The following is a 115343-nucleotide window of genomic DNA, read 5'->3' as shown; positions in this document are numbered from 1 at the left end:
CCCCATCCAGGTGTGATATTCCGACAACAGCGGCAAACAGGACTCATAGGCCTGGCGCAACGCCTCGCTGTTCATCACGCTGTTGAGGTGGCTCACCGGCGACCAGATGCGGCTGAGGTGATCGTTCACTTCCTCCAGCGGCGCCACCAGGTTGTCCCAGGTGAACTCTTCGTTTCGGGCCAGCACGGTTTCCACCCGTTTTTTACAATCCGCAATGGCGTGCTCCACGGCCGGCTTTACGTGTTCCGGCTTGATCTGGCTGAACGGCGGCAGGCCGTCCATGGTGAGAAGCGGATTTGTCATGGTCCTTTACCTCTTGTTGTTTTGGCCATCGTGCTGCTCTCCGGCAGCCGAGGGAATACCCCCTAACATGGTGATAATGACAAGAATGTTCAAGCCTTTACTGCCCCTGCCCTGCACTTGACCGGCGAACCGGCGATTTGTTGACCACCCTTGCCGGCATCACTTGAGGTACAATCGCTCAACGGCTTTGAACGAACCTTCACCCACGGAGCAAACTTATGGCACAGCATTTCGACTATATCGCCATCGGCGGCGGCAGCGGCGGCATCGCCTCCGCCAACCGGGCGGCCATGTACGGCAAGAAAGTGGCCCTGATCGAAGCCAAGGATCTGGGCGGCACCTGCGTCAACGTGGGCTGCGTGCCCAAGAAGGTGATGTGGCACGGCGCCCAGGTGGCCGAGGCCATCAAACTCTATGCCGCCGACTACGGCTTTGACGTGGAGCTCAAGGGCCACGACTGGAGCACCCTGGTGAAAAGCCGCCAGGCCTACATCGGCCGTATTCACCAGTCCTACGACCGGGTGCTGGGCAACAACAAGGTCACGGTGATCAAGGGCTTTGCCCGCTTCAAGGACGCCCATACCGTGGAAGTGAACGGCGAAGAATATAGCGCCGACCATATTCTCATCGCCACCGGCGGCGAGCCCATTATTCCCAACATTCCCGGCGCCGAGCACGGCATCGACTCCAACGGCTTCTTTGAGCTGGCCGAGCAACCCAGGCGGGTGGCGGTAGTCGGCGCCGGCTACATTGCGGTGGAGCTGGCCGGGGTGCTGCACTCACTGGGCAGTGAAACCCACCTGCTGGTGCGCAAGCACGCGCCGCTGCGCAACTTCGACCCGCTGCTCACCGACACCCTGGTGGAGGTGATGGCCGCCGACGGCCCCACCCTGCACACCCACTCCATTCCCCAAAGCGTGGAAAAGCACGCCGACGGCAGCCTGACCCTGCACCTGGAAAACGGCGAGTCGCTCACCGTGGACTGCCTGATCTGGGCCATCGGCCGCCGCCCGCTGACTCAACAACTCAATCTGGAAAGCGCCGGTGTCGAGCTGGACGACAAGGGCTACATCAGGGTCGATGAGTACCAGAACACCTCGGCCAAGGGCGTGTATGCCGTGGGCGACAACATCGGCTACGTGGAGCTGACCCCGGTGGCGGTGAAGGCCGGCCGTCAGCTGTCCGAACGGCTGTTCAACAACAAGCCCGACGCCAAAATGGACTACGAGCTGGTGCCCACCGTGGTGTTCAGCCATCCGCCCATCGGCACCATGGGCCTGACCGAGCCGGAAGCCAAAGCGCGCTTTGGCGACGACCAGGTCAAGGTGTACACCTCCTCCTTTACCGCCATGTACACCGCCGTAACCCGGCACCGCCAGCCCTGCAAGATGAAGCTGGTGTGCGCCGGCGAGGATGAAAAGGTGGTGGGCATTCACGGCATCGGCTTTGGCATGGATGAAATGCTGCAGGGCTTTGCGGTGGCGGTGAAGATGGGCGCCACCAAGGCCGATTTCGACGCCTGTGTGGCCATTCACCCCACCGCCGCGGAAGAGTTCGTTACCATGCGGTAATTCACTGATATATAAACAAAAAGGCCGGGCGCACGCCCGGCCTTTTTTGATCCTGGCCGCCATTCACCTTCATACTCATGGCCTATACTTCAACCGGTGTTCGGTATTCGTCGGGGGGGACCACATTATGCCGGCTCAACGATTGCAGCAATATCTGGATCAACAGGGTGTCAAATACCGGGTCATCAGCCACTCGCCGGCGTTTACCGCGCAGGAGGTGGCAGAAGCGGCCCATATACCGGGCAGGATGATGGCCAAGGTCGTGATCGTGACCCTGGATGATCAAATGGCCATGGTGGTCGTGCCCGCCCCCAGGATCATCCATCCTCGCAACCTGGCCCGTTCCCTGGCGGTGCAGCAAGCCACCCTGCTGCATGAAAACGACTTTCGGGAACAGTTTCCCGACTGCGAAGTGGGCGCCCTGCCTCCCTTTGGCAACCTGTATGAGATGCCGGTGTATCTCGACAGCGAACTCGCCCGGCAGCAAGAGATCGTGTTCAGTGCCGGCAGTTACCGCGAGCTGTTCAGCCTGCCCATGAAAGACTATCTGAGACTGGTCCGGCCCAGGGAGATTCGCCCCTAGTCAGTGTCTCCTTGCGCCACGGACCACAGCGCACCGCCAACGGCCCCCATGGCAGGCTGGAAACCCGGACAGGGCTGCTCGGCCCGCCAAATTGAGCGCCCTGCACGATTGGGATACACTGGCCGTTATACTTTTTTCAGGGCCCGTGTCGCATGTCAAAATCCCAGGACAGTATTCGCACCATCAAGAAATACCCCAACCGCCGCCTGTACGACAGCCACACCAGCAGCCACGTCACCCTGGCCGACATTCGCCGGCTGGTGCAGGAAGAAGAGCCCTTTCAGGTGGTGGACGCCAAGACCGGCGAAGACATTACCCGCAGCATTCTGCTGCAGATCATTCAGGAAGCGGAAAGCGGCGGCGATCCCATTTTCTCCAGCGACATGCTGAAGAACATCATTCGCTTTTACGGCCCCTTTCAGGGGGTACTGGGCAGCTACCTGGACGAGAGCATTCGGTCGATGATTGAGGTGCAGACCCAGGCCGGCATGCAGTCCACCAAGGCCTGGACCGACTTCATGCAGGGCCAGGTGCCCATGATGCAGGAAATGATGCGCCAGTATGTGGAGCAGTCCCGCCAGCTCTATCTCAACACCCAGAACATGTTCGGCCTGTTCGGCGGCTTGGGCGGCGGCCCGGAGCAGAACGACAAGGACAAAAAAGACGGCGAGGAATAATTCTCCGCCGTCTCTCTTGTCACATCTTTTCGCCGGTCAAATCGCGCTGCTGCTTCGCGGCGTGACTCACTCAGTGCTGATGGCCGCCTTCGCCGTGGGCGTGGCCGTGCTCCAGCTCTTCGGCGGTGGCGGCGCGCACCGATACCACGTCCAGATCAAAGGTCAGGGTACGACCGGCCAGCAGGTGGTTGAGATCCACGTCGGCCATAAAGCGACCCACCTTCACCACCACCACCTGGCGCGGGCCGTTCTCGGTGTGCACCACGGCCACCATGCCCGGCTCCCAGCGCTTGGCGCCCTGCAGATGACGAACCGACACCCGCTGGATCAGGGTCTCGTCCCGCTCGCCATAGGCGTCGGCCGGCGCCAGGGTCACGCTGAAACGGTCGCCTGCGTTCTTGCCGTCCAGTGCCTTTTCCAGCCCTTCCAGCATGTTGTTGTGGCCGTGCAGATAGGCCAGGGGGGCCTTGCCCTCGTTGGTGTCCATCACCTCACCCTGTTCGTCTTTCAGGGTGTAGTTGAACTGCACCACGGTATCGTTTGCGATTTGCATTGATTGTCCTGTTATTCGTGACTGGAAACCCGCCCATCATAACAGAAGCGCCCGGCCGGCCCCTAAAACAGAAAAAGACGGCGGGGTTTCCCCCTGCCGTCCAAACGAGATAACAGCTCTGTTTATTGGTATTGGTCTCAGTTTGCCTTGGCGGCGGCACCACGGCTGTTGCTGCTCTTGGCGGCGGCCGCGGTCACGGCGCTGATGCCCTTCTCGGTGGCTTCGGCTACCTGGCGGGCAGCCTTTTCGGACTGCTCGGCGGCCTGTTTGATTACCTTGTCGGCGATCTCGGCGGCATCCTTGGCAGCCTTCTGGGCACCTTCACGGGCCTCATTGGCCTGGCTCACCACCTGCTTGAGGGCACTCACGGCAGATTCGGAGCCGGCCGGCGCGTGGGCGGCAAACTGCTCTACCCACTCGTCCACCTGCTTGCTGCCGGCAGCCCACTGCTGCTCGCCGTAGTTGCCGAGCTGCTGCTGGGCATCGGCCAGCAGGGCAAACAGTTCGCGATTGAAGTCGAGCTGGCGCTCCAGCAGGGCGCTGGGGCTGAATACGGAGTGATTGAGCTCGGCCAGGCCCCTGGCATCGCGCACCGCCAGCAGCTTGCCGGCGTAATCGAACTGGGCGGTGCTGAACTCGGTCAGCGCCTTCAGTTGCAGCTGACCCAGTTTTTCCGCACCGGCCAGCAGGCTGGTGCCGAGGCCCTGAGCCAGAGCGAGGTGGTCCTGTTGCGCTTTCTGCAGTTTGGCAATATCAAACCATGACATGATTGGCGTCTCCTGATGAATAAGTAAGGGCTTCACGGCCCGGCACGCCAGCAAAACCCACTACCACTTGTCCGGATTTGGCGCGCAGGGTCATTATTGCACCGCACAAAAAACTTTTTCAAGCTCTTTTTTGTGCAGCGCAAAATAAGCAACTCCGGCTGGATCATTCCACCCTGCAAGGTTGCCTGGCCCGCCACCGTTGCCTAACGGATCCGGCTTCTGCCTTTAACATTGCGCCGCAATATCCTTCGGATTTTGCTTCGACAAAATGAATACAATATGACAACAACTTTGTACTATACTGCCCATTGCACCCCTTGGCCGTGCGCGGCATGCAGCCCGCCCGGGACCCGGACGACTTGCTTAAAAAAGAAGGAAATCGATTCCAGAATAAGGAAAGAAAAAGCCTGCCGTCGGCACCGATGACCGCCGAGGCGAGCTCTGTGCCATGAAAAACAACACCTTGCCACCATTACCCGGCAATATCGGCCGACTGCCTCCCCGCACAACGTTTCCACATTATAAAAATCATTTCCAAAACTTGTTGATCGTCACATTTTTTTTCGTATCATCAGAGTATGGGTTGCGTAGATGTTAAGCGTCCTCACCAGACCGGTCTGCGCGCCGCCGTCATTTCGACAAACAACAACACGGTGCCGAGAGCACCTCAGATGAATGGATACACATCATGGCTAAAATGAAAGCAATCGAAGCGGCCGCCAAAATCCTGGAGCTGGAAGGTGTCACCAAAGCCTTTGGCGTTCCCGGCGCTGCCATCAACCCCTTCTACGCTGCGCTGAAGGGTCTCGGCTCCATCAGCCACGTGCTGGCCCGTCACGTTGAAGGCGCCTCGCACATGGCCGAAGGCTACACCCGTGCCAATCCGGGCAACATCGGTGTATGTATCGGTACTTCCGGCCCTGCCGGCACCGACATGATCACCGGTCTGTACTCTGCTTCTGCCGACTCCATTCCGATCCTGTGTATCACCGGCCAGGCCCCCCGTGCCCGTATGCACAAGGAAGACTTCCAGGCCGTGGACATCGAGTCCATCGCCAAACCGGTTTCCAAGTGGGCCGTTACCGTACTGGAGCCGGGTCAGGTTCCCGGTGTATTCCAGCAGGCGTTCCACATCATGCGCTCCGGCCGTCCCGGCCCCGTGCTGATCGACCTGCCCTTCGACGTGCAGATGGCCGAGATCGAATTCGATCCCGAAGCCTACCAGCCGATGACTCCCTACAAGCCGGCCGCCACCCGCATTCAGGTTGAAAAAGCCCTGACCATGCTGAACGACGCCGACAAGCCGCTGCTGGTTTCCGGTGGTGGTGTGATCAACGCCGATGCTGCCGATCTGCTGACCGAGTTCGCCGAAGTGCTGAACGTACCGGTTATCCCGACCCTGATGGGCTGGGGCACCATTCCCGACGACCACGAGCTGATGGCCGGTATGTGCGGTCTGCAGACCTCTCACCGCTACGGTAACGCCAACCTGCTGGCTTCCGACTTCGTGCTGGGTATCGGTAACCGCTGGGCCAACCGCCACACCGGTTCCGTGGAGGTTTACACCAAGGGTCGTAAATTCGTTCACGTTGACATCGAACCCACTCAGATTGGCCGCGTATTCGGTCCGGACCTGGGCATCGTGTCCGACGCCAAGGCCGCGTTGGAACTGTTCGTTGAAGTCGCCAAAGAGTGGAAGGCTGCCGGCAAACTGAAGGACCGCAGCGCCTGGGTTGCCGAGTGTCAGGAGCGCAAGCGCACCCTGCAGCGCAAGACCCACTTCGACAACACTCCGGTGAAGCCGCAGCGTGTATACGAAGAAATGAACAAGGCCTTCGGCCGCGACACCACCTATGTGTCCACCATCGGTCTGTCCCAGATCGCTGCTGCCCAGTTCCTGCACGTGTACAAGGCGCGCAACTGGATCAACTGTGGTCAGGCCGGTCCCCTGGGCTGGACCATTCCCGCCGCCCTGGGTGTGTGCGCCGCCGAGCCGGGCCGCAACGTGGTTGCCCTGTCCGGTGACTACGACTTCCAGTTCATGATCGAGGAGCTGGCGGTAGGTGCTCAGTTCAAGCTGCCCTACATCCACGTGCTGGTGAACAACTCCTACCTGGGTCTGATCCGTCAGTCTCAGCGTGGCTTCGACATGGACTACTGCGTACAGCTGTCCTTTGAAAACATCAACGCGCCGGAGCTGGGCGAGTACGGTGTGGATCACAAGGCCGTGGTAGAAGGTCTGGGCTGTAAGGCCATTCGCGTATTCAAGCCGGAAGACATCGCTCCCGCCTTTGAAGAAGCCAAGAAGCTGATGGCCGAGTTCTCCGTGCCGGTCGTGGTTGAAGTGATTCTGGAGCGTGTGACCAACATCTCCATGGGTGTTGAAATCGACGCCGTCAACGAGTTCGAAGAGCTGGCCGAAAAGGGTGCCGACGCCCCCACCGCCATCTCTCTGCTGGACTGATTGATGACAGCGATGGGGCCCGACGGGCCCCGTCCTGACTTTGCCCCCAACTGAACAAAGGACATCGCAATGCCGAAATTAGCTGCCAACCTGTCGATGCTGTTTACCGAAGTCGACTTTCTGGATCGTTTCGACGCCGCCGCCAAGGCCGGCTTCAAGGGTGTTGAATATCTGTTTCCCTATGATTTCGCCGCTGAGGAAATCAAGGCCAAACTGGATGCCAACGGTCTGACCCAGGTGCTGTTCAACCTGCCCGCCGGTGACTGGAACGGTGGCGAGCGCGGTATCGCCTGTCACCCGGATCGGGTTGAAGAATTCAAGGCCGGCGTCGACAAGGCCATTGCCTACGCCAAGGTGCTGGGCAACACCCAGGTGAACTGCCTGGCCGGCATTCAGCCTGCCGGCGTGGCCTATGAGGAAGCGGAAGCGACCTTCGTGGCCAACCTCAAGTACGCCGCCGAGAAACTGAAGGAAGCCGGCATCAAGCTGATCGCCGAGGCCATCAATACCCGCGACATTCCCGGCTTCTTCCTGAACAACACCAAGCAGGCGCTGGAGATCATCGAGAAGGTCGGTTCCGACAACCTGGCGTTCCAGTATGACATCTACCACATGCAGATCATGGAAGGGGACATCATCCCGACCATCGAGAAAAACCTGAGCATCATCAACCACATTCAGCTGGCCGACAACCCGGGCCGCCACGAGCCGGGCACCGGCGAGCTGAACTACCACAACATCTTCGCCTTCCTGGACAAGATTGGCTACGACGGCTGGATCGGTGCCGAGTACAAGCCGGCCACCACCACCGAAGCCGGCCTGGGCTGGCTGAAGACCCACGGCGTGGTCTGAGGTTTTTCACTTAATTCGGTTTTCCACGACGCCGGTGCGCCGGCGTCTTCAGACAAAAGGATAACGAACATGAAAATTGGTTTCATCGGTACCGGTATCATGGGCAAGCCCATGGCTCAGAACCTGCAGAAAGCCGGTCACACCCTGTACTTCTCCGAGCACTACAACAAGGCCCCGGCCGACCTGCTGGGTGACAACGGTATCGCCCTGGCCAACCCCAAGGCCGTGGCCGAAGCCGCCGAAGTCATCATCACCATGGTGCCCGACACTCCTCAGGTTGAGGAAGTGCTGTTCGGTGAAAACGGCGTGGCCGAAGGCCTGTCTGCCGGCAAGGTAGTGGTGGACATGTCCTCCATCTCCCCCATCGCCACCAAGGCCATTGCCAAGCGCGTAAACGAAACCGGTGCCGACTTCCTGGATGCCCCGGTTTCCGGCGGCGAAGTCGGCGCCATCAACGCCACCCTGACCATCATGGTGGGCGGCGAGCAGGCCGTGTTCGACAAGATCAAGCCGCTGTTCGAAATCATGGGCAAGAACATCACCCTGGTAGGCGGTAACGGCGACGGCCAGACCACCAAGGTGGCCAACCAGATCATCGTGGCCCTGAACATCGAAGCCGTGGCCGAAGCCCTGGTATTCGCTTCCAAGGCCGGTGCCGATCCGGCCAAGGTGCGTGAAGCCCTGATGGGCGGCTTTGCTTCTTCCAAGATCCTGGAAGTACACGGCGAGCGCATGGTGAAAGGCACCTTCAACCCGGGCTTCCGTATCGCCCTGCATCAGAAGGACCTGAACCTGGCCCTGAGCGGTGCCCGCGAGCTGGGCGTGGCCCTGCCCAACACCGCCAGCGCACAGGAGCTGTTCAACACCTGTAACGCCCTGGGCGGCGCCGGCTGGGATCACTCCGGCATGGTCAAGGCGCTGGAGCACCTGGCCAACCACAACATTCGGGGCGAGTAAGTCCTGAACCGAAAGGCGGTGTTGAGGCTTCAGCCGCTTTTCGGTACACCTCGGGGCAGACGCCGGTGACAAGCTGACTTTCACTCAGGGGGCTTTGTGTTAGACACTGGTCACCGGTCGTTCTGCCCCACCCCGTTATTGAATCAACAACAGCACCAAGACAGCCGTTTTTTCAGGAGTATTTGCAATGGATATCCAACCCAAGGAGTTGTTACAGCAGTTATTCGACAGCGCCGTGGCCGCCGCCCTGCCCAAGGGTAACCTGGCCGAATACCTGCCGAAGGATACTCGTCAAAAAGCCGTTGTCATCGGGGCCGGCAAGGCTGCCGCTTCCATGGCCGCCGAGCTGGACGCCATCTGGGAAGGGGAACTGTCCGGCGTGGTGGTGACCCGTTACGATCACGGCGCTCCCTGCGAGCGTATCGAAATCATCGAAGCGGCCCACCCGGTGCCGGATGATGCCGGTGAGCGCGTGGGTCGCCGCATTCTCGAGCTGGTGCAGGGTCTGGGCGAAGACGATCTGGTGATCTGCCTGCTGTCCGGTGGTGGCTCTTCCCTGCTGAGCCTGCCGGCTCCGGGGCTGACCCTGTCCGACAAGCAGGCCATCAACAAGGCCCTGCTCAAGTCCGGCGCCGCCATCGATGAAATGAACTGCGTGCGCAAGCACCTGTCCGCCATCAAGGGTGGCCGCCTGGCCGCCGCCGCCTACCCGGCGCGGCTGATCGCGCTGGGCATCTCCGACGTGCCCGGCGACGAAGCCACAGTAATCGCCTCCGGCCCGACCGTGGCGGATCCGACCACCTCCGCCCAGGCCCTGGCCATTCTCGACAGCTACGGCATCGAAGTGGGCGCCCATGTGCGCGCCTGGCTGGAAAGCCCCGAGTCCGAAACCGTCAAGCCCGGTGACGAACGCCTGAGCAAGGCCGAGTTCCACATGATTGCCACTCCCCAGGATGCCCTGGACGCCGCCGCCCACCTGGCCCGCTCCAAGGGCCTGGCGCCGCTGGTGCTGGGTGACTGCATCGAGGGTGAAGCCCGGGAAGTGGCCAAGGTGCATGCCGCCATCGCCAAGCAGATCCTCAAATGCGGCCAGCCCGTGCAGGCGCCCTGCGTGATCCTGTCCGGCGGTGAAACCACGGTCACCATCAAGGGCAACGGCCGGGGCGGCCGCAACAGCGAATTCATGCTCAGCCTGTTCAACGAACTCAAGGGTCAGGCCGGCGTCTATGCCCTGGCCGCCGACACCGACGGCATTGACGGCGTGGAAGACAATGCCGGCGCCATGATCACCCCCGAGCTGTACGCCCAGGCCCAAGCCGCCGGCCTGAAAGCCGAAGACTACCTGGCCAACAACGACAGCTACGGTTTCTTCTCCCAGCTGGGCGCGCTGGTGGAAACCGGCCCGACCCGCACCAACGTCAATGACTTCCGCGCCATTCTGGTGCTGCCGAAGTAAGCCCGAACTCAAACAACAACTATATTTTTGAGCCGCCCGGCGCGGCTCACTCTCTTTTCTCAGCGAGACCGGCCCCCGTGCCGGTCTTTTTTTGCGTTGCCGGCGCCGCCGCTGCCGCACTTTTTGCTCGAAGCATGACCACCTTTCCTCTATAATCACGCGCTTTAAAATTCCCGGACGCGGGTGGTGTTCACAGCCTGGAGGTATGACCCGAGTGATCAAGACGCCTTACTATCTCATCGACAAGGCCAAGCTGCTGCGCAACATGGAGAAAATCGCCTATGTGCGCGAGCACTCCGGCGCCAAGGCGCTGCTGGCCCTGAAATGCTTTGCCACCTGGTCGGTGTTCGACCTGATGAGCCAGTACATGGACGGCACCACCTCTTCCTCCCTCAACGAAGTGAAGCTCGGCAAGCAGAAGTTCGGCGGTGAAACCCATGCCTACAGCGTGGCCTATGCCGATCACGAAATTGAGGAAGTGCTGGCCCACTCCGACAAGATCATCTTCAACACCATCGGTCAGCTTGAGCGCTTTGAAACAGCGTCTGCCAGCCATGTGCGCGGCCTGCGCCTGAACCCGGGGGTGTCCAGCTCCGAGTTCATCATTGCCGATCCGTCCCGCCCCTTCAGCCGCCTGGGCGAGTGGGATGCGGACAAGGTGCTGCGGGTGATGGACAAAATCTCCGGCTTCATGATCCACAACAACTGCGAAAACAGCGACTTTGAGCTGTTTGACCGCATGCTGGGCGAAATTGAACACAAGTTCGGCGGCCTGCTGGAACAGCCGCAGATCACCTGGGTGAGCCTGGGCGGCGGTATTCACTTCACCGGCGAAGGCTACCCGGTGGACCGCTTCTGCGCCCGGCTCAGAGCCTTTTCCGAGCGCTTTGGCGTGCAGGTGTATCTGGAGCCCGGCGAGGCCTCCATCACCATGAGCACCTCGCTGGAAGTAACCGTGCTCGACACCCTGTTCAACGGCAAGCAGCTGGCCATCGTCGACAGCTCCATCGAGGCCCATATGCTCGATCTGCTAATCTACCGGGAGAGCGCCAAAATGGCCCCCAACGAGGGCGAACATCAGTACATGGTGTGTGGCAAGTCCTGCCTGGCCGGCGACATTTTCGGCGAATTCAACTTCGACCGGCCGTTGCAGGTGGGGGATCGGCTATCCTTTATCGATGCCGCCGGCTACACCATGGTGAAGAAAAACTGGTTTAACGGCGTGCAGATGCCCGCCATTGCCGTGCGCGAGCTCGACGGCAGCGTAAACCTGGTCAGGGAATTTACCTTTGACGACTTTGTAGACAGCCTCTCCTGAGGCATGGAGTAACCACAACGCAGCCTTTCAAGGAGGCTCCAGAGGAAAAAGATGAAGAAGAACGTTCTGATTATTGGTGCCGGTGGTGTTGCCCAGGTTGTTGCCCACAAGTGTGCGCAACATAACGATGTGCTGGGTAACATTCACATCGCCTCGCGTACTGTTGCCAAGTGCCAGCAAATCGTCGACAGCGTGCGGGAAAAGGGCAGCCTCAAGGTTGCCGGTGAATTGCAAGCCCATGCCCTGGATGCGCTCGATATCGAAGCCACCAAGGCATTGATTGACAAAACACAGTCGCAACTGGTGATCAATGTCGGATCGGCTTTCATCAATATGTCGGTGCTGCAGGCCTGTATCGAGACCGGCGCCGCCTACCTCGACACCGCCATTCACGAAGATCCGACCAAGATCTGCGAAAATCCGCCCTGGTACGCCAACTACGAGTGGAAGCGCAAAGCCATCTGTGAAGAGAAGGGCATTACCGCCATTCTCGGCGCCGGCTTTGATCCGGGCGTGGTCAACGCCTACGCCGCCGTGGCGGTGAACGAATACTTCGACAGCGTGGACTCCATCGACATCATCGACATCAACGCCGGCAGCCACGGCCGCTACTTTGCCACCAACTTCGATCCGGAAATCAACTTCCGCGAGTTCACCGGCCGGGTCTGGTCCTGGCAGAACAATGAGTGGGTGCAGAACCGAATGTTCGAGCACAAGCGCACCGACGATCTGCCGGTGGTGGGCATGCAGACCAGCTACATGACCGGTCACGACGAGATCCACTCCCTGTCCCAGAACCTGGGCGTGCCCAACGTACGCTTCTGGATGGGCTTTGGCGAGCACTACATCAATGTGTTCACCGTGCTCAAGAACCTGGGCCTGCTGTCCGAGCAGCCGGTGAAGACCGCCGAGGGCCTGGAAGTGGTGCCGCTCAAGGTGGTGAAAGCCGTGCTGCCCGATCCCTCTTCCCTGGCCCCCGACTACACCGGCAAGACCTGCATCGGTGATCAGGTGAAGGGAAAGAAGGACGGCAAGGACAAGGAAGTGTTCATCTACAACGTGGCCGATCACGCCGAGGCCTATGCCGAAGTGGGCAGCCAGGGTATTTCCTACACCGCCGGCGTACCGCCGGTAGCCGCGGCCCTGCTGATCGCCAGCGGCGAGTGGGACGTGAAGAAAATGGTCAACGTGGAAGAGCTGGATCCCAAGCCCTTCATCAACCTGCTCAACGAAATGGGTCTGCCGACCCGCATCAAGGACGAGCAGGGCGACCGCCCGCTGAGCTTCTGAGCTTAGTCAGCCATGCAAAAGGCCAGTCGAAAGACTGGCCTTTTTTGTACGCAATACGAAGCTTTCTATGTCGCCTGTCTGCTCCCGTCAGTCAACTCAATAGCCAGGCAGGAGGACAAAGGGCGTCTGCTTCGCCGCGCCCTCTGCGCCAGGGATGGCGCAGCGGAGCCCCCAGGGAGGGGTTTACGGCGTGCCGGAGAAGCAGTGCGCTTTGGCCGACGGAGGGCACGGTAAAACAAGCAGTAAAAATTATACCGGCTACACGCCCTTAGACTTTGGGCGCCTTGCCGCCGATGGCCTGAGTAACTTCCCTGGCGGCGTCCATCACCAGGGCGCTGAGCTGGGGAATGCGTTCCCACTTTACCCGTACCGCCGGGCCGGAGATGGAAATGGCGGCCACCGCCTCACCGTGTTCATTGTAGATATTGGCGGCGATGCAGCGCAGGCCTTCAAACTGCTCTTCGTCGTCGAGGGAGTAGCCCTGCCGGGCAATTTTCAGCAGTTCCTGCTCGAACCGGCTGGGATTGATAATGGTGCGCTCGGTGTAGGACTTCATGCCGCCCTTGCGCACCAGCTCCAGCGCTTCCTTCATCGGCAGCGCCGACAGCAGTGCCTTGCCCACGCCGGCGGCGTGCACCGGCGAGCGGCTGCCCAGCGACACCACCATGCGCATGGTCTGGGGCGATTCCACCTGGCCCACATAGACCACGCTGCCCTGCTCCAGAATGGCCAGGTTGGAGGTTTCGCCGGTTTCCGCCACCAGCCGTTTCATGTGCGGCCGGGCCTGGGCAATAAAGTCGCGCTTCTTGAGGTAGGCATTGCCGATGGAAAAGGCATTCACACCAATGCTCCACAGCCCCTGGGTTTCGTCGAGATCGACAAAGTCATGGCTGCGCAAACTGTTGAGCAGACGGTGAGCGGTGGACGGTGCCAGCCCCAGACTGCCGGCCACGTCGGTAAGCGACATGCCCATGTCGGAGGCGGCCAGCCGCTCCAGCAACAGCAGCGCCCGGGACAGGGATTGCACCTGAGTGGCACCGGCCGGCCTGGTGGTTTTGGTTTTTTTGAGTTTTGTTTCGTCAGCCATTGAAAAGCCGTGTAATACAGAGACCTGGGTCACATTGTATGGTTAATTCCCGCGCAAGTCCCGCGCTGTGTGGGATTGGCCCGAAGTGGGCAGTAGGAGAGGAAAAGACGGTGCCAAACGCCGGGCACAAAAAAACCGACGCTAAGGTCGGTAATTCTGGTCGGCGTTGCAGGATTCGAACCTGCGACCCTCTGGTCCCAAACCAGATGCGCTACCAGGCTGCGCTAAACGCCGGAAACTTCTATTTTACTTTCTTCGTTCTGCTCGGGTGCGACCCTCTGGTCTGCTTATTCCCAAAACACGAGATGCGTTACAATGCTGCGCTAAACGCCGTGACATTTGCTCTTGCGAATGTGTTTGAAAGCAGTGGTGCGAAGGGGGGGACTTGAACCCCCACGTCCGAAGGACACTAACACCTGAAGCTAGCGCGTCTACCAATTCCGCCACCCTCGCATATTTACTGCTTTCAGGCCGTGGCCTGAAACTGGGGTGACCGACGGGGCTCGAACCCGCGACAACCGGAATCACAATCCGGGACTCTACCAACTGAGCTACGGTCACCAATGTTCTACCGTCCAATACCGAATGGCGCGCCCGACAGGATTCGAACCTGTGACCTCTGCCTCCGGAGGGCAGCGCTCTATCCAGCTGAGCTACGGGCGCTCTATAATTGGACGCTGCGAATACTAAGGTCAGCCCCTCCCCTTGTCCAGCACTTTTTTGCTCCCGCCGTGCATCTGCCGATTTTGTCGGCAAAGTGACGTTTTTTTTAACTAAAGTGAACAAAGGATCGGTCACCGGCAATTGACTTGGGCCGGCAAATCCCTAGAATCGGCAAAGGAATGAACGTTCATTCATTCGCAATTCAGAATCCGGACAGAACATCATGACCAACAAACGCGAGCGCATTCTCAATGCGGCGGAACACCTGATCGCCAACCGCGGCTTTCAGGGCATGTCGATGCACCTGGTGGCGCAGGAGGCCGAAGTGGCCACCGGCACCATTTACCGCTACTTCAAGGACAAGGAAAGCCTGCTGCGCTGTGTGCACGAGGAGCGGCTGCAGGAGGTCTCCCAGGCCCTGCTGAAGAACGTCGACACGCAAACCCCCTGCTACGAGCAGTTTCGCGTGCTGTGGCAGAACTGCCTGCACTACCTGCTGAGCAATGCCGACTGCCTGCTGTACCGGGTTCAGTACGAGGCCTCTCCTCTGTTCAACCGGGAAGAGGAAGAACGCATGGATGAGCGCTATTTCAAGCCTGTGTTCGAGTTTTTTGAGCGCGGCCGGGAAACCGGCCTGTTTCGGGATTTGCCGGCACAGTTGCTGGGTTTTCTGGCACTGGAAAACCTGATGCTGCTGACCCAAAAACACACCCGGGGCTGCATTCAGCTGAACGACGCCATTTTTGACGAGCTGATGGATGCGGCCTGGAACGCCATTTTAAAACGCTAACAACTATGTCGCGGGAGTGACTTAAATGAAAAAATGGACCCTGTCCATGCTGCTGCTGGTGATTCTGATCTTCGGCAGCGTCATTGGTTTTAACCTGTTCAAGCAAAACATGATGGCCCAGTACTTCGCCAATCAGCCGGTGCCCAGCTTTCCGGTCACGGTGACCGAGGTCACCCCGGTCGACTGGACGCCGCGCATTGCCGCCATCGGCTTTATCGAACCGATTCAGGGCATTAACGTGAGCAACGAGTCCGCCGGCATCGTGCGCGCCATTCACTTTGAGTCCGGCCAGCGCGTCAAGGCCGGCGAAGTGCTGCTCGAACTCGACGCCGACGTGGAAAAGGCCAACCTGCGCAGCGCCGAAGGCCGGCTGCCGGCGGTGCAGGCCAACCTGACGCGCATGCGCCAGCTGTTCCAGCGCGGCTCCGTATCCAAGGGCCAGCTGGATGAAGCCGACGCCAGCTACCGGGAGCTGCAGGGTCAGATCGACTCGCTCAAGGCCACCATTGAACGGCGCACCATTCGCGCGCCCTTTGACGGCGTCATGGGCATTCGCAACGCCTTTCTCGGCCAGTACCTGAATGCCGGCACCGACATCGCCCGGCTGGAGGACATCAGCCAGTTCCGTATTCGCTTTACCATTCCCCAGACCCGCATCGCCGACATTAAAGTGGGCCAGGCCCTGAACATTCTGGTGGACGCCTACCCGGAGACGCCGTTTGAAGGCGAAATCACCGCCATTGAACCGCAGATCAATCCGGAGTCGGGGGTAGTGCAGGTGCAGGCCAGCATACCCAACCAGGACGGCAAGCTGCGCTCGGGCATGTTCGCCAAGCTGAACGTGCAGCTGCCGGTGAAGACCGGCCAGATCCTGGTGCCCCAGCACGCCATCAACTTCACCCTCTACGGCCAGACCGTGTACGTGGTGCAGGAAGAAACCACCGACAGCGGCGAGACCGTGCAGGTCGCCCGTCAGCGGGTGGTGGACGTGGCCGAGCGGGAAGCCGACTATGCCCGGGTGGTGAAGGGCCTGGAAGCCGGTGAAATCATCGTCACCTCGGGCCAGGTGCGCCTGTCCAACGGCAGCCGGGTCAACCCGGTGGAAAGCGACGCCCTCGACACCCCGGCGTCGGCCCCCCTGCTGTAAGCGGAGAACCCCATGCGTTTTACCGATATCTTCATTAAACGGCCGGTGCTGGCCGTCTCGATCAGCCTGCTGATCGTGCTGCTGGGGCTGCAGGCCCTGCAGAAAATGCAGGTGCGTGAATATCCGGAAATGACCAACACGGTGATCACCGTGAGCACCGGCTATTACGGCGCCAGCGCCGATCTGATTCAGGGCTTTATTACCCAGCCCCTGGAGCAGGCCATTGCCCAGGCCGACAACATCGACTTCATGACCTCGTCGAGCAGCAACGGCAGCTCCAGGATCACGGTGCAGATGAAGCTCAACACCGATTCCAACGCGGCGCTGTCGGACATACTGGCGCGGGTCAACTCGGTGCGTTCCCAGCTGCCCCGGGAAGCGGAAGATCCCAGTCTGGAAATGACCACGGGGGCTTCAACCTCCATCATGTACATCTCCTTCAGCAGTGAACAGCTGAACTCGCCCCAGATCAACGACTACCTGGAGCGGGTGGTACGGCCCCAGTTCTACTCGGTGGACGGGGTGGCCAAGATCAACCTGTTCGGCGGCGCCAAGTTCGCCCTGCGCATCTGGCTGGATCCGCTGCGCCTCGCCGCCCAGCAGCTCACCGCCCCCGAGGTGCTGTCGGTGCTGCAGGCCAACAACTACCAGGCCGCCGCCGGCCAGGCCACCGGCTATTACATGCTCTACAACAGCGACATCAACACCCAGATTGAGACCGCCGAGGAGCTGGAGTCGCTGGTGATCGCCACCCGCAACGACGCCGTGGTACGCCTGCGCGACGTGGCCAGGGTGTCGCTGGAAAAGAGCCACGACGTGGTGCGCGCCCTGGCCGACGGCCAGCCGGCGGTGATCATAGGGGTGGACCCCACGCCCTCGGCCAACCCGCTGACCGTGGCCGAGAACGTGCGCAACATGCTGCCCGACCTCGAACGCAACATGCCCGACACCATCAAAATGGAGCTGTTGTATGACGCCACCGACGCCATCAACGAGTCCATTCACGAGGTGGTGAAAACCATTCTCGAGGCCTCGTTGATCGTGGTGGTGGTGATCACCCTGTTCCTGGGCTCGCTGCGGGCGGTGCTGATCCCCATTATCACCATTCCGCTGTCGCTGATCGGCGTGGCCATTCTGATGAGCCTGTTCGGCTTCAGCATCAACCTGATGACCCTGCTGGCCATGGTGCTGGCCATCGGTCTGGTGGTGGATGACGCCATCGTGGTGGTGGAAAACGTCGACCGGCACATCAAGGCCGGGGAGTCGCCCTACCGGGCCGCCATTCTCGGTACCCGGGAAATTGCGGTGCCGGTGATCACCATGACCATCACCCTGGCGGCGGTGTACGCCCCCATCGCCCTGATGGGGGGCATTACCGGCTCGCTGTTCAAGGAGTTCGCCCTGACCCTGGCCGGGGCCGTGTTTATCTCCGGCGTGGTGGCGCTGACCCTGTCGCCCATGATGTGTTCCAGGCTGCTCAAGCCCCACGTCAACCCCAGCCGCTTTGAACAGGGGGTGGAGAACACCCTGGATCGCCTGACCGACGGCTATGCCCGCATGCTGGATGCGGTGCTGGCCAGACGTCCGGTGGTGATCGCCTTCGCCCTGCTGGTGTTCGGCTCCATGCCGGTGCTGTTCAGCTTTATTCCCAGCGAGCTGGCCCCCAGTGAAGACAAGGGCGCCTTCCTGATGATGGCCAAGGCGCCCAACACCGCCAACCTCGACTATATCGAAAACAACATGCGCAAGGCGGTGGAAGTGCTGAACAAGGACGATGCCCTGTCCACCTCACTGACCATTGCCGGCGTGCCCAACGCCAACCAGGGGCTGGCGGTGGCGGTGCTCAAACCCTGGAGCCAGCGGGATGCCCAGAAAGCGGTGATCGAGCGGCTGACCCCGCCGCTGCAGGCCATTCCGGCGGTGGCCATCAGTGCCTTTGAGTTCCCCGAGCTGCCCGGCGCCTCCAGCGGCCTGCCGGTGCAGTATGTGCTGACCACCCCGAACAACTTTGAAAGCCTGTATGAAGTAGCCGCCGAGGTGCTGCAAAAGGTCAGCCGAAGCCCGTTGTTCGTCTACAGCGAGCTGGATCTGGCCTTTGACGCGGGCACCATGAAGATTCAGGTGAACCGGGACAAGGCCGGCGCCTACGGCGTCACCATGCAGGACATCGCCCTGACCCTGTCCACCATGATGAGCGACGGCTACGTCAACCGGGTGGATCTGGACGGCCGCAGCTATGAGGTGATTCCGCAGGTGGCCCGGGCCGACCGGCTCAATCCGGACTCCATCAAGGACTACTATGTGCGCGCCCACAACGGCGACATGGTGCCGCTGGCCAACCTGGTGTCCATCACCATGGAGGCCCAGCCCCGCGCCCTGCCCCACTACAACCAGCTGAACTCGGCCACCATAGGTGCCGTGCTTACACCGGGCGTGTCCATGGGCGATGCCATCGGCTTCCTGGAGCAGAGCGTCACCGCCGAGCTGCCCGCCGGCTATAACCACGACTACCTGGGCGCTGCCCGCCAGTTCGTCACCGAGGGCAATGCCCTGTACATGACCTTCCTGCTGGCGCTGTTCATCATCTTCCTGGTGCTGGCGTCCCAGTTTGAAAGCGTGCGCGACCCGCTGGTGATCATGGTGTCGGTGCCGCTGGCCATTTCCGGCGCCCTGGTGGCGCTGGCCTGGGGACTGGCGACCATGAATATCTATACCCAGGTGGGCCTGATCACCCTGGTGGGCATCATCACCAAGCACGGCATTCTGATGTGCGAGGTGGCCAAGGAGGAACAACTGCACCGGGGCCGGGATCGCACCCAGGCCATCCGCGTGGCGGCCCGCATTCGTCTGCGCGCCATTCTGATGACCACTGCCGCCATGGTGGCGGGCCTGATCCCACTGCTGTTTGCCGAGGGCGCCGGCGCCTTCTCGCGCTTTGGCATGGGCATCGTCATCGTCTCCGGCCTGAGCATAGGTACCCTGTTTACCCTGTTCGTGCTGCCGGTGATCTACACCTTCCTGGCCTCCCGTCACCGGCCGTTGCCGGAGTTTGACGAAACCCAGGCGCCCAAGGCGCTGGCCGGCCACTGAGCCAACCTGTAATCCGCAAAAGGGCTGCATTACGCAGCCCTTTTTGTTTTTGGGCCATGCTGTAAGGGCAATGCCGCCAACAGGGAGAACAGAATGACGCTATGGATTTTGCTGGCGCTGGGCATCGGTCTGGTGCTGGTGCTCGGACAGAGCCGGGCCCAGAACGAGCTGGAAAACCGGGTCAGGGAACTGGAGGCCGAACAGCGCCGGCTGCTGGAGCGCATTACCACTCTGGAAAAGCTGGTGCTGGAAAAGGAAAAACGCCGCCCCTTTGAAGAGCTGTGAGTACCCCCCTTGCGCCGCTTCGGTTGTAAGAAGCTGTGATCAGGCCCCTTGCTCACGCCTGAGCGGCTGCCTACACTGCCCACCTTACTGCACGGGGCAATACTATGAAGAATCAGAAAAAAGCCTATCTTTTCGGACTGGGTGCGGTGGCCTGCTGGTCCACCGTGGCCAGCGCCTTCAAGCTCTCGCTGGGTTATTTTGAACCGGCCCAGCTGCTGCTGGTGGCCACCATCAGCTCGTTGCTGCTGCTGCTCGGCCTGCTGGCCCGCCAGGGCAAGCTGCAGCTGCTGGGCCGTACCTTTAAACAGAACCCGGGTTACTACGCCCTGCTGGGCCTGCTCAACCCGGCACTCTATTATCTGGTGCTGTTTCAGGCCTACGATCTGCTGCCGGCGCAACAGGCCCAGACTCTCAACTACACCTGGGCCATTACCCTCACCCTGCTGGCGGTGCCCTTTCTGGGCCAGACCATTCGCCGCCAGGACTGGGTGGCCATCGCGCTCGGCTACTCGGGGGCCATGGTCATCGCCACCCGGGGTGACCTGCTCAGCCTCAACTTTGAAAGCCCCCTCGGCGTCACCCTGGCGCTGGGATCCACCCTGCTGTGGGCCGGCTACTGGATCCTCAACACCCGCAACCAGGCCGACCCATTGGTGGCCCTGACCTTAAGTTTTATGCTGGGGCTGCCGGTGGTGGTGACAGCCACCGCCTGGCTGTCGGACTTCGCCCTCACCGCCTGGCAGGGCTGGGTGGGCGCCATTTATGTGGGCCTGTTTGAAATGGGCTTTGCCTTTGTGATGTGGCTGCTGGCGCTGCGCCACGCCGAAAACACCGCCCGTATCTCCAACCTGATTTTTATCTCGCCCTTTGCCTCGCTGCTGCTGCTGCGGCTGCTGGTGGGCGAGCAAATCTACCCGGCCACCCTGGTGGGCCTGATGATGATCGTTACCGCCCTGCTGATCCAGCAATGGCGCCCCCGGGGGCGGTTTGCCAAGCCCTCGGGCGCGGAGTAGAGTGAGCGACACACGGTGAAAACACGCGCTGCCGGCCGGCGCCATTTCATTCAAATATCTCGTTAAGGAATCGCCATGACCCACGCCCAACGCCTTGCCCATGTTCGTGACGACCTGCGGCAACAGCAACTGGACGCCTTTATCGTGCCCCACGACGACGAGCACCTGGGTGAATACATTCCCCCCTACGCCGAGCGCCTGGCCTGGCTCACCGGTTTTACCGGCTCCGCCGGCGCCGCCGTGGTGCTGACCGGCAAGGCGGCGGTGTTTGTGGATGGCCGCTATACCGTGCAGGTGCGCCACCAGTGCGACAGCGCCCTGTTTGAGTATCGTCATCTGATCGAACAGCCTGTGCTCGACTATGTGCTGGGCGAGCTGGCCGCCGGCGCCCGGGTGGGCGTTGATCCGCGCCTGCACAGCCGGGGCTGGTTTGATGCCGCCAAAAAGAAACTGGCGGCCCGGGGTATGGAGCTGGTGCCGGTGAGCCTCAACCCCATCGACCATCACTGGCACGACAGGCCCGAGCCGGAAATACGCCCCGCCCTGCTGCTCTCTCAGGAATACAGCGGCCAGCACAGCGAGGCCAAGCGCAACCGCATTGCCGAACAGCTGGCTGCCAACCACATAGACGCGCAGCTGCTGACCCAGGCCGAGCCCATCAACTGGCTGCTCAACATTCGCGGCCGCGACATTCCCTGCCTGCCGGTGGTGCTGGGCTTTGCCCTGCTGCACCAAGACGGCCGCGTGCAGCTGTTTGCCGAGCCCGCCAAATTTGAAGACCTGGACCTGACCGGCCACAGCGGCGTTAACGTCAGCCTGGCGCCGGTGAGCGAGCTGGAAGCTGCCCTGCGCGAGCTGGGCAAAAAAGGGGCCCGGGTGCAGCTCGACCCCACCACCGCCAACGCCTGGAGCAGCCTGGTACTGGAGCAGGCCGGTGCCGAGCTGGTGTTTGCCGACGATCCCTGCATGCTGCCCAAGGCCTGCAAGAACCCGGTGGAAGTGCAGGGCAGCCGTACCGCCCACCTGCGCGACGGTGTGGCCGTGTGCCGCTTTCTGGCCTGGCTGGATCGCCGCCTCGCCGAGCCCAACCCCGAGCTTGAAGACGAAGGCACCCTGGCCGACAAACTGCACGCCCTGCGGGCGGAACACCCCGAGTTTGTGGAGCCCAGCTTCGGCACCATCTCGGCGCTGGGCCCCAATGCCGCCATGTGCCACTACCACCACGGCAACGGCACACCGCGCAAACTGGGGCAGGATGCCATCTACCTGGTGGACTCCGGCGGCCAGTATCTGGACGGCACCACCGACATTACCCGCACCGTGGCGGTGGGCGAACCGAGTGAGGAAATGCGCAAGCTGTTCACCCTGGTACTGCGCGGCCATATCGATCTGGCCTGCGCCCGCTTTCCCGCCGGCACCGGCGGCCTGCAACTGGACGCCCTGGCGCGCATGCCGCTGTGGCAACAGGGCTACAACTTCGATCACGGCACCGGCCACGGCGTGGGCCACTTTCTCAGCGTGCACGAAGGTCCCCAGCGCATCTCCCCCAGGGGCAGCACAGTACCCCTGGCCACCGGCATGATCGTCTCCAACGAGCCCGGCTATTACCGGGAAAACGCCTTTGGCATTCGCTGCGAAAACCTGGAAGTGGTGCAGCCCGCCGAGACCGACGGCGACATTCCGGTGTTCGAGTTTGAACATCTTACCCAGGTGCCCTTTGACCGCCGTCTGATCGACACCGCCTGGCTGGACACCCGGCACATCGACTGGCTGAACCACTATCACGCCGGCGTGTGGGAAAAAATCAGCCCGCAGCTGGCCGGCGAGGATCTGATCTGGCTGGAGCAGGCGACACGTCCTCTTTGAGGGATCAGGGACTGGGGAATAGGGAGTAGAACCATTCCCTGTTCCCTGCTCCCCAATCCCCGCAGTTATTTGCCGCCCTTTGCCCTAATTCGGTAAACTGCACCGAATTTTGTCGTTTGAGTATGGTCTTAAACGGCAACGTCATAAACCAGGTTCATTATGCAACTAGCCAACTATTACCGAAGCCTGCTGCAGCGCCTGCCCGCCCTGTCGGTGGATGCCGGGCAGGTACGGGTGCTGCACTCCGCCGCCGCCTTCAAGGAGCGGCTGCTGGCGCTCATCGCCTCGGCACAAACCCGCATCTGTCTGGTGGCGCTCTACCTGCAGGACGACGACGCCGGCCGGGAGATTCTCACCGCCCTGCACGAGGCCAAGCAGGCCAATCCGGCACTGGATGTGCGCCTGTATGTGGACTTCCACCGGGCCCAACGGGGGCTTATCGGTCACCAGGGCCAGAGTGGCAACCACCTGATGTATCAGGAATTTGCCCAACGCTACGCGCATCCCATCGCCATTTATGGGGTGCCGGTCAAGGGCCGGGAGCTGCTGGGGGTGCTGCATCTCAAGGGCTTTGTGTTTGACAACACCCTGCTCTATTCCGGCGCCAGCCTCAACGACATCTACCTGCACCAGAACGGCCGTTACCGCTTTGATCGCTACCACGAGATCACCGACGCCGGTCTGGCCGATGCCATGATCGACTATGTGGACCGGCTGTTTACCCACAATCCGGCGGTGCCGGCCCTGAACCGGCCCGACATTCCCACCGCGCGGCGGCTGCGCCAGCCCATTCGCCAGTTTCGCCAGCAACTGCGCCGGGGCCAGTACCTGTTTGAGCACCAGCCCCGCCGGCCCGGCGAAGTGGCCATTACCCCACTGGCGGGCCTGGGCAAGCGCGGCAACAAGCTCAACCGAACCATACGCACCCTGGTGCGGGGCACCAAGGAAAAGCTGTTCCTGTGCACCCCCTATTTCAACCTGCCCAAGTCCCTGGCCCGGGACATTCGCAGCCAGCTCAAAAAAGGGCGGGAAGTCACCCTGGTGATCGGCGACAAGACCGCCAACGACTTCTACATTCCACCGGAAGAGCCGTTTCGCACCATAGGCGGGCTGCCCTATCTGTATGAGGCCAACCTGCGCCGGTTTGCCCGGGCCAACCAGACCTTTATCTATCAGGGCAAGCTCAACATCATGCTCTGGCACCACGACCGCAACTCCTATCACCTCAAGGGGCTGTTCGTGGACGATGATCTGGCCATGATCACCGGCAACAACCTCAATCCCCGCGCCTGGGGGCTGGATCTGGAAAACGGCCTGCTGCTGCAGGACCCGGAACACAAGCTGCAGGCCGAGTTTGAAGCCGAAAAGGCCAACATATTGCAGCACTGCCGGCGGCTGGGCCACTTCACCGAAATCGAGCAGCTCGGCGACTACCCGGAGCCGGTGCAACGGCTGCTCAAGCGGGTGCAGCGCACCCAGGCCAATGTGCTGCTGAAACGCCTGCTCTGAAAAACCGGAGGCGGGGACTCGGGAGCGGGGAATGGCAGTCCCCTTCTGAATCCGGCTTTGCTATTCTCTGTACATATTTACAGTAAAGGGCCGCCATGAAGCTGGACAAAATGCCGCTGAGCCTGCTCAAGGGGGTGGGCGACAAAATGCAGGAAAAATTGCACCGGCTGGGTCTGGAAACGGTGCAGGACCTGCTGTTTCATCTGCCGCTGCGCTACGAGGACCGCACCCAAATCTGCCCGGTAGCCGAGCTCAGGCCCGGCATGCATGTGTCGGTGGCGGGCGAGGTGGTCGACAGCCACATCAGTTACGGCCGCAAGCGCATGCTGCTGTGCCGGCTGCGAGACCACAGCGGCACCCTCACCCTGCGCTTTTTCAACTTTGCCGCCGCCCAGAAAAACAGCCTCACCGCCGGCACCCGGCTGCGCGCCTTTGGGGAAATTCGCCCCGGCCATCACGGCCTGGAGATCATTCACCCGGAATACAGCCTGCTGCAGGGCGACAACCCGGTCAGCACGGAAACCAGCCTCACGCCGGTGTATGGCACCACCGAAGGCCTGCGCCAGGTAAGCCTGCGCCAGCTCACCGATCAGGCCCTTGCCCTGCTGGAACAAACCCCGCTGGCCGAGCTGCTGCCTCCGGGCCTGTATCGCCGGCAACTGCCCCTCAACGACGCCGTGCGCCTGCTGCACCGGCCACCGCCCGATGTGGCGCTGGACCAGCTTGAACAAGGCCAGCATCCGGCCCAGCAGCGGCTGGTAATGGAGGAGCTGCTGGCCCACAACCTGTCGGTGCTGCAGGTGCGCGAGCAGGGCCAGGCCCACCGGGCCCGGGCCCTGCCGCCCGCCGAGACACTGGTAAACGACTTTCTGGCCCGGCTGCCGTTTTCCCCTACCGGGGCCCAGCAACGGGTGGTGGCGGAAATCGGCGCCGATTTGCACAAAAACGTGCCCATGATGCGGCTGGTGCAAGGGGATGTAGGCTCGGGCAAGACCCTGGTGGCGGCACTGGCGGCACTGCAGGTGATCGGCAATCAGGGCCAGGTGGCACTGATGGCCCCCACCGAGCTGCTGGCGGAGCAGCACGCCGCCAACTTTGCCGCCTGGCTGGCGCCCCTGGGCATTCGGGTCGGCTGGCTGGCGGGCAAGGTCAAGGGCAAGGCCCGGGCCGAGCAGCTGGAACAGCTCGCCAGCGGCGAGCTGGCGATGATCGTGGGCACTCACGCCCTGTTTCAGGAGCAGGTGCAGTTCAACGCCCTGGAGCTGGTGATCATCGACGAACAGCATCGCTTTGGCGTGCACCAGCGCCTCGCCCTGCGGGAAAAAGGCAGCCAGGGTGAGTACTATCCGCACCAGTTGATCATGACCGCCACCCCCATTCCCCGCACCCTGGCCATGACCGCCTATGCCGATCTCGACACCTCCATCATCGACGAACTGCCCCCCGGGCGCACCCCGGTCACCACGGTCGCCATTCCCGACACTCGGCGCGACGAGGTGATCGAGCGGGTACGACAAGTATGCCGTGAAGAGGGCCGGCAGGCCTACTGGGTGTGCACCCTGATTGACGAGTCGGACGTGCTGGAATGCCAGGCGGCGGAAGACACCGCCGCCGCCCTGTCGGCCCGCCTGCCGGAGCTGAAAGTGGGACTGGTGCACGGCCGTATGAAGGCGGCGGAAAAGCAGGCGGTGATGGCCGGTTTCAAGGACGGCCAGCTGGACCTGCTGGTGGCCACCACCGTGATTGAAGTGGGAGTGGACGTGCCCAATGCCTCGTTGATGATCATCGAAAACCCCGAGCGCCTGGGCCTGGCCCAGTTGCACCAGCTGCGCGGCCGGGTGGGCCGGGGCGCCACCGCTTCCCACTGCGTGCTGCTCTACCATGCGCCCCTGTCAAAAACCGCCACCCAGCGGCTGGGGGTGCTGCGCGACACCAACGACGGCTTCGTCATCGCCCAGAAGGATCTGGAAATTCGCGGTCCGGGGGAGCTGCTGGGCACCCGCCAGACCGGCCTGGCAGATCTCAAGATTGCCGATCTGGTGCGGGATCAGGCGCTGCTGCCCGAGGTGCAGCGGCTGGCCCGCCATCTCGCCGACCACCACCCCGGCTGCGTGGCCCCGCTGATCCGGCGCTGGCTCGGCACTCGGGATCACTACGGCAAGGTGTGAAGCTGTTTCCGGTGCAGCCCTGCACGGGTATGATACAAGCAGCGGATTTTAAAGGGATAATCTGATGAAAAAGCTGGCCAGAAGAGGTTTGACGGGGCTGCTGGTGCTGTTGCTCGGCGGCTGGTTGCTGCTGAACGTGCTGGACGTCAACCAGCTGAAAAAACCGGTGCTCACCTGGCTGAACGAAAACACCGAGTTGGGGCTAAGCGTGGGCCGGCTGGAATTCAACCCGCTGTCGCCCTACAAGCTGCTGGCGGAAGACGTGCGCCTGGGCGACTGGTTCAGCGCCCGCCAGATCTACCTGGAGCTGGAGCAGCTCGCCCCCCTGGCCGGCCGCACCGAGGTCGCCATTCTCGACATCATAGACGGCAGGCTCAACCTGGAGCGGGCCCAGGCACCCGCCCTGCCCGCCAGCCTGGCCGACATTCACATTCAAGAACTCAATACCAAAAATCTCGCCCTGGCCGGCCAGGGCTGGGAGGCCGGCGGCATCGAGCTCAGGCTCCGGGACTGGCAGCCCAGGCGGCAGGGCCAGTGGCAATGGGAGGCGGATGCCCGCCTCAGCGTCCGCCTGCGCCAGTTGTCCCACCCGGCGCTGGAGCTGGCACAACTGGATGCCGGCGGCCAGCTGCGTCAGGGCCGGCTGGAGCTGGACGATGTGCGCGGCCGGTTGTTCGGCGGTCTGGTCAGCGGCCGGCTGGTACTGGACCCCCGCCAGCGCGAGCTGCGGCTGGAACGCCCGCAATTCAGTCAGGTCAGGCTGCAGCTTGGTGAGTCCCCCGCCCTGCCCGACGGCTGGCGGCTGCTGCTGAACCGGGCCGCACTCGACGACGTCAGCCTGACCACGCCGCGGCTCACCGTCAACGGCATGCGCGGCGAACTGCGGGATCTGGAATGGAACGGCCGCAGCCTGCCCGAAGGGCGGGGCAACTGGCAGGCGGACGAGGCCACCCTCGACTGGCTGCGCCTGGACCAGCACCGGCTGCACTGGCTGGGAGATGGTGAGCGTCAGGGTATGCGCCTGAACGGCCAGGCCTGGGAAGGCAGCATCGAGGCCGAACTGGGCTGGTATCCCGGCCAGGGACGGCTCGATATCGACGAACTGCAACTGGCCGGCAACAAGCTGGTGTGGCAACCCGACATCACCTGGTCCCTGCCCGAGGTACGCATTCACAAACTCAACCTGAGCCGCACCGAGCTGCTGTCGCTGGACGACACACTGCCGCTGTCGTTGCTGGACGGCAACCTGTTCATCACCGATCTGGCCTGGTCGGCGGGGCTGTGGCGCCCCCTGAGCGAACAGGCCCGGCTGGAAGGCAGCATCGGCGATCTGGCCTGGAACAGCCTGATCGCGCGCCAGGCCGCGTTCAGCGCCCGCCTCACCGACGAACAATGGCTGCTCGACACCCTGACCGCTGACTGGCTCGACGGCCACCTGACTCTCAGCGGCAGCATGGCGTCGTATGCTCCCCATACAGCCCACCTTGAGCTGACCGGCCAAAACTGGCAGCTGCGCCATCTCAGCAACTGGCTGCGGGCCGGCCAGGGTTTTGCCGGCGATATCGATATCCGGGCCAGCCTCACCGGCGAACCCGGAACTCCCGCCAGCTGGCAGGGAGAACTGACCCTGGACGGGCGGGACATCTTTGTGGAACAGCTGGGGCTGGATGCCTGGCTGCGCAACCGTCTGGGCGAAGACTACGCCACGCCCAAACAGGTGGATGCGGCTCTGGCGGCGCTCGACATGCGACAGAACGACGGCTTTCTGTACCGGCTGGATCTGCACGGCCCGGTGCGTGACGGCCGCTGGCGCCTCAACGGCAGTGCCGTGCAAAGCGTGCGCCACCTGCTGGCCCTGCGGGGTGAGGTGAACCTGAGCGGCAGCCTGGATCTCGACCTGGGCGCCATCAACGACGCCGGCTGCCGGGAGCTGGCCATCCGGCTGGCGGGCGACTGGCACGCCCCCCGGCTGCGGCTGCACCAGCCGGCGCTGCCCCGGCCCTGCCGGCCCTGGTACTCGGGGCCGGTGCCCTACCCCGCCGCCGGTCTGCCCGGCAACCTTGTCGAGGCGGTGCGGGCGCTGCCCGCCCCCTGAGCAAGGGTCAGGACACTGGCCGCATCCCGGGAAACTGCTCGGCATAACTGAGGTTGTACAGCTCAAGCAGGTAGCGCCAGAAGATATCCACTTCCGGCTTGACCGTATGCCGGAACCGATACAGCAGAATGCGCAGATCCACGGTGTGAAAGCCGTCCTGCAACACCACGAGCTGGCCCTGGGCCAGCTCGTTCTGGATCAGCCCGTAAGGCAGCCAGGCCACGCCGTAGCCCTGCAGCGCCATGGCCTTGAGCCCTTCCGCCAGGGCGTTTTCACACACTATGCTGTACTGAAAGTCCGGCGGCAGCTTGTTCAGGCAAAATTCCTTCACCAGCCCGCCCAGATAGGAATCGTCGGGATAGGCCAGCAGCTTGAGCGGGGTCCTGCCGTTGACCGAAAACACCGGCGTGCCTTCCGGCGTCAGCGCCGACACCGGCACCAGCCGGTCGGTGCCCACCTGAATGCAGGTGGTGTCGTTGCGCGACAACTGGCCCATGTCGCCGGCGGACGAGAAGCTCAGCAGAAAGTCCCCCATGCCCGCCATAAAGGACTCGGTCAGATCGTGCAGGTTGCCGGTGCTGAGCTTGACCAGGGTGTTGCCCACCAGCGGCTCCAGGGTGCGGATCCAGTGAGGGAAAAACGACACCGCCGGCGAGTGCTGGGCAAAAAACACCAGGCTTTTCTGAATTTCCTGGCCCTGCAGCCGTTTGCGCACCCGGTAGGTGTCGTTGATCATGCGCTTGGCTTCCTCCACAAACGCCTGACCGCTGGCGGTCAGGGTGGTGGGGTGCTTGTCCCGGTCCACCAGCGCCACCCCCAGCCAGTTTTCCAAAGAGCGAATGCGCCGGCTAAATGCGGGCTGGGTCACAAAACGGGCCTCGGCCGCCTTGGAGAAACTGCCGTGCTCACTCAGGGCCACAAAGTCCTTCAACCACTTTAATTCCATTAAAAACAATTCCTTACAGTCTCGTTTTGGCCCTATGCCCAAAAGTAACCAGGGGCGAAGCCAATATAGCATTGGTCGTGCAGCGGTGATTCTTTCACCATGAAGTTGTTAACCAAATGTATTGCGCATGTTCAAAACGAAGAGGAATGTTAAAATGCATCTAGCTCGTTATCCCCGTCTGCACTTTGCTCACCTGGCCACTCCGCTGGAGCCGATGCATCAACTGACCAAGCTGCTGGATGGTCCGAACCTGTGGATCAAGCGTGACGATTGTACCGGTCTGGCCGGCGGCGGCAACAAGACCCGCAAACTCGAATTCCTGATGGCCGATGCCCTGGAGCAGGGCGCCGATACCATCATCACTCAGGGCGCCACCCAGTCCAACCACGCCCGCCAGACCGTGGCCATCGCCACCAGGCTGGGCATGGAGTGCCACATTCTGCTGGAGGACCGTACCGGCTCCGAAGACGTTGACTACAACTACAACGGCAACGTCATGCTGGATCAGCTGTTTGGCGGCCAGCTGCGCAAGTATCCGGGCGGCACCGACATGAACGCGGCCATGGAAGAGCTGGCCGGCGAGCTGAAAGCGGCCGGCAAGAAACCCTATATCGTGCCCGGTGGCGGCTCCAACGAAATCGGCGCCCTGGGTTATGTCAACTGCGCCCTGGAACTGCTGGGCCAGGCCAACGACGCCGGTCTGCGCATTGACCACGTGGTGCACGCCACCGGCTCCGCCGGCACCCAGGCCGGCCTGGTGACCGGCCTGTCCGGCAGCAACAGCCGCATTCCGGTGCTGGGCATCGGCGTGCGGGTTCCCCGCGAGCAGCAGGAAGCCAACGTGTTCCGTCTGGCCGAGCGCACCGCCGAGAAGCTGGGCATCCCCGGCGCCGTCAAGCGTGAAGACGTGGTCGCCAACTGCGACTACGTGGGTGAAGGCTACGGCATTCCCGCTCCCAGCACCCTGGAAGCCATCGAACTGTTTGCCCGCCACGAAGGCATTCTGCTGGACCCGGTTTACTCCGGCAAGGGCGGCGCCGGTCTGATCGACCTGATCCGCAAGGGCCACTTCAAGAAAGGCGAAAACGTGGTGTTCCTGCACACCGGCGGCGCACAGGCGCTGTTCGGCTACCGTGATGCCTTTGGTTTTGCCAAGTACTACTGATTGACCCGAACGGCCGCAGCCCGGCCGTTCACCCCAACGGACGCAGTTGTCAGCCAGTTGGCACGTTTTAATTAACAGGTGACATACCATGGAATATCTCAAGAGAGCGGCGGCGGAAAGCGAAGTCGCACAGGAAGATGAGCGCATTCAGGGCGTGGTCAAGGACATGCTGGCCAATATTCGCCACAACGGTGAAACCGCGGTGCGTGAATACGCCAGACAGTTTGATAACTGGCAGGGCGATTTCGTTCTGACCGAGCAGAAAAAGCAGGCCCTGATCGACCAGGTGCCCCAGCAGGTCAAGGACGACATCGACTTTGCCCACCGCCAGATCAAGCGCTTTGCCGAAGCCCAGCGCGACAGCCTGACCTCCTTTGAAATTGAAACCGAAGAAGGCGTACGCCTGGGCCAGCAGGTGCTGCCGGTGCAGTGTGCCGGCTGTTATGTACCCGGTGGCCGTTACGCCCACGCCGCCTCGGCGCTGATGAGCGTGGCCACCGCCAAGGCCGCCGGCGTGCCCTTTATCGTGGCCTGTTCACCGCCCCGCGGCGACAGCATCAACCCGGCCGTGGCCTATGCCATGCACGTGGCCGGCGCCGATGTCATTCTGGAAATGGGCGGCGTGCACGCCGTGGCCACCATGGCCTATGGCCTGTTTACCGGCCGCCCCGCCGACATTCTGGTGGGGCCGGGCAATGCCTACGTGGCCGAAGCCAAACGCATGCTGTTCGGCGAGGTGGGCATCGATGTCTTTGCCGGCCCGACCGAGTCGGCCATTATTGCCGACAAAAACGCCGATCCCATGACCATAGCGGTGGATCTGGTGTCCCAGGCCGAGCACGGCCCCAACTCCCCGGTGTGGCTGTTTACCGACAGCCGCGAGCTGGGTGAGAAGGTGCTGGAGATCATGCCCAAGGTGATTGCCGACATGCCCAATGCCGAAGTGTGCGAGGCGGCCTGGCGCGATCACGGTGTGGTCATCCTCGGCAACAGCCGGGAAGAAGTCGCCAAAATCAGCGACGAGTGGGCCTGTGAGCACCTGCAGGTGCTGGCAGACGATCTGGAATGGTGGAAGGCCAACCTCAACAACTACGGCTCCCTGTTCCTGGGCGAGGGCAGCACGGTATCTCACGGCGACAAGTGCTCCGGCACCAACCACATTCTGCCCACCAAGAAGGCGGCCCGCTACAGCGGTGGCCTGAACGTGCAGAAGTTCATGAAGGTGCTGACCTATCAGGAGCTGAGCGAAGAGGCCAACCTGGTGTTCAGCGCCGCCGGCTCGCGCATCTCCCGCACCGAAGGCATGGAAGGCCACGCCCGCGCCTGTGACTGGCGCCTGCGCAAGTACTTCCCCGAGACCGAGTGGGATTTCCACGTTTACGATCAGAAGCGTTATTGCTGAGTCAGACGGGCAGGTGCATGCACCTGCCCCCGGGAGAAGTTATGACCACCTTCAACAAGTCTTTCACCCAGCAGGAGCCCATTCCGGAAGCGGGCATCGAGCGCGCGGTGGCCGTGATGCGCAGCGGCCGCCTGCACCGCTACAACGCCGCCGCCGGCGAGGCCACGGAAACCGAGCTGCTGGAGCAGGAATTCGCGGCCTATCAGGGCAGCCGCTACTGCCTGGCCTGCGCCTCGGGCGGCTATGCCCTGCACGTGGCCATGCGCGCCGTGGGCGTGCAGCCGGGCGATAAGGTATTGTGCAATGCCTTTACCCTGGCGCCGGTGCCCGGCGCCATTCACAACGCCGGCGGCGTGCCGGTGTTTGTGGAAACCACCGACGATTTCACCATCGATCTGGACGACCTTGAACACAAGGCCGCCGCCGAAGACGTGCACTACCTGCTGCTGTCCCACATGCGCGGCCACCTGGCCGACATGGACCGGCTGATGGCCATCTGCAACCGTCACGGCGTCATCGTGATAGAAGACTGCGCCCACACCATGGGCGCCAGCTGGAACGGCAAAAAGAGCGGCAGCTTTGGCCGGGTGGGCTGTTTCAGCACCCAGACCTACAAGCACATGAACTCCGGCGAAGGCGGTTTTCTGACCACCGACGACGACGAGGTCATGGCCCGGGCCATCATCTACTCCGGCTCCTACATGCTCTACGAGCGGCATCTGGCGGCACCGCCCAGGGATGTTTTTGCCCGCATTCGCTTTGAAACGCCCAACTACAGCGGTCGCATGGACAACCTGCGCGCCGCCATTCTGCGCCCCCAGCTGGCCGGCCTGGACGAGCAGTGCCGGCGCTGGAATGCCCTGTACCGGGTGACCGAAGCCGGCCTGAGGCAGATTCCCTGCCTTCGCCTGCCGGAGCGTCCTGCCGCCGAGCAGTTTGTCGCCAGCTCGATTCAGTTTTCTCTGCCGGATCAGCGCGAAGCCGACATTCGCCGCTTTCTGGAACGCTGCGAAGCCCGCGGTGTGCCGCTGAAATGGTTTGGCGATGCGGACCCGAAAGGCTACACCAGCCGCTTCGACAGCTGGCAATACCTGGGTGAACCACCGTCTTTGCCGCACACCGAGCGGGTGCTGGCCACCATGTGCGACATGCGCCTGCCGCTGACCTTTGACGAGGCCGACTGCCGGCTGATCACACGCATTATTGCCGAGGTCTGCGACGAACTGTTTTCGTCCGCCGCCCCCGGCGCCCACGCAAACTGAACACGTTCCCTTTGCACGGAAGTCAAACCCGAAACCTACAGTGAGGTAATGAATATGTTCTCCATGAAGCAAGTCGCCAAGTACCTGACCCTGTCCCTGGCCTGCGCCGCCACCGCCATGCCCATGCTGGCCAGCGCCAAGACCATGCGCCTGGGCATGGGTGACCCCATCGACTCGGATCAGGGCGCCTACGCCAGCCGCTTCAAGGATCTGGTGGAGTATTACTCCAACGGCGATATCGAGATCACCCTGTACCCCAACGGCGCCATCGGCTCCGAGACCGAAATGGTGCAGAACGCCCGCCTCGGCTCCCTCGACATGGCCCTGGTCGGCATCGGCAACGTCACCCCCTTCTCCAAGGAGCTGGGCATTCTGACCATGCCCTACGTGATCAAGAACACCTCGGACGCGGTGAAAATCACCACCGGCCAGTTGGGGGATCACTGGAACCAGCTGGCGCAAAAGCAGGTGGGCGTCAACATTCTGGGCTGGACCTACTCCAACTTCCGCCACCTGACCAACTCCAGGCGCCCGGTGAAAAACCTGCAGGACGTACAGGGCCTGAAGGTGCGGGTGCCGCAAAACCCCATCATGCTGGCCACCTGGAAGGCCTGGGGCGCCAACCCCATCGCCATGGCCTGGACCGAAACCTTTACCGCCCTGCAGCAGCAGGTGGTGGACGGCCAGGACAACCCCTACATCGTCAACAACACCATGAAGTTCTACGAGGTGCAGGACTATGTGACCGAGGTGCACCACCAGTACTCGCTGCAGCCCCTGCTGATCGGCAAGCGCACCTTTGACAAGCTCAGCGACGAAGAGAAAAACATTCTCACCCGAGCCGGCCTGGAGGCCCAGCAGCACGCCCTGATCTTCCAGATCTCGGAAGCGGACAAGGCCAAACAGAACATGATCGACAACGGCATGGAAGTATCGACCCTGGAAGATGAAGACCAGTGGATCAAGCTGGCCAAGGAAAAGGTCTGGCCCGAGTTCTACGACACCATCGGCGGCAAGGAGAACTTCGACGCCGTACTGGAGCAGCTGAAGTAAGGCTGTTGTACCTGTAAGCAGACGGGCCCGGCAACGGGCCCGCACATACCCAAAAGGGCGGGCTGCGGTGCCGCCGTTCCGCCTTCTTTGTTGGAGCCTTGCTATGCGTAAGCTGATGCTGCAGTTGGACAAGCTGGAAAATTACCTATGTCAGCTTCTGCTCTGCCTGTTCGTGGTGCTGCTGTTTGTGCAGGTGATCCTGCGGGTGGTATTCAACTACGGAATCCCCTGGAGCGAAGAGCTGTCCCGCTTTGCCTTTGTCTGGTTCGTGTTCCTGGGGGCTTCCTATGCCGCCCGGCTGTCGGCCCATAACCGGGTGACCTTTCACCTGCGCATGATGCCCCCCGGCATGCGCAAGGGCGTGGAACTGGTGGGAGACCTGTTCTGGATTGCCTTTAACACCCTGATGACCCTGAAAAGCATCGAGGTGATCGAGTCGATGATGGAATTCACCTTCTACTCGCCGGCGCTGGACTGGTCCATGGCCTATCTGTACCTGATCTTTCCCATCTCGTTCACCCTCACCACCATACGGATCATTCAGGTCAACTACCTGAAACTGACCGGCACCACCTTTGAGGACGTGGATGAGCCCAGACTGGAAGAGATGGAGCCAACACGCGATTCGGCGGCGGCGCCGAAACAGAACGGGTCATCCGGCCATGCGTCCGGCAAGACCAAAAAAGGCGGAAACACCCTGGCCTGAGCGGGGTGAGAGGATTAAAAAATGACAGCTCCCATTATCTTGTTTGGCATGTTTTTCTTTTTGCTGCTGATCGGCGCCCCCATAGTGGTGGCCCTCGGCGCCTCGGCGCTGAGCGTGTATCTGGCGGCGGGAGACGACTTCGTGTCCCTGGTGCAGACCGCCTGGAACGCCGTGGACTCCTTTCCCATCATGGCCCTGCCCGCCTTTATTCTGTCGGGCGCCCTGATGCAGAGCGCCGGCATTTCCCGCCGGCTGGTGCACATTGCCGAGCTGATGGCCGGCCCCATGGCCGGTGGCCTGGGCTTTTCCGCCATTCTCGCCAGCATGTTCTTTGGCGCCATCTCCGGCTCCGGCCCGGCCACCACCGCCGCCGTGGGCATGCTGATGATTCCCGCCATGGTGGACCGGGGCTACGGCCGCAGCTACTCCGCGGCCCTGACCGCCTCGTCCGGCGGCCTGGGGGTGGTGATTCCGCCGTCCATTCCCATGGTGATCTACGGCGTCACCGCCAGTGAGTCCATTACCAAGCTGTTCCTGGCCGGCGTGCTGCCGGGAGTGATGCTGGCCGGCGGCCTGATGATCGCCAACTACGCCATCAGCAAGAAAAAAGGCTACACCGGCAACACCGATCGCCAGCCCGGCGAGCTGCGCAAGGCCTGCCGTGAAGGTATCTGGGCCATTCTCGCCCCCGTGGTGATCCTCGGCGGCATCTATTCCGGCCTGTTCACCCCCACCGAAGCGGCGGTGGTCTCGGTGTTCTACACCCTGTTCGTGGGCATTTTCATTCACAAGGAGCTGAAGCTCGACGGCTTCAAGGAGTCCCTCAACTCCACCACCTGGCTCACCGGTCGCGTGCTGATCATCATGTTCACCGCCACCGCCTTTGGCCGCATTCTGGTGGAGAACGATATTCCCGGCATGATTGCCGCCGGCCTGCTCGACATGACCGGCAGCCTGCCGCTGATCTGGATCATCGTGATTGCCTTTCTGATCTTTATCGGCATGTTCCTCGAGACCCTGGCCACCATCATGATCGTGACCCCGGTGCTGCTGCCGGTGATGGTCAGCCTGGGGGTAGACCCCATTCACTTTGGCGTGGTGCTGGTGTGCTGCTGTGAAATCGGCTTCTCGACCCCGCCGCTGGGGGAAAACATGTTTATCAGCTCGAGCATTGCCAAGGTCTCCATCGAGGAAATTTCGGTCAAGGCGCTGCCCTTTGTGCTGGTGGAGATACTGGTGGTGCTGCTGCTGGCCTTCTTCCCCGATCTGACCCTGTGGCTGCCCAACCTGTTTGGCTACTGAGGCGGATGTGACCGCCGACCCGATTGTTGAATGGATGAAAAACATGGAAAAAGAAAAGTCTGTAGGCGTGATTGGCGGCATGGGGCCGGAAGCCACCGTGGATCTGATGCGCCGGGTGATTGCCCTGACCCCGGCGGAAGACGATGCCGACCACATTCACCTGCTGGTGGACAACAACCCCAAGGTGCCGTCGCGCATCAAGGCACTGATTGAAGGCACCGGGGAAAGCCCGGGCCCCTTTATGGCGGAGATGGCCCGGGGACTGGAGCGGGCCGGGGTGGATTTTCTGGTGATCCCCTGCAACACCGCTCACATGTATCACGCCGAGGTGGCCGAGGCGGTGCGCATTCCGGTGGTCAACATGCTGGAGGTGGCGGTGCGCCATGTGCTGGAACACCACCCCGGCATCAGTAAGGTGGGCCTGCTGGCCTCCACCGCGGTGGAAATGACCCGGCTCTATCATGAAAAGTTTGCCCGCAAAGGCGTGCGGGTGCTGTTTCCCGGGGCGGAGCAGCAGCAGGACGTGATGACCCTGATCCGGCAAGTCAAGGCCAAGCGCTACGACTTCGACTCCCTGACCCGCTACAACGAAGCCGCCACGGCGCTGAAGGCACGGGGCGCGGAGTGCCTGATCCTGGCCTGCACCGAGCTGTCGGTGATCGCCGACAAGCTGGTCTCGGACCTGCCGGTATACGATGCCTCCCAGTTGCTGGCCGAGCATATCGTCGACCAGGTCAAGGGGGAGCACAAACAGGTAAAGCCGGTACTGAGCGACCGCTGAAAAGATGAAGGGAGCATTCCCTTCAGGTTGCTGACAACCCCTCCACTTCCCTGCCGTCATTCCCGCGAAAGCGGGAGTCCAGTGCCATATTTCATGGACCCCCGCCTGCGCGGGGGTGACGTATCATCACGGAAATAACAATGCCTGTCCCGCGCTCAGTGGGTGAGGATCACATAGCGGCCGGTAAACAGGGCGGCGCGGGTGTCGCCGCTGTAAAGGGTCACGCTGAGCTCCACCTTGACCCGTTCGCCCCGGGCCAGGGGCTGCAGCTGGTCCCGCAGCCGGCCCTGCACCTCGGCGGTGGGCTCGTCCCACACCGGGGTCAGGTACTTGATGTCGCCACTGCTCTGCACGATATCGCCGCTCAGGCCGTACTCCTGCATCTGCAGCCAGATAAGGCCCCAGCCGGTGAGCACACACTGGCTGTAGATGCTGCCGGCAAACATGGACTCGTGCAGATTGAGGTTGGCGGTCAGGTTGGCCTGGGTTCTGAACTTGCTGCCGGTGTACTGAATGATCTTCACGCCCATCTTTTCGCTGATGGGAATGCGCCTGTGCCACTGGCGCTGCAGCTCGTCGCACAGCTCGGGGCGGTGGCTGATCTGGTGAATGGGAGTCAGGGCCTTGATCATCTGCCGGTGGGGTATCTTGCCAAAACTGATGGGGCCCTCGCCCACCACGGTAAAACCGCAGTGGGTATAAAAGGCCACGGCTTCTTCCCGGGCGTTCATCACCAGCCGGCGCACCCCCTGCTGGCGCGCCACCTGCTCCAGCGCCTGCACCATGCGTGAGCCCAGACCCTGATCGCGGCACTCGGGCACCACCGCCATAAAGCGGATCTGGGCCTCGTCGCCGCTCACATACAGCCGGCCCACCGCCACCAGCTTGCCGCTGTCATCCACCATCATGCGGTGATGGGCGTATTCGTCGAATTCATCCCGTTCCGAACCCTTGGGCTGCTGCCAGGGTTTACGCAACAGCTGCCAGCGCAGCTGATAGTAGGCTTCCAGTTCCGCTTCCGTTTGCGGGGTGACCACACGGTACATGGTCTGCTCCTGTTATGGTTATGCGTGACAGTGGCTGCCGCTTGCGCCGGCAGCTATGCAATGGGGGCGGGCCGGTGGGCCCGGTTTCACCTTCCGGCCTGAATAAACAACGACCTGAATGGGTAAAGGCTAAACCTGCAGCCAGAAGGTCACGGGACCGTCGTTGGTCAGCTCAACCTGCATGTCGGCGGCAAAGCGGCCCGACTCGGTAGGCACCCCCTGATCCCGCGCCGCCATCACGAAATAATCGTACCAGCGCTCGGCGTCTGCCGGTGCCGCGCCGCGGGAAAAACTCGGCCGCAGGCCGCTGTTGGTGTCGGCCGCCAGGGTAAACTGGGACACCACCAGCAGGCTGCCACCGGCCTGGCGCAGGTTGAGATTCATTTTACCATTGTCATCGGGGAACACGCGATAGCCGAGCACCCTGGCCAGCAGTTTGTCGGCCTTGCTCTTGTCGTCTTCCCGCTCCACCCCCAGCAGCAGCAGCAGGCCGGGGCCGATGGCGCCCACCCGTTCGCCGGCCACGGTCACCGAGGCCCGGGTAACACGTTGTATCAGGGCTATCATTGCGCAATCAGCTCCTTTGCCATGTGATCGGTCGCCTTGACCAGGGCGTCAATGATACCCGGTTCAAAGGCCGAATGTCCGGCTCCGGGCACAATTTGCAGACGCAGTTCCGGCCAGTGGGCGGCAAGTTCCATGGCGGCGGCGGGCTTGCAGATGGCGTCGTAACGGCCGTGCACCAGAATGGCCGGCAACGAACGTACCCGGTCAATCCGCCGAATAATATGGTTTTCCTCAAAGAAACAGTTATTTACAAAGTAATGGCATTCCAGCCGGGCCAGCGCCAGGGCGCTGTGAGCCTCGCCATAGTGGCTGTCGGCGTCGTTTCTCGGCAGCAGGGTGGAAATGCGCCCCTCCCAGATGGCCCAGGCCCGGGCGGCATTGAGCCGGGCCAGCTCGTTGTCGCTGGTGAGCAAGCGGTGATAACGGCCGAGCAGATCGTCCGTATCGCCTTCAAGGGGCGTCAGAAACTCCCGGTAGTAATCGGGAAACAGCTGGGCAGCGCCGCCGTCGGGCGCATACAGCCAGTGCAGATCCTGCTGCCGGCCGAGGAACAGGCCGCGCAACACCAGCCCCAGCACACGCTCGGGGTAAGCGATGGCATAGCACAGCCCCAGGGTCGAGCCCCAGGAGCCGCCGAATACCAGCCAGCGTTCGATGCCCAGGTGGGTGCGAATCTGCTCCATATCGGCGACCAGCGCCTGCGTACTGTTGTCCTCCAGCTCGGCATGGGGGCGCGACTGGCCGGCACCACGCTGATCAAACAGAATGATGCGATAACACTCGGGATCGAAAAAGCGCCGGTGCTCCGGGCTGATGCCGGCCCCGGGTCCGCCGTGCACCAGCACCACCGGAATGCCCAGCGGGTTGCCGCTCTCTTCCACGTAAAGGTGATGCCGTTCGGAAACGGGCAGCCAAAACTGCCGGTTGGCATTGATTGCCGGATAAAGGGGTCGCATCAGGCCGGGTCCTCATCGTGGTCATCGTGATCAAAGCTTAGTCCGTGGCTGTGCTCGTAATCCCCCAGGCTGGCGGTGATTTCGGCGCCAAACAGGGCGATCATCCAGCTCAGGTACACCCACACAAACAGAATGGGCACGGTGGCCAGGGCGCCGTAAATGGCCTGATAGGACGGAAACTGAGTGATGTAAAAGGCAAAGCCCCGTTTGGCGATTTCAAACAGCACCGCCGCCACCAGCCCCCCGACTATGGCGTGACCGAAGCGCACCCGCTTGTTGGGCACCACCATGTAGAACACCACGAACATCAGGGTGGAGAGCAGAAACGGCAGCAGGTTCAGCAGCACGGCGCCCACCCCGAAAAAGCTGTCGCCCTGAAAAATGCGCATCGAGGTCACGTAGGAAGTCACCGCCAGGCTGGCCCCGGCCAGAATGGGCCCCAGGGTAAGGATCATCCAGTAGGTGGAAAAGGCCACCGACCAGCGCCGTTTCTGGCTGACCCGCCAGATATGATTGAAGTTCTCGTCGATGGCCGAGATCAGCAGCATGGCGGTGACCGCCAGCGCCGCCACGCCGATGGCGGTGGTTTTGGAAGCATTGTCGATAAAGCCCTGAATGTTCTTCTGCACCACGTCCCCCGCCGCCGGCACAAAGTTGCTGAACACAAAGTGCTGAATGGTCTCGCGCAGCTCGGCAAACATGGGAAAGGCCGACATCATGGCAAACACCACCGCCAGCATGGGCACCAGCGACAGCAGGCTGATGTAGGTAAGGTAACCGGCGGTGATCTTGAGCCGGTCCTGGTGCATGCGCTTGAGCACAAAGCGGGTGAAATCCACGCCATGCTCACGAAGAAAACGCAGACGATGCCCGATGCGGGCGACAACCTGGGTCATGGCACATCCTGTGTTGCGGCAAGTGAAAGGTTATTGTGGCAAATTTCACGCCTCATGGGCCAGCCCGGGTGCCCGCAAACAGGACGCAAACAAAAAACCGCCCGGCCTTGCGGTCCGGGCGGTGGTGTGCCGTCGGTCAACGAATTTACTGACGCACCCCTTCCAGATGAATGTCCAGATACACGGTGGCCGAGGCCGGGCCCAGATCGTAGTCGATGCCGTAGTCGGTCAGCTTCAGCTCCAGCTCGCCCTCAAAGCCGCGGCGAAAACCGCCCCAGGGGTCCTCGCCGGCACCCACCTGCTCGATTTCGAACTCCACCGGTCTGGTCACTCCGTGCAGGGTGAGTTCCCCTTTCACCACATACTCTCCCTCGTCGTCGTCCTGGATGACGCTGGTGCTTCTGAAACTGGCTTCGGGAAACTTGCTCACATCGAGAAAGTCGTCGCTGCGCAGGTGGCGATCCCGCTCACCGTGGTTGGTGTCGATGCTGGCGGTGTTCACGGTCATCTCAACACGGTTGTTGGCGGCATTGTCTTCATCAAAGGCAAAGCTGCCGTTAAAGTCGTTGAACCGGCCGACGATCCAGCTGTAGCCCAGGTGATTGATTTTGAAGTTGATCGAGGCGTGCATGCCCTGGGTGTCGACGGTGTAGTTTTCCACCGCGGCAAAGGCCGGAGTGGTGCTGGCAGCCAGCAGGGCGGTGGCGATCAGGGTCTTTTTCATTTCAGCTCTCCTTGGTGGAAAAATCACAGCATGCGTTTCAGGGTGTGGTCCCGGTCAAGCCAGTGGTGCTTGAGCGCCGCCAGGGCGTGCAGCGCCACCAGGCCGATCAGCGACCAGGCACAAACTTCGTGCACCAGGCCGGCCACGTCTTCCTGGTTTTCAAAGGCGGTAAACAGCGCCGGAATGTCAAACCAGCCAAAAAAGGACGCGGGCCGGTTGTCGGCGGTGGCAATCAGGTAACCGCTGGCAAACAGGCCGAGCAGCAGCCCGTACAGCAGCCAGTGCATGGCGTGGGCCAGCCGCCGCTCCCAGGGCTGGTGACTGGCCAGCGGGCCGGGCTGGGCAAGCCACCAGCGGCTCAGCAGGCGAACGGCCACCAGGCCGGCCAGCAGAAATCCCACGCTCTTGTGCCAGTAGGGCAACACCTGATACAGGGGATCGTAGTAACCCAGGTTGCGCATCCACAGCCCCACACCAAACAGGCCAAACACCAGCAGGGCGGTGCTCCAGTGCAAAAGTCGCATGGTAATTGAGTATTTCTGCATGTTCCGGTGCTCCCACAACCATGAGAAAAGGCTGTTCATTCAGTGGTACATGTTCATTGGCCATCAGTCTAATGCCTTTGCCGGCAAATCAAAGCGACCTTTACTGGCTTAAAGATTCAAATAATTTGAATATGAGGCGTGAGGCGTGAGGCGTGAGGCGTGAGGCGTGAGGCGTGAGGCGTGAGGCGTGAGGCGTGAGGCGTGAGGCGTGAAATCGTAACGGGTTGGACGAAAACAAACAAAGGGGCGCCGAAGCGCCCCTTTCACCTGCGAGTGACTGCGATCAGGCGCGGCTGGCGCGCTTGCGATCGTTTTCGGTCAGCAGTTTCTTGCGAATACGAATGTGGTTGGGGGTCACTTCCACCAGCTCGTCGTCGTCGATAAACTCCAGCGCCCGCTCCAGGGTCATTTTGATCGGCGGCACCAGGGTCAGCGCCTCATCGGTGCCGGCGGCACGGATGTTGGTCAGCTGCTTGCCCTTGAGGCAGTTCACGGTCAGATCGTTGGAACGGTTGTGAATGCCGATCACCATCCCCTCATACACCTCGGTGGCGTGTTCAACGAACAGCCGGCCACGCTCCTGCAGGTTGAACAGGGCATAGGCCAGGGCCTTGCCGGTGGCATTGGCGATCAGCACGCCGTTGTTGCGCTGACCGATGTTGCCACCCTTGTGCGGACCATAGTGGTCAAAGGTGTGGTACATCAGGCCGGAGCCGGAGGTCAGGGTCATGAACTCGGTCTGGAAGCCGATCAGACCCCGCGCCGGCACGATGAAGTCGATGCGCACCCGGCCCTTGCCGTCCGGCACCATGTTGGTCATCTCGGCCTTGCGCTCGCCCAGCTTCTCCATGACCGAACCCTGGCTGCTTTCTTCCACGTCCACGGTAAGGGTTTCGAACGGTTCCATCAGCTGGCCGTCTTCTTCCTTCAGGATCACTTCCGGACGGGATACCGCCAGTTCAAAGCCTTCCCGGCGCATGTTCTCGATCAGAATGCCCAGATGCAGTTCGCCCCGGCCGGACACACGGAACTTGTCGGGATCACCGGTTTCTTCCACCCGCAGCGCCACGTTGTGCACCAGCTCCTGCTTCAGACGCTCCAGAATGTTGCGTGACGTCACGAACTTGCCATCCTGGCCGGCAAAGGGCGAGGTGTTGACCTGGAAGGTCATGGTCACGGTGGGCTCGTCCACCGACAGCGGCGGCAGGGCTTCCACGGCACCGGCGGCACACACGGTGTCGGAGATTTTCAGCTCGCCCAGGCCGGTAATGGCCACGATGTCGCCGGCGTTGCCTTCGGCCACATCATGACGCTTGAGCCCCAGGTAACCCATGACCTGACCGACCTTGCCGTTACGGGTCTTGCCGTCGGCGCCAATCACGGTGACCTGCTGGTTCACCTTGACGGTGCCGCGCTTGATGCGGCCAATGCCGATAACGCCCACATAGGAGGAGTAGTCGAGCTGGGAGATCTGCATCTGCAGCGGGCCATCCAGATCCGCATCGGGCGCCGGTACCTGATCCACTATGGTCTGGAACAGGGCGGTCATGTCCTCGGCCGGTTCATCGGCGTCGAGCGAAGCCCAGCCATTCAGGCCGGAGGCGTATACCACCTGGAAATCGAGCTGGTCATCGGTGGCGCCCAGGTTGTCGAACAGGTCAAACACCTGATCCATCACCCAGTCGGGACGGGCGCCGGGCTTGTCCACCTTGTTGATGATCACGATGGGCTTGAGCCCCTGGGCAAAGGCCTTCTGGGTCACAAAGCGGGTTTGCGGCATGGGGCCTTCCTGCGCGTCCACCAGCAGCAGCACCGAGTCCACCATGGACATCACCCGCTCCACCTCACCGCCGAAGTCGGCGTGTCCGGGGGTGTCCACGATGTTGATGCGGTATTCCTGGCCCTCGGGCGAGGTCCAGCGAATGGCGGTGTTCTTGGCCAGAATGGTGATGCCGCGCTCACGCTCGATGTCGTTGGAGTCCATGACCCGCTCTTCGGCTTCACCGCGGCTTTCCAGGGTGCCGGACTGCTGCAGCAGCTTGTCGACCAGGGTGGTCTTACCGTGGTCAACGTGCGCGATGATGGCAATGTTTCTCAAGTTATTGATTTCAGATGACATTAATTTCTTTCGCTCGCATATTTTCGAGGCGGGCGCCCGCCGGCGCGGCCGCTCTCATGAGGGGTCCGTCGCCAGGGTTGCAGCGGAACCAAATAAAAAGGGCTGGAAATTGTACACGCTTTAGCCGCTTCAACATATTAATTTATTGTGTTTCCTGCCGGCAGGGCCAACGGGGGCCGAATGCAAGCCCACGGGGCGCGGCAGACGCCCGCCGCAAATTAAAAGGATCCGGACCGATCCTTCCGTCCGGCTTGAATGATATTATGCGCTGAAGCCACGGCCGGCTGCGGACGCCGAACACCCTGCACCTTGATGGCGCGCACAACACACGGTGCACCAAAAGGATTCAGGGTTGCACCACACTGGTGCGCACACAGTGGGAGCAGTTCGCCTTCCTGCGGTTAATTCGCTTTAATAACAGCGCGTTACCAACATGGCACGGTTTTAGCTTAGTAAATGGCAACTGATGAATTTGTTCATCAGACCCTGGGATGCTTATTTTTGGAGGTCGAAATCCATGTCAATCGAAACCGTAATGGACATGATCAAGGAACACGATGTCAAATTCGTCGATCTGCGTTTTACCGATATCAAGGGTAAAGAGCAGCACATCAGCCTTCCGGTCAACCAAATCAACGATGACTTTTTTGAAGAAGGCAAGATGTTTGACGGCTCATCCATGACCGCATGGAAGACCATTCACGAGTCCGACATGGTGCTGATGCCCGATCCGTCCACCGCCGTAATGGACCCCTTTACCGAAGACGCCACCCTGAACATTCGCTGTGACGTGCTCGAGCCCGCCACCATGCAGGGTTACGACCGGGATCCGCGCTCCATCGCCCGCCGCGCCGAGGAATACCTGGTGTCCACCGGCATTGCCGACACCGTGCTGATCGGCCCCGAGCCGGAATTCTTCATGTTCGACGACGTGCGCTTCCACACCGACATGTCCGGCAGCTTCTTCAAGGTTGATGACTCCGAGGCAAAATGGAACTCCGGTCGCGACTACGCCGAAGGCAACAAGGGCCACCGTCCGGGCGTGAAGGGCGGTTACTTCCCGGTAGCTCCCATCGACTCTTCCCACGACATTCGCTCCGCCATGTGTCTGATCATGGAAGAAATGGGCCTGGTGGTTGAAGCTCACCACCACGAAGTGGCCACCGCCGGTCAGAACGAAATTGCCTGCAAATTCAACACCCTGACCAAGAAGGCCGACGAAATCCAGATCTACAAGTATGTGGTTCACAACGTCGCCCACGCCTTCAACAAGACCGCCACCTTCATGCCCAAGCCGCTGGTGGGCGACAATGGTTCCGGCATGCACGTGCACCAGTCCCTGGGCAAGAACGGTGAAAACCTGTTCGCCGGCGACCTGTACGGCGGCCTGTCCGAACTGGCGCTGTACTACATTGGCGGTATCATCAAGCACGCCCGTGCCCTGAACGCCATCACCAACCCGTCCACCAACTCCTATCGCCGTCTGGTGCCCGGTTTTGAAGCGCCGGTGATGCTGGCCTACTCCGCCCGCAACCGCTCCGCCTCCATTCGGATTCCGCTGGTTGGTTCGCCCAAGGCCCGCCGCATCGAGACCCGCTTCCCGGATCCGGCCGCCAACCCCTATCTGTGCTTTGCGGCCCTGCTGATGGCCGGCCTGGACGGCATTCAGAACAAGATCCACCCGGGCGATGCCATGGACAAGGATCTGTACGATCTGCCGGCCGAAGAAGCCGCCGAAATCCCGACCGTGGCCACCTCGCTGGACGACGCCCTGAACAACCTGGACCAGGACCGCGAGTTCCTGACCCGTGGCGGCGTGTTCTCCGACGAGTTTATCGACGCCTACATCAAGTACAAGCGCAAGGAAGCCGAGACCATCAACATGGCCGTGCATCCGCTGGAGTTTGACCTGTACTACTCCGTGTAAGCTGGTAGCGATACGCTGAACGTCAAAGGGCCCGTGCAAACGGGCCTTTTTTGTTTTTGAATAGTGAGGTGACAGAGGTGAGGAGTGAGGAGATCCAACTCCCCCCTCACTGGACTGGCCCGAGAAAAGTAGACACCTTCATTAGATGAGAAGGTGTTATGAAATACAAACCCCACCGTCGCTTTAGCGATGCATTCAAACGTGAGGCCGTCGAGGCCTCGCTCTCCACCACAGAGACACAAGCTCAGCTTGCTGGCAGACTTGGGATCCATCCTAACCAATTGAGTCGCTGGCGTAGAGAGTGGAGCATGACCAAGAAATCATCCGACAAAGCCGTTGAAAACACCGGACCAGAAAAAAGCCTGCAGGAGCTGGAGCGCGAGGTAGCTCGGCTGAAGAAGCAGCTTGAGCGGAAAGAGCTGGAGAACGAAATCCTAAAAAAGGCGCAAGAGTACTTCGCCAAGCACGGCAAGTAAGGTTTGCCTTTATCGAGGCCCACCGAAGTCAACGCTGGCGGGTCTCGATAATGTGTGAAGTACTCGACGTGTCACGAGCGGGATATTATCGCTGGCGAACACGTCAACACTCTCCGGGGGCGCGTGCCATCGAGCGACGGACGCTGAACACCTTCCTGCTCGAGCGAGCCAGGCAACTGAAGAATGTGCCGGGTTATCGCAAGCTGTGGCTGGAAGCACGGGATGCCGGGTTCTGCTGCGGCAAGAACCAGGTTCAGCGCTTGCTGAGAGACGCTGGTTATCGTTCATGCACGGCTCCTAAAGCAGGATATCAAAAGCCAACATCGTCCTTGCCTGTGTTACCGAATCTGTTGAATCGCCAGTTCTCGGTGGGTTCAGCGAACCGAGTTTGGGTATCAGATATCACCCAAATCCGGTGCAGTGAAGGCTGGCTCTACATCGCAGCAGTCCTAGACCTGGGCACACGCCGCGTGGTGGGCCGAGCCATGGGTGCCATCAATAGCGCCCAACTGGTGCTGGAGGCCCTTGAGCAGGCATGGCAACATCAGCGGCCAGATGGGAAACAGCTGTTGTTCCACTCGGACCAAGGGAGTCAGTATCGCAACGGAGAGGTGATGAGATGGCTGAATACACGGGGAATCACCATCAGCATGTCACGCCGAGGTAACTGCTGGGATAACGCCTGTTCGGAAAGCTTCTTCGCGCTACTCAAGAAGGAGTGGACTCGCCCTCTGGGCGTGCTCGGAAGAGACGAAATGGCAGATGAAGTCCGGTATTATACAGACGAGTATTACCCGAAAGTGCGGCGCCACATGGCGCTGGGAGGGATGACTCCCGATGCCTACGCAGCTGCCGCTTAACTTAAGTGTCTACTTTATCGGGGGCACTCCACACCCCTCCCCCCTCACCCCTCACCCCTCACCCCTCACCCCTCACCAACAATTACAACACCTGATGCCGGGTGGACGGAAACAGGTTGAGCAGCTTGTGCACCAGATACACGCAGCACAGGGTGACCAGAATGGCCACCGTCATCGAGCTCATGCGGTAAAGGGCGCTGAACACCAGATCGTGCTCCGGCGATACGTACTGGCCGAACAGAATGCCCACCGTGGTCAGGCCGGCAAAGCCCACCCCGGGCATGGGCTCGCGGGCATGCCAGCGGGCGAACACCATGGCGCAAATCCAGAAGGCCAGCCCCAGCAGCAGCAGGTGGTGGTAGTGATCGTACAACACCAGCTGAAACAGCAGGCCCATGGAGCAGCCCAGCAGGGTGCCGATGCAACGGGCCCGGCCCGACACCACGGCACCGGCGAAGCTCATGGGAAACAGCACCAGCACGGTGGCCACCTGGGCCGACAGCGAGTCCACCAGATCCAGGGTCTGAAACACCACAAAACTCAGGGTGGCGACAATGGCCCCCAGCAGGGTCTGGTGGCGCAGCACGTTGTCGCTTTTCTCCGGCAGCGCCCGGGCCACGGGGGCTTCACGGTTGGGCAGCAGGGCATAAAGCACCGCCGCCACCGCCACCGACAGGCAGGACGCCACCATGTTGCTGGCGGCCATGTCGGCCAGATGAAACTGGGGGTAGCTGGCAAAGTGCAGCATGATGCTGAGGCTGACGCATCCCGTGGCCCCGAACAGCATCAGCGGCCCCTTCGCCATCAGGTAAAAGCGCCACAAGAACAGCAAAAACACCGCGACCGTGTAGGCCGGCGGCCAGTGCCCGAGCAGGCCCGGCAACAGCATCACCTCCAGTGAGGTAAGCGCCGACGAGCCGATAAACTGCAACATGACAAAGCGATTGAGTACCGGCACCATGCCCAGCAGCAGCATGGGATAGACGGTAAAGAACACGCCCATCTGCCAGTCCATCACCTTGGCGGTGACCATGCCAATGGTGCTGCCAATGGCAATGCGCAGACAGCCCCTGAGTTTGTCGTCGGTAAGGGTCATGGCCACACGCCGCTCAGTAGAGATAGCGGAACTGACTGACCAGCCACAGCTGGGCCCAGCCCAGCCCGTGCAGCCAGCGGCCCGCCTCGGGAAACAGCTGTACCGTGGCCCGCGCGCCGGTGGCCAGCGCCGGCGCCGGCTCATCCAGGCTGATATGCACCCTGAGCCGCTGGGCGTCCCGCACCCAGCGATCGGTATTTTCCGGCTGCACCAGCAGGCCGTCGGGGGCCAGCTGACCCTGGCGCACGCCACTGTCGATGCTGCTGACATGGCCGTCGAAAATGCGTCCGGGCAGGGCGTCGAACACCACCCCCACCGGCGTACCGGTGGTGACGTGACGCAGGCTTTTTTCCCGCAAATCGGCGATCACCGTCAGTTCGTTGGAAATCAGTGCCAGCAACGGTTGCCCGGCCCGGGCCTGCACCCCTTCCTGCAACTGCAGGTTGCCGACCCGGCCGGCCATTTCTGCTTTTACCCGAGTGCGCTCCAGCGCCAGCCGGGCCTGTGCAAAGGCATTGTCGGCCTGCTCATAGGCCAGCCTCGCCGCCGCCAGCGCCTGCTCGGCTTGCTGTTGCCGGGCCTGCACCGCCTGCAGGGCACTATCGGCCTGCTGCGCCTGGTTGCGGGCCTGCTCGGCCTGCTGCACCGACATGTGGCCGAGCCGGTGCAGCCGCTCGAGCCGGGCGGCTTCCCGGGCCAGCTCCTCGGCCCGCAGTCGTGCCTGGTCGATTTCCGCCCGCACCGCCCGCATCGCTGCCTGCTGGCGTTCCTGGTCGGCGGCGGCCAGCTGCCGTTGCAGCCGGGTACGGGCCAGGGCCAGCCGGTAATCGGTATCGTCCAGCGCAAACAGCAGCTCGCCCGCCGCCACCGGCTGGTTATTGGTCACCGCCACCCTGGCCACCTGGCCCGCCACCCGCGGCGCCACCGACAGCACCGGCCGGTGCGCCTGGGCCTGAGGGGTCATGGGGGCATAGTTGTCGATCAGCACGAAGTACAGCAGCAGCACGCCGAAAACAGCCAGGGCGATGCGTACCCAGCGGTTGAAACTCTGCTCCGCGTTCATTGTTTGCCCTCTCGCTCGCCCAGTTGCTCACTCAGTTGCTGCAGATTGGCGCCAATATGGCGCACCATGCGCTCCAGCTCCGCCAGCTCCGCCTCGCTCAGACCAGCCAGCACCTGTTCCCGAGTATGGTCCAGCACGGCGTCCATTTCCGACAACAGCGGCCGCACCGCCGCAGTCAGGTGCACCGTCTTGCCCCGGCGGTCATTGGCACAGGGCCGGCGCTCCACCAGCCCCAGCCGCTCCAGGCCGTCCAGGGTGCGCACCAGCGACGGACCCTCCACCCCCACCCGGCGGGCCAGCCGGTGCTGTTGAATGCCGTCTTCCTGCTTGAGGTGGCTCAGGGTGATCCAGCGGCTCTGGGTCAGCCCCAGAGGCCTGAGGCGCTCGTCGTTGATCAGCCGCCACTGCCGCACCAGATTGGCCAGCGCCATGCCCAGTGTCATCATAGTTGCCCTCCCAATATATTTAGCTAGCTAATTATATTTACGCTATCAGTATTAGGCAAAAAAGCACGCCCTTGCAGGCAAGGTTTTTGCAAAGGTATTGTCCGAACCTCCATGTTTCGGCCAGACCGCAAAGAGTTGCACCATGATGTAGCAATTCGCCGGTCATGGGTTACACTGTTCGCACCACATTGGTGCAGGCGCCCACGAGAGGACTTCACACGTGAAAAGCCGGATCAACATTCAGACCATCATCGACAGTCAGCTCACGGCGGTACTGGTGGTGGACGGCAACCTGGTGGTGCACTTTGCCAACACCGCCGCCGAGCAGTTGCTGACCCTGAGCAAGCGCCGGCTGCAGGACGCCCGGCTGGACCAGGTGGTGGAAGACATCTCCCTCGACATGCGCCGCATTCAGCGCTGCATCGAGCTGGAGCAGGGCTTTACCAACAGCGAGGTGCAGGTGGTGATCGACGGCCTGCCCCGCTGGGTGGACGTAAGCGTAACCGCCTTTACCCTGGACAAGCGCACCCTGGCGCTGATGGAGCTGCGGCTTATCGACCAGCAAAAGAAGATCAGCCAGGAGCTGCAGCAACGGGCCCAGCAACAGGCGGCCCGGGAGCTGGTGCGCGGCCTGGCCCACGAGATCAAGAACCCCCTCGGCGGCCTGCGCGGCGCCGCCCAGCTGCTGGAGCGGGAGCTGGAAAAGGAAGAGCTGAAGGAATTTACCCACCTGATCATCGCCCAGGCCGACCGGCTGCGTAACCTGGTGGACCGGCTGCTCGGGCCCCAGCGCCCGGGCAAGCAGGAGGTGATTAACCTGCACTCGGTGCTGGAGCAGGTGCGCCGGCTGGTGAGCATGGACATTCCCCCCGGCATCACCCTCAGCCGCGACTACGATCCCAGCATTCCCGATCTGGCGATGGATTCGGAGCAGTTGCAGCAGGCCTTTCTCAACATGGTGCGCAACGCGGTGGAGGTGCTGGGCGATCACGGTCATATCACCATTCGCACCCGCACCGCCTTTCAGGTGATGCTGCAGGGCAAACGCTACCGGCTGGCGGCGGAGGTGCGCATTATCGACGACGGCCCGGGCATTCCCGCCGCCCTGCACGACACCCTGTTCTACCCCATGGTCACCGGCCGGGAAGGCGGCACCGGGCTGGGGCTGTCCATCGCCCAGGAGCTGATCCACCAGCACCAGGGCCGCATTGAATGCCAGAGCCGCCCGGGTCATACCGAATTTATTGTTTATCTGCCGTTACGACGATAGGAGCACTTTATGGCTGAACTGATTTGGGTCGTCGACGACGACAGCTCCATTCGCTGGGTGCTGGAGCGGGCCCTGGCCCAGGCCGGCTTTCGCTGCCGCAGCTTTGCCGACGGCGAAAGCGTGCTCCATGCCCTTGCCGAGACCCGCCCCGCCGTGGTGATCTCCGATATTCGCATGGGCGGCATGGACGGCCTCACCCTGCTGGGTGCCATTCACCAGCGAGTGCCCGAGCTGCCGGTGATCATCATGACCGCCCACTCCGATCTCGACAGCGCGGTCAGCGCCTACCAGCGCGGCGCCTTTGAATACCTGCCCAAACCCTTTGACATCGACGACGCCGTGGCCCTGGTGCAGCGGGCCGTGGCCTTCGTCAAGGAAAGCCGGCGCAAGGCCCCGGGGGAGCAACCGGAGGCGGTGCGCACGCCCGAGATCATCGGCGAGGCGCCGGCCATGCAGGAAGTGTTCCGCGCCATCGGCCGGCTGGCCCGCTCCTCCATTTCGGTGCTGATCAACGGCCAGAGCGGCACCGGCAAGGAGCTGGTGGCCCACGCCCTGCACAAACACAGCCCGCGGGCTCAGGATCCCTTTATCGCCCTCAACATGGCGGCCATCCCCAAAGACTTGATCGAGTCGGAGCTGTTCGGCCACGAAAAGGGCGCCTTCACCGGCGCCAACAACGTGCGCCGGGGCCGCTTTGAGCAGGCCGACGGCGGCACCCTGTTTCTGGACGAGATCGGCGACATGCCGCTGGACATTCAGACCCGGCTGCTCAGAGTGCTGGCCGACGGTCAGTTCTACCGGGTGGGTGGCCATCAGCCGATCAAGGTGGACGTACGCATCATCGCCGCCACCCACCAGGATCTGGAAAAGAAGGTGGCCGACGGCGACTTTCGCGAGGATCTGTTTCACCGCCTCAACGTCATTCGCATTCACATGCCGGCGCTCAGAGAGCGGCGGGAAGACATTCCCCGGCTGGCCCGCCATTTTCTGGCCCTGGCCGCCCGGGAGCTGAGTGTGGACGTCAAGACCCTGCACGCCGACACCCAGGCGCTGCTGCAGTCCCTGCCCTGGCCCGGCAACGTGCGTCAGCTGGAAAACGTGTGTCGCTGGCTTACCGTGATGGCCTCGGGCCAGGAAGTGCTGGTGTCCGATCTGCCCCCCGAGCTGCTGAAGCGGGAAGCCGAGCCGGCGCCGGCCGCCGCCGGCCAGCCCGCCGACTGGCGCCAGGCGCTGAAAAGCTGGGCCAGCAACGAGCTGGCCCGGGGCCGCAAGGATCTGCTGGCCGAGGCCCTGCCCGAGTTCGAGCGCATTCTGCTCGACTGCGCCCTGACCCAGAGCCAGGGCCACAAGCAGGAGGCCGCCCGGCTGCTGGGCTGGGGCCGCAACACCCTGACCCGCAAGCTGAAGGAGTTGCAACCGGAAACATCGGCCACAAAGGAGTAAGCTTGACGGTGCCATTCTCACACGGGAGTTTTCATGATCGACACCAGCCTGCCCCTGCTCGACCTGCACCGTCATCTGGACGGCAATATTCGCCCGGCCACCATACTGGAGCTGGGCCGGGCCTTTAACCTGGCCCTGCCCGCCGATACCCTGAGCGGGCTGCTGCCCCATGTGCAGGTACAGGGCAACACCCCCGATCTGCTCTCCTTTCTCGCCAGGCTCGACTGGGGCGTCAAGGTGCTGGGCAGTTACGACGCCTGCCGCCGGGTGGCCTATGAAAACGTGGAAGATCTGCAACATGCCGGCATCGACTACGCCGAGCTGCGCTTCAGTCCCGGTTACATGGCCATGAGCCATGAGCTTGAACCCGAAGGGGTGGTGGAAGCGGTGATCGACGGCGTGACCGCCGGCAGCCGGGATTTCGGCGTGCCGGTGAAGCTTATCGGCATCATGAGCCGCACCTTTGGCGAGGCCGCCTGCGAGCGGGAGCTGACGGCCTGCCTGGCCCATGCCGGCAGGCTGGTGGCCATGGATCTGGCCGGCGACGAGGCCGGCTTTCCCGGCGAGCGCTTTAACGAGCATTTCAGACGAGTGCGTGACGCCGGCCTGCAGGTCACCGTGCACGCCGGCGAGGCCGCCGGCAGCGCCAGCGTGTGGCAGGCGGTGCGGGAGCTGGGCGCCAGCCGCATCGGCCACGGCGTGCGCGCGGTGGAAGACGAACGCCTGCTCGACTACCTGGCCGAGCACCGAATCGGCATTGAGACCTGCCTGACCTCCAATCTGCAGACCAGCACGGTAACCGATCTCGCCCATCACCCCGTTCACCGCTTTCTGGAAAAGGGCATTCGGGTCTGCCTCAATACCGACGATCCGGCGGTGGAAGGCATCGAACTGCGCCACGAATACACCAGCGCGGCCCGGGCCGCCGGCCTCACCCCGCAGCAGTCACACCAGTGTCAGGAAAACGCCCTCAATATGGCGTTTATCAGCCCGGTGGAACGGGCCGCGCTGCTGCTGGCCTGCGCCGAGCGGGAATGACCGGCCCGGGGAATGGGGAGTGGCAAGAAACTCCCCCCCATTCCCTGCACCCCATGCCCTGCCCCCCAATCCCTGCCGTTAATCAAATGACCCGTGAGAACTGCTGGCGGCGGGCCTGTTTGCGGGAGTGCACGTCAAAGCACATGCAGATATTGCGGATCAGCAGCCGCCCCTTTAGCGTCACGCTGATGCGATCCGCTTCCCGGACCACCAGGCCGTCGTCCACAAAGGTCTGCAGCAGCCCGAAGTCTTCGGCGAAGTAGTCGTTGAACACGATGCCGTATTGTTGCTCGAGGGGCGCGAAGTCGAGTTCGAAGTTGCAAATCAGGGTCTTGATCAGATCCCGGCGCAGGCAGTCGTCCTCGTTCAGGGCATAGCCCACGCTCTGGGCATGGCCCAGTTCGTCGAGCCGGGCGTAATACTGTTTCAGATCCTTGAGGTTCTGGGAGTAGGCGTCGCCGATCATGCTGATGGACGACACCCCCAGCCCCAGCAGATCGCAGTCCCCCTGGGTGGTGTAACCCTGAAAGTTGCGGTGCAGCTCGCCGTGGCGCTGGGCCACCGCCAGGCTGTCGTCGGGCAGGGCGAAATGATCCATGCCGATAAACTGGTAGCCCTGGCCGGTGAGGTAGCGAATGCTGTCCTGCAGCATGGTCAGTTTCACCGCCGGCGCCGGCATGTCCTCGTCCTTCAGCTTGCGCTGGGCGGAAAACCGGCTGGGCAGGTGGGCATAATTGAATACCGACAGCCGCGCCGGCTTCATCGCCACCACCTGTTCCAGGGTGTGGTGAAAGCTCTCCGGGGTCTGCAGCGGCAGACCGTAGATCAAATCCAGATTGGTGGAGACAAAACCCAGCTCGGCGGCCCGGGCCACCAGGGCACGAATAAAGTCGTTGTCCTGTTCCCGGTTAACCACCTTCTGCACATCCTTGTTGAAGTCCTGCACCCCCAGGCTGATGCGGTTGAAGCCTTCCGCTTTCAGCACATCGAGCAGCTCCAGCTCGATGCGGCGCGGATCGATTTCAATGCTGAATTCGCCCGCCTCGGCAAACTGAAAGTGCCGGCGCAGCAGGCCGTTCAGCCGCCGGATTTGTGGCGCGGTGAGAAAGGTGGGGGTGCCACCGCCCCAGTGCAGCTGGGTGACGGTGCGCCCGGCAAAACGCGGCGCCATGGCCTGAATTTCCCGCTCAAGATAGTCGAGGTAAATGTCGGCCTTGTTCTGGTGACGGGTGATCACCTTGTTGCAGCCGCAGTAGTAGCAGAGCTTGTGGCAGAACGGAATGTGCACATAGAGCGACAGCGGACGCTCGGGGTAGCGGGCGGTGGCGGCCTCGAATTCGGCGATGCCAAAATCGCCGGTAAACTCGAGGGCGGTAGGGTAAGAGGTATACCGCGGCCCCGAGTAATTGTATTTTTCGATGAGGGTCTGATCCCACTCGATTGCTGACATTGTCTCCTCCCCGGTCAGCGACCGGGCAGTTCCAGACTGGCCAGGCGCTCGACCTCAATTTTAATGGTGGCTTCCAGCTCGCCTTCGTGGCCGGCCCGTTCCAGGTCCAGCCGCATGAGCTCGTTGCGCTTCAGCTGCTTGCGGGCGTCGTGGGTCGGCATTTCCTTCACTCTGTCATAGAGGTCGTAGAGGCCGGGATACTCGGCGGCAAAGTCCCTGGGCTGGTCGAACTGCAGCGCATTCAGCAGGTTGGTCAGGCGGATGGCGCCTTCCGACAGGTTGCACTGATCTTCGCGTACCGCCTGAGCAATGACCCGCACGCTTTCCAGAATGCGGTGGTTGCGCTTGGCAATGGCCTTTTTCCGGTATTGTGTCTGCTGGCGCAGTTTCGCCAGCAGCATGCCCGCATACACGGCCAGACCCGCAATGATGACGCCGCCCGCCAGGGCGGCCATCAGCCAGGGTGAGATCATGACTTGTCTTCCTCGTCCCGGTATTGAGCAGGATCAAGCTCGGCGTCCATAAAACGGTCCCAGAGGTCGTCGCCGGGCTCGGCGTCGTCGTCTTCATCCAGCAGACCAAGCTGCTCCAGCAGTTGCTGGTGACGGGCCAGAGTGCGGTCGAGCCAGACCTTGTCGTCCTTGCTCAGCTTGTCACCCGCCTCCACCCGGTCCAGCAGGGTGTTGAGACGCTCATCGTTCTCAAGCGCTTCAAGCTCCTGCTCGGGGGTGAGCTCTTTTTTGGCCACGGGCTTGACCCTGGGCATGGCTGCCGCGTCGCGGGCGGCGTCTTCCTGCACCAGGGCCACGGGCTTGCGTGAGCCCAGACGCGGATCCTTGGGGGCCTTCCGGGCATGATCGCCCTGCTTGCCGCCTTCCACATTGTGGCGCGAGCCCGGGGTCAGGCCCTTGCGTCTGGCCTTGCGCTTGCGCTCCCTGCCCTGTTCGGCGGTTTCCCGGCTTTCCTTGCGGGCACCGATGCGACCCGGGGTACGGGCCTTCTTGATACGTGTCATAACGACTCCGGTTTGTGCAGAAGAATGACATCGGCACCGATAAATTCGATGCCGAGCCCGTCCCGTTCTGCCAGCCACACAAAAGTATCGCGGCTGAAAAAGCAGACATGGGTGGGATCCTGTTTATAGTGCCAGGAGGCAAAGGCCGCCTGGTCCCGGGCCAGCTTGGTCATCAGTCCCAGCCAGCCGCCGGGCCGGAGCATGGCCAGCAAACGCCGCCATTCCCGCCCCGGTGAGTAAAAGTGCTCAATCGCCTCGGTACAGGTTACAAAATCGTATTGCCGCTGCAACCGTTCGGGATAATGCGCATAGTAAGGGTCATAGGTGGTGACCGAAAAACCGGCCTCGTTGAACATGGCGGCCAGCGCCGGGCCGGGCCCGCAACCAAAGTCCAGCCCCACACTGCCCGGCGCCAGCCGCGCCATCAGCGGCGCCGCCAGCCGGCTTAAAAAGCGGCGGTAGCCCGCATCCTCGGGATCGTTGTCATGTAAGTCGTACTCGGCCTTTTCCGCCTCGGCGGCCAGCCGCTGAGCGGGCTCCACAAAGATCAGCCCGCATCGGGCGCAACGATGATAACGGCGGCGATCCTGGTGAAACAGGGCATGGTCGGAAAAGTCGCAGAGCGGACAACAAAAGGCGGGCGGGAAAGAAGACATCAACAAACCGGGTCAAGGCGGGGGGCGGACGCCCCCCTTGAGCGATCAGTGCAGGCCGGCCACATACTGGGACAGCACGGCAATGTCGTCGTCGGTCAGCTTGGCGGCAATGTCGCGCATCATGCGGTTGGGGTCGTTTTCCCGCTCACCACTGCGGAACAGCTCCAGCTGGGCCTTGATGTAGGCCGGGTGCTGGCCGCTCAGGCTGGGGAACCTGGCGGACTCCAGGCCTTCGCCACGGGGACCGTGACAGGCGATGCAGGCGGTCACGCCGCGCTCGATGTCACCCCCCTGATACAGGGCGGCGCCGCGCTCGATCACCTCTTCGGCTACCGGCACCGGGGTAATGGCCTGGCTGGCATAGTAGGCGCCCAGATCGGCCATGTCCTGCTCGGACAGGGGCATGGCCATGCCGCCCATGATGGCGTTGGCGCGGCCTGCGCCACCGGTGGCGGCGGCCTTGAAATCGGCCAGCTGCTTGGCAATATAGGAAGCGTGCTGACCGGCCAGTTTGGGGTACATGTCGGTCGGGCTGTTGCCGTCGTTGCCATGACAGGCGGCACAAGCGGCGGATTTGGCCTTACCGGCTTCAACATCGCCCTGGGCCTGTGCGGTACCGGCCACTCCGAGCATTAAGGCTAGCGTGAAAACAATTTTTTTCATGACGTTCCGACTTCTCGTTGTTAGAGCTTCCAGATCACATACCTGCAAGGGCATGTTACAATGCGATTTAAAAAACCGCACTATTCTACACAATTTTGCCGGAAAGTAATCAGGGCGGCTTCATAACCTCGGGGAATTCACATTGAACAACAACAAGATAAACTTTAACGCCGCCCGCTTCATTACCAGCGCGCCCAACATACGGCAGATGCCCGCCGACACCGGCGTGGAAATCGCCTTTGCCGGCCGCTCCAACGCCGGCAAATCGTCGGCGCTGAACACGATCACCCAGCACAAATCCCTGGCCCGCACCAGTAAAACCCCGGGGCGGACTCAGCTGATTAACGTGTTTGAACTGAGCGAAGGCAAGCGCCTGATCGATCTGCCCGGCTACGGCTACGCCAGGGTGCCGGAAGAAATGAAGCTCAAGTGGCAGGAAGCGCTGTCGGAATACCTGCAGCAGCGCGACAGCCTCAAGGGGCTGGTGGTGCTGATGGACATTCGCCACCCGCTGAAAGACATTGACCAGCAGCTGCTGCAATGGGCCAGCGACTGTGAGCTGCCGGTACTGGCGCTGCTCACCAAGTGCGACAAGCTGAAATCCGGCGCCCGCAAGGCCGAGGTACTGCGCGTGCGCGAAGCGGTGGCCATGTTTGGCGGCAACATTCGGGTCGAGGCGTTCAGCTCGCTCAAGGGGCTGGGCGTGGATCAGGCCAAGGACGTGCTGAGCGAATGGCTGCTGCAGGACGACGTGACCGCCGGCACCGATGAGCCCGCCTGATGCGCCTGGACCGTTTTCTGTGTGAAACCACCGGGCTGACCCGGTCGCTGGCCAAAAAGGCGCTGGCCCGGGGCGAAGTCACGGTGAACGGCGAGCGGGTCAAAAAGGGCGATATCAAAATCGGTGAACAGCAGGTCCATCTCGATGGCCGTCTGCTGAGTCTGCAGGCCCCGCGCTACCTGATGCTGCACAAGCCGCCAGGCTACATCAGCGCCACGCAGGACGAGGTGCACCCCTGCGTGCTGCAACTGCTGCCGCCCGCGCTGGCTTCGGGCCTGCAGTGCGCCGGCCGGCTCGACGTGGACACCACCGGCCTGCTGCTGCTCACCGACGACGGCCAGTGGTCGCACCGGCTGCGCTCACCCCGGCGGGCCTGCCCCAAGACCTACCGGGTGGATCTGGCCGAGCCCCTCGCGGCCGGCACCGCCGAGCGTTTTGCCGAAGGCCTGCTGCTGAACGGCGAAGACAGGGCCACCCTGCCCGCCACCCTGGAAGTGCTCAGCCCCACTCACGTGCTGCTGACCATTCAGGAAGGCAAGTACCACCAGGTCAAGCGCATGTTCGCCGCCGTGGGCAACCGGGTCACCGCCCTGCACCGGCTGCGCATCGGCGATATCGTGCTCGACAATGCCCTGGCCGAAGGGGAATGGCGCCCCCTTACCCCCGAGGAAGTGGCGTCCATTACTTGAGGCGTAAGGCCAAATGGTCAACACCGCGCTCGCCGGCGCAAACCATTACCTTTCTCCTCACTCCTCACCGGCTACCGGAATATCCAGCCAGAAGCAGGCGCCCTCGCCTGTGCTTGATGCAAAGCCCACGGCGCCGTTCATGCGCTCCATCAGCTCCCGGGTGATGGCCAGCCCCAGTCCGGTGCCCCCCTTCTTGCGGGTATCCGAGCTGTCGGCCTGAGCAAACTTCTCGAAAATACGGCTCTGAAACGCCTCGGGCACCCCCTCGCCCTGATCCTGCACCCTGAGCCGCACCCGGCCGTTGCCGGCGCTTTCGGTACTGATGCGCACCTCGCCGCCGTCGGGAGAAAATTTGACCGCGTTGGAGAGCAAATTGGCCAGCGCCTGAAACAGCCGGTCCCGGTCTGCCAGTACCCGGGCGCCGTCCAGCTGTGCACCCAGCGTCAGCCTCACGTTCCTGCCCTCGCCCAGCGGGCGGTGACTTTCCACAGCGTCCTGCACCAGCTCATGCAACGCCAGGGACTGCACATCAAAATGCATCTTGCCCGCCACCAGTTTTTCCATGTCGAGCAGATCGTTAATCAGCAGGTTGAGCCGGCGGCTGTTGTTGTGGGCCACCTCCACCAGTTGCGCCACCGGTGGCGCCAGCTCGCCCATCGCGCCCTGCACCAGCAGACCCAGGGCACCGCTGATGGCGGTGAGCGGCGTGCGCAATTCGTGGCTGACGGTGGACACGAACTCCTTTTGCATGCGATCCACCTTTTTCAGCTCGCTGATGTCTTCCATCAGGGTCCACACCAGCCGCCGGCCGCCCGCATCCCGAATCAGCATGCCCTGCTGACGCACCGGAAAGCAGGAGCCGTCACGGCGCCGCAACTCCTTTTCAAAGGGCGGGTAACGGCCATGGCGCGCCAGCGCGTCCTGCGCATCGGCATCGGCCTGCCGGTATGGCACCGGGGTCAGGGCCGTCAGTGCCAGGCGCAACAGCCCGGCCTTGGGGTAGCCGGTGGCCTCCAGCAGGGCCCGGTTGGCATCGAGAATGCGCCCGCTGCCGGCATCGCTCAGCACAATGCCGATGGACGACAGCTCAAACAGGCCCCGCAACCGTTGCTCACTGGCGGCCAGCGCCAGCTCCGCCTGTTTCTCGTGCTCGATGTCGGTCAGGTAGCCATGCCAGATGGTGCTGCCGTCTTCCAGCCGCTCGGGCCGGGCCCGGCCCTCCACCCAGTGAGTACCGCCATCGGTCCGGCGCACCCGGTACTGGGCATGCCAGTCCGACAGCGCCCGCTCGGAATGGGCAATGCTGTCGGCCACCGCCTTGAGATCCGGCGGGTAAATGCGTTCAAATACCGCTTCCGCGCTTTCCCGCACCGCCCCGACCGACACCTGATACACCTGTTCGATGCCGGCGCTGCTGTAGGGAAAGGCGCTGCGACCGTCGGGCCAGCGCCGGTACTGGTAAAGCATGCCCGGCAGCTGGGTGGCCAGCTTGTCGAGCCGGGTCTGGTAGCGCTGGCGGCTGAGCATGTCGCCCAGCCAGCGGGCCATCAATGCCAGAAACATGCGATCGGTCACATCAAAGGAACGCTCGCGCACGCCGGCGGATGAAAAGTTGAGGGTACCAAACAGCTCGCCATCCACCACCAGCCGGGTGGCAATATAGGACTCCAGCCCCATGGTGCGATAACAGGGCGTGCCGGAAAATTCCGACCGGCCCATGTGATCGATGGCCAGTACCCCGTCCTGCTCCAGCATCAGCCGGCAGTAGGTCTGCTCCACTTCAAACTGCAGCCCGGGGGCAATGCCGGCCCCGTCGGGCGCCGACACCCAGCGCACCACGTACACATCGCCGATGATCTCGCTGGCAATGGCCACATCCAGCTGCAGGAATTCCCGTCCCAGCGCCAGCGCCTGAGTAATGCGCTCGTCAACCGACCCTTCCAGTTTGAACGCCATGCGGTTGAGTACGGCCAGCGCCCGGTTGCGCCGCTCCAGCTGGGCCAGCGCCTCCTGCTCGGCGCTGATGTCGATATGGGTGCCGTAAATGATGCCCGGCTTGCCGTCGGCACCGCAGTCGAGCAGCCGCCCGCGGCTGTGCACCCACACCCAGTGGCCATGCTTGTGACGCATTCTCACCCGGCATTCGTACACCGGGTCCAGGCCCTTGATGTGACGTTCCAGCATGGCCTCGGCCAGCGCCAGATCCTCCGGGTGCACCCGGCTTTTCCAGGTGTCGACGCTGGTTTCGCCCAGCTCCTCCAGCCGGCAGCCCAGCATTTCAGCCCAGCGATCGTTGAAGCGGCACAGGCCCGTCTGCATGTCGCACTGCCAGGTGCCGATATTGGCCCCCTCGATGATCAACTGAGCCCGGTATTCACTCTCGGCCAGACTTTTGCGCAATTCTTCCAGCCGCTGCCGGCTGAGCTGCTCTTCCACACAGTCGGCCAGGGTACGCAGCAGCTCGCCGTCCTGCTCGCCAAAGCGCCGCGGACGACTGTCGATCACGCACAGGGTACCGATGCGAAAGCCCTCCAGACTGTGCAGGGGGGCGCCGGCATAAAAACGGATGTGGGGTGCTTCGGTCACCAGCGGATTGTCGGCAAAGCGTTCGTCTTTCAGGGCGTCTTCCACCACAAAGGTACGGCTGTCGAGAATGGCGTGACCGCAAAAGGAGATGTCGCGCCCGGTTTCGCAGGCATTCAGACCCTGAGCCGACTTGAACCACTGGCGCTCGCTGTCCACCAGCGACACCAGGGCAATCTCCACGCCGAAACTTTGCCGGGCAATACGGGTCAGCCGGTCAAAACGGGCCTCGGGCGGGGTGTCGAGCAGGCCGGTGCGCCGCAGGGCCTGCAACCGCTGGGGCTCATCAAAGGGCAGTGCGGGGGTTTTCATGACAGGCTCCCTTCACGTAAATCCAGTTCGGTATCGGTACCGACCGGCAGTTCAACCCACAGGTGGGCGCCGCGCCGGTTGTAAAAACCGATACGCCCCCCCATCAGTTCCACCAGCTCCTTGCAGATGGCCAGCCCCAGTCCGGTGCCCTTGACCGCACGCATGGTGCCGTGCTCCGCCTGAGCGAAACGATCGAACAGCCGCTCGGCAAAGGCGGCGGGAATGCCGTCACCCTGATCGCTGACGGTAAAGCGCAGCCAGTCCGGCCCGGCCGGCTCCACCGACACCGTGACCCGGCCGCCGGCGGGAGAAAACTTGATGGCATTGCTGATCAGGTTGTCCAGCAACTGGCGTACCCGCAGCGGGTCCAGCAGCACCGGCAGCGCCCGCCCGCAGGCATTGTGCAGACTGACCTCGTGCTCCGCGGCCATGGGTCCGTTGCCACTGATGGCCTCGTCGATCAGCCGGTTCAGGCAGCAGGGCACCGGCGCCAGCTCGAGCTTGCCGGCACTGAGCTTGCTGAAATCCAGCAGATCGGTGATCAGGTGCTGCAGCCGCTCACCGTTGCGCAGGGCCAGCCGCACCAGCTCGCCGGTTTTCTCCGGCAGCGGCCCCGATACGCCCGAGTCGACCAGCCGCAGCGCACCGTTGATGGAGGTGAGCGGGGTACGCAGCTCGTGACTGACCACGGCCACAAAGTCGTCCTTTACCTGACTCAGGGCCCGCCGCTCGGCGGTGAGCCGGTTAAAGGCCCGGGCCAGCCGCACCAGCTCGGGTACGCCGGTTTCCGGCAGGGGTTGCTCATTGCCGACCCGGGACGCCATGGTGTGAATGCGCCGGGTCATGGCTTCCAGCGGGCGCATGGCGCTCCAGGCCATCCAGAAGGCGATCAGCGCCAGTCCTCCGCCAATCACCAGGCTGATGCCGGCAAAACGCATAAAAAAGGCCCGGGCCGGCGCCACCACCTGCTTGTGCGGCAAGGCCCGCACAAACAGCCAGCCCAGCTGCTGCAGATGGGTGGTGGCGTACACCCATTGTTTTTCGCCGCTCCGTTCCGTCACGCCCAGCCGTTCGCCGGCCAGAACGGCATCCACCAGGGGATCCACGCCCGGCGCCGGCAGCGGTTGCAGCTCGCTCGCCAGTTCCTGGCCGTTATACACATACACCAGGTTCTCGGTATCGAGGATCTTGAAGCTGACCCCTTCCCGGCGTGCCTCGCTCAGCCGCTGCTCGGGCAAAATGGAGGTGGTGGCCAGATTGAGTACGCCCCCCAGTATACCCAGCAGATCGCCGTCGTCCGACAAGATCGGACTCAGAAAGGAGATCAGCGGCGCCCCGGTGGTGCGGCCGATGATGGGATGGCTGATCACGGACGCATGGGTGCGCATCAGCGCCTGAAAGTGGCTGCGATCGGCATAGTTGGTGCCCAGCCGTCCCGGCACCAGGGTGGTTTCGGCAATGGCGGTGGCATTGGCGTCAAACACCATGACGCCGTCGGGAAACTGCCGCCGCAGGGCGGGATGGCGTTCCAGCCGGGCCAGCAGCTCGGCCACCGAATACAGGCTGGTGCCGTTCGAGAGCTGGGACGCCAGGCTTTCCAGGGTGTGCTGGCGCAGGGCCAGGGTCTGCTCCACCTGCTCGGCGGCGCGCACGGTTGCATTGTACTGGCGCTGGCTGTATAGCTGTTCAAAATCGTCCACCAGCGAATGATAGGCGGTGGCCAGCACGCCAAGCACGGTGAGCAGAGCCCCGGCCAGCATGATCAGTGCGATACGTCCCTTGAGCGATAATCCCATGCGGCCTCTTTTTTCAATTCCATGGCGGGCGTGACACAGAACCCAACAAACAGGTCCCGAACGAAACTTTATCAACATATACTGACCATGACCATGCAGAACCGGTTCGTATGAATTTCACTCAATGTCCTGGGAGCCGTTAATGTCCGATACCAAGCCGCTGGAACAACAGCTTGCCCTGCTGCGGGAGCGATTTACCGAGCGAACCCTGAGCCAGCTGAACGCGCTGCTGGAGCGGATCGATACCTGGCAGCCCCCCCGCTCTCCCCACCCCCTGGTGGACGCCCTGGGGCAGTTGCTACACCGGCTGGCAGGTTCGTCCGGCACCTTTGGCCTGAGCGAACTGGGCCGGCAGGCCGCCGCTCTGGAACAGACTCTCAAGGCTCGTCTGGCGGACGGCGAGCCGGACGAGGCCAAAGCCACTGCCCTGCTCGACCAGGCCCGGCATGATCTGACCACCCTGATGGGACTGTTGCAGCCGCCCCAGTCGGTGTCCATTCCTTCATCCCGGCCTTTGGCCGGGACCGGGGCCGGCAGCGAGTTGCTGGTGATCGGCCAGCAGCTTGGTGCTCTCGCCAGCGCCCTTCGCCATTATGGCTTTGAGCTGAACGAGGTCACCGACGCCGCCACCCTGCAACGCCCGGACTGGCACCCGCACCTGGTGGTGCTCACCGACGATGAACAGCTGCAGGCGGTCACCGACTGGAACCGGCAACAGGCCGCCCGGGCCGCTTGCCAGGCGCCGCCCGTGCTCTGTGCCGGGGCCGGCACCGATTTTGCCAGCCGTTACCAGCTGGCCGAACTGGGGGTGGATGGCCTGTTTACCTTGCCGGCGGACGTGCCCGAGCTGGTGGCGCGCATTGAACGGCTGCGCCAGGAGCGCCTGGAAACCGGCAGAGCCCGCGTGCTGCTGCTGGATGACGACGAGGAGCTGGCCGAGCGTTATCGCCTGGTGCTGACCGGCGCCGGCATGAAGGTGCGGGTGCTGAACCGCCCCGAGGCCCTGATGACGGTGCTGACCGAATTCCGGCCCGATATTTTGCTGATGGATATTCACATGCCACCCTGGTCGGGCACCACCCTGGCACGAATGGTTCGCTTTGAACCCCAGTGGCTGAGCCTGCCCATCGTTTACCTGTCGTCCGAACAGGACCGGGATCGCCAGCTCAGCGCCCTGGCCCAGGGCGCCGATGAATTCATCACCAAACCCATTTCCGACGAACGGCTGATCCGCACCGTGGGCATTCTCTGCCATCGCGCCCGTCAGCTGTCCCAGCTGCTGTCGAGCGATGGCCTCACCGGCCTGCTCAACCATCCCCATATCAAGCAGGCCCTGACCCACGAACACGCCCGGGTACGGCGCCATGGCCATGCCACCATGGTGGCCATGCTCGATCTGGATCACTTCAAGCAGGTCAACGACAACCACGGCCACACCACCGGCGACCTGGTGATCCGCACCCTCGCCCACCTGCTGAAGCGACGCCTGCGCAACACCGACAGCCTGGGCCGCTACGGCGGCGAGGAATTTGTGGCGGTGCTGCCCGGGTGCGAGCCCGGGCAGGCCCGCACCCTGTTTGAACAGCTGTGCCGGGACTTTGCCGCCCTCGACTTTCGCGGACCGCAGCAGGCGTTTCATGTCACCGTCAGCGTCGGGCTGGCCCGGCTCAACGACTTTACCAGCGCCGAACAGGGGCTGAACGCCGCCGATGAAGCCCTGTATGAGCAAAAACGACGCGGGCGAAACGGCGTAACCGACTATGCTGAACTGTGTCTGCCGGAATCAAATGAGTAGATATTGCGTGAACATACTGCTGCTTGAAGACGATGAACTGATCGCCGATCTGGTGGAAGCCGTGGTCACCGGCCTGGGCTCGGACATTCGCGTCACCCATGCCACCACCCTCACCGCCGCCCGCAATGCCTGGCAACGCCAGGGAGCCGATCTGGTGCTGTGCGACTGGAACCTGCCCGACGGCTCCGGGCTCGATCTGGTCAGACTGATCCGGCATCACGACAACAACACGCCGGTGATCATCATCAGCGCCAGCTCCGACCGGGAACACGTCAAGCTGGCCCTGCACCAGGGCATTACCGACTTTATCGCCAAGCCCTTTGATGTGGCCATGCTGCACCAGCGGCTGCAACCGGTGCTGGACACCCTACGCAAGCAACACCCGGCCAGCTCGTCCTCACTGCCGCCACCGGAGCAATGGCTGGAGCAGGCACTGGGAGACCGGCTGCAGCTGCCGGGCGAGCTCTCTGCCGACCAGGTACTGCCGCTGCTGGGCCAGAGCGAGGAGCTGACCGCGGCGGAGCTGGCCAGCCAGTGGAAAAACCAGACGGCCCTGACCGCCCGGTTGCTGCAGCTGGCCAACAACATATCCCTCAAGCGCAGCGGCCAGCCGGTCTCAAGACCGAGCGAGGCCATCGCCCTGCTCGGCATTCCCATGTCCCTCAGCTGCGCCATGGCCATGGCGCTGAACATTGCCGGCGGCCTGAATGCACCGGCCCTGCAGGCCCGCGCCAGAAACTACCAGGCCCACTCGGAGCAGGTGGCCGCCATCGCCCGGGCCATGGCCATCAGCCTGGAACTGGACGGCGCCAGCTGCCACGCCGCCGGCCTGCTCAGCCGCTGCGGCGAGCTGGCGGTGCTGCGCACCCTGCAGGCCTATATCGATCGGGGCGGCCGGCTCGACGAAGCCGGCCTCGACACCCTGCTGCGAGAGTGGGGGCCGCGCTACGGCAACCGCCTGAAGATTCAGTGGGGCCTGCCCATTCCGCTGCGGGAGCTGGCCGGTGCCGTGCACATGGCCCCCTCTCACGCCACCCGCAAGGCCCTGATGGTGATGCACCTGGCCGGCCTGCGGGTGGCCTCGCAACTGCACGGCCCCGAGGCCGAGCGTCTGCTGCGCCGTACCGGACTGGATCCGGACAAATGGCTGGATACGCCGGCCTGACTCATACCATTACACCAAGGACAGGACATGCAACCAAGCACCGAACCCAAACGCATACTTTACGTGGAAGACGACGAGGACATTCGCGAAATCGCCCGGCTGGCACTGGAGGTGGTGGGCGGTTTTGAAGTGATGCTGTGCGCCTCGGGCGAGCAGGCCCTGGCCGACGCCGCGGCCTTTGCGCCCGACATTATACTGCTGGACGTGATGATGCCGGGCATGGACGGCCCCTCCACCCTCAGCGCCCTGCGCCGGCTGCCGGCGGTGAGCGACACCCCGGTGGCCTTTATGACCGCCAAGATCCAGCCGCGGGAAATTGCCGCCTACAGGGAAATGGGCGCGGCGGACGTGATCGCCAAGCCCTTTGATCCCATGACCCTGCCGGAGCAGATCCGGACTATCTGGCAGAAAGCGATGGCATAAACCACAAACCGGAGCGCAGGCGGGCCGCCGCGCTCCATCTCAGTCATCCCGCTTGCGGGCGGAGCTGCCAAGCTGGTGGGTCTTGAGATCGTAGCGTTCCTTGATCACGTCCTTGACCGTGCCTTCCCACAGCTTGATGCCCACAAAATAGCCGGCCCGGGCCAGCACATGGGCCGCCACCGGCGCCGTCATGATCACGAACACCACCACCGCCAGCGCCCGTACCACCAGGCTGGCTTCGGGAAAGTACACCGCAAAGCCACAGGCCATCAGCCCGGCCCCCAGGGCCCCGGCCTTGCTGGTGGCATGCATGCGGGTCAGCAGATCCGGCATGCGAATGATGCCGATGCCGGCCAGCAGCATCAGAAAGGAGCCCAGCAGCAAAAACAGGCTGGTAATGATGTCAGTCATCATCGCGCTGTCCTCCCTGCTCCAGATAGCGGGCAAAGCCCACCGCCGCCATAAAGGAGGTGAGCGCCAGCACGATGACCACATCGATCAGCACCGGCGTGTCGTAGGCCACGCTGTACAGCAGAATAAAACCGATGGTCAGGGACGCGATCACTTCCAGCGCCACCACCCGGTCCGGCAGGGTAGGACCGATCAGCAGCCGTATGGTGGCCAGTACCAGACCCAGGCTCAGAAACACAAACGACAATGTCAGGGCAAGTTCAAACATGGGCTCATCCCAGCAAATCAATCACACGGGCCTCAAGGGCCTTGAATTCCGCCAGCTGACGGGACTCGTCTTCCAGATACATCAGGTGCACATACAGCACCCGGCGGTCGCTCGACACATCCAGGGTCAGCGAGCCGGGGGTGGCGGTGATCAGGTTGGCCAGTATGGTGATGCCCCCTTCATCCTTCAGATCCAGCGGAATGGCGATCACCCCGGGGCGCATCAGATGAGTGGGCGTAAGCACGTCGTAGGCCACCCGGGCGTTGGACTTGATCAAGTCCCAGATAAAGAACAGCACAAAGCTGACGATGCGCGGTGCCTTGCCGAAGTAGCGGGCAAAGGTGGGCTTGTCGCGGCCCACATAGGCCAGCACCAGATAACTGAGCAGCACCCCCACCACCAGATTGCTGATGCTGTAGGTGCCCGACAGCACCACCCAGGCCAGGGCCAGCAGCATGTTCCATCCAAAGGCTTTCATTGGCTTCCTCCCAGCACCGCTTCAATATAGCCCGCCGGCGACAGCAGCTGCTCCGCCGTGGCCATGGCCAGCTGCACAAACCACTCGGCGCCAAAGCCGATGGTCAGGGTGATCAGCGCCAGCCCGGCGATGGGCGCGTACAGCACATACAGGTGCGGGTCCCGTTCCCCCCGCAGGGACTTGGCGTCTTCGGGCAACCCTTTCCAGAACGCCTCGGCCCAGATCTTGACCATGGAATACAGGGTCAGCAGGCCCACGATCAGCGCCATGGCCACCATCAGCCAGTGGCCCTCGAGCACACCCGCCTTGATCACCGTGAACTTGGCAAAAAAGCCCGACAGCGGCGGCAGCCCGGCCAGCGACATGGCCGGGATCAGGAACAGGGCCGCCAGCCAGGGCGCCGAGCGATACAGCCCGCCCAGCTTCGCCAGATCATAGCTGCCGTGGTAGCGGTACATGACCCCGCTCACCAGAAACAGGTTGGTCTTCACGATAATGTGGTGAAAGATGTAGAACACCCCGCCGGCCACCGCCAGCGGCGTGAACAGCGCCAGCCCCACCAGCATGTAGCCGATCTGGCTGATGATGTGAAAGGACAGAATGCGCCGCACCTCGAACTGGGCCGCCGCCCCCAGCACCCCGGTGACCATGGTGAATATGCCCATGGCCATCAGCACGGTGCCGTGGGTAAAGCCGGTGTCCTGCACGAAGATCAGGCTGAACACGCGGAACAGGGCGTAGACCCCCACCTTGGTCAGCAGGCCGGCAAACACCGCCGAAATCGCCACCGGCGGGGTGTGGTAGGACGCCGGCAGCCAGAAGAACAGCGGAAACGCCGCCGCCTTGATGCCAAAGGCCACCAGAAACAGCATGGCGATCACCGTGACCAGCCCGCTCTGCTCGGCGCCATTCAGCTTCACCGCCAGATCCGCCATGTTGAGGGTGCCGGCGTAGCCGTACAACAGCCCCACGGCGGTCAGGAACATGGCCGAGGAGATCAGGTTGAGGGTCACGTACTTGATGGCCCCTTCCATCTGGGCCCGCTCGCCCCCCAGGATCATCAGGCCAAAGGAGGCGATCAGCAATATCTCGAACCACACATAGAGGTTGAAGATATCGCCGGTGAGAAAGGCCCCGGCCACCCCCGCCAGCATCAGGTGCAGCAACGGGTAATAACCAAAGGCCTCGTGGCTGCGGGACATGGTGGCCAGCGAGTACACCGCCACCGCCAGCCCGATGATGCCGGTCACCACCACCATGATGGCTCCGAGCAGGTCGGCCACCAGGGTAATGCCGTAAGGGGCAGGCCAGCTGCCCATGTGGGCCACCTGAATGCCCTCGGTCTGCACCCGGTGCAGCAGCACCAGCGAGGCCAGCAGCAGGCCCGCGCCCGAGACCACGGAAATCCAGCGCTGCACCAGCCGCCAGCGCCAGCAGATCAGGCACAGGGCCCCCGCCAGCATGGGAATAAGAATGGGTATAATGACTTCTGCTTTCACGAGTCCGTGCTCTTCATGTTGTTGACGTCGTCGGCGCCGATCACTTCATAGGCCCGGTGAATAAGCACCACCGCAAAGGCCAGCACCCCGAAACTGATCACGATGGCGGTGAGGATCAGCGCCTGGGGCAGCGGATCGGCAATGGTGCCCGCCGGCTGATACAGGCCTTCCGGGATCAGCGGCGGGGCCCCCCGCACCAGGCCGCCGCTGGTAAAGATCAGCAGGTTGGCGGCGTTCGACAGAATAATCAGCCCGATCACCAGTTTGACGATGCTGCGCCTGAGCATCATGAACAGGGCGGTGGCATAAAGGCCGCCCACCACAAAGGCAAACAGGTTTTCCATTTATTCCTCCACCTTGGCCAGAGACAGCATGATGGTGGTGACCACGCCGATCACCACCAGAAACACGCCGACATCGAAAAACAGCGGCGTGCTCAGCTTGAGCTCGCCGATGCCGGGCACATACAGACTCCACCACTGGCTGGACAGAAACGGCTGGCCGTTGAGCACCATGCCCACCACGCCGCTGGCCAGCGCCAGCAGCAGGCCGCAGCCCATCAGCAGCTGGCCGTCCACCCCCATCAGCCTGCGGGTACTGCTGGCATCAAAAGCAAACAGGTGCAGGGCAAAGGCTCCCGAGGCCACCAGCCCGGCGATGAAACCGCCGCCCGGTTCGTTGTGGCCACGCAGCAGCAGAAACACCGCAAACAGAAACAGCAGCGGCACCAGAAAGCGGGTGGCGGTCTGCAGGATCAGCGAAGAGCCGGATATCATCGGTAGTCCTCCCAGCGAAAGCGGATCATGGCGCTGACGCCAATGGCCGCCAGGGCCAGCACGAAAATCTCCCCCAGGGTATCCAGGGCACGGTAGTCCACCAGGATCACGTTGACGATGTTGCGGCCGTGAGCCACCTCGTAACTGTTGGCCACCAGGTAGTCGCTGATGCCCCCGCCCAGAGAAGACTGGTTCACGGTGAGCACCATCATGGTCACCAGCACACCGAACACGCCGGCCACGGCGGCATCGCGCCAGCGCACCCCCGGGCTCGACAAGTCCTGAAAGCCGGGCAGGCGGAACAGCACCAGCACCAGCAGGATCACCGTCAGGGTTTCCACCAGCACCTGGGTAATGGCCAGATCCGGCGCGCTGAAAAACACGTAGATCAGCGCCATGGCAAAGCCCAGCACGCCCACCGCCGCCACCGAGCCCAGCCGCAGGTGGGTGGCGCTGGCGTACACCACCGCCACCAGCATCAGCAAACAGATGATCACTTCGTAAAAACGTACGCCCTCAAACGACAGCGCATACACAAAGGCGTCGTGGGCCCAGAAGGCATACACCAGCAGACCGATGGCGGTGATCAGTATGGTCAGTATGTAGTTGGTCATATAGCCATTCTGCAGCACCCGGGTCTGCCAGCGGGCCAGCCGCACCAGACCGTCCATCATGTGCTCATAACCCCGCTCGGGACCATAAGCCAGGGGGTAAATGGCCTTGCCCAGAGGCTGATACAGCCGCTCCCAATGGCGGTAGAGCAGGCCACCGGCCACCAGGGCGGCGGCACTGAACAGCAGCGGCAGATTAAGACCGTGCCACAGCGCCAGATGCAGCTCTGCGGCGGGCGCACCCGCGATGGCGGACACCGCCGCCGCCAGCAGCGGCTCGGCCAGGCCAGGCACCAGCCCCAGCAGCAGGCTCAATACCGCCAGCAGGCTGAAGCCCAGGCGCATGGCCGCCGGTGCCTCATGGGGCGTTCTGGGGGTGGGTTTGAGGGGGCCAAAGAAGGGCCTGATGGCCACCAGGGCACTGGCGGCCACAATGCACACCGCAGTGATCAGGGCCAGCGCCACCAGCAGGGTGGGCAGCGCCGGGGCCCCCAGGGCCGCCTCGAACATCAGCTCCTTGGCGATAAAGCCGAACAGCGGCGGAATGCCCGCCAGCGACAGCGCCGCCAGCCACAGGAACAGGGCCGTGTGCGGCATGTGCGCGCGCAGACCGCCCAGCTCGCGCACATCCTTGCTGCCGGTGGCGTGATCCAGGGTGCCGGCGGCCATAAACAGCGCCCCCTTGTACAGGGCATGGGCCAGCAGGAACACCATGGCCGCCTTCAGTGCCACCGGGGTGCCAATGCCGATCAGCATGGTCAGGGTGCCCAGCGCCATCACGGTGGAAAAGGCCAGAATGCGCTTGAGATCGGTGCTGCACACCGACATCACCGCGCCCACCGTCATGGTCACCGCGCCCACCGCCGACAGCGTCAGCAGCCAGGCCTCGCTGCCGGCCATCACCGGCTGCAGCCGGGCCATCAGAAACACCCCGGCCTTGACCATGGTGGCCGAGTGCAGGTAGGCGCTCACCGGGGTGGGCGCAGCCATGGCGTTGGGCAGCCAGAAATGGAACGGGAACTGGGCCGACTTGGTAAAGGTACCCAACAAAATAAGACCCATCATCGGCAGGAACAGCGGGTGCTGCTGCAACGCAGTCCCTTGCGCCAGCACCTCGGTGAGCTCAAAGCTGCCGGCCATCCAGCCCAGCATGATAAGCCCGGTCATCAGCGCCAGGCCGCCGCCCATGGTGACAAACAGCCCCTGCAGGGCCGCCTTGCGGGCCTTTTCCTGCTCATGGTTAAAGCCGATCAGCAGGTAGGAGGTAATGCTGGTGAGCTCCCAGAACACAAACAGGCCAATCAGGTTGCTGCACAGCACCACCCCCAGCATGGCGCTCATAAAGGCCAGCAGGTACATCAGCAGCTTGTGCCTGTCCTTGTTGCCCTCCAGGTAACGGCCGCCGTAAACGAGGATAAAGGTACCGATGCCGGTGATCAGCAGGGCAAACATCAGGCCGAGTCCGTCCAGCATAAAACTCAGGCTGACATTAAGGCTGGGAATCCAGTCGTAATGAAACTGCACCGTTTCGCCGCCGGTCACCCGGGGCCAGAAACTGGCGAAATAACCGAACAGGGTGGCCGGCAACAGCGCCAGCCCGCCGCCGATATGCCGGCCCAGCCGGGGGCTCAGCAGCGGCACCAGGGCGGCCAGAACAAAACCTGCCAGAACGGCAACAAGCATACGCAAGGCTCCTTTTCATGCCCGTGCAAGGCGTCAGGATCGGCGAAGATAAAAGGAGAGACTCTGAATGCAGACTATAGCAGTGAACATAATTGGATTAACTATCAGTGAGTTAATCCGTTTTTTATTGGTTATTGGCGCTGAAATACTACAAGCCGCCCCGGCCGGACGCAAGCGGGCCGGGGCAATAACGCCCGGCTCAGCGGGCGAAGAAGTGCTCCACCGGCCCCCGGCCCTGGCCGATTTTGAGGCGGGCGCCGGCCTCGATGGCCCGTTCGATGTAGTGCTTGGCCGAGGCCACCGCCAGCTCCAGTGTCAGCCCCTGGGCCAGGTAGGAGGCCAGGGCGCCGGACAGGGTGCAGCCGGTGCCGTGGGTGTTGGCGGTGATCACCCGGGGGGTGTCGAAACAGCGCACGTCCCCCTGATGCAGCAGCCAGTCAGGGCTGCGCGGCTCCTGTTGCAGAAATCCGCCCTTGAGCAGCACCGCCCGGCACTCCAGCTCACCGAGAGCCCCGAGCAGGGGCTCGATCTCACGCAGCGAGGCCGGCACCGGCCGGTCCGTCAGGCAGGCGGCTTCCGGCAGGTTGGGAGTGATCACGTCCGCCAGCGGCAGCAGCCGCCGCTTGAGGCAGTCTACCGCCTCGGGGGCCAGCAGCATGTCGCCGTTGGCGCTGACCATCACCGGATCCACCACCAGGTGCCGTGGCCGGTACTGCTCCAGCGCATCGGCCACGGTATTGATGGTGCCGGCGTCTCCCAACATGCCCACCTTGACCGCCGCCACCGGCAGATCGCCGAACACGGCGTCGAGCTGGGCACGAATAATATCCTGCGGTACCGGGTGCACGGCGGTCACGCCACGGGTGTTCTGGGCGGTAATGGCGGTGATCACCGAGCAGGCATAGCCGCCGGTGGCGGAAATGGCCTTGATGTCGGCCTGAATACCGGCGCCGCCACCGCTGTCGGAGCCGGCAATGGAGAGAATAATGGCTTTGCTGCTGTGCATGTCCTTATGGTCCTTGTGGGACGCAGAGCCCCAAGGCCATCGGCCACTGGTTCCCTACGCCAGAGTTACCTGGATCAGGTTCAACGGGTTCGGCATGGCTGCCGTCTCGGCCTTGCGGGCTCCCCGACCAATGGCCCGATAATACCCAGCCCACCGGTCAATTGCCAGCCGCTGTGCACACTCACAAAAATGTAACTAAGCAACAAAAAACATTCGATTGTATACAAAGCAAGATACTGTTCGCGAACAGCGCCCATAAAAAAACGCCTTCAGCGGAGGGGGCTGAAGGCGGCCTGAGCAGCATATGAAGTAAATGCAAAAAGCGGAACAGGGTAATTTACCCTGTCTCTGTACCTGGCCACACTCTACCCCCACGGCAGGGCAGAGAAAAGCCACAAAACGTAATATTATTTCAATATCGTTGTTTATTTGTCAGATTAGTGAGCCTGATCCCAGTTGTCGCCCACCCCGGCCTCCACCAGCAGGGGTACATCCAGGCTGGCGGCCTGCTGCATCAGCGCACAGATTTGCTCCCGGTACTCCTCCACCCTGTCTTCGCGAATCTCGAACACCAGTTCATCGTGCACCTGCATCAGCATGCGCACCTCGCCTTCGGGCAGCCCGGTGAGCCAGTCGTTCACCCGAATCATGGCCTTCTTGATGATGTCGGCGGCGGTGCCCTGCATGGGCGCATTGATGGCGGCCCGCTCGGCCCCCTTGCGCCGGGCACCGTTTTTCGACCTGATCTCCGGCAGGTAGAGCCGGCGACCGAACAGGGTGGAGACATAGCCCTGCTCGCTGGCCTGGGCCCGGGTGTCTTCCATGTAGCGCAGCACGCCCGGATAGCGCTCGAAGTAGATATCCATGTACTGCTGCGCCTCGTTGCGGCCAATGCCCAGCTGGCGCGCCAGGCCAAAGGCGCTCATGCCGTAGATAAGCCCGAAGTTGATGGCCTTGGCCCGGCGGCGCTGCTCGGAGGTCACCTCGTCCACGGCCACACCGAATACCTCGGCAGCGGTGGCGCGGTGAATGTCCTGACCGTGGGCAAAGGCGTCGAGCAGGCCCTTGTCCTGGGACAGATGGGCCATGATGCGCAGCTCAATCTGGGAGTAGTCCGCCGCCACCAGCCTGTAGCCGGGCTCGGCCACAAAGGCCTGACGAATGCGCCGCCCTTCATGTGTGCGAATGGGAATGTTCTGCAGGTTGGGATCCGACGACGACAACCGGCCGGTGGCGGTGTTGGCCTGATGATAGGAGGTATGAATGCGACCGCTGTGCTCGTTGACCATTTGCGGCAGCTTGTCGGTATAGGTGGACTTGAGCTTGCTCAGGGCCCGGTATTCCATCAGCAGTTTGGGCAGGGGGTAGTCCAGCGCCAGCTCCTGCAGCACTTCCTCGGCGGTGGACGGCGCGCCCTTGGGGGTTTTCTTGATCACCGGCAGCTCAAGTTTGGTAAACAGGATCTCGCCCAGCTGTTTGGTGGAGCTGAGGTTAAAGGGCTCGCCGGCAAGCGTGTGGGCCTCCCGCTCCAGCTCCTTGAGCCGTTTGGCAATTTCGTCGCTCTGCGCCGCCAGCAACTGGCTGTCGATGCGCACGCCGGTGTATTCCATGTTCGCCAGAATGGGCACCAGTGGCAGTTCTATGTCGGTGAACACGCTTTGCAGGGCCGGCTCGGCGGCCAGCCTTTCGCTCAGGTGATGATGCAGCCGCAGGGTAATGTCGGCGTCTTCCGCCGCATAGGGGCCGGCCTGCTCCAGGGGGATCTGGTTAAAGGTCAGCTGTTTGGCGCCCTTGCCGGCAATGGACTCAAAGGACATGGTGCTGTGCTTGAGAAAAAAGGCCGCCATGCTGTCCATGTCATGCCTGGTCTGCACCGAGTTCAGGACATAGGACTCCAGCATGGTATCGAGCAGCGCCCCCTTCATGTGAATGCCGTGATTCCTCAGCACATTGATATCGTACTTGAGGTTCTGGCCCAGCTTGATGCGGGTTTCGTCTTCCAGCAGCGGCTTGAGTGCGCCCAGCACGGCGTCTTCGCTCAGCTGCTCGGGCGCATCCAGGTAATCGTGGCCAAAGGGCACATAGGCGGCCTGCCCCGCCTCCACCGCAAACGATACCCCCACCACCCGGGCGTCCCGGTAACTGAGGCTGGTGGTTTCGGTATCAAAGGCAAACAGCGGTGCCGCCTTCAGTTTTTCGATCCAGGCGTCCAGCTCGGCCTGTTCGGTGATGATCTGGTAGTCGGTGGCCGGTGCTTCCGGCTGCGCTTCCTCGATCTCGCCCGAGTCCAGTTCGGCCAGCAGATTGCGGAACTCATATTCCTGATACAGGGCGCGCAGGGCTTCAACGTCCGGCTCGCTCTGTTGCAGATCGGCGGGGCCCACATGCAGTTTTACATCGGTCTTGATGGTGGCCAGGGTGTAGGACAGCCGCACCTGCTCCTCGTGCTCGGCAAACTTGGCGGCAAAGGACCTGGATCCGCGAAAACCCAGTTCGGCAATCCTGTCGGAATTGGCGGCAATGTCGTCGATGGATCCCAGCCCCTGCAACAGCGCCAGGGCGGTTTTCTCGCCCACCCCGGGCATGCCGGGAATGTTGTCGACTTTGTCACCCACCAGCGCCAGCAGATCGATGATCAGCTCCGGCGGCACGCCGAATTTTTCCACTACGCCGTCCCGGTCGAGAAAGCTGTTTTTCATGGTGTCCATCAGCAACACATGATCCGACACCAGCTGGGCCATATCCTTGTCGCCGGTACTGATCACCACATCCAGCTGCTGCTCGGTGGCCTGCCGGGCCAGAGTGCCGATCACGTCGTCTGCCTCCACCCCTTCCTCGATCAGCAGCGGCAGCCCCATGGCACGAATAATGTCGTGAATGGGCTTGATCTGCTCCCGCAGATCGTCCGGCATCGAGGGCCGGTGCGCCTTGTATTGCGGGTAGATGTCATCGCGGAAGGTCTTGCCCTTGGCGTCGAACACCACCGCCACCCGGGACTCGGGAAACTGCTTGTGCAGGCTGCGCAGCATGTTGGTGACCACGCGAATGGCGCCGGTGGGGCGGCCATCGCTGGTGCGCAGATCCGCCTGCTGGGACGCAAAATAGGCACGGTAAAGGTAGGAGGATCCATCGACCAGGATCAGAGGTTTGGCAGGAATGGCAACCATGACGTTATTCTCGTTAATGCGGTGGCCGCTAGCATGCCACAGCGGGCCGCCGGACTCCACGGCGCCGACCCGGACAGCCTGTGGATAACTCTGTGCAAGAGTGATCGCGACCGGATCCTGAAAGAATCAATTAAGCATTAATTTTCAATTGCTTAAACAAAAATCCAAGATCTTGATAAGGGATCCGCTAATGTGGAAAATCGACAGGAAGGGAATATTGCACAAAGATTAACCGCGAGTAATCCTAGCACAAGCTGCCACCTTCAACCCGACGCAAGTCACAAAATTCATCACCGGAAAGGAGAGCAAAATGAAAAAAGTTGCCGTTATTCTGAGCGGCTGCGGCGTGTACGACGGCGCGGAAATTCACGAAGCCGTGCTCTGCCTGCTGCACCTGGCCCGCAACGGGGCCCGCTACCAGTGTTTTGCCCCCGACCAGCCCCAGCATCATGTGATCGACCACCGCACCGGCGAGGAAAGCGGAGAACAGCGCAATATGCTGACCGAGGCCGCGCGCATCGCCCGGGGCGACATTCAGCCGCTGTCGGAACTCAGGGTCGAAGATTTCGACGCCCTGCTGCTGCCCGGCGGCTTTGGCGCCGCCAAGAACCTGTGCAGTTTTGCCTTTGAAGGCGCGGCATGCGAGGTGGACAACGAGGTGCTGAGCGCCTGCAGCGCCTTTGCCCGGGCCCGTAAACCCGCCGGATACTGCTGCATTGCCCCCGTGTTGATCCCGCGCGTTTATCCCGCCGGGGTCAAGGGTACCATAGGCACGGACGCCGCCACCGCCGGGGCCTTTGCCGCCATGGGCGGCGAACATATCGGCTGTGCCGTCACCGACGTGGTGGAAGACGCGCACTACCGGGTGATCTCCACCCCCGCCTACATGCTGGCACAAAGCATTACCGAGGCCGACACCGGCATTGGCAAGCTGGTGAAACGATTGCTGGAGATGTAAAAGTTCAGTCACAGCCATGGTTTCACGAGCGTCGCGAGCGAAAGCCAGGCGAGGCGAAAAGCGGCGAAGAAGCGGAGTGTACTTGCAGTACATGAGCATTTTGAGCCGCTTTTCAACGACGCATGGCTGAGCGCAGCAGCTCGTTTGCAAGCACAAAAAAAGGGCCGGCATATAGCCGGCCTTAAACTCTGGAAGCAATGTGAGCAATGTCGTGCCTTCGCAAGCTGCCGCGCCCTGTGTTCGACGGGGAGGCCGTGTTCGGAAAGCAAGGTAACGATAATCGTTATCATTTAATGTTGCAACCTTTTTTTCTGCCCCGCCCAACGGACATAAAAAATGCCGGGCTAACCCGGCATTCCTGCACTCATCAACACCGCTCAGTGGCTGGTCTGCAGGGCCGCCTGCGCATCGCCCAGCACCTTGCGACTCAGGTATTTCAGCAGCAGACCATAGGCGGGTACAAACAGCGCCAGGCTGAACACCAGCTTGAAGCCGTAGTCCACCCAGGCGATCTCCACCCAGTGCTCGGCCATAAAGGGATCCGGCGAACGCCAGAACGCCAGGCTGAAAAACGCCAGGGTATCCACCAGGTTGCCGAAAATGGTGGAACAGGTGGGAGCCACCCACCAGGCCCTGATCTGGCGCAGCCGGTTAAACACCGACACATCCATGATCTGCCCGAGCACATAGGCCATAAAGCTGGCCAACGCGATGCGGGCCACAAACAGGTTGAATTCCGACAGCGCCCCCAGCCCCTGGAAGCTTGCCTCAAAAAACAGCACCGACAACACATAGGAGCTGGCCAGGGCCGGCAGCATCACCGCAAAAATAATGCGCCGGGCCAGCCCGGCGCCAAAAATACGCACCGTCAGATCCGTGGCCAGGTAAATAAAGGGAAAACTGAGCGCCCCCCAGGTGGTATGAAAGCCAAACAGGGTAAAAGGCAGTTGCACCAGGTAGTTACTGGCGGCAATCACCGCGATATGAAACAACGACAGCCGGATCAGGGCCGTGCGGTATTGAGCAGAAGAGATCATGTATCACCTTTTTGATAAATGGGGTCAGGGAACCCATAAGGGTTAACACCGCATACCTAACAAGACAAAACGGCGGCATTTTAGTCGTTTTTTAAACATTTGTCTTTACTTGAAGTAAGTTTTTGGCTCAATGGCGGTTCCACTGCCCGGTCAGCCAGACCGCCACTTCCTCGTCCTGCCCGCTCAGGGCTTCCAGCCAGGCGCAGTCGGCGTAATGCTGAAAACACAAAAACAGCCGGCTGCCTTCAAAGTCCACCAGCCACTGGTGGTAGTCGGCGCCGGCTTCCCGCTCCAGCACCGTCAGCCCCAATGCCTGAGCCAGGGCATTGGCCCAGCCGGGAAAGGTTTCAATGGTCAAGGGACATTCACTTTTTAAGGGCGTCATGGTCATGAACTACAGGAAATACAAAGGGATGCCGCCCATTCCGGGGCCGGCTCGGCATAGGCGTTGAATTCGGGCTGGTCGTCAAAGGGCGCCGCCAGCAGTTGCAGCAGGGTATCGGCCTCGGCCATGTCACCCTGCTCGGCACGTTCAATGGCCCGCTGGGCCAGGTGGTTGCGCAACACGTATTTGGGATTGACCGCATCCATGGCGGCCCGGCGCTCGGCCCGAGTGCCGTTTTCCTGCGCCAGCCTTGACCGGTAACGGGAAAACCAGTCATTCCAGGCTTCGGGAGCGGGCAACAGGGCGGCCAGGCTGGGCGGCAACTCGCCCTCGGCCTCAAGCAGCGCCAGGCGACGAAACCAGCAGCTGTAATCCACCTTGTGCTCGGCCATCAGGGTAAACATGTCCCGGAACAGGGCCGGATCCTCGTCCTGCCACTGCTCAAGTCCCAGTTTTTGACGCATGCGCGCGGAATAGGCAGTCAGCAACCGATGCTCGTATTGCCCCAGAGACGCTTGCAGCGCCTCCAGCTCAATGTGACCCGACAGTGCCTGGGCCAGCCGTTGCAGGTTCCACAGCCCCACCGCCGGCTGCTGATCGTAGGCGTAGCGGCCGGCAGGATCGGAATGATTGCAGATATGGCCGGGATCGTAGCCGTCGAGAAAACCGTAGGGGCCGTAGTCCAGGGTCAGACCCAGCATCGACATGTTGTCGGTGTTCATCACCCCGTGGCAGAAACCCACCGCCTGCCAGTGGGCGATCAGCTCGGCGGTGCGCATCACCACCCGGTCAAACAGCGCGGTGTAGCCCTGCGGGCTTTTGTCCAGATCCGGCCACTGGGTGTCGATCAGGTAGTCGAGCAGTTCGGGAATACGCTCGGGCTGACCGCTGTAATAAAAGTACTCGAAATGGCCAAAACGCAGGTGGCTGGGGGCGGCCCGCAACAGGGCGGCACCGGGCTCGACCTGCTCCCGGTACACCGGCTCGCTGCTGCCCACCAGGCACAGTGCCCGGGTGGTGGGAATGCCAAGGTGATACAGGGCTTCCGAGGCCAGGTATTCCCGGAGCGAGGAGCGCAGTACGGCGCGGCCGTCGCCAAAGCGGGAATAAGGGGTCTTGCCGGCCCCCTTGAGGTGCAGGTCCCAGCGCTCACCGGCGGGCGTGACCACCTCCCCCAGCAACAGGGCCCGGCCGTCGCCCAGTCGCGGGCTGAAGCCGCCGAACTGATGGCCGGCATACACCTGGGCAAAGGGCTCCATGTCCGGCAGCAGCCGCTGGCCACTGGTGATCTCCAGCCACTGGCGATCATCCAGCGCCATTCCAAGAGACTCGGCCAGGCCATAATTGATCAGCAGCAGCCGGGGCGCCTCCAGCGGCGTGGGCTGCACCCGGCTGCCCGCCCACTCAAGGCCCGCATAACGATTATCCAGGATCATGGTTTCACCTTTTAGCCCAAGTGCGGGTTTTCTTTTTGACCACAGCTTACCTTATACTGCCAAAAGCTCTAAGGACGGTTCCCGTGCCGGGCACAAAATACCACGTGGGAGCCAGCCACACCGAGCTCGGAAGCAATTCGTGATTCGATAACAACGGAGTTCAATGATGAAGAAATTGATGACAGCTGCTGCCCTCGTGGCCATGATCAGCGCTCCTGCCTTTGCCGCCGGCGACGCCGAAGCGGGCAAGGCAAAGTCCGCTGCCTGCGCCGCCTGCCACGGCGCCGATGGCATTTCCACCATGGACATCTACCCCAACCTGGCCGGTCAGAAAGCCGCCTACATTGTCAGCCAGCTGAAGGCCTTCAAGGCCGGTGAACGCAACAACCCCATCATGGCTCCCATGGCCATGCCCCTGTCCGATCAGGACATGGAAGACCTGGCTGCCTATTACGCCAGCCTGTAAGGCCAAAGGGTCCGCCCCGGCGGGCCTTTATCCTCTCTTGTCGCGCTCTCAGCCTTCCCGGCGCAACAGCGCCAGAAATGCCTCGCCAAAACGCTCCAGTTTACGCATCCCCACACCGTTGATGCCCAGCAGCTCCGCCTCGGTTTTGGGCCGGTAACGCGCCAGCTCGGTGAGGGTGGCGTCGTTGAACACCACATAGGGCGGCACGTCGGCCTCTTCGGCCAGTTGCTTGCGCAATTGCCGCAGCGCCTTGAACAGGGCCCGGTCTTCGGCCCGGGTCAGGCCGCTTTCCGCCTTGTCCTTCTGCTTCACCCGCGCCAGCCTGGGCTCCGCCAGCTCCAGCCGCACCTCGCCGCGCAGCACCGGACGGGCGGCCTCGGTGAGCTGCAGCACCATGTTGCGGGTAATGTTCTGGGTCAGCAGGCCGGAGTGGATCAGCTGGCGCAGCACACTTACCCAGTGCTCCTGGCTCTTGTCTCTGCCAATGCCCCAGGTGGACAACTTGTCGTGGCCGTGCTCGCGCACCCGCTGGGTGTCGGCGCCGCGCAGCACCTCTACCACATAAAGCAAGCCAAAGCGCTGGCCGGTGCGGTACACACAGGACAACGCCTTTTGCGCATCTTCGGTGCCGTCGTAGCGCTTGGGCGGATCCAGGCAAATATCGCAGTTGCCACAGGGCTCGCGCTGATATTCGCCAAAGTAGTTGAGCAGCACCTGGCGGCGGCAGGTCAGTGACTCGGCAAAGGCCGCCATCACGTTGAGCTTGTACAGCTCCACCTGCAACTGCTGCTCGTTATCGCTGTTTTCCAGCAGCCGCCGTACCCGGCCCACATCACCCGGATCGTAGAGCAACAGCGCTTCAGAGGGCAGGCCGTCGCGCCCGCCCCGGCCGGTTTCCTGGTAATAGGACTCGATGTTCTTGGGAATGTCGTAGTGCACCACGTAGCGCACATTGGGTTTGTCGATGCCCATGCCGAACGCTACCGTGGCCACCACGATGTCGAGATCGTCACGAATAAAGCGCTCCTGCACCGACTGGCGCAGCTCCAGCGGCAGGCCGGCGTGATAACTGGCGGCCTTGTGGCCCCGGGCCAGCAATCGCTCGGCCACCTCTTCCACCCGCTTGCGGCTGGAGCAATACACAATGCCGCACTGGCCATTTTGCTCGGCCACATAACGCACCAGCTGATCCAGCCCCTTGAACTTTTCCACCAGGGTGTAACGAATGTTGGGCCGGTCGAAACTGGCAATGTGGATCAGCGGCTCGGTGAGGTTGAGCCGGCCGAGCATGTCGTGACGGGTGGCTTCATCGGCGGTGGCGGTCAGCGCCATCACCGGAACATGAGGAAACCACTGCTTGAGCCGCCCCAGCTCGGCGTATTCCGGGCGAAAGTCGTGGCCCCATTGTGAGATGCAGTGAGCTTCATCGATGGCGAACATGGAAAGCTCCAGCTCACCCAGTCGCTCCATAAATTCGTGCTGCAACAGCCGCTCCGGCGACACATAAAGCAGCTTGATTTCGCCCCGGCGCAGGGCGGTGAAGTGGCTCAGCATGGTTTCCCGGCTGAGCGAGCTGTTGATGTAGGCCGCCGCCACCCCGTTGGCCACCAGGGTGTCGACCTGATCCTTCATCAGCGAAATCAGCGGCGACACCACCACGGTGAGGCCGGGGCGCAGCAGCGCCGGGATCTGATAGCACAGCGACTTGCCACCACCGGTGGGCATGATCACCAGGGCATCGCGCCCGGCCGCCGCCGCTTCCACGATTTCCAGCTGACCCTTGCGAAAATCCTGATAGCCGAACACCTGCTGCAGCACGCCCTGGGGGGTGCCGGGAATGGGAACGGAGGCGGTGTCTTCGGTTTCGGGATTCATCTCGGTCAGCCGGGTAAAAATGAACGGGCATTGTAAGACAGGGGGCGGCAACAATAAACCGCAGGCCGGCGGCGAAAAGTTTCACATGTTACTGGATGACCTCGGGCCACCGGCATTACACTGCAGTTTTCCCTGCCGATGATAATAAACATGGAACAGGATCAATCCGCCCGCGGCGCCCTGCTCGCCCTGTGCGCCTATTTGCTGTGGGGCCTGGCCCCGGTCTATTTCAAGCAGTTGCTCGCGGTGCCGGCACCGGAAATTCTGGCGCACCGGGTGGTGTGGTCCTGCCTGTTGCTGCTGGGGCTGATTACCGCTCTGGGCTACTGGACCCGGGTGCGGGCGCTGCTGCGCCGGCCAAAGTTGTTACTGTTGCTGCTGGTGTCGTCTTTGGTGATCGGCACCAACTGGCTGGTGTTTATCTGGGCAGTGAACAACAACCATATTCTCGATGCCAGCCTGGGCTATTACATCAATCCGCTGCTCAATATCGTGCTGGGTATGGTGTTCCTGAAGGAACGCTACCGGCCGCTGCAGTGGCTGGCGGTGGGGCTGGCCGCGCTCGGCGTGCTGATACAGATTCTGGTGTTTGGCAGCCTGCCCTGGGTGGCGCTGGTGCTGGCACTGTCGTTTGGCACCTATGGCCTGATCCGCAAGCAGGTGCCGGTGGACCCCTTTACCGGGCTGCTGCTGGAAACCTCTGTACTGCTGATACCCGCCCTGCTGTGGCTGTGGGGACTGGATTCCGCCACCGGCGATCTGAGCGCCAACCCCGCCAGCCTCAACCTGCTGCTGCTGGCCGCCGGCCTGGTCACCACGGTGCCACTGTTGCTGTTCGCCGGCGCCGCCAGCCGGCTCAGGCTCTCGACCCTGGGCTTTTTTCAGTACCTGGCGCCGAGCCTGGCGCTGCTGCTGGGGGTACTGGTCTACGGGGAAGCCTTTACCACCGACAAGGCCATGACCTTTGCCCTGATCTGGACCGCGCTGGTCATCTACAGCCTGGACGGCATGCGCCAGCGGCGGCGGGTAAAGCTGGTGAGGGAGGAAGTGTAAAAACGGTCTGAACTGTCACCACGCGAAGCAACAACAGGGTTACCTCCACCGACACGCTTCGAGTACATCCATGTAACGCTCGGCAAATGCCTTCCCTGGCATTTGACGGTCGGTTCCGGTAATCCCTGCTGCTACTTAGTGAAGCATCAGAGCGGCCTGTTGAATACTCTCAGGCGACCCTGTGGTGTATAAGGAGGGCAACAAAGGGTGTCTGCTTCGCCGCGCCCTCTGCGCCATGGAGGGGTTCACGGCGTACCGGATAAGCAGTGCCCTTTGCCCGACGTGATTGCACGACCGTACAAACGGTGGCTGCTTGTTAAATCGCTTCCAGCCGGGCGTAGGCGGTCACCAGCCATTTGGCGCCGCCGTCGTCAAAGTTGACCTGCACCCGGCTCTGGGCACCGGCGCCCTCGTAGTTGAGCACCACGCCTTCGCCAAACTTGGGATGCAGCACCCGCTGGCCCAGGCGAAACCCGGTCTGGTTAAAGGTGTCCTGCACCCGGTCCTGGCTGAAGCGACCGTTGGGTATGGCCCGGGTCACCTTGGCCTTGAGCCTGATTTCCTCGAGGCACTCGGCGGGCAGCTCCTTGATAAAGCGGCTGGGGCGGTGAAACATTTCCCGGCCGTAGAGGCGGCGGCTCTCGGCATGGGTAATGTAGAGCTTCTGCATGGCCCGGGTCATGCCCACATAGGCCAGCCGGCGCTCTTCCTCCAGCCGCCGGCTTTCCTCCGCCGACAACTGGCTGGGAAACATGCCCTCTTCCACCCCCACCATAAACACCAGCGGGAATTCCAGGCCCTTGGCGGAGTGCAGGGTCATCAGCTGCACGGCATCGTCAAACTGATCCGCCTGACCCTCGCCCGCCTCCAGCGCAGCATGGGACAAAAATGCCGACAGCGGCGACATGTCCTCTTCTTCCGACGGAGTGAACTGCCGGGTGGCGGTGACCAGTTCTTCCAGGTTTTCCACCCGGGACTGGGCCTTTTCGCCCTTTTCCGCCTGATACATGGCCTTGAGGCCCGACAGCTCGATCACGCGGTCAGTCTGCACATGCAGCGGCAGCTCGCGGGTGTCGTCTTCCAGCTGGTTAATCAGGTTGATAAAGCGGCTCACCGCGGCGGCGGCCCGGCCGGTCAGCACCTTTTCTTCCACCAGCACCCAGGCCGCCCGCCACAGGGTGAGCTGGCGATCCCGGGCCGCCTCACGGATTAACCCAAGCGTGCGTTCGCCAATGCCCCGGGTGGGGGTGTTGACGATGCGCTCAAACGAAGCCTCATCGCCCCGGTTATTGATGAGCCGCAGGTAACCGAGGGCATCCTTGATCTCCTGGCGTTCAAAGAAGCGCAGGCCGCCGTAGATGCGGTAGGGAATGCGCTCCTGGATCAGTGCTTCTTCCAGTACCCGGGACTGGGCGTTGTTGCGGTAGAGAATGGCGCTGTCGCTCAAGGCCCCGTCCTGATTGCGCCATTGCTTGATGCGCTCCACCACAAAGCGGGCCTCGTCCACTTCGTTAAAGGCGCTGTATACGGCGATGGGCTCGCCTTCGGTGCCTTCGGTCCACAACTCCTTGCCCATGCGCTCGGCGTTGTTGGCAATCAGCCGGTTGGCAGCCTTGAGAATGGTGCCGGTGGAGCGGTAGTTCTGCTCCAGCCGCACCGTCTCGGCGCCGGGAAAGTCCTGCAGAAAACGGGAGATGTTTTCCACCCGGGCGCCGCGCCAGCCGTAAATGGACTGATCGTCGTCACCCACTATCATCACCCGGGCGCTGTCGCCGGCGAGCAGGCGCAGCCAGGCGTACTGAATGCTGTTGGTGTCCTGAAACTCGTCCACCAGAATGTGCTGAAAGCGCTGCTGGTAGTGCTGCAGAATGTGCGGCTTGTACAGCCACAGCTCGTGGGCCCGCAGCAGCAGCTCGGCAAAGTCCACCAGCCCGGCACGGTCGCAGGTATCCTGATAGACCTGATAGATCTGACGCCAGGTCTTTTGCAGCGGATCGTTGAGCACCTGAATGTCGCCGGGGCGCAGGCCCTCGTCCTTGCGACCGTTGATGTAGCCGGCCACCTGACGGGGCGGCCACTGCTTTTCATCCAGGTTCATGCTCTTGAGAATACGCCTGAGCAGACGCAGCTGATCGTCGGAGTCGAGGATCTGAAAGTCCTGGGGCAGGTTGGCGTCGAGATGGTGGGCCCGCAGCAGCCGGTGCGCCAGACCGTGAAAAGTGCCCAGCCAGAGGCCAAACAGGCGGCCACCGAGCAGTTGCTCCACCCGGCTGCGCATTTCGGCAGCGGCCTTGTTGGTAAAGGTCACCGCCAGTATGGCCGAGGCCGGCACCTGCTCCACCTGCATCAGCCAGGCAATGCGATGCACCAGCACCCGGGTCTTGCCACTGCCGGCACCGGCCAGCACCAGCATGTTCTGGGAAGGGGCGGCCACCGCCTCTCTTTGCTTGTCGTTCATGCCGTCAAGCAGGCTGGATACATCCATCACAACTCCTGGGAATATTTACAGTACGCTGGCGATTATAACAGCTCGAGCAGCTGCTCCAACCGCGTCAGGGCTACCTGGGGCAGGCATTGCAGATCCGCTTCGGTGCGGCCGTTGTCGTTCAGCCACACCGCCTGGCAGCCACTGTGCACGGCGCCGGCCACGTCGGTGCGAATATGATCGCCGATGTGCAGGATCTCGGAAAGGCTCACTTCCGCCCGCTCCGCCAGCCGGTGAAACAGATCCGGCGCCGGCTTCATCCGGCCGTCGGGGCCGGCCTTCAGTACAATCTCGAAATAGGGCGCCAGCTCGGTGTGCTCCAGCGGCATATTGCCGTTGGTGATCACCGCCAGCCGGTACTTCTGCTTAAGGGCCGAGAGCACACGATGGGTGGCCTCGGGCACGGTAATTTTGCCGCGCTCCTCGATAAAGCCCTGATAAAAATGCTCGGCCAGCTCCTCGGTGCGCTGCGGGTCCACCCCCTGCTGGCGCAGACCTTCGGCCAGCACGCGCCGGCGGCAGGCGCTGACATCGTGGGCCAGCATAGGCTGTTCGGCGATCAGCCGGCGCTTGATCGCCGCCAGGTTGTCCGCTCCCAGCAGGGTGGACTCGGGGTAGTCATTGCGCAGCGCTTGCAGCAGCCAGTTTTCCGCCGCCGCCATCACCGGCACGTTGTCGTAGAGGGTATCGTCCAGATCGAAGCTGAGCACCTTTACGGGTGCCATTCGTTTGTAAAAGCGCATGCTGTGTTCCGGTTGCGAGAAAAGTGGAGGGATTCTAACCAAAAAAACCGGTCCGGGTCTTGGGGTTCGGGCCGGTTAGTCTTCTTCGTCACGCCGCTTGGCCCTGGGATGAGCCTGGTCGTAGGCGTTGGCCAGGTGCTGAAAGTCGAGGTGGGTATAGATCTGGGTGGTGGCCAGATCGGCGTGGCCCAGCAGCTCCTGCACCGCACGCAGGTCACCGCTGGACTCCAGCATATGGGTGGCAAAGGAGTGGCGCAGCTTGTGGGGGTGCACATGGCCGGCAAGGGCCTGCTGCCGACCCCGCTTGGCCAGGCGCAGCTGCACGCTGCGGGGCGTGATGCGCCGGCGCTGTTTGCTCACGAACAACGCCGGCTCGTCGGGGCCGGCCAGCTCGGGCCGCACGCTCAGCCACTTTTGCAGCCAGTCCAGCGCCATGCGCCCCACCGGCAGAATGCGCTCCTTGTTGCCCTTGCCGATCACCCTGACCTGGCGTTCGGCAAACTGCACGTCGTTCAGGTTGAGCGCCACCAGCTCCGCCAGTCGCAGGCCGGAGGAATACATCAGCTCCATGATGGCCCGGTCCCGCACCGCCAGTGGATCCGATTCGTCCAGGTTCATCAGCTGCTGCAGCTCATCCACATCCAGGTTCTTGGGCAGCGGCCGGCCCTGCTTGGGCGCACTCACGCCCCTGGCGGGGTTGGCAGCCAGCCGGCCGGTGAGCACCAGCCAGTCGCAAAAGCTGCGCAGGGCGCTGAGTTTGGCGGCGATGGAACGGGGCGCCAGCCCCTGCTTGTGCATGCGGGTAGCCAGGCCCCGGGCATGGGCCACGGACAGATCGGCCCAGTTTACCAGACGAAGATCGGCCAGCTGTTCACTAAGGGCGCTCAGATGGCGGCGGTAGTTGTCCAGGGTGTGCGGGCTGAGCTGGCGCTCCACCCGTACATAGTCAAGAAAGTCGTTAATGGCCGGGGTCAGTGCCGGCTCAGGCGTGCTCATGTTCCACCATGCGCGGCAGCAGCAGGGCGAGGAAGCCGGCGAGCTGGCGAATGATCAGGGTGTCCATGCCCGAGCGGTAGTGGCTGCTGTCGGCGCTGCCAAAGGCCAGCAGACCCATTTCCCCCTGCAAGCCAATGCGGATCAGGGCGCAGGAGTTCACCAGGGTGTCGCCGAACAGCCGCTGTTTTTCTTCCCGGCCGAGGCGTCCCAGATAGACGTCCTGGCCCGCCATGCGCTCGCGGTAGAGCTTTTCCAGCTGCTCGCCGGGCTGGGCCTGAGGCAGGCTGCACCAGCGCGCGTCCGGCACCAGCCGCACCGCCGTGACCCTGAGCCGCTCCCGCAGGGCATGGGCAATGCGCTGCTCCAGCTCCGCCGGACTGCGGCAGTCAAACAGCCGGGGGTACAAGTCCAGGTAAACCCGGAAAATGCGCTCGTTCTCCCCGGCCACCGTCATCAGCTGGGTGATTTCTTCTTCCAGCTGATGAATGCGCTGGCGCTGGCGCTCCATGCGCGCCTCCACCAGCGACACGCTGCCGCGCTGCTCGTGGGGCAGGTGCAGCTGCTCAAGCAATTGCGGATGGCGGACAAAAAAGTCCGGCCGGCCGGCCAGGTAATCGGCAATATGGTTTTCGTCGAGCCCGGCCTCGGCCAGGACACATTTCTCGGTCATAGACTGATCTGTCCGTCAAACACATGCTTGGCCGGCCCGGTCATGAACACCGGCTTGCCCGGTCCCTGCCAGGCAATGGTGAGGGTACCGCCGGGCAGTGCAACCTTTACTCTGTCCGCCAGCTTGCCCCAGCTCATGCCCATCACCGCCGCCGCACAGGCACCGGTGCCGCAGGCCAGGGTTTCGCCGGCGCCGCGCTCGTGCACCCTGAGCTTCACTTCCCGGGCGTTCACAATCTGCATAAAGCCCACATTCACCCGGGCCGGAAAACGCTCGTGGGTTTCCAGCTCGGGTCCAAGCGTGCCCACCAGTGGCGTATTGATGTCGTCCACCTCCACCACGCAGTGCGGGTTACCCATGGACACGGCACCACACAGCACGGTTTGATCCTGGGCACGCACCAGATAGGTTTTTTCCGCCTTCTGGGCCTTGAACGGAATCTGCGCCGGCTCGAACTCGGGCACCCCCATGTTGACGGTGACCTGATCGTCCTTTTCCAGCTGCAGCACAATATTCCCTTTTTGAGTGCTGACGGCGATGCGATCCTTGTTGGTCAGGCCCTTGAGCCGTACAAAACGGGCAAAACAGCGGGCACCGTTGCCGCACTGCTCCACCTCGGAGCCGTCGGCATTGAAGATGCGGTAGTGAAAGTCGAGCTCGGGATCGTAGGGCGGCTCCACCAGCAGCAGCTGATCAAAACCCACGCCGAAGTGACGATCCGCCAGCTGGCGGATCACCTCGGGGTTGAAAAACACCTTCTGGGTGACGCCGTCCACCACCATGAAGTCGTTGCCCAGCCCCTGCATCTTGGAGAAATGAAGCGTGCTCATGGCTCAGGCCCCGGGCAGCAGGTGCTCGCCCCGCCACAGATCCGCCAGCTGTTCCCGCTCGCGCACCACAAAGGCCTGATCGCCGTCCACCATCACCTCGGCGGCGCGGGGGCGGCTGTTGTAGTTGGAGGCCATCACAAAGCCGTAGGCTCCGGCGGAACGCACCGCCAGCAGGTCGCCCTCGGTAATGGCCAGCTCACGATCCTTGCCGATAAAGTCGCCGGTCTCGCAGATGGGGCCGACGATGTCATACACGGCGCTGTCGCGCTCGAGGTTCTTGTCCACCGGAATGATCGCCTGCCAGGCGCTGTACAGGGCCGGACGAATGAGATCGTTCATGGCGGCATCGACAATGGCGAAGTTCTTGGCCTCACCGGGCTTGAGATGCTCCACCCGGGTCAGCAGCACACCGGCGTTGGCGGCAATGGCCCGGCCCGGCTCAAACACCAGGGTCAGGTTGCGGCCCTGCAGGCGCTTTTTCAGCTCCTCGGCGTAGTGGCTCGGCTCTGGCGGGGTTTCGTTGTCGTAGCGCACGCCCAGGCCGCCACCCACGTCCAGGTGACGAATGTGAATGCCGTCGTCGGCCAGACCGTCGATCAGCGCCAGCAGTTTGTCCACCGCTTCCAGGAAGGGGGACAGCTCGGTGAGCTGGGAGCCGATATGACAGTCCACCCCGTGGATTTCCAGGTTGCCCATGGCGGCGGCCTGACGGTAGATGCTGCTCGCCTGCTCAATGGGAATGCCGAACTTGTTTTCCTTCAGGCCGGTGGAAATATAGGGGTGGGTGCCGGCATCGATGTCCGGGTTCACCCGAATGGACACCGGCGCCTTCACGCCCATGCTTTCCGCCACCCGGTTGATGCGCGCCAGCTCCGCCACCGATTCCACGTTAAAGCAGAAGATGTGCTGCTCCAGGGCAAAGCGAATCTCGTCGTCGCGCTTGCCCACTCCGGAGAACACCACCTTTTTCGGATCGCCGCCGGCGGCGATCACCCGGCGCAGCTCACCAACGGAGACGATGTCAAAGCCCGAGCCCAGCCGTGCCAGCACATTGAGCACCGCCAGGTTGGAGTTGGCCTTGACCGCATAGCACACCAGGTGATCCACCTCGCCGGCGGCCCGGTCAAAGGCGTGCCAGTGGCGCTCCAGGGTGGCACGGGAGTAGACATAAAGCGGGGTGCCGTGTTGCTCGGCCAGGCGGGAAAGATCGCAGGCTTCACCGTACAGCCGGCCATCATCCTGATAATTGAAATAATCCAAGGTTGTTTCCTTTACGACTGCTCAACCTGAGTGGGTTGCTGTTCGGTTTCGGGCAGGGTCAGCGGACCTTTGAGGCCGCAGGCCGACAGGCCCAGAACCAGCGCAACCAGTGCGGTCAGCTTGAATTTGTTCATCGTATGACTGTGAATATGGTTCAGGGCTCTTATAATCGCATTCACATTCTCAAAAGCAATAGGAAGCGGGCAATGAACGACAGCGAATTCCACGCTCTGGCGGACGCCATTTACGAGCATATCGAGGCACGGATCGACGACAGCGGTGAAGACATTGAATGCGAAACCGTGGGCGGCGTGATGACCCTGACCTTTGAGAACGGGGTCAAGTTTGTGATTAACCGCCAGGAGCCGCTGCACCAGATCTGGCTGGCCACCCGGGAAAACGGCCATCACTTCGCCCTGCAGGGGGAGCAGTGGATCGACAACCGCCAGGGGCACGAGCTGCTGAGCTGGCTCAGCCTGCAGGCCAAACGCCAGGGCGGCGTCGAGCTGGTGCTGTAAACGTCGGGGCCTGTTGACCCGGGCTCTCAGACCGGGCCGGCCCGCAGCGGATCCCGGTCGTCCTTGCTGGTGCGGTAGGTCAGTACCTGCACCTCGCCGTTTACCCGCACAATCTCGTAATACTGGGGCAGGTTGAAGTGGCTGAAGTGACTGCGTCCTTCTCCCTGCTCCTGGTTGGCGGTATAGAAACGGTTAATGCTCTGCACCAGCTCGTCCTTGCTGCCGGCGATCTGGTGATACACCTCGGTACGGTTGGCCTCGTCGAGAATATAGAGGTTGTAACCCTCGCCGCTGTTTTCAAAGAAAAACTGCATCAGCCCCTCGCTGGCGTAGGTGTCCACCACCTCGGGCACCGGCGGCCGCTGATGCTGATCCAGCCGCAGCGAGTAGCTGGGCCGGGCCGCGTCCGGTCGGGCCCCGGCAGAACGCGCATCGGATGAGCGGACCGCCTTGCGGGCCGCCTCGGGCAGCACCAGGGCGCGGGCACCGTCCCGATCCGGCTCCATCCGCTTTACACTCACGCCCCGCCGTTCAAAGAAAATACCAAACCGCTCCGGCCCCAGCATCAGCCGCTTGATCCTGTGCCCCTGGGGCGGCTCCAGCCGCAGCTCAATGCATTCCCTGACCAGCTGCTCGAAGCGGGTGCGCAGCAGGCTGCGAAAATGCCGGCTGTAGCAGAACACATTCAGCGTCTCGGGCGGGCTGGCCCCCTGGTGCATCTTGCCCAGCATGGCGGTGAGGGCGTCGACTACGGCGGTTTCCCCCTCGAAATGCAGGGTGCGGATCTCGTCCCAGGAATTGCGGTAGATGATGTCCACCGAGCCCGCCAGGTTTTCCCGCTGGCGGCCAAAGCTGAAGGGATCGCTGGTATCACGACCAAATTCTATCGGCTTGTCCCGCCAGCGGGCGGTGGGATCCTGTTCCAGATTAAGGAAGATGGCGAGGTGGCGCACCTCGCAGGGCCGGCTCAGGGCCAGATTGGTGGGTGCCGGCAGCCGCACCGGAAACACCCGGGCCAGATCCCGGCTGAAGTCCTGCAACTGAGTCAGGCCCAGCTCGGTGCTCTGGTTGAACAAATGCCATTGCGTGCGGCCGGTCAGCAGGCCGTTGAAGTGGGCCCAGGCCACCAGCTTGCCGGCGTAGCCGCTGTGCTCCAGCGGCCGGCGACCGATGATGTCGGCGGGCGACAGGCCGTATTTGTAAAGATACCAGCCGGCCTGATTGACCCGGCCTTCCGGCACCTGCACCAGGCTGAGGTTGGGCTCACTAAGATCCGGCGCAATGCGCAGGTTGATGAGCTGCACCTTGCCCGGCAGGTTTTCAAAGGCGGCGTAGAGTTTACGCGACAGAATGCCAATGTCTTCCGGGTTGATGGACTCGCTGATGTTGTTGCGCCGGGCAAACTGGATCAGGCTGCGGTAGCTCTGCATCAGGGCTTCCAGCAGCTCGCCGTAGGCATTGCGGACCTCCTCTACCTTCCAGTTGTCCCGGTCGTCAAGCCTGGCCAGCTTTTCCGCCGACCAGCCCCACTGGCCGATCAGCCGTTCCATGATGCGCCGGCGCCAGGCCAGGGCCGGATCCTGTTCCTGGCCCGGCTCCAGCGCCTCCGACACCTTGAGGTAAAAGCAGCGGCGCACCAGGTCGAGGCGCTTCTCGTCTCCGATGGACTTGAGATAATCGGTCACCTTTTCCAGCATCAGCACATAGTGATCCTGGGTTTCATCCAGGATCTCGGCGGTCTGGAATACGCTCTTTAACTGGCGGCACAGCAGCTGGGTATCGGGGTATTCGTGGGAGTAGGCCTCCATCAGCACGGTTTTCAGCACCGCCTTGTAGGGCGAGTCGATGCTTTTATAAAGCTGCCACAGCGCCGAGCCGAAGTATTCTTCCGCCGGTATGCGGGCAAACCCGCCCAGATCGAGCCATTCATCGTGATTGAGGGTGCCGTTGGCAAACTGCTCGGCCACAAAGCGATCGTAGTCGGGGCCCAGCTTGCCGGGAGCAAACATCCACACCAGCCGCTTGCCGGCAATACGCAGGTGGCTGCGGTAAAACTCGTCCAGCAACAACAGGTGCTGGGCGCTGCCACAGCTCTCTCCTTCCACCCACTGCTGGTTGTCGGTGCGAAACTTGTTGTCGGGGATCAGAAAGAAGTTGAGTTCAACACGGCGCTGCTCGGCCCACTTGGAAATCAGCAGACATTTTTGCTGCAACCGCTCCACCCGGGCCGGCGCCAGCCGATGAGAATGGCACACCCAGATATCCAGGTCGGAGCGACGGCCCTGGCCGATGGACGAGGTGCTGCCCATGGAGTACAGCCCCAGGATCTCGCACCCTTGCTGCTGCAAGCCCTGGTGGCCATTGGCCGCCCGGCACAACTCGTTGATGAACTCTTGCTGGCAGTCATTGGGCGTGAACTGACAGATGCCCGCCGGCACGTCACCGGGCACATAGCCCGGCAGCAGGGGGTGATGGTAGTGCAGCAACACCGGCAACAACTGAAACACCTGCTGGCCGTAACGGTTCATCACCGCCAGGGCGCGCGCCTGCTTCTGCTGGTTGAATTGCTCACACCGCTCGACGAGCCGATGAAAATTAGCGTGCAATGAGTTCAGGCCTTCGTTGGACCGACACAAACCCGCAACGGGTCAAAAGTGTGATCATGGTAACAATTAGTCAGTAAATGAACAATATCCCGTAATCACCCGGTCACCCGGCGGCGCCGGGGTGGCGTTCTTTGCCTGAAACAGCCGTGCAACAGTGATAACATCGGGTCCAGAACCCGACACACAACGAGAATTTTATGGCCAATCGCATCATTCGTATCGCCACCCGCAAAAGCCTGCTGGCCCTGTGGCAGGCCCATTACGTCAAGGAACGCCTGGAAACCCTGCACAACGACGTGACCGTGGAGCTGGTGCCCATGACCACCCAGGGCGATGTACTGCTCGACACCCCCCTGTCCAAGATCGGCGGCAAGGGTCTGTTTATCAAGGAGCTGGAGCAGGCCATGCTCGACGGCCGCGCCGACATCGCCGTGCACTCCATGAAGGACGTGCCGGTGGAGTTCCCCGACGGGCTGGGACTGACGGTGATCTGCGAGCGTGAAGATCCGCGCGATGCCTTTGTGTCCAATCACTATAAAGCCCTGGACGAACTGCCCGCCGGCGCCGTGGTGGGCACCGCCAGCCTGCGCCGGGAATGCCAGATTCGGGCCCGCTACCCCGGGCTGACCGTGAAAACCCTGCGCGGCAACGTGCAAACCCGGCTGCGCAAGCTGGATGACGGCGAATACGACGCCATCATCCTGGCCGCCGCCGGCCTCAAGCGCCTGGAACTGCATGAACGCATCACCGCCCTGCTGAGCCCGGAGGACAGCCTGCCCGCCAACGGCCAGGGCGCCGTGGGCATTGAATGCCGCCTCGACGACGCCGAGCTGCTGGAGCTGCTGGCGCCGCTCAACGATCGCGACACCCGGCTGCGGGTGGAAGCGGAGCGGGCCATGAACCACGGCCTGCAGGGGGGTTGTCAGGTTCCCATCGGTTCCTATGCCCTGCTGGAAGGCGACCAGCTCTGGCTGCGTGGCCTGGTGGGCCGCCCCGACGGCACCGAAGTGATTTACGACGAAATTCGTGGCCCGGCGGATCAGGGCAAGGCCCTGGGAGCCACCCTGGCCCAACGCCTGCTCGCCGCCGGCGCCGACAAGATTCTGGCCGAGGTGTACTCCTCGTGATCCCGCTGGTGCTGCGTCCGGAACCGCAAAGTCATCGCCTGTGCGAAACGCTGCGCCGGGCCGGCCACCAGCCGGTGGCTACCCCCCTGCTCAGTTTTGCGCCCGGCGCCGAGCTGGAGCAGGCACCGGCGCTGCTGAATGGACTCGGCGGCGGGGATTATGTGATTGCGGTCAGCGTACAGGCGGTGAATTTCGCCGATAATGCGCTCAAAACACGAGGACTGCCCTGGCCTGACGTCACCTATGTGGCGGTGGGCGAAGCCACCGGCCGTGCCTTTGCCGCCGTAGGCGTTGCCAACGCTCTGGTGCCGGACGACCCCCGCTCCGAGGGCATGATTGCCCTGCCCCAGTTGCAGCAACCCGCCGGGCGGCGGGTGGTGATCCTGCGCGGCGACGGCGGCCGCGACATGATGGCCCCCACCCTGGCCCAACGGGGAGCGCGGGTGGATTATTGTGAAGTCTACCGGCGCTGCTATCGTGACGATGCCGGCGGCGAGCTGGTGAAAGAGTGGCAACACCGGGGGGTGGACAGTATTATCATCACCAGCGGCGGCCTGCTGCAGCACCTGTTTCAGCTCGCGGCCAACAGCGCAAGGGACTGGCTGCTAAGCCGCTTAGTGATTGTGCCCAGCATGCGCGTGGCCGAACAGGCCAGGGCGCTGGGTTTCACTCATATCATCAATGCCAAAGGTGCATCCGACCCGGCGTTGCTCAGCGCCCTGGATGAGAGGAAAAGGAATGACAGACAATAAACAAGATCCACAGGACGACAAGCTGGTGACCAGCGCCGCCGATACTCAGGCGGAAACTCCAACCACAGAGGCGCCGGCCACCAATGCCCCGGCCGAGGACAAGGCCCGGCCGGAGCAGGCCGCCACACCGGTAAAGGAAAAACAGCCCTCTTCCGGCAAGGGGCTGGCCACGGTCGCCATTGTGCTGGCGGTGGTACTGACCGGCGGTCTGTACTGGCACGGTCATCAGCAGGGCGTGGCCCAGGCCGGTCAGCTCGCCAACCTGGAAAACCGGCTGGCCCAGCAGCAGGCCACCATTGATGCCCTCAAGAGCGAACAGAGCGCCACCCTTGGCAAGCTGGAAAGTACCCAGAACAGCGTGACCGAACAGGTGGAAGGCCTGTCCCGCAAGGTGCTGGATCTCGACAGCAAACGCCCCAACGACTGGATGCTGGCGGAAGCCGAATACCTGGTGCGCATGGCCGGCCGCAAGCTGTGGCTGGAACATGACGCCGTGTCTGCCGCCATGATGCTGGCCAACGCCGACGAACGCCTGGCCGCCCTCAACGATCCCACTCTGGTACCCGTTCGCCAGGCCCTGGCCGACGACATTGCCAGCATCAAGTCGGTGAAAAAGGTCGATCGCGAGGGCCTGGTGATCAAGCTCAACAGCATCAATGACCAGGTCGGCAAGCTCAAGCTGGCCGGCGTGATCATGGCCCGGGCCGAAGAGCCCGACTTCACCCTGTCCGAGTCCGTCAGTGACTGGAAGGAAAACCTGAAAAAGAGCTGGGCCAGTTTTACCGACGACTTCGTGACCGTGCGCCGCCGCGACGGCAACGTGGAAGCCCTGCTCTCTCCCCAGCAACACTGGTATCTGAGCGAAAACCTCAAAGGCAAGCTGCTGCAGGCCCAGCTGGCAGTATACCGGGAACAGCAGGAAGTCTTTGACAGCGCCCTGGCCCAGTCCAAGCAGTGGCTGCAGGACTACTTTGCCGACGACAGCGTGCGCCAGTTTATGCTGGAGCAAATCGGACAGCTTGAAGGTCAGCAGATCCGCGTGGACTACCCGGAGCAGTTCGCCGCCCAGGAGCGACTGCAACAGCTGCTGGATGACCGGCTGCAGCGCCTGCTCACCGGCCTGTAAGGGGGACTCATGATACGACTTGCGATTATCATCGCCATTCTGGCCGCCGGCCTGGTGGCGGGCCCCGAGTTTATGGGCCGTCAGGGCTATGTGCTGGTGGCCGCCGGCAACTACACCATAGAAACCACAGTCACCGTATTTCTGGTGGCGGCCGTGCTGTTCTACCTGCTGCTGCTGTTTATTGAATGGCTGCTGGGCCGCATTTTCGGCCTCAGCCACCGCACCCGTGGCTGGTTTATGGGCCGCCGCCGGCGCAAGGCCCTGAACTACACTCAGAGCGGCATGCAGGCGCTGGTGGCGGAAGACTACGCCACCGCCGAAAAAATGCTGCTCAAAGGCACCAGGGGCAACGATCTGGCGCTGCTCAACTACCTCAATGCCGCCAGCGCCGCACAGGCCCAGGGCAACGAGGAAAAACGCGACGATTACCTGCGTCAGGCCCAGGAGCAGCACCCGGCCGCCAGCCTGGCGGTGGGCATTACCCAGGCCCGGCTGCAATACCAGCAGGGCCAGTTCGAGCAGGCCCTGGCCGGTGTGCAGGAACTGGAGCAGACCTACGGTCACCAGCCGGCCCTGCTCAAGCTGCAAAAAGACGTGTATCTGGCCACCGGCCAGTGGCAGGCCCTGCTCGGTATCCTCGACAGCCTGGCCAACAAGAACCTGATCGACGCCAGCGAAAAGGAGGCCCTGCGCCAGCAGTGCTGGATTGGCCGTTTTGACCAGGCCGCCCACGACGAAGGCAGCGAAGGTCTGATCAAAGTGTGGCAGGCGCTGCCGCGCAAGGACAAGTACAATCCCGAGCTGCTGCTGCCCCTGTGTGACCGGCTGATCGGCCTCAAGGCCCACAAGGAAGCCCAGCAGCTGCTGCTGGAGGGCCTCGACAAGAAAACCGATGCCGGCCTGTTACTGTGCGCCACCCGGCTGCAGCTGAGCGACTACCATCCGTTGCTTACCGCGCTGGAAAAGAAAGCCAAAAAGGAAAGCCTGCCCGAACTGCACTCCGCCCTGGGCCGGCTGTACCTGAAGGACGGCAAGGACGATCAGGCCGAACAGCAGCTGCAACAGGCGGTAGCCCAAAAGCCCGATGCCCAGGACTATGTGCTGCTGGCCCAGCTGGCGGAAAAGCGCAAGGATCTGACCAGAGCCAACGACTACTACAGGCACAGCCTGGCCCTGACACCGGCCTGAGCCGTGGCCTGAAACGCAAAAAGAGGAGCCTGGGCTCCTCTTTTTTATGGCCGTTGCCGGCTCAGATGTCTTTATACAACTTAATCAAGGTCGCCGGATCCCGCTCCAGAAAGCCCTTGCTGCCGTGCTGGCGCATCAGCTGGGCGGCCAGCCCCGACATGGGGGTGGCGCTGCCGGCGCGCAGGCTCTGGGCCACCGCCATATCCAGATCCTTGAGCAGGGTGCGCACGTGCCACCTGGGATCCGGATCGGACTCTTCCGCCATCAGCGGACCGGTGATCTGCATGGGTTTGGAATCGGCAAAACCGCCGGCCAGGGCCGTGGGGATCTGCTCCGCGTCCACGCCACAGGCCTTGGCCAGGGCCATCATTTCCGCCAGCACCATCAGGTTGCAGCCCACTATCATCTGGTTGCATACCTTGGTCACCTGGCCGGCACCCACGCCGCCCATGCGGGTGACCCGCTGAGACAGCGGCGCCAGCACCGGACGAATACGTTCGATATCGGCTTCCTCGCCACCACACATAATGGCCAGGGTGCCGGCCTCGGCGCCGGCCACGCCGCCGGACACCGGCGAGTCTACCCAGCCCATGCCGCAGGCTGCTTTCAGCCGGGCGGCAAAATCACGGGTGGCATCGGGATCGGAGCTGGAAAAGTCCACCAGCAGCTGGCCTTCCCGGCCGTGCCCGGCCACCCCGCCTTCACCGAACACCACACTTTCCACCACGGCGGTGTTGGCCAGGCACAGCATGACCAGATCCACCTGTTCGGTCAGCTCGCCAATGCTGTTGGCCACACGCGCGCCGGCGGCAGCCACCCCGGCCAGCTTGTCGGTGCTGCGGTTCCACACGGTCACATCATGGCCGGCGGCCAGCAGCCGCTCGGTCATGGGCTTGCCCATCAGGCCAATGCCGATAAATCCCAGTTTCATACTTTCTCCCTGTCAGTCGTGGATGCAGGCCGGTAATAACACAGCCCCTTCTGCATTGCCAGGCACAGCCAGCAGCTGAGCACAAAGGGCATGGTCAGCATGGGCAGGCCCAGCTTGAGCATGGCCGCCGTCATCAGTCCGGCCAGTGCCGGGGCCAGCAATATCCAGAACTGCCGGCTGCCATGCCAGAACATGGCAATGGCCGCCAGCACGCCGTTATAACCGGTGAGGCCGAAGTTGATGTAATCCGGGTTCACCAGCAACAGCAGGGCCGCGCCGCTCGACACCATGGCGCCCACGAAGGCCCAGCCCAGCATGCCGATGCCGGCCAGCAACAGGGCGGCGCAGATCAGTACCGCCGGCACCATGTCGGGCAGAAAGATCACCTGGCCGATGGCCGACAGCGAAAAGTTGTAGCCCTGCGGTACCTCGTCGGCCACCCGCTGGCCCACAAAATACAGCCAGGGCAGCACCACCAGGTTAAAGGGCAGGGTATACCAGGGAATGGCCGCCAGCCGGCGCAGCCGGTAATACAGCCAGGCCGAAAATCCGCCGCCCAGCGCCGACAGCAGCAGCCACAACGGGGTATGCTCGGCAAACAGGCCAAAGGCCAGCCCCACCAGAGCGGCGTTAAAGCCGAACAGGCCGTCGCGCCAGGCCTCCGGCTCCCACTTGCAGACCAGCGCCAGCAGGGTGGCACACAGCGTGGCCAGCATCATGGTGGCAGCCATCCAGGGTGACGCCCAGATCACCCCCGCCACGATCAGGGCTCCGGCAAGGCGGTTGTTCAAAAAGTATATCTGGCCAATGGCGGCCAGCAGGGAAGACAACAGCGCCACGAAAGACACTCCTGTACCAAAAGGAAAGAAAACAGAGACGGCGCGATTAAAACAGCAGAGCGAAAACTGGTCAACACATAATTGTGAACAGTGTTGTGTTCACGTTAATACCCTGGTTCAAGGAGCGGGAGCCATAAAAATGCCGGGACAGGCCCGGCATCCGATATCGAACTCTGAGCCCGGTCAGTGGGCCAGGAAAAAGCGGTAAGCGGGATCCTGGGTCACGTCATACCAGGTGTAGCCCAGCTCCGCCAGATGCCCCTCAAACGAGGCCATGTCGCTGTCGGGCAGTTCAAAACCGCACAACACCCGGCCAAATTCGGCGCCGTGGTTGCGGTAGTGAAACAGGCTGATGTTCCAGCGGGTCCCCAGTGTGCGCAAAAAGCGCATCAGGGCGCCGGGCTGCTCCGGAAAACGGAAGCTGTACAGCCGTTCCTGCAGCGGCTTGGGCGTGCGGCCGCCGACCATGTAGCGCACATGGGATTTGGCCAGATCGTTGTCGGTCATGTTGGCCACCGGATACCCGGCCTGCTCCAGCTCCGCCATGATCTGCGCCAGCTCCCGATCGCCGTCAGACAGCCGTACCGACACCAGCAGCGCCGCCTTGTCGTCCGAGGAGTAACGGTAGTTGAACTCGGTCACCATGCGGTTGCCGAGCACCTCGCAAAACTGCAGAAAGGCGCCCTTGCGCTCAGGGATTGTCACCGCCAGCACCCCTTCCCGCTTCTCGCCCAGCTCGCAGCGCTCGGACACGTAACGCAGGGAATGGAAGTTGACGTTGGCGCCGCTGAGCACCGCCGCCATGCGGGCGTGGGCATAGTCCCCGGCCTGACTGTATTTCTTCAGGCCTGCCAGGGACAACGCCCCGGAAGGCTCGGCAATGGCCCGGGTGTCCTCGAAGATGTCCTTGAGGGCGGCGCAAATCTCGTCTGAAGTGACGGTGATCACCCCGTCGAGAAATTCCCGGCACAGGCGAAAGGTTTCGGTGCCGATGCGCTTCACCGCCACCCCGTCGGCAAACATGCTGACCCGGTCCAGAGTGACGATGTCGCCGGCCTTGAGCGCTGCATTAAGACAGGCGGAGCCCTCGGCCTCGACCCCGATCACCTTGACCTGGGGCAGCAGCTGCTTGATGTACACCGCCATTCCGGCGGCCAGGCCGCCGCCGCCCACCGGCACAAACACGTGGGTCAGGCGGGTGTCCTGCTCCAGCAGTTCCCGGCCCACCGTGCCCTGGCCGGCGATCACGTCCTCATCGTCAAAGGGCGGGATCAGGGTGGCACCCTTTTCCTGCATCAATTCCAGACAGCGGGCATAGGCCTCGTCGAAGTTGTTGCCGTGCAGCACCACCTTGCCGCCAAAGCGGCGCACCGACTCCACCTTGATATCGGGGGTGACGACGGGCATGACGATGGTGGCGTCGATGCCCAGCCTGGCCGCCGACAGCGCCACCCCCTGCGCGTGGTTGCCCGCCGAGGCGGCGATCACGCCACGCTGCTGCTGCTCGGGGGTGAGCTGAGCAATCTTGTTGTAGGCACCGCGCAGCTTGAAAGAGTGCACCGGCTGCATGTCTTCCCGTTTGAGGGAAACCGGGTGCCCCAGCCGCTCGGACAGCTTCTTGAGCGGCGACAGCGGCGTGACCCGGGCCGCCTCGTACACCGGCGACAGCAAAATCTGGCGCAGGTACTCGGCCGCCGAACGGGGCGTGCCTTTTTCTTCCTTCAACGCCGGTTGTGCCATGGCATCAGCCTCCCAGCTTGCTGCGATCGCGCACCGCGCCCTTGTCGGCACTGGTGGCCAGAGAGGCGTAGGCGCGCAGGGCAAAGGACACTTCCCGCTCGCGGTTTTCCGGGCGCCAGGCCTGTTCGCCCCTCGCGTCCATGGCTTCGCGGCGGGCCGCCAGCTCCTGCTCGGACACCGCCAGCTCAATGCGGCGGGCCGGAATGTCGATGTCGATGATGTCGCCGGTCTGTACCAGGCCAATGGTGCCGCCATTGGCCGCCTCGGGCGAGACGTGACCGATGGACAGGCCGGAGGTACCGCCGGAGAAGCGACCGTCGGTGATCAGAGCGCACTTGGTGCCCAGCCCCATGGACTTGAGGTAGGTGGTGGGGTACAGCATTTCCTGCATGCCCGGACCGCCCTTGGGCCCTTCGTAGCGGATCACCACCACTTCACCGGCCTTGACCTCACCGCCGAGAATGCCGGCCACCGCGGTATCCTGGCTCTCGTACACCCGGGCCGGACCACGGAAGGTCAGGTTTTCGTCGGCCACGCCGGCGGTCTTGACGATACAGCCGTCAATGGCCAGGTTGCCGGCCAGCACCGCCAGACCGCCTTCCTGACTGTAGGCGTTGTCGATGCTGCGGATACAGCCCTCGGCCCGATCGTCATCCAGGGTGTCCCAGCGGCAGTCCTGACTGAAGGCCCTGGTGGTGCGAATGCCCGCCGGGCCGGCACGGAACATGGTTTTTACCGCCTCGTCGTCGGTCACCATGATGTCGTAGCGGGCCAGCTGCTCGGCCAGGGTCATGCCCAGCACGGTATTCACCTCGGTGTTGAGCAGGCCGGCACGGGCCAGCTCGGCCAGTATGCCCATGACGCCACCGGCGCGGTGCACATCTTCCATGTGGTACTTCTGGGTGGACGGGGCCACCTTGCACAGCTGAGGCACGCGGCGCGACAGCGCATCGATGTCGTCCATGGTGAAGTCCACTTCCGCTTCCTGGGCGGCGGCCAGCAGGTGCAGCACGGTATTGGTAGAGCCGCCCATGGCGATGTCCAGCACCATGGCGTTTTCAAACGCGGCCTTGGTGGCGATGTTGCGCGGCAGCACGCTGGTGTCGTCACCTTCGTAATAACGCTTGGTCAGCTCGACGATGCGGTGACCGGCGGTCTTGAACAGCTGCTCGCGATCGGCGTGAGTGGCCAGCAGGGAGCCGTTGCCGGGCTGGGACAGGCCCAGGGCCTCGGTCAGGCAGTTCATGGAGTTGGCGGTAAACATGCCGGAGCAGGAGCCACAGGTGGGGCAGGCGCTGCGCTCAACCTGTTCGCTCTGGGCGTCGGACACCGTGGGATCGGCCCCCTGAATCATGGCGTCTACCAGGTCCAGCTTGATCAGCTGGTCGGACAGCTTGGTCTTGCCCGCTTCCATCGGGCCGCCAGAGACGAAAATCACCGGAATGTTGACCCGCAGGGCGGCCATCAGCATGCCGGGAGTGATCTTGTCACAGTTGGAGATGCACACCATGGCGTCGGCGCAGTGGGCGTTGACCATGTACTCCACCGAGTCGGCGATCAGCTCACGGCTGGGCAGGGAGTAAAGCATGCCGCCATGACCCATGGCGATACCGTCATCCACCGCGATGGTGTTGAATTCCTTGGCCACACCGCCGGCCGCTTCAATTTCGCGAGCCACCAGCTGCCCCATGTCCTTGAGGTGCACGTGGCCGGGCACAAACTGGGTGAAGGAGTTCACCACGGCGATAATCGGCTTGCCGAAATCATCTTCGGTCATGCCGGTGGCGCGCCACAGGGCGCGGGCGCCGGCCATGTTGCGGCCGTGGGTGGTGGTGGCTGAACGATACCTTGGCATTCCTTTTACTCCTGATATTGCGTGAGAACAGCGGGGCGCCTACGCGCCCCATCTCCATTAATTTGAATTAGTCTTTTACCGGGGTGAGCCAGCCCCATTTGTCCTGAGTGCTGCCGTCAAACAGGCCGAAAAACGCCTGTTGCAGCTCCTTGGTGATCGGGCCCCGCTTGCCTTCACCCAGAGTGATACCGTCCACGCTGCGCACCGGGGTGACCTCGGCGGCGGTGCCGGTCATGAACATTTCGTCGGCCAGATACAGGGCTTCCCGGGCAATGGCTTCTTCCCGCACCTGGTAACCGGCGTCCCGCGCCAGAGTCATCAGGGTATCACGGGTAATGCCCGGCAGTATGCAGGCGGTGACCGGCGGTGTGTAGAGCACGCCGTTCTTGATCAGGAACAGGTTCTCGCCGGCGCCTTCACTGAGGTGGCCGTGCACATCGAGGGAAATGCCCTCGCTGTAGCCGTGGCGCTTGGCTTCACCGGAGATCAGCTGGGACGACAGGTAGTTGCCCCCCGCCTTGGCGCCGGTGGGCATGGTGTTGGGCGCCAGCCGGTTCCAGGAGGTCACACAGACGTCGACGCCGTTTTCCAGCCCTTCCTCGCCCAGATAGGCGCCCCAGGGAATGGCGGCGATGATCACCTCGCAGGGCACGTTTTTCGGCGCATTCAGGCCCATGCCGACATTGCCCACAAACACCAGCGGCCGCAGATAGGCACTGTCGAGGTCGTTGTCGGCTACCGCCGCCCGGCAGGCATCCATCAGCTCTGCCTTGGTATAGGGAATGGCCATCCGGTAGATCTTGGCGGAATCAAACAGCCGCTGCACGTGCTCTTCCAGCCGGAAAATCGCCGGCCCTCTGGGGGTGTTGTAGGCGCGAATGCCTTCAAACACCGAGGAGCCGTAGTGCAGGGCATGGGTCATCACATGCACCTGGGCCTTGTCCCAGGGTACCATCTTCCCGTTGAACCAGATGTACTTGGCGGTAGACATTGTTGTTATCCTTAAGCCGATTTTTTCAGCGGTTGCTCCATGATGTGCGCTTCAACGCGGGTCACATTCATCAGCTTGGCAAGCTGGTTGCTCAGCAGCTGAATGGGACGCTCACTGCTGACAGTAACCCTGATGTTCAGGTTTTGACAATCGGCGGAGGTGGACATTTCCATGTCGTCCACGCGAAAGCCGCGGTGACGGGTCATGCGCAGCACTCGCTCGAGCACTTCCGGGCGAAACTGGGCTTCTATCTGCAAATTGTGCTGGTTCATGCTTTGCTCTCCATCATTTGATCGTTGGCAACGCCCGGCGGCACCAGGGGCCAGACGTTCTCTTCCTCTGAAATACGCACGTGCAGCAGGTAGGCGGTGTCGGACTGCAGCATGCGCGCGATGGCGGGCTGCACCTGCTCCTTGCGGGTAATGGTTTCGCCCGGAATGCCAAAGGCAGCGGCCATGGCCACGAAATCCGGGTTGTCGGTCAAAATGGTTTCACTGAAGCGGCCGTCGAAGAACAGCTCCTGCCACTGGCGCACCATGCCCAGGCGCTGGTTGTCGAGCAGTACCATCTTCACCGGCAGCTGGGCGCGTTTGAGGGTACCCAGCTCCTGCACATTCATCATGAAGGAGCCGTCACCGGACACCAGTACCGACTCGTGCTCGGGGCGGGCCAGCTTGGCACCAATGGCGGCGGGCAGGCCAAAGCCCATGGTACCCAGGCCGGCACTGCTGAGGTGGTTGCGCGGGCTGGTAAAGCGCATGTGCTGGGCCACCCACATCTGGTGCTGACCCACGTCGCAGCTGACCATGGCGGTGTCGTCCAGCGCCTCGCTCAGTTGCTTGAGCATCAGCGGTGCAAAAATGCCTTCGCCCGGGTGGTCGTAACGCCACTGGTGCTCGTCCTTGAGCGCCCTGCACTGCTCACGCCAGGGGTCGATGGCCAGCCGCTCGCCGGTAAGCCGCGGCAATACCTCGGTCAGCTCGGCATCGATCCCCACATGGGCATGGCGCACCTTGCCAAACTCGGCGGCGTCCTTGTCCAGGTGGATCACCCTGGCATTGACCGCGAAGGCATCAAGCTTGCCGGTGACCCGATCGTCGAAACGGGCGCCGACCACCATCAGCAGATCGCTCTGTTGAACCGCCAGGTTGGCGGCTTTTGTTCCGTGCATGCCCAGCATGCCCAAAAACAGCTCATGGTCCGGATTCAGCGTGCCGATGCCCTTCAGGGTGGTGACCGCGGGAATCCCGCTTTGCTCGGCAAAAGCACGTAATTCTGCCTCGGCATTGGCCATGCCCACGCCGCCCCCCACGTACAGCACCGGCTGACGCGCCGCCGCCAGCAGCGCCTTGGCTTCGGCCAGGGCGGCCTCGTCGAGGGTATTGGGTGCCGTGGTACAGGGCACGGTGGCACGGGGCTCCACCGGCGCGACCTGAATGTTTTTGGGCACATCGATAAGCACCGGGCCGGGACGACCAGAACGGGCCACTTCAAAGGCTTCGGCGATGATGTCGCCAAGATCTTCCACGTTCTCTACCAGATAAGAGTGTTTTGTGCAGGACAGCGACATGCCCAGCACGTCCACTTCCTGAAAGGCGTCGGTGCCGATGGCGGCCATGGGCACCTGGCCGGTGATGGCCACCACCGGAATGGAGTCGAGCATGGCGTCGGCCAGACCGGTGATCAGGTTGGTGGCGCCGGGGCCGGAGGTAGCCATGCACACCCCCACCTGACCACTGGCTCTGGCATAGCCCACCGCGCCCAGGGCGGCGGCCTGCTCATGCCGGCACAGCAGATGGTCCACACCGCCGTCGTAGAGGGCGTCGTAAAGCGGCATGATGGCGCCGCCGGGGTAACCGAAGATCTGGGTGACCCCTTGTTGTTTCAGTGTCTGGACAATGTACTGTGCGCCATTCATGTGATTTTCTGTCCCTGTATTGCTGCCAAAATGATGTAAAAAAAAACCCCCGAAAGACTCGGGGGTTTGTGTGTTGTTGTCGGCCGGTTACCGGCTTTCGTCAGACCACAGTGCCCCGAGCGGAGATTTAATAATCACCACTAGGACCACGATAATGTTGACGATGCGTACGATGGAATTCATAAAACCGACCAAAAATAATGCTGTTTGCCGGACTCTCCGGCGCCGCTGGCCTATAGAACTAGCATAGTGTTCTACACTACTCAAGACTTTATTCTGCCAGCATCACAAAAAAAGCCGGTCAGCACGCCACCGGCATCAGTTTAAAACACTAAAAAAGTACACATTAGCAAGATAAAAATTCAAGGAATGACCTATGTCCCTTGCCGTTGTGTTTGCCCGGGCCAGCCTGGGCGTGACCGCGCCCCTGGTGACGGTGGAAGCCCATCTGGCCAACGGCCTGCCGGCATTCAACATAGTGGGCCTGCCGGAAACCACGGTGAAGGAAGCCCGCGACCGGGTGCGCAGCGCCCTGATCAACGCCGGCTTTGAATTTCCCGCCCGGCGCATTACCGTCAACCTGGCACCGGCGGATCTGCCCAAGGAGGGAGGACGCTTCGATCTGCCCATCGCCATGGCCATTCTCGCCGCCTCGGAGCAGATTCCGGCGTCGTCCCTGGACGGACTGGAATTTCTCGGCGAGCTGGCGCTGACCGGTGAACTGCGCGGCATCAGGGGCGTGCTGCCGGCGGTGCTGGCCGCCCGTGACAGCGATCGCCGGCTGATCATTCCCGCGGCGAACGAGGATGAGGCCGGGCTGCTCTCCCCTTGCCCTGCGCTGCTGGCCGAGCACCTGCTGGCCATCACCGCCTGGCTGCGCGAACAGGGCGAGCTGGCTCACCCCGCGGCCGTCGTCCCGAGTGAACAGGCCATCGGCTGCTGCCTGAGCGAGGTCATCGGCCAGGAAAGCGGCAAGCGGGCACTGGAGATTGCCGCCGCTGGTGAACACAACCTGTTGTTGCTTGGTCCTCCTGGAACCGGCAAGAGCATGCTGGCGGCCCGGCTGCCGGGGCTGCTGCCGGCCATGGCCGAACAGGAAGCGCTGGAAGCCGCCGCCATTCGCTCCATCAGCGGTCAGCCGCCGAAGCTCAGCCAGTGGCGGCAGCGGGCCTTTCGCCAGCCTCATCATTCTTCCTCGGCGGCGGCGCTGGTGGGCGGGGGCAGCCACCCCAAACCGGGAGAGATCTCCCTTGCCCATCATGGCGTGCTGTTTCTCGACGAGCTCACCGAGTTTGAACGCAGAGTGCTCGATGCTCTGCGCGAACCGCTGGAAACCGGCGTCATCAGCATTTCCCGGGCCGCCCACAGCGTGACCTTTCCCGCCCGCTTTCAGCTGATCGGCGCCATGAATCCCAGCCCTTGCGGCCACTACCAGGACGGCCTGAGCCGCAGCTCGCCGGAGCAGATCCTGCGTTATCTTGGCAAACTGTCCGGCCCCTTTCTGGACCGCTTTGACCTGTCGGTGGAAATTCCCCTGCTGCCGCCGGGGGAACTGAGCCGGCCCCGGCAAAAGTCGGCCAGTTCCACCGAAGTACGCACCCGGGTACTGGCCGCACGGGAGCGACAACAGCACAGGGCCGGCAAGCCCAATGCGCGCCTGAGTGCCGCCGAACTTGAGCGATTATGTCCATTAACCCCCGAAGACGCCGCCTTTCTGGAGCAGGCCCTGCACCGCATGAAGCTGTCCATTCGCGCCTGGCATAAACTTATTCGGGTGGCCCGCACCATCGCCGACCTGGCCGGTGAGCCGCATATCGGCCGCCCTCATCTGATGGAAGCCCTGGGCTACCGGGCCATGGACCGGCTGCTGGCCCGCCTGCGGGAATGAACAGGCCCATCATCAACAAGGAGAACACCATGAAAAGCGCCAGGGAATTTGCCGAATGGCTGCAGGAACGCTTTGGCAAACACAAGGACGGAGTCTATCTGACCCGGCACGACATTGCCGAGCTCTCTGGCCGGCAACGTTATAACCAGCAGTTTGTCTCGGATGTACATTTTGAGCTGACCCTGCTGGGTATGGGTTTTGTCACCGATTCCCACCGGGAAAAGTTCTATCTGTTTCACCTGCCCAGCACCCACTGGCGGGCATTTGGCCATGACGATATCGATCTGCCGGCTGCTCACGAGCAGAACGACGAGCCATAAAAACGGCCGGTAACATGACCGGCCGCGGGCTTACGCTGTTTGCTTACCCCTGGTCGGCGGAAAGCAGGTATTCCACCACGCGGTAGAAGCGGTCCTCCGAACCAATCTCACCCATGTTCAGCTGGTATTTACCGCGCACGATCACCGTGGGGGTGCCGCGCACATTGAACTTTTCGGTGAGTTTGTCGTATTTGGCAATCATGCCGTTGAGGGCGAAACTGTTGATGACCCCGTCGAAGTCCTTGGCGTCCACGCCGTTGGCCACGAACACATCTTTCACGTCGTCGAGAGAGCCCGGCATCTTTTTCTGACGGTGAATGCGATCAAACATCACCGGGGTGATCTTGTCTTCCACCTTCAGCAACACGGCGGCACCGTAAGCACGCTGCAACACCGGACCCATGTCACGACCCAGAAAACTTACCGGCACCTTGTTGATTTCGGCGTCGGGCAGGCGCTCGCCCAGTTTGTCCATCAGCGGTTCAAAGCTGTAGCAATGAGGGCAAACATAGGAGAAAAACTCGGTCACTTCCGGCTTGCTGCTGGGCACATCACTGACCACGGTATATTCCACCCCTTCCTGAAACTCGGAAGCGGCCTGGGCCAGGGGGGCCAGCAACAAGGTCATAACGGCAAAAATCAGCTTTTTCATAGGATAAATTCCGTTCGTTTAGGGCCGATCCAAATTAAGGAATCAGCTCCATGAGGTCAAGGACAACGGCGGTGCCGAGAGACTCTCGGCCTGGTCGGCCAGCGTGCGCACCTGCTGCTGCCAGTAATCCTGAGTATTAAACCAGGGAAACGCCACCGGAAAGGCCGGATCGCTCCAGCGGGCCGCCAGCCAGGCCATGTAGTTGATCATGCGCAACGCCCGCAGGGGTTCAATCAAGGCCAGCTCGGCAGTGTTAAACTCGCGCACGGTTTCATAGCCCGCCAGCAGGGTGTCGAGCTGCAACAGCTGCTCCCGGCGATCACCGCTCAGCATCATCCACAGATCCTGCACCGCCGGGCCACGACGACAATCGTCAAAGTCCAGCAACCAGGGACCGCGCTCCCACAGCAGATTGCCGCCATGGCAGTCGCCATGAATGCCCACCAGCGTGCCGGGCCGATAATGTCCGGTTACCCCTGTGATCAACTGGTCCAAGGCGCTGAAAAAGCCGGCACGCAATGACGTGGGGATGGCCGCCTGCCGTTCCAGCACCGCCCGGGCATGGGCCAGCTCGGCGACAGGATCCATCACCGGCCGCAGATCCAACGCCAGGGTTTCTCCCACACAATGCAACCGGGCCAGCTGCTCCCCCAGGGCTTCCAGCTGCTCCAGGTTATCCGGCTCAAAGGCGCGCGCCGGCACCGCGCGCCACACCGAAAACAACAGGCCATGGCATTCAAACAGGCTTAGGCCATCACGCTGCAGCGGCTCGGCCACCCTCACCCCCTGCCCGGCGGCGACGGTCACAAAGGACAGCTCCTGCTCGATCTGGGAACGAGTCCAGCGCCCGGGCCGGTAAAACTTGGCCACCAGGGCGCCGTCACTCTCCGACTGAAAACGGTAAACCCGGTTCTCGTAGCTGTTCAGGGCCATCAGTCCCCGGTCCACGTAAATACCGACACTGGCCAGCGCCTCGTCGATCACGTCCGGGGTCAGTTGGTAATAATCCATAGATCTCCAATAAAAAAGCCGCAGACTCGCTGCGGCTTACTCTAACATGCTTTACCGGAGTTCAGCGCAGGGCGCTGAAGAACTTGCTCTCGGTGCGCACCGAAGACTTGGCATCGTCGGCATCCGCGTCCTTGCGCGTCATCACAAAGGCAATGTCCTGCACCGGCGAGCCCAGCAGATAAGGATCCACCGACAGACTGACCGGCAGGCTCAGCACCTCGCCGCCATCAATGCTGACTTCGGCAGGGCCAATCCACTCAACCTCTTCCATGCCTTCCACGCTCAGCTGATAGGTGGCCGGCGCCAGGGTCTTGTTGAGCAACTTGAGGGTATAGGTGTTCTCCACCAGACCTTCGGCGGTTTCCCGGTAGAGCTGGTTGCGATCCCGAATCACCTCTATGCCCATGGGCATGATACGGGTGGCCATAAAGGCAAAAGCGGCCAGCATGATCACCATGACAAAGCCGTACCCAATCAGCTTGGGACGGGCCACGTGGGTCTCTTTGTGCACCAGCTTGTGCTCTGTGGTGTAGCTGATGAGGCCCGGCTCGTAGCCCATGCGCTCCATGGTCTGGTCGCAGGCGTCGATACAGGCGCCGCAGTTGATGCATTCATACTGCAGGCCATCACGAATATCGATGCCGGCCGGACACACCTGCACACACATGTCGCAGTCGATACAGTCACCCAGGCCCAGCTCTTTGGGATCCTTCTTGCGCGGACGGGGGCCTCGCGTTTCACCGCGTTCGGCGTCATAGCTGACGATATAGGTGTCCTTGTCGAACATGGCCGACTGGAAACGGGCATAGGGGCACATGTGAGTACACATGATGGTGCGCATAAAACCGGCGTTACCATAGGTACAGAAGGCGAAAAACAGCACCCAGAAACCGGCCCAGAAGCTGGCGGAGAAGGTCAGCAGACCCCAGGCCAGCTCCTGCGCCGGAATGAAATAGGCGATAAAGGTAAACCCGGTGAGCAGCGACACCGCCAGCCAGCCGGTATGCTTGGCGGCCTTGCGCCAGATCTTGTTGAGGCTCCAGGGCGCCTTGTCGAGCTGGCGGCGTTTGTTGGCACTGCCTTCAAACTTTTCCTCGAACCAGATAAAGATAAAGGTCCACACCGTTTGCGGACACAGATAACCACACCATACCCGACCGAGAAAGGTGGTCAGAAAAAACAGGCCAAAGGCCGCCACCATAAACAGCAGGGCCAGCAAGGTCAGGTCCTGAGGCCACAAAGTGGTACCGAATACATGAAAACGCTGCTGCTCCACGTCCAGCAAAATGGCCTGATTGCCGTTCCACTGGATCCAGGGCCCCGCCAGGAACACCAGCATCAGCAACCAGCCCATCTGTTTGCGCAGGCGCTGCCATTTTCCGGTTTGCGCCCTGACGTAAATATGGCCATCATCGGCGGGCCGGTGAGAGCGTGGTTTGGGGGTGACGTCTTTCACGTCGATTCTGCTTTTTTTATCGTTCATTGATGCTCACATCTTCGCTCTGGTTGCTGCTTGGATCTGCCTACAAGATGTAACCCCTTGTTAACATGCAGATAAAATACGACTTATGGCGCATTTTGCGCCAAAAGCGCAAGGGAAAAGGTGATCTTGATCACTCTTTTACCGAACGGGCAAGTAAGGACCCGTCCAGCGCTTCCATGATAGGGCACTCCGGTTTACCGTCTCCATGACATTGATCAGCCAAACGACGTAAACCTTGCAGCAGATTCTGCATATGGGCAATGCGTTGCTCGAGATCGCCTATTTTGGTCAGGGTCAGCGCCTTGACCTCGGCGCTGGTCCGGCATTCGTTATCGTGCAATGCCAGCAGCTCCCGACACTCGTCCAGGTTAAACCCGGCCTCCCGCGCATTTTTCACGAACCTAATACGACGAACCAGGGCGTTACCGTAGCTGCGATAACCGTTTTCGCCCCGCTCGGGGCTGGGAATAAGGCCGATAGCCTCATAATAACGAAGGGTTTTGGCGGTCAGCCCGGTCAGCTCGGCCACCTTGCTGATATTCATGCCCGACTCCGTGAAAGAAAATGTGTATGCTTTCACCATAACCTTTCCCCTTGGGGCAAGGTCAAGCCCATTGTCAGCCACAACGAAAAAAGCCCGATACATAAGTATCGGGCTTTTCGAAGAGAGTGTTTGACTGTGACCTACTTTCACATGGCAGCTGCCACACTATCATCGGCGCGGTTGCGTTTCACTTCTGAGTTCGGCAAGGGATCAGGTGGGGCCACAACGCTATGGCAGTCAAACAAATTTTGGTGCTGATACCCAGAATCGAACTGGGGACCTCACCCTTACCAAGGGTGCGCTCTACCATCTGAGCTATATCAGCAGAAATTGGGTGCCTGGCAGTGACCTACTTTCACATGGCAGCTGCCACACTATCATCGGCGCGGTTGCGTTTCACTGCTGAGTTCGGCATGGAGTCAGGTGGTTCCACAACGCTATGGCCGCCAGGCATAAAACTTTAATTCGGAAAAAGCGTTTTGATGAAGAATTCGTAGTCTCGACCTGCAAGGTCTCACACTTCTTGGGTGTTGTATGGTTAAGCCGCACGGGTCATTAGTACAGGTTAGCTGCACGCCTCACAGCGCTTCCACACCCTGCCTATCAACGTCCTGGTCTCGGACGGCCCTTTAGAGAGCTCGAAGCTCTGGGGATGACTCATCTCGAGGCTCGCTTCCCGCTTAGATGCTTTCAGCGGTTATCGATTCCGAACTTAGCTACCGGGCAGTGCCACTGGCGTGACAACCCGAACACCAGAGGTTCGTCCACTCCGGTCCTCTCGTACTAGGAGCAGCCCCTCTCAATCATCCAACGCCCACGGCAGATAGGGACCGAACTGTCTCACGACGTTCTGAACCCAGCTCGCGTACCACTTTAAATGGCGAACAGCCATACCCTTGGGACCGACTTCAGCCCCAGGATGTGATGAGCCGACATCGAGGTGCCAAACACCGCCGTCGATATGAACTCTTGGGCGGTATCAGCCTGTTATCCCCGGAGTACCTTTTATCCGTTGAGCGATGGCCCTTCCATTCAGAACCACCGGATCACTATGACCTGCTTTCGCACCTGCTCGACGTGTCTGTCTCGCAGTTAAGCTGGCTTATGCCATTGCACTAACCGTACGATGTCCGACCGTACTTAGCCAACCTTCGTGCTCCTCCGTTACGCTTTGGGAGGAGACCGCCCCAGTCAAACTACCCACCAGGCACTGTCCTCATCCCCGATTAGGGGACCAAGTTAGAACATCAAACATACAAGGGTGGTATTTCAAGGTCGGCTCCACGGCAACTGGCGTCACCGCTTCACAGCCTCCCACCTATCCTACACATGTAGGGTCAATGTTCAGTGCCAAGCTATAGTAAAGGTTCACGGGGTCTTTCCGTCTAGCCGCGGGTACACCGCATCTTCACGGCGATTTCAATTTCACTGAGTCTCGGGTGGAGACAGCGTGGCCATGGTTACACCATTCGTGCAGGTCGGAACTTACCCGACAAGGAATTTCGCTACCTTAGGACCGTTATAGTTACGGCCGCCGTTTACCGGGGCTTCGATCAAGAGCTTCACCTTGCGGCTAACCCCATCAATTAACCTTCCGGCACCGGGCAGGTGTCACACCGTATACGTCCTCTTGCGAGTTAGCACAGTGCTGTGTTTTTGATAAACAGTCCCAGCCACCTGGTCACTGCGACTGGCTCAAGCTCCATCCGTAAAGGACTTCACCCGCTCCAGCGTACCTTCTCCCGAAGTTACGGTACTATTTTGCCTAGTTCCTTCACCCGAGTTCTCTCAAGCGCCTTGGTATTCTCTACCCGACCACCTGTGTCGGTTTGGGGTACGGTTCACACACATCTGAAGCTTAGAGGCTTTTCCTGGAAGCAGGGCATCAATGACTTCGGTACCGTAGTACCTTCGTCTCGGGTCTCAGCGTTGTGACTCCGGATTTGCCTAAAGTCACCACCTACTCCCTTTCACCAGGACAACCAACGCCTGGCCCATCTAGCCTTCTCCGTCCCCCCATCGCAATGTGTGTCAGTACGGGAATATTAACCCGTTTCCCATCGACTACGCCTTTCGGCCTCGCCTTAGGGGCCGACTCACCCTGCCCCGATTAACGTTGGACAGGAACCCTTGGTCTTCCGGCGAGGAGGTTTTTCACCCCCTTTATCGTTACTCATGTCAGCATTCGCACTTCTGATATCTCCAGCATGCTTCACAACACACCTTCGCAGACTTACAGAACGCTCCCCTACCACTCACGCAAAGCGTGAATCCGCGGCTTCGGTGCCTAGTTTTAGCCCCGTTACATCTTCCGCGCAGGCCGACTCGACCAGTGAGCTATTACGCTTTCTTTAAATGATGGCTGCTTCTAAGCCAACATCCTGGCTGTCTGAGCCTTCCCACCTCGTTTCCCACTTAACTAGGACTTGGGGACCTTAGCCGGCGGTCTGGGTTGTTTCCCTCTTCACGACGGACGTTAGCACCCGCCGTGTGTCTCCCGGATAGTACTTACTGGTATTCGGAGTTTGCATGGGGTTGGTAAGTCGGGATGACCCCCTAGCCCAAACAGTGCTCTACCCCCAGTAGTATTCGTCCGAGGCGCTACCTAAATAGCTTTCGGGGAGAACCAGCTATCTCCCGGTTTGATTGGCCTTTCACCCCCAGCCACAAGTCATCCCCTAATTTTGCAACATTAGTGGGTTCGGTCCTCCAGTTGATGTTACTCAACCTTCAACCTGCTCATGGCTAGATCACCGGGTTTCGGGTCTACTCCTAGCAACTATTCGCCCAGTTAAGACTCGGTTTCCCTACGGCTCCCCTATACGGTTAACCTTGCTACT

At 62.2% G+C, this 115343-nt stretch carries 99 protein-coding genes, 5 tRNA genes, 3 rRNA genes and 1 riboswitch (2 of these 108 running past the window's edge); of the genes, 45 read left to right on the top strand and 62 right to left on the bottom strand.

Annotated features, from left to right (window positions below):
- Nucleotides 1-303, bottom strand: partial view of an oligopeptidase A gene (gene prlC / locus PU634_RS16480; RefSeq protein ID WP_306761923.1) — the start only. Its footprint begins 1740 nt before the window's first position; 303 of the gene's 2043 nt are visible here — the first part of the coding sequence; the start codon lies at nt 301-303; the stop codon falls past the left edge of the window.
- Nucleotides 304-521: 218 nt separating this feature from the next.
- Between prlC and gorA the strand changes: the two genes are divergently transcribed.
- The 3 genes from gorA (at nt 522) to phaR (ending at nt 3134) form a co-directional block, all read left to right on the top strand.
- A complete protein-coding gene (gorA, locus tag PU634_RS16475; RefSeq protein ID WP_306761922.1) occupies nt 522-1874 on the top strand; it encodes a glutathione-disulfide reductase in 1353 nt (450 codons plus the stop codon).
- A gap of 127 nt (nt 1875-2001) precedes the next feature.
- Nucleotides 2002-2457, top strand: a complete 456-nt coding sequence (locus tag PU634_RS16470) for an aminoacyl-tRNA deacylase (protein ID WP_306761921.1) — start codon at nt 2002-2004, stop codon at nt 2455-2457.
- Nucleotides 2458-2609: 152 nt separating this feature from the next.
- Nucleotides 2610-3134, top strand: a complete 525-nt coding sequence (phaR, locus tag PU634_RS16465) for a polyhydroxyalkanoate synthesis repressor PhaR (RefSeq protein ID WP_306761920.1) — start codon at nt 2610-2612, stop codon at nt 3132-3134.
- Nucleotides 3135-3204: 70 nt separating this feature from the next.
- Here the strand turns inward: phaR and PU634_RS16460 are convergent, their stop codons facing one another.
- Together PU634_RS16460 and phaP are read right to left on the bottom strand one after the other, a co-directional pair.
- Entirely contained in the window at nt 3205-3687 is a 483-nt protein-coding gene (locus PU634_RS16460) for an FKBP-type peptidyl-prolyl cis-trans isomerase (RefSeq protein ID WP_306761919.1), read from the bottom strand.
- A gap of 137 nt (nt 3688-3824) precedes the next feature.
- Nucleotides 3825-4454, bottom strand: coding sequence for a TIGR01841 family phasin (gene phaP, locus PU634_RS16455; protein WP_306761918.1), 630 nt, complete (start codon nt 4452-4454; stop codon nt 3825-3827).
- Between the two features lie 688 nt (nt 4455-5142).
- Here phaP and gcl point away from each other — a divergent pair.
- The 6 genes from gcl to PU634_RS16425 all read left to right on the top strand — a co-directional run bounded on the left by gcl (nt 5143) and on the right by PU634_RS16425 (nt 12791).
- Nucleotides 5143-6918, top strand: a complete 1776-nt coding sequence (gene gcl / locus PU634_RS16450; protein WP_306761917.1) for a glyoxylate carboligase — start codon at nt 5143-5145, stop codon at nt 6916-6918.
- A 69-nt stretch (nt 6919-6987) separates the two neighbouring features.
- On the top strand, nt 6988-7770 hold the full coding sequence (hyi, locus tag PU634_RS16445; RefSeq protein WP_306761916.1) for a hydroxypyruvate isomerase: 783 nt from the start codon (nt 6988-6990) through the stop codon (nt 7768-7770).
- Nucleotides 7771-7830: 60 nt separating this feature from the next.
- A complete protein-coding gene (gene glxR / locus PU634_RS16440; protein WP_371319649.1) occupies nt 7831-8727 on the top strand; it encodes a 2-hydroxy-3-oxopropionate reductase in 897 nt (298 codons plus the stop codon).
- A 187-nt stretch (nt 8728-8914) separates the two neighbouring features.
- Nucleotides 8915-10183, top strand: a complete 1269-nt coding sequence (locus PU634_RS16435) for a glycerate kinase type-2 family protein (protein WP_306761914.1) — start codon at nt 8915-8917, stop codon at nt 10181-10183.
- A 205-nt stretch (nt 10184-10388) separates the two neighbouring features.
- Entirely contained in the window at nt 10389-11501 is a 1113-nt protein-coding gene (locus PU634_RS16430; protein WP_306761913.1) for a carboxynorspermidine decarboxylase, read from the top strand.
- A 51-nt stretch (nt 11502-11552) separates the two neighbouring features.
- Nucleotides 11553-12791: a saccharopine dehydrogenase family protein gene (locus PU634_RS16425; protein ID WP_306761912.1), complete on the top strand. Its 1239-nt coding sequence runs from the start codon at nt 11553-11555 to the stop codon at nt 12789-12791.
- 268 nt (nt 12792-13059) lie between these two features.
- On the opposite strand, the gene PU634_RS16420 is transcribed toward PU634_RS16425, so the two are convergent.
- From PU634_RS16420 to PU634_RS16400, 5 genes are all read right to left on the bottom strand, one after another.
- Nucleotides 13060-13878, bottom strand: a complete 819-nt coding sequence (locus PU634_RS16420) for an IclR family transcriptional regulator (RefSeq protein ID WP_306761911.1) — start codon at nt 13876-13878, stop codon at nt 13060-13062.
- Nucleotides 13879-14035: 157 nt separating this feature from the next.
- A tRNA-Pro gene (locus PU634_RS16415) sits at nt 14036-14112 on the bottom strand.
- A 133-nt stretch (nt 14113-14245) separates the two neighbouring features.
- Nucleotides 14246-14331: transfer RNA gene (locus tag PU634_RS16410), tRNA-Leu, on the bottom strand.
- Between the two features lie 32 nt (nt 14332-14363).
- Nucleotides 14364-14439: transfer RNA gene (locus PU634_RS16405), tRNA-His, on the bottom strand.
- Between the two features lie 25 nt (nt 14440-14464).
- Nucleotides 14465-14541 (bottom strand) — tRNA-Arg (locus PU634_RS16400).
- Nucleotides 14542-14764: 223 nt separating this feature from the next.
- Here PU634_RS16400 and PU634_RS16395 point away from each other — a divergent pair.
- The 9 genes from PU634_RS16395 (at nt 14765) to PU634_RS16355 (ending at nt 28504) form a co-directional block, all read left to right on the top strand.
- A complete protein-coding gene (locus tag PU634_RS16395; protein WP_306761910.1) occupies nt 14765-15331 on the top strand; it encodes a TetR/AcrR family transcriptional regulator in 567 nt (188 codons plus the stop codon).
- Nucleotides 15332-15356: 25 nt separating this feature from the next.
- Nucleotides 15357-16478, top strand: coding sequence for an efflux RND transporter periplasmic adaptor subunit (locus PU634_RS16390; RefSeq protein ID WP_306761909.1), 1122 nt, complete (start codon nt 15357-15359; stop codon nt 16476-16478).
- A 12-nt stretch (nt 16479-16490) separates the two neighbouring features.
- Nucleotides 16491-19568 carry a multidrug efflux RND transporter permease subunit gene (locus PU634_RS16385; RefSeq protein WP_306761908.1) on the top strand — a complete coding sequence of 1026 codons (3078 nt, stop codon included), beginning with the start codon at nt 16491-16493 and terminating at the stop codon, nt 19566-19568.
- A gap of 93 nt (nt 19569-19661) precedes the next feature.
- A complete protein-coding gene (locus PU634_RS16380; protein ID WP_306761907.1) occupies nt 19662-19853 on the top strand; it encodes a hypothetical protein in 192 nt (63 codons plus the stop codon).
- 104 nt (nt 19854-19957) lie between these two features.
- Complete coding sequence (locus tag PU634_RS16375; RefSeq protein ID WP_306761906.1) at nt 19958-20866, top strand: DMT family transporter; 909 nt, start codon at nt 19958-19960, stop codon at nt 20864-20866.
- Between the two features lie 75 nt (nt 20867-20941).
- A complete protein-coding gene (locus tag PU634_RS16370) occupies nt 20942-22732 on the top strand; it encodes an aminopeptidase P family protein (protein WP_306761905.1) in 1791 nt (596 codons plus the stop codon).
- 159 nt (nt 22733-22891) lie between these two features.
- On the top strand, nt 22892-24241 hold the full coding sequence (gene pssA / locus PU634_RS16365; protein ID WP_306761904.1) for a CDP-diacylglycerol--serine O-phosphatidyltransferase: 1350 nt from the start codon (nt 22892-22894) through the stop codon (nt 24239-24241).
- Between the two features lie 95 nt (nt 24242-24336).
- The gene (recG, locus tag PU634_RS16360) at nt 24337-26409 is read left to right on the top strand and encodes an ATP-dependent DNA helicase RecG (RefSeq protein ID WP_306761903.1); all 2073 of its coding nucleotides are present in this window, start codon (nt 24337-24339) and stop codon (nt 26407-26409) included.
- 64 nt (nt 26410-26473) lie between these two features.
- Entirely contained in the window at nt 26474-28504 is a 2031-nt protein-coding gene (locus PU634_RS16355; protein ID WP_306761902.1) for an AsmA family protein, read from the top strand.
- Between the two features lie 7 nt (nt 28505-28511).
- Here PU634_RS16355 and PU634_RS16350 read toward each other — a convergent pair whose 3' ends face one another.
- The gene (locus PU634_RS16350) at nt 28512-29450 is read right to left on the bottom strand and encodes a LysR family transcriptional regulator (protein WP_306761901.1); all 939 of its coding nucleotides are present in this window, start codon (nt 29448-29450) and stop codon (nt 28512-28514) included.
- 154 nt (nt 29451-29604) lie between these two features.
- On the opposite strand from PU634_RS16350, the gene cuyA reads away from it, so the two are divergent.
- The 7 genes from cuyA to cuyB all read left to right on the top strand — a co-directional run bounded on the left by cuyA (nt 29605) and on the right by cuyB (nt 37121).
- Nucleotides 29605-30615 carry a D-cysteate sulfo-lyase gene (gene cuyA / locus PU634_RS16345; RefSeq protein ID WP_306761900.1) on the top strand — a complete coding sequence of 337 codons (1011 nt, stop codon included), beginning with the start codon at nt 29605-29607 and terminating at the stop codon, nt 30613-30615.
- An 88-nt stretch (nt 30616-30703) separates the two neighbouring features.
- Nucleotides 30704-32017, top strand: a complete 1314-nt coding sequence (hisD, locus tag PU634_RS16340; RefSeq protein WP_306761899.1) for a histidinol dehydrogenase — start codon at nt 30704-30706, stop codon at nt 32015-32017.
- Between the two features lie 41 nt (nt 32018-32058).
- Complete coding sequence (locus PU634_RS16335) at nt 32059-33279, top strand: DegT/DnrJ/EryC1/StrS family aminotransferase (protein ID WP_306761898.1); 1221 nt, start codon at nt 32059-32061, stop codon at nt 33277-33279.
- Between the two features lie 63 nt (nt 33280-33342).
- Nucleotides 33343-34332 (top strand): TRAP transporter substrate-binding protein, encoded by a 990-nt coding sequence (locus PU634_RS16330; protein ID WP_306761897.1) that lies wholly within the window; start codon nt 33343-33345, stop codon nt 34330-34332.
- A 103-nt stretch (nt 34333-34435) separates the two neighbouring features.
- Complete coding sequence (locus PU634_RS16325) at nt 34436-35038, top strand: TRAP transporter small permease (protein WP_306761896.1); 603 nt, start codon at nt 34436-34438, stop codon at nt 35036-35038.
- A 21-nt stretch (nt 35039-35059) separates the two neighbouring features.
- The gene (locus tag PU634_RS16320; protein WP_306761895.1) at nt 35060-36340 is read left to right on the top strand and encodes a TRAP transporter large permease; all 1281 of its coding nucleotides are present in this window, start codon (nt 35060-35062) and stop codon (nt 36338-36340) included.
- A gap of 43 nt (nt 36341-36383) precedes the next feature.
- Entirely contained in the window at nt 36384-37121 is a 738-nt protein-coding gene (gene cuyB, locus PU634_RS16315; protein WP_306761894.1) for a cysteate racemase, read from the top strand.
- Between the two features lie 155 nt (nt 37122-37276).
- Here the strand turns inward: cuyB and PU634_RS16310 are convergent, their stop codons facing one another.
- The 7 genes from PU634_RS16310 to typA form a co-directional block, all read right to left on the bottom strand.
- Nucleotides 37277-38167, bottom strand: coding sequence for a bifunctional GNAT family N-acetyltransferase/hotdog fold thioesterase (locus PU634_RS16310; protein WP_306761893.1), 891 nt, complete (start codon nt 38165-38167; stop codon nt 37277-37279).
- 129 nt (nt 38168-38296) lie between these two features.
- Nucleotides 38297-38734 carry a D-aminoacyl-tRNA deacylase gene (gene dtd, locus PU634_RS16305; protein WP_306761891.1) on the bottom strand — a complete coding sequence of 146 codons (438 nt, stop codon included), beginning with the start codon at nt 38732-38734 and terminating at the stop codon, nt 38297-38299.
- Entirely contained in the window at nt 38731-39690 is a 960-nt protein-coding gene (pip, locus tag PU634_RS16300) for a prolyl aminopeptidase (protein ID WP_306761890.1), read from the bottom strand. The genes dtd and pip overlap by 4 nt, the downstream gene beginning before the upstream one ends.
- Entirely contained in the window at nt 39690-40586 is an 897-nt protein-coding gene (locus PU634_RS16295) for a virulence factor BrkB family protein (RefSeq protein ID WP_306761889.1), read from the bottom strand. The genes pip and PU634_RS16295 overlap by 1 nt, the downstream gene beginning before the upstream one ends.
- Before the next feature lie 145 nt (nt 40587-40731).
- Nucleotides 40732-41310 carry a YceI family protein gene (locus tag PU634_RS16290; protein WP_306761888.1) on the bottom strand — a complete coding sequence of 193 codons (579 nt, stop codon included), beginning with the start codon at nt 41308-41310 and terminating at the stop codon, nt 40732-40734.
- A gap of 23 nt (nt 41311-41333) precedes the next feature.
- Entirely contained in the window at nt 41334-41855 is a 522-nt protein-coding gene (locus PU634_RS16285; RefSeq protein ID WP_306761887.1) for a cytochrome b, read from the bottom strand.
- 283 nt (nt 41856-42138) lie between these two features.
- A complete protein-coding gene (gene typA / locus PU634_RS16280; RefSeq protein ID WP_306761886.1) occupies nt 42139-43974 on the bottom strand; it encodes a translational GTPase TypA in 1836 nt (611 codons plus the stop codon).
- A 517-nt stretch (nt 43975-44491) separates the two neighbouring features.
- Here typA and glnA point away from each other — a divergent pair.
- Nucleotides 44492-45901 carry a glutamate--ammonia ligase gene (glnA, locus tag PU634_RS16275; protein WP_371319610.1) on the top strand — a complete coding sequence of 470 codons (1410 nt, stop codon included), beginning with the start codon at nt 44492-44494 and terminating at the stop codon, nt 45899-45901.
- A 158-nt stretch (nt 45902-46059) separates the two neighbouring features.
- A protein-coding gene (locus PU634_RS16270) for an IS3 family transposase (protein WP_306760800.1) occupies nt 46060-47237 on the top strand; the annotation gives its coding sequence in 2 pieces (ribosomal slippage) (nt 46060-46351 and nt 46351-47237; 1179 coding nt in all).
- Between the two features lie 82 nt (nt 47238-47319).
- Here PU634_RS16270 and PU634_RS16265 read toward each other — a convergent pair.
- The 3 genes from PU634_RS16265 to slyA are packed head-to-tail and all read right to left on the bottom strand — an operon-like array spanning nt 47320 to nt 49842.
- Nucleotides 47320-48333, bottom strand: coding sequence for a DUF2955 domain-containing protein (locus PU634_RS16265; protein WP_306761885.1), 1014 nt, complete (start codon nt 48331-48333; stop codon nt 47320-47322).
- Between the two features lie 13 nt (nt 48334-48346).
- On the bottom strand, nt 48347-49396 hold the full coding sequence (locus PU634_RS16260) for an HlyD family secretion protein (RefSeq protein WP_306761884.1): 1050 nt from the start codon (nt 49394-49396) through the stop codon (nt 48347-48349).
- Entirely contained in the window at nt 49393-49842 is a 450-nt protein-coding gene (slyA, locus tag PU634_RS16255; protein WP_306761883.1) for a transcriptional regulator SlyA, read from the bottom strand. The genes PU634_RS16260 and slyA overlap by 4 nt, the downstream gene beginning before the upstream one ends.
- Nucleotides 49843-50062: 220 nt before the next feature.
- On the opposite strand from slyA, the gene glnL reads away from it, so the two are divergent.
- From glnL to add, 3 genes are read left to right on the top strand one after another with little or no spacing between them, the layout of a single operon-like run.
- Nucleotides 50063-51112, top strand: coding sequence for a nitrogen regulation protein NR(II) (gene glnL, locus PU634_RS16250; RefSeq protein ID WP_306761882.1), 1050 nt, complete (start codon nt 50063-50065; stop codon nt 51110-51112).
- A gap of 9 nt (nt 51113-51121) precedes the next feature.
- The gene (gene glnG / locus PU634_RS16245; protein ID WP_306761881.1) at nt 51122-52555 is read left to right on the top strand and encodes a nitrogen regulation protein NR(I); all 1434 of its coding nucleotides are present in this window, start codon (nt 51122-51124) and stop codon (nt 52553-52555) included.
- 33 nt (nt 52556-52588) lie between these two features.
- Complete coding sequence (gene add / locus PU634_RS16240; protein ID WP_306761880.1) at nt 52589-53593, top strand: adenosine deaminase; 1005 nt, start codon at nt 52589-52591, stop codon at nt 53591-53593.
- Nucleotides 53594-53675: 82 nt separating this feature from the next.
- Here add and hemN read toward each other — a convergent pair whose 3' ends face one another.
- The 5 genes from hemN to PU634_RS16215 are packed head-to-tail and all read right to left on the bottom strand — an operon-like array spanning nt 53676 to nt 57377.
- The gene (gene hemN, locus PU634_RS16235; protein ID WP_306761879.1) at nt 53676-55043 is read right to left on the bottom strand and encodes an oxygen-independent coproporphyrinogen III oxidase; all 1368 of its coding nucleotides are present in this window, start codon (nt 55041-55043) and stop codon (nt 53676-53678) included.
- A 14-nt stretch (nt 55044-55057) separates the two neighbouring features.
- Entirely contained in the window at nt 55058-55501 is a 444-nt protein-coding gene (locus PU634_RS16230; protein ID WP_306763710.1) for a DUF2489 domain-containing protein, read from the bottom strand.
- A gap of 11 nt (nt 55502-55512) precedes the next feature.
- A complete protein-coding gene (yihI, locus tag PU634_RS16225; protein ID WP_306761878.1) occupies nt 55513-56058 on the bottom strand; it encodes a Der GTPase-activating protein YihI in 546 nt (181 codons plus the stop codon).
- Nucleotides 56055-56714, bottom strand: coding sequence for a class I SAM-dependent methyltransferase (locus tag PU634_RS16220; protein WP_306761877.1), 660 nt, complete (start codon nt 56712-56714; stop codon nt 56055-56057). The genes yihI and PU634_RS16220 overlap by 4 nt, the downstream gene beginning before the upstream one ends.
- Nucleotides 56715-56759: 45 nt before the next feature.
- The gene (locus tag PU634_RS16215) at nt 56760-57377 is read right to left on the bottom strand and encodes a c-type cytochrome (RefSeq protein ID WP_306761876.1); all 618 of its coding nucleotides are present in this window, start codon (nt 57375-57377) and stop codon (nt 56760-56762) included.
- A gap of 142 nt (nt 57378-57519) precedes the next feature.
- On the opposite strand from PU634_RS16215, the gene yihA reads away from it, so the two are divergent.
- The gene (yihA, locus tag PU634_RS16210) at nt 57520-58158 is read left to right on the top strand and encodes a ribosome biogenesis GTP-binding protein YihA/YsxC (RefSeq protein WP_306761875.1); all 639 of its coding nucleotides are present in this window, start codon (nt 57520-57522) and stop codon (nt 58156-58158) included.
- Nucleotides 58158-58847 (top strand): 16S rRNA pseudouridine(516) synthase RsuA, encoded by a 690-nt coding sequence (rsuA, locus tag PU634_RS16205; protein WP_306761874.1) that lies wholly within the window; start codon nt 58158-58160, stop codon nt 58845-58847. Before yihA ends, rsuA begins: the two co-directional genes overlap by 1 nt.
- Nucleotides 58848-58904: 57 nt before the next feature.
- On the opposite strand, the gene PU634_RS16200 is transcribed toward rsuA, so the two are convergent.
- Nucleotides 58905-61742: a PAS domain-containing protein gene (locus PU634_RS16200; RefSeq protein WP_306761873.1), complete on the bottom strand. Its 2838-nt coding sequence runs from the start codon at nt 61740-61742 to the stop codon at nt 58905-58907.
- The gene (locus PU634_RS16195) at nt 61739-63538 is read right to left on the bottom strand and encodes a sensor histidine kinase (protein WP_306761872.1); all 1800 of its coding nucleotides are present in this window, start codon (nt 63536-63538) and stop codon (nt 61739-61741) included. Before PU634_RS16195 ends, PU634_RS16200 begins: the two co-directional genes overlap by 4 nt.
- Nucleotides 63539-63680: 142 nt before the next feature.
- Between PU634_RS16195 and PU634_RS16190 the strand changes: the two genes are divergently transcribed.
- The 3 genes from PU634_RS16190 to PU634_RS16180 are packed head-to-tail and all read left to right on the top strand — an operon-like array spanning nt 63681 to nt 66921.
- Nucleotides 63681-65333: a diguanylate cyclase gene (locus tag PU634_RS16190; protein WP_306761871.1), complete on the top strand. Its 1653-nt coding sequence runs from the start codon at nt 63681-63683 to the stop codon at nt 65331-65333.
- Nucleotides 65326-66498, top strand: coding sequence for a response regulator (locus PU634_RS16185; RefSeq protein WP_306761870.1), 1173 nt, complete (start codon nt 65326-65328; stop codon nt 66496-66498). The genes PU634_RS16190 and PU634_RS16185 overlap by 8 nt, the downstream gene beginning before the upstream one ends.
- 27 nt (nt 66499-66525) lie before the next feature.
- The gene (locus tag PU634_RS16180; protein ID WP_306761869.1) at nt 66526-66921 is read left to right on the top strand and encodes a response regulator; all 396 of its coding nucleotides are present in this window, start codon (nt 66526-66528) and stop codon (nt 66919-66921) included.
- A 39-nt stretch (nt 66922-66960) separates the two neighbouring features.
- On the opposite strand, the gene mnhG is transcribed toward PU634_RS16180, so the two are convergent.
- The 9 genes from mnhG to polA form a co-directional block, all read right to left on the bottom strand.
- On the bottom strand, nt 66961-67335 hold the full coding sequence (gene mnhG, locus PU634_RS16175; RefSeq protein ID WP_306761868.1) for a monovalent cation/H(+) antiporter subunit G: 375 nt from the start codon (nt 67333-67335) through the stop codon (nt 66961-66963).
- Nucleotides 67325-67600 carry an MrpF/PhaF family protein gene (locus tag PU634_RS16170; protein ID WP_306761867.1) on the bottom strand — a complete coding sequence of 92 codons (276 nt, stop codon included), beginning with the start codon at nt 67598-67600 and terminating at the stop codon, nt 67325-67327. Before PU634_RS16170 ends, mnhG begins: the two co-directional genes overlap by 11 nt.
- A gap of 4 nt (nt 67601-67604) precedes the next feature.
- Nucleotides 67605-68078 carry a Na+/H+ antiporter subunit E gene (locus tag PU634_RS16165; RefSeq protein WP_306761866.1) on the bottom strand — a complete coding sequence of 158 codons (474 nt, stop codon included), beginning with the start codon at nt 68076-68078 and terminating at the stop codon, nt 67605-67607.
- Complete coding sequence (locus PU634_RS16160; RefSeq protein WP_306761865.1) at nt 68075-69577, bottom strand: Na+/H+ antiporter subunit D; 1503 nt, start codon at nt 69575-69577, stop codon at nt 68075-68077. The genes PU634_RS16165 and PU634_RS16160 overlap by 4 nt, the downstream gene beginning before the upstream one ends.
- The gene (locus PU634_RS16155) at nt 69574-69921 is read right to left on the bottom strand and encodes a Na+/H+ antiporter subunit C (RefSeq protein WP_306761864.1); all 348 of its coding nucleotides are present in this window, start codon (nt 69919-69921) and stop codon (nt 69574-69576) included. The genes PU634_RS16160 and PU634_RS16155 overlap by 4 nt, the downstream gene beginning before the upstream one ends.
- Entirely contained in the window at nt 69922-70353 is a 432-nt protein-coding gene (locus PU634_RS16150; RefSeq protein ID WP_306761863.1) for a Na+/H+ antiporter subunit B, read from the bottom strand.
- On the bottom strand, nt 70350-72647 hold the full coding sequence (locus PU634_RS16145; RefSeq protein ID WP_306761862.1) for a putative monovalent cation/H+ antiporter subunit A: 2298 nt from the start codon (nt 72645-72647) through the stop codon (nt 70350-70352). The genes PU634_RS16150 and PU634_RS16145 overlap by 4 nt, the downstream gene beginning before the upstream one ends.
- Before the next feature lie 199 nt (nt 72648-72846).
- Nucleotides 72847-73653, bottom strand: a complete 807-nt coding sequence (gene thiD / locus PU634_RS16140; protein WP_306761861.1) for a bifunctional hydroxymethylpyrimidine kinase/phosphomethylpyrimidine kinase — start codon at nt 73651-73653, stop codon at nt 72847-72849.
- A 34-nt stretch (nt 73654-73687) separates the two neighbouring features.
- A riboswitch (TPP riboswitch) is annotated at nt 73688-73789 on the bottom strand.
- A 301-nt stretch (nt 73790-74090) separates the two neighbouring features.
- Nucleotides 74091-76820 (bottom strand): DNA polymerase I, encoded by a 2730-nt coding sequence (gene polA / locus PU634_RS16135; RefSeq protein ID WP_306761860.1) that lies wholly within the window; start codon nt 76818-76820, stop codon nt 74091-74093.
- A 310-nt stretch (nt 76821-77130) separates the two neighbouring features.
- Here polA and elbB point away from each other — a divergent pair, with 310 nt between their 5' ends.
- Nucleotides 77131-77778: an isoprenoid biosynthesis glyoxalase ElbB gene (gene elbB, locus PU634_RS16130; RefSeq protein WP_306761859.1), complete on the top strand. Its 648-nt coding sequence runs from the start codon at nt 77131-77133 to the stop codon at nt 77776-77778.
- A gap of 377 nt (nt 77779-78155) precedes the next feature.
- Here elbB and PU634_RS16125 read toward each other — a convergent pair whose 3' ends face one another.
- The 3 genes from PU634_RS16125 to PU634_RS16115 all read right to left on the bottom strand — a co-directional run bounded on the left by PU634_RS16125 (nt 78156) and on the right by PU634_RS16115 (nt 80636).
- Nucleotides 78156-78815 (bottom strand): 7-cyano-7-deazaguanine/7-aminomethyl-7-deazaguanine transporter, encoded by a 660-nt coding sequence (locus PU634_RS16125; protein WP_306761858.1) that lies wholly within the window; start codon nt 78813-78815, stop codon nt 78156-78158.
- 127 nt (nt 78816-78942) lie between these two features.
- A complete protein-coding gene (locus PU634_RS16120; RefSeq protein ID WP_306761857.1) occupies nt 78943-79173 on the bottom strand; it encodes a DUF3630 family protein in 231 nt (76 codons plus the stop codon).
- Between the two features lie 29 nt (nt 79174-79202).
- Entirely contained in the window at nt 79203-80636 is a 1434-nt protein-coding gene (locus PU634_RS16115; RefSeq protein WP_306761855.1) for a protein adenylyltransferase SelO, read from the bottom strand.
- Between the two features lie 166 nt (nt 80637-80802).
- Here PU634_RS16115 and PU634_RS16110 point away from each other — a divergent pair, with 166 nt between their 5' ends.
- Nucleotides 80803-81102, top strand: a complete 300-nt coding sequence (locus PU634_RS16110) for a c-type cytochrome (RefSeq protein WP_306763709.1) — start codon at nt 80803-80805, stop codon at nt 81100-81102.
- Nucleotides 81103-81150: 48 nt separating this feature from the next.
- Here PU634_RS16110 and recQ read toward each other — a convergent pair whose 3' ends face one another.
- Nucleotides 81151-82977: a DNA helicase RecQ gene (gene recQ / locus PU634_RS16105; RefSeq protein ID WP_306761854.1), complete on the bottom strand. Its 1827-nt coding sequence runs from the start codon at nt 82975-82977 to the stop codon at nt 81151-81153.
- A gap of 150 nt (nt 82978-83127) precedes the next feature.
- Here recQ and rarD point away from each other — a divergent pair, with 150 nt between their 5' ends.
- A complete protein-coding gene (rarD, locus tag PU634_RS16100; protein WP_306761852.1) occupies nt 83128-84030 on the top strand; it encodes an EamA family transporter RarD in 903 nt (300 codons plus the stop codon).
- 316 nt (nt 84031-84346) lie between these two features.
- On the opposite strand, the gene uvrD is transcribed toward rarD, so the two are convergent.
- From uvrD to lptM, 7 genes are all read right to left on the bottom strand, one after another.
- Entirely contained in the window at nt 84347-86515 is a 2169-nt protein-coding gene (gene uvrD / locus PU634_RS16095; protein ID WP_306761850.1) for a DNA helicase II, read from the bottom strand.
- 35 nt (nt 86516-86550) lie between these two features.
- On the bottom strand, nt 86551-87258 hold the full coding sequence (locus tag PU634_RS16090) for an HAD-IA family hydrolase (RefSeq protein ID WP_306761849.1): 708 nt from the start codon (nt 87256-87258) through the stop codon (nt 86551-86553).
- Between the two features lie 75 nt (nt 87259-87333).
- Nucleotides 87334-88254, bottom strand: a complete 921-nt coding sequence (gene xerC, locus PU634_RS16085) for a tyrosine recombinase XerC (protein WP_306761847.1) — start codon at nt 88252-88254, stop codon at nt 87334-87336.
- Nucleotides 88241-88924, bottom strand: a complete 684-nt coding sequence (locus PU634_RS16080) for a DUF484 family protein (RefSeq protein ID WP_306761846.1) — start codon at nt 88922-88924, stop codon at nt 88241-88243. The genes xerC and PU634_RS16080 overlap by 14 nt, the downstream gene beginning before the upstream one ends.
- Nucleotides 88921-89754: a diaminopimelate epimerase gene (gene dapF, locus PU634_RS16075; RefSeq protein ID WP_306761844.1), complete on the bottom strand. Its 834-nt coding sequence runs from the start codon at nt 89752-89754 to the stop codon at nt 88921-88923. The genes PU634_RS16080 and dapF overlap by 4 nt, the downstream gene beginning before the upstream one ends.
- A 3-nt stretch (nt 89755-89757) precedes the next feature.
- Entirely contained in the window at nt 89758-91014 is a 1257-nt protein-coding gene (gene lysA / locus PU634_RS16070; protein WP_306761842.1) for a diaminopimelate decarboxylase, read from the bottom strand.
- Nucleotides 91015-91025: 11 nt separating this feature from the next.
- Complete coding sequence (gene lptM / locus PU634_RS16065) at nt 91026-91148, bottom strand: LPS translocon maturation chaperone LptM (protein ID WP_019934645.1); 123 nt, start codon at nt 91146-91148, stop codon at nt 91026-91028.
- A 72-nt stretch (nt 91149-91220) separates the two neighbouring features.
- Here lptM and cyaY point away from each other — a divergent pair, with 72 nt between their 5' ends.
- Nucleotides 91221-91532, top strand: a complete 312-nt coding sequence (gene cyaY / locus PU634_RS16060) for an iron donor protein CyaY (RefSeq protein WP_306761840.1) — start codon at nt 91221-91223, stop codon at nt 91530-91532.
- A 26-nt stretch (nt 91533-91558) separates the two neighbouring features.
- Here cyaY and PU634_RS16055 read toward each other — a convergent pair whose 3' ends face one another.
- Nucleotides 91559-94138: a class I adenylate cyclase gene (locus PU634_RS16055; RefSeq protein ID WP_306761838.1), complete on the bottom strand. Its 2580-nt coding sequence runs from the start codon at nt 94136-94138 to the stop codon at nt 91559-91561.
- A gap of 197 nt (nt 94139-94335) precedes the next feature.
- Between PU634_RS16055 and hemC the strand changes: the two genes are divergently transcribed.
- From hemC to PU634_RS16035, 4 genes are read left to right on the top strand one after another with little or no spacing between them, the layout of a single operon-like run.
- A complete protein-coding gene (hemC, locus tag PU634_RS16050; protein ID WP_306761837.1) occupies nt 94336-95265 on the top strand; it encodes a hydroxymethylbilane synthase in 930 nt (309 codons plus the stop codon).
- A complete protein-coding gene (locus tag PU634_RS16045) occupies nt 95262-96017 on the top strand; it encodes a uroporphyrinogen-III synthase (protein ID WP_306761835.1) in 756 nt (251 codons plus the stop codon). Before hemC ends, PU634_RS16045 begins: the two co-directional genes overlap by 4 nt.
- The gene (locus PU634_RS16040; protein WP_306761833.1) at nt 96004-97143 is read left to right on the top strand and encodes a uroporphyrinogen-III C-methyltransferase; all 1140 of its coding nucleotides are present in this window, start codon (nt 96004-96006) and stop codon (nt 97141-97143) included. The genes PU634_RS16045 and PU634_RS16040 overlap by 14 nt, the downstream gene beginning before the upstream one ends.
- Before the next feature lie 9 nt (nt 97144-97152).
- Nucleotides 97153-98331, top strand: coding sequence for a heme biosynthesis HemY N-terminal domain-containing protein (locus PU634_RS16035; RefSeq protein WP_306761832.1), 1179 nt, complete (start codon nt 97153-97155; stop codon nt 98329-98331).
- A 61-nt stretch (nt 98332-98392) separates the two neighbouring features.
- Here the strand turns inward: PU634_RS16035 and PU634_RS16030 are convergent, their stop codons facing one another.
- The 7 genes from PU634_RS16030 to ilvG all read right to left on the bottom strand — a co-directional run bounded on the left by PU634_RS16030 (nt 98393) and on the right by ilvG (nt 106605).
- Nucleotides 98393-99262 carry an NAD(P)-dependent oxidoreductase gene (locus tag PU634_RS16030; protein ID WP_306761831.1) on the bottom strand — a complete coding sequence of 290 codons (870 nt, stop codon included), beginning with the start codon at nt 99260-99262 and terminating at the stop codon, nt 98393-98395.
- On the bottom strand, nt 99259-100101 hold the full coding sequence (locus PU634_RS16025) for an urea transporter (protein ID WP_306761829.1): 843 nt from the start codon (nt 100099-100101) through the stop codon (nt 99259-99261). Before PU634_RS16025 ends, PU634_RS16030 begins: the two co-directional genes overlap by 4 nt.
- Nucleotides 100102-100284: 183 nt before the next feature.
- Nucleotides 100285-101841, bottom strand: a complete 1557-nt coding sequence (ilvA, locus tag PU634_RS16020) for a threonine ammonia-lyase, biosynthetic (RefSeq protein WP_306761827.1) — start codon at nt 101839-101841, stop codon at nt 100285-100287.
- Nucleotides 101842-101845: 4 nt separating this feature from the next.
- Entirely contained in the window at nt 101846-103696 is a 1851-nt protein-coding gene (gene ilvD / locus PU634_RS16015) for a dihydroxy-acid dehydratase (RefSeq protein ID WP_306761825.1), read from the bottom strand.
- Between the two features lie 67 nt (nt 103697-103763).
- A complete protein-coding gene (locus PU634_RS16010) occupies nt 103764-104687 on the bottom strand; it encodes a branched-chain amino acid transaminase (protein ID WP_306761824.1) in 924 nt (307 codons plus the stop codon).
- An 11-nt stretch (nt 104688-104698) separates the two neighbouring features.
- Nucleotides 104699-104959, bottom strand: a complete 261-nt coding sequence (gene ilvM, locus PU634_RS16005) for an acetolactate synthase 2 small subunit (protein WP_306761822.1) — start codon at nt 104957-104959, stop codon at nt 104699-104701.
- A complete protein-coding gene (gene ilvG, locus PU634_RS16000; protein ID WP_306761821.1) occupies nt 104956-106605 on the bottom strand; it encodes an acetolactate synthase 2 catalytic subunit in 1650 nt (549 codons plus the stop codon). Before ilvG ends, ilvM begins: the two co-directional genes overlap by 4 nt.
- 376 nt (nt 106606-106981) lie before the next feature.
- Here ilvG and PU634_RS15995 point away from each other — a divergent pair, with 376 nt between their 5' ends.
- On the top strand, nt 106982-108493 hold the full coding sequence (locus PU634_RS15995; protein ID WP_306761820.1) for a YifB family Mg chelatase-like AAA ATPase: 1512 nt from the start codon (nt 106982-106984) through the stop codon (nt 108491-108493).
- Nucleotides 108494-108522: 29 nt separating this feature from the next.
- The gene (locus PU634_RS15990; RefSeq protein WP_306761819.1) at nt 108523-108813 is read left to right on the top strand and encodes a hypothetical protein; all 291 of its coding nucleotides are present in this window, start codon (nt 108523-108525) and stop codon (nt 108811-108813) included.
- Between the two features lie 43 nt (nt 108814-108856).
- Here PU634_RS15990 and PU634_RS15985 read toward each other — a convergent pair whose 3' ends face one another.
- From PU634_RS15985 to PU634_RS15950, 8 genes are all read right to left on the bottom strand, one after another.
- Complete coding sequence (locus PU634_RS15985; protein ID WP_306761818.1) at nt 108857-109465, bottom strand: thiol:disulfide interchange protein DsbA/DsbL; 609 nt, start codon at nt 109463-109465, stop codon at nt 108857-108859.
- Nucleotides 109466-109507: 42 nt separating this feature from the next.
- Nucleotides 109508-110476, bottom strand: a complete 969-nt coding sequence (locus PU634_RS15980; RefSeq protein WP_306761816.1) for a serine/threonine protein kinase — start codon at nt 110474-110476, stop codon at nt 109508-109510.
- 61 nt (nt 110477-110537) lie between these two features.
- Nucleotides 110538-111959, bottom strand: coding sequence for a cytochrome c oxidase accessory protein CcoG (gene ccoG / locus PU634_RS15975; protein WP_306761815.1), 1422 nt, complete (start codon nt 111957-111959; stop codon nt 110538-110540).
- Between the two features lie 130 nt (nt 111960-112089).
- Complete coding sequence (cueR, locus tag PU634_RS15970) at nt 112090-112503, bottom strand: Cu(I)-responsive transcriptional regulator (protein ID WP_306761813.1); 414 nt, start codon at nt 112501-112503, stop codon at nt 112090-112092.
- A gap of 127 nt (nt 112504-112630) precedes the next feature.
- A 5S ribosomal RNA gene (gene rrf / locus PU634_RS15965) occupies nt 112631-112745 on the bottom strand.
- 7 nt (nt 112746-112752) lie between these two features.
- A tRNA-Thr gene (locus tag PU634_RS15960) sits at nt 112753-112828 on the bottom strand.
- An 11-nt stretch (nt 112829-112839) separates the two neighbouring features.
- Nucleotides 112840-112954 (bottom strand): 5S ribosomal RNA (gene rrf, locus PU634_RS15955).
- Between the two features lie 83 nt (nt 112955-113037).
- Nucleotides 113038-115343, bottom strand: a 23S ribosomal RNA gene (locus PU634_RS15950) (it continues 585 nt past the right edge of the window).

Origin of the sequence: Oceanimonas pelagia (assembly GCF_030849025.1) — a bacterium.
GTDB classification, from domain to species: domain Bacteria; phylum Pseudomonadota; class Gammaproteobacteria; order Enterobacterales; family Aeromonadaceae; genus Oceanimonas; species Oceanimonas pelagia.
This window is presented reverse-complemented; position numbering and strand designations above follow the sequence as displayed.

Coding starts and splice junctions, on each gene's coding strand:
- PU634_RS16185 (WP_306761870.1), top strand. CDS start 65,326: ATGAGTAGATATTGCGTGAACATACTGCTGCTTGAAGACGATGAACTG.
- phaP (WP_306761918.1), bottom strand. CDS start 4,454: ATGTCATGGTTTGATATTGCCAAACTGCAGAAAGCGCAACAGGACCAC.
- thiD (WP_306761861.1), bottom strand. CDS start 73,653: ATGCACAGCAGCAAAGCCATTATTCTCTCCATTGCCGGCTCCGACAGC.
- PU634_RS16370 (WP_306761905.1), top strand. CDS start 20,942: ATGACCCACGCCCAACGCCTTGCCCATGTTCGTGACGACCTGCGGCAA.
- PU634_RS16150 (WP_306761863.1), bottom strand. CDS start 70,353: ATGATATCCGGCTCTTCGCTGATCCTGCAGACCGCCACCCGCTTTCTG.
- dtd (WP_306761891.1), bottom strand. CDS start 38,734: ATGATAGCCCTGATACAACGTGTTACCCGGGCCTCGGTGACCGTGGCC.
- PU634_RS16375 (WP_306761906.1), top strand. CDS start 19,958: ATGAAGAATCAGAAAAAAGCCTATCTTTTCGGACTGGGTGCGGTGGCC.
- polA (WP_306761860.1), bottom strand. CDS start 76,820: ATGGTTGCCATTCCTGCCAAACCTCTGATCCTGGTCGATGGATCCTCC.
- gorA (WP_306761922.1), top strand. CDS start 522: ATGGCACAGCATTTCGACTATATCGCCATCGGCGGCGGCAGCGGCGGC.
- PU634_RS16040 (WP_306761833.1), top strand. CDS start 96,004: ATGACAGACAATAAACAAGATCCACAGGACGACAAGCTGGTGACCAGC.
- PU634_RS16265 (WP_306761885.1), bottom strand. CDS start 48,333: ATGACCCTTACCGACGACAAACTCAGGGGCTGTCTGCGCATTGCCATT.
- glnA (WP_371319610.1), top strand. CDS start 44,492: ATGTCAATCGAAACCGTAATGGACATGATCAAGGAACACGATGTCAAA.
- PU634_RS16220 (WP_306761877.1), bottom strand. CDS start 56,714: ATGTCTTCTTTCCCGCCCGCCTTTTGTTGTCCGCTCTGCGACTTTTCC.
- PU634_RS16430 (WP_306761913.1), top strand. CDS start 10,389: ATGACCCGAGTGATCAAGACGCCTTACTATCTCATCGACAAGGCCAAG.
- PU634_RS16165 (WP_306761866.1), bottom strand. CDS start 68,078: ATGAAAGCCTTTGGATGGAACATGCTGCTGGCCCTGGCCTGGGTGGTG.
- pip (WP_306761890.1), bottom strand. CDS start 39,690: ATGCGACCCCTTTATCCGGCAATCAATGCCAACCGGCAGTTTTGGCTG.
- phaR (WP_306761920.1), top strand. CDS start 2,610: ATGTCAAAATCCCAGGACAGTATTCGCACCATCAAGAAATACCCCAAC.
- rarD (WP_306761852.1), top strand. CDS start 83,128: ATGGAACAGGATCAATCCGCCCGCGGCGCCCTGCTCGCCCTGTGCGCC.
- PU634_RS16145 (WP_306761862.1), bottom strand. CDS start 72,647: ATGCTTGTTGCCGTTCTGGCAGGTTTTGTTCTGGCCGCCCTGGTGCCG.
- cyaY (WP_306761840.1), top strand. CDS start 91,221: ATGAACGACAGCGAATTCCACGCTCTGGCGGACGCCATTTACGAGCAT.
- add (WP_306761880.1), top strand. CDS start 52,589: ATGATCGACACCAGCCTGCCCCTGCTCGACCTGCACCGTCATCTGGAC.
- lptM (WP_019934645.1), bottom strand. CDS start 91,148: ATGAACAAATTCAAGCTGACCGCACTGGTTGCGCTGGTTCTGGGCCTG.
- cuyB (WP_306761894.1), top strand. CDS start 36,384: ATGGAAAAAGAAAAGTCTGTAGGCGTGATTGGCGGCATGGGGCCGGAA.
- PU634_RS16010 (WP_306761824.1), bottom strand. CDS start 104,687: ATGTCTACCGCCAAGTACATCTGGTTCAACGGGAAGATGGTACCCTGG.
- ilvM (WP_306761822.1), bottom strand. CDS start 104,959: ATGAACCAGCACAATTTGCAGATAGAAGCCCAGTTTCGCCCGGAAGTG.
- recG (WP_306761903.1), top strand. CDS start 24,337: ATGAAGCTGGACAAAATGCCGCTGAGCCTGCTCAAGGGGGTGGGCGAC.
- PU634_RS16385 (WP_306761908.1), top strand. CDS start 16,491: ATGCGTTTTACCGATATCTTCATTAAACGGCCGGTGCTGGCCGTCTCG.
- PU634_RS16080 (WP_306761846.1), bottom strand. CDS start 88,924: ATGACCGAGAAATGTGTCCTGGCCGAGGCCGGGCTCGACGAAAACCAT.
- PU634_RS16335 (WP_306761898.1), top strand. CDS start 32,059: ATGACCACCTTCAACAAGTCTTTCACCCAGCAGGAGCCCATTCCGGAA.
- pssA (WP_306761904.1), top strand. CDS start 22,892: ATGCAACTAGCCAACTATTACCGAAGCCTGCTGCAGCGCCTGCCCGCC.
- PU634_RS16215 (WP_306761876.1), bottom strand. CDS start 57,377: ATGAAAAAAATTGTTTTCACGCTAGCCTTAATGCTCGGAGTGGCCGGT.
- cueR (WP_306761813.1), bottom strand. CDS start 112,503: ATGAATATCAGCAAGGTGGCCGAGCTGACCGGGCTGACCGCCAAAACC.
- PU634_RS16395 (WP_306761910.1), top strand. CDS start 14,765: ATGACCAACAAACGCGAGCGCATTCTCAATGCGGCGGAACACCTGATC.
- typA (WP_306761886.1), bottom strand. CDS start 43,974: ATGTCATCTGAAATCAATAACTTGAGAAACATTGCCATCATCGCGCAC.
- PU634_RS16380 (WP_306761907.1), top strand. CDS start 19,662: ATGACGCTATGGATTTTGCTGGCGCTGGGCATCGGTCTGGTGCTGGTG.
- recQ (WP_306761854.1), bottom strand. CDS start 82,977: ATGAATCCCGAAACCGAAGACACCGCCTCCGTTCCCATTCCCGGCACC.
- rsuA (WP_306761874.1), top strand. CDS start 58,158: ATGCGCCTGGACCGTTTTCTGTGTGAAACCACCGGGCTGACCCGGTCG.
- PU634_RS16420 (WP_306761911.1), bottom strand. CDS start 13,878: ATGGCTGACGAAACAAAACTCAAAAAAACCAAAACCACCAGGCCGGCC.
- slyA (WP_306761883.1), bottom strand. CDS start 49,842: ATGATGACACTGGGCATGGCGCTGGCCAATCTGGTGCGGCAGTGGCGG.
- PU634_RS16330 (WP_306761897.1), top strand. CDS start 33,343: ATGAAGCAAGTCGCCAAGTACCTGACCCTGTCCCTGGCCTGCGCCGCC.
- PU634_RS16200 (WP_306761873.1), bottom strand. CDS start 61,742: ATGAAAACCCCCGCACTGCCCTTTGATGAGCCCCAGCGGTTGCAGGCC.
- PU634_RS16320 (WP_306761895.1), top strand. CDS start 35,060: ATGACAGCTCCCATTATCTTGTTTGGCATGTTTTTCTTTTTGCTGCTG.
- PU634_RS15980 (WP_306761816.1), bottom strand. CDS start 110,476: ATGGATTATTACCAACTGACCCCGGACGTGATCGACGAGGCGCTGGCC.
- PU634_RS16290 (WP_306761888.1), bottom strand. CDS start 41,310: ATGAAAAAGACCCTGATCGCCACCGCCCTGCTGGCTGCCAGCACCACT.
- PU634_RS16425 (WP_306761912.1), top strand. CDS start 11,553: ATGAAGAAGAACGTTCTGATTATTGGTGCCGGTGGTGTTGCCCAGGTT.
- PU634_RS16350 (WP_306761901.1), bottom strand. CDS start 29,450: ATGGAATTAAAGTGGTTGAAGGACTTTGTGGCCCTGAGTGAGCACGGC.
- PU634_RS15990 (WP_306761819.1), top strand. CDS start 108,523: ATGAAAAGCGCCAGGGAATTTGCCGAATGGCTGCAGGAACGCTTTGGC.
- PU634_RS16285 (WP_306761887.1), bottom strand. CDS start 41,855: ATGCAGAAATACTCAATTACCATGCGACTTTTGCACTGGAGCACCGCC.
- ilvA (WP_306761827.1), bottom strand. CDS start 101,841: ATGGCACAACCGGCGTTGAAGGAAGAAAAAGGCACGCCCCGTTCGGCG.
- PU634_RS16180 (WP_306761869.1), top strand. CDS start 66,526: ATGCAACCAAGCACCGAACCCAAACGCATACTTTACGTGGAAGACGAC.
- xerC (WP_306761847.1), bottom strand. CDS start 88,254: ATGAGCACGCCTGAGCCGGCACTGACCCCGGCCATTAACGACTTTCTT.
- dapF (WP_306761844.1), bottom strand. CDS start 89,754: ATGAGCACGCTTCATTTCTCCAAGATGCAGGGGCTGGGCAACGACTTC.
- PU634_RS16090 (WP_306761849.1), bottom strand. CDS start 87,258: ATGCGCTTTTACAAACGAATGGCACCCGTAAAGGTGCTCAGCTTCGAT.
- PU634_RS16195 (WP_306761872.1), bottom strand. CDS start 63,538: ATGGGATTATCGCTCAAGGGACGTATCGCACTGATCATGCTGGCCGGG.
- ilvD (WP_306761825.1), bottom strand. CDS start 103,696: ATGCCAAGGTATCGTTCAGCCACCACCACCCACGGCCGCAACATGGCC.
- PU634_RS15985 (WP_306761818.1), bottom strand. CDS start 109,465: ATGAAAAAGCTGATTTTTGCCGTTATGACCTTGTTGCTGGCCCCCCTG.
- PU634_RS16155 (WP_306761864.1), bottom strand. CDS start 69,921: ATGGAAAACCTGTTTGCCTTTGTGGTGGGCGGCCTTTATGCCACCGCC.
- PU634_RS16125 (WP_306761858.1), bottom strand. CDS start 78,815: ATGATCTCTTCTGCTCAATACCGCACGGCCCTGATCCGGCTGTCGTTG.
- ilvG (WP_306761821.1), bottom strand. CDS start 106,605: ATGAATGGCGCACAGTACATTGTCCAGACACTGAAACAACAAGGGGTC.
- PU634_RS15995 (WP_306761820.1), top strand. CDS start 106,982: ATGTCCCTTGCCGTTGTGTTTGCCCGGGCCAGCCTGGGCGTGACCGCG.
- PU634_RS16190 (WP_306761871.1), top strand. CDS start 63,681: ATGTCCGATACCAAGCCGCTGGAACAACAGCTTGCCCTGCTGCGGGAG.
- PU634_RS16470 (WP_306761921.1), top strand. CDS start 2,002: ATGCCGGCTCAACGATTGCAGCAATATCTGGATCAACAGGGTGTCAAA.
- PU634_RS16390 (WP_306761909.1), top strand. CDS start 15,357: ATGAAAAAATGGACCCTGTCCATGCTGCTGCTGGTGATTCTGATCTTC.
- hisD (WP_306761899.1), top strand. CDS start 30,704: ATGGAATATCTCAAGAGAGCGGCGGCGGAAAGCGAAGTCGCACAGGAA.
- PU634_RS16435 (WP_306761914.1), top strand. CDS start 8,915: ATGGATATCCAACCCAAGGAGTTGTTACAGCAGTTATTCGACAGCGCC.
- ccoG (WP_306761815.1), bottom strand. CDS start 111,959: ATGAACGATAAAAAAAGCAGAATCGACGTGAAAGACGTCACCCCCAAA.
- PU634_RS16310 (WP_306761893.1), bottom strand. CDS start 38,167: ATGTACCGTGTGGTCACCCCGCAAACGGAAGCGGAACTGGAAGCCTAC.
- PU634_RS16295 (WP_306761889.1), bottom strand. CDS start 40,586: ATGACCCAGGTTGTCGCCCGCATCGGGCATCGTCTGCGTTTTCTTCGT.
- uvrD (WP_306761850.1), bottom strand. CDS start 86,515: ATGGATGTATCCAGCCTGCTTGACGGCATGAACGACAAGCAAAGAGAG.
- mnhG (WP_306761868.1), bottom strand. CDS start 67,335: ATGATGACTGACATCATTACCAGCCTGTTTTTGCTGCTGGGCTCCTTT.
- hemN (WP_306761879.1), bottom strand. CDS start 55,043: ATGTCAGCAATCGAGTGGGATCAGACCCTCATCGAAAAATACAATTAC.
- PU634_RS16030 (WP_306761831.1), bottom strand. CDS start 99,262: ATGAAACTGGGATTTATCGGCATTGGCCTGATGGGCAAGCCCATGACC.
- PU634_RS16460 (WP_306761919.1), bottom strand. CDS start 3,687: ATGCAAATCGCAAACGATACCGTGGTGCAGTTCAACTACACCCTGAAA.
- yihI (WP_306761878.1), bottom strand. CDS start 56,058: ATGACACGTATCAAGAAGGCCCGTACCCCGGGTCGCATCGGTGCCCGC.
- PU634_RS16115 (WP_306761855.1), bottom strand. CDS start 80,636: ATGATCCTGGATAATCGTTATGCGGGCCTTGAGTGGGCGGGCAGCCGG.
- PU634_RS16355 (WP_306761902.1), top strand. CDS start 26,474: ATGAAAAAGCTGGCCAGAAGAGGTTTGACGGGGCTGCTGGTGCTGTTG.
- PU634_RS16325 (WP_306761896.1), top strand. CDS start 34,436: ATGCGTAAGCTGATGCTGCAGTTGGACAAGCTGGAAAATTACCTATGT.
- cuyA (WP_306761900.1), top strand. CDS start 29,605: ATGCATCTAGCTCGTTATCCCCGTCTGCACTTTGCTCACCTGGCCACT.
- PU634_RS16170 (WP_306761867.1), bottom strand. CDS start 67,600: ATGTTTGAACTTGCCCTGACATTGTCGTTTGTGTTTCTGAGCCTGGGT.
- PU634_RS16035 (WP_306761832.1), top strand. CDS start 97,153: ATGATACGACTTGCGATTATCATCGCCATTCTGGCCGCCGGCCTGGTG.
- elbB (WP_306761859.1), top strand. CDS start 77,131: ATGAAAAAAGTTGCCGTTATTCTGAGCGGCTGCGGCGTGTACGACGGC.
- glnG (WP_306761881.1), top strand. CDS start 51,122: ATGGCTGAACTGATTTGGGTCGTCGACGACGACAGCTCCATTCGCTGG.
- hemC (WP_306761837.1), top strand. CDS start 94,336: ATGGCCAATCGCATCATTCGTATCGCCACCCGCAAAAGCCTGCTGGCC.
- gcl (WP_306761917.1), top strand. CDS start 5,143: ATGGCTAAAATGAAAGCAATCGAAGCGGCCGCCAAAATCCTGGAGCTG.
- PU634_RS16110 (WP_306763709.1), top strand. CDS start 80,803: ATGAAGAAATTGATGACAGCTGCTGCCCTCGTGGCCATGATCAGCGCT.
- PU634_RS16260 (WP_306761884.1), bottom strand. CDS start 49,396: ATGAACGCGGAGCAGAGTTTCAACCGCTGGGTACGCATCGCCCTGGCT.
- hyi (WP_306761916.1), top strand. CDS start 6,988: ATGCCGAAATTAGCTGCCAACCTGTCGATGCTGTTTACCGAAGTCGAC.